The following is a 115,343-nucleotide window of genomic DNA, read 5'->3' on the forward strand; positions in this document are numbered from 1 at the left end:
TTAAATTTGGAAAACGCGTTATCGATTCAACTGGTGCCTTGAACTTGAAAGAAGTTCCTAAGAAACTTGTTGTTATTGGTGGTGGGGTTGTTGGTTCTGAGTTAGGAACAGCTTACGCTAACCTAGGTGCAGAAGTAACGATTCTTGAAGGTTCGCCACAGTTATTACCATCGTTCGAAAAAGACATGGTTAAACTTGTTGAAAAGTCATTCAAAGAAAAAGGCATTAACTTCGTAACAAACGCTATGGCTAAAGAAGCGATCGACAACGGAGACAGTGTAACAATTAAATATGAATCTAACGGTAAGGAAGAATCGATCGAAGCGGACTATGTAATGGTATCTGTAGGTCGTCGTCCAAATACTGATGATTTAGGACTTGAAGTTGTTGGCGTTGAAATGACAGATCGTGGCTTAGTTAAAGTTGATAACCAAGGTCGTACAAACGTTTCAAACATTTTCGCAATTGGTGATATCACACCAGGCGCTGCACTTGCTCATAAAGCAAGTTACGAAGCTAAAATTGCTGCTGAAGCAATTTCTGGACATCCATCTGCAATTGACTACGTAGCAATGCCTGCTGTAGCATTTACAGATCCTGAACTAGCGTCAGTTGGTTTAACAGAAAAAGAAGCTAAAGCACAAGGCTTGAACGTTAAAGCATCTAAATTCCCATTATCTGGAAATGGACGTGCTCTTTCTCTTAACGCTACTGAAGGTTTCGTACGTTTAGTAACAACTAAAGAAGATAACGTTATTGTTGGTGCACAAGTTGCCGGTGTAAGTGCAAGTGATGTGATTGCTGAACTTGGTTTAGCGGTTGAATCTGGCATGAACGCTGATGATATTGCATTAACAATCCACTCTCATCCATCATTGGCAGAGACAGTTATGGATGCTGCTGAATTAGCATTGGGACTACCAATCCATATCTAATCCGTAAAATTAAAAAAAAGAGACCTTGAACTTGTTTTCAAGGTCTCTTTTTCATATGATAGTGGTATAAAGAACTAAGGAGAATGTTTAGTGGCAGATTATCAGTACCCAATCGATTTGGATTGGACATACGAGGAAATGGATCAAGTTATTAAGCTTTGGAATGCAGTAGAAGAAGCTTATGAAAATAGAATTGAGCGTGAGGTATTTTTAAACCGCTACCGTGCCTTTAAGGAGGTTATCCCTTCGAAGGGCGAGGAGAAACGCTACGCTAATCAGTTTGAAAAAGATAGTGGTTATTCCTTATATCAAGTAGTGAAAAAGGCTCAAGACAAGACGTTAAAAACGATTAAAATGAGTGGAAAGTAGGAGATATCATGACATATGGAGCGATTGCTGAGCTAGCTAAACAATGGGTAGAAGAGGCAGGTGACTTGTTGAGAGAATCATTGTCTAATCAATCACTTAAAATAGAGGAAAAAACGAATGCCAGTGACTTAGTAACAGAAATGGATCGTTCGATTGAAGCTTTTTTTGTTGAGAAAATTAGAGAACACTTTCCTCACCATAAAATTTTTGGCGAAGAGGGAACTTATGATGACATCACAGACATGAGTGGCTTTATTTGGATTATTGATCCCATTGATGGCACATTAAACTATGTAAAGCAAAAGAGTAATTTCTGTTCGATGATTGCCTTGTTTGAAGATGGTGAGGGCGTTGTTTCATTTATTAATGATGTCATTAACAACGACATTTATATGGGTGTGAAAGGTCATGGTGTTTTTCGTAACGACGATCAACTTAAGCCTATCCCTGATCATTCAATAAATGAAGGGTTAATTGCAATCTCTACTAAGATGGTGACTAAAGAAACAGCAATCACTCAGGAATTAGTCAATGATACATTGGGAGTTCGCCTCATTGGGTCTGCTGGTTTGGAAATGATACAAGTGTTAACGAACCGAGTATCTGCCTACGTTACTAATGAATTAAATGCTTGGGACATTGCTCAAGGCTATATGATGGCAACCGAATTAGGTTTATCGTTTACAACAAGAGAAGGAAAAGCTGTTAACTTATTGACTAAGAATCCAATTGTTGTGGCTAATCCGAAAGCACACCAAGAAATTATCTCTAAATTTATGAAAGAATAATTAATTTCACTTGATATTGATCTTTTTTCTTTCCAAATGAAAAGAGCCGTGATACAATAGAGCAGTTGAAATGGACCGTCAATAAAAAGATAAATTGATGAAAAGTATTTTCAAGAGACCGTTGGACCGACCCTTAAACTAGATTCAGTTTGGGTCTTTCTTTTTGGGATGTAAATGTTTGGAGGAAAAACATGAAATTAAGAAATGATATCAGAAACGTTGCAATTATTGCCCACGTTGACCATGGTAAAACGACTATGGTAGATGAACTGTTAAAACAATCAGAAACATTGAATGAACGTACACAATTAGATGACCGCGTAATGGATTCAAATGATATTGAAAAAGAACGTGGTATTACAATTTTAGCTAAGAATACTGCTGTTTCATACAAAGGAACGCGCGTTAACATCTTGGATACACCAGGACACGCGGACTTTGGTGGAGAAGTAGAACGTATCATGAAAATGGTTGATGGTGTTGTTTTAATTGTTGATGCTTATGAAGGTACAATGCCACAAACACGTTTTGTATTGAAAAAAGCACTTGAACAAAAGTTAACACCAATCGTAGTAGTAAACAAAATTGACAAACCAACAGCTCGTCCAGCTGAAGTGGTTGATGAAGTATTAGAATTGTTTATTGAATTGGGTGCGGATGATGACCAATTGGAGTTCCCAGTTGTTTATGCATCTGGTATTAACGGAACATCAAGCTTGACAGATGATCCAGCTGATCAAGAAGATACAATGGACTTCTTGTTTGATACTATTTTGGAACATATTCCAGCTCCAGTTGATAATTCTGAAGAGCCACTTCAATTCCAAGTAGCTTTACTAGATTACAACGACTTTGTTGGTCGTATTGGTATCGGTCGTGTTTTCAGAGGAACAATTAAAGTTGGCGATCAAGTATCACTTCTAAAACTTGATGGCACAACTAAGAACTTCCGTGTTACAAAATTATTTGGTTTCTTCGGTTTAGACCGTGTAGAGATTGATCAAGCTGTAGCAGGAGATTTAATTGCTGTTTCTGGTATGGAAGACATTTTCGTTGGTGAAACAATCACACCGGTTGATCATCAAGAAGCATTACCAGTGTTACATATTGATGAGCCAACACTACAAATGACATTCTTAACAAATAACTCACCATTTGCAGGTCGTGAAGGTAAACACGTTACGTCTCGTAAATTAGAAGAGCGTTTGATGAAAGAATTGCACACAGACGTGTCACTTAAAGTTGAAAATACAGGTTCACCTGATGCTTGGATTGTATCTGGGCGTGGAGAGCTACACTTGTCAATTTTAATTGAAAATATGCGTCGTGAAGGTTACGAACTACAAGTTTCGCGTCCAGAAGTAATTATCAAGAATTTTGATGGCGAACGTTGTGAACCATTTGAACGTGTACAAATTGATACACCGGAAGAATATATGGGATCTGTTATTGAATCATTGAGCCAACGTAAAGGTGAAATGCAGGATATGCAAAATACAGGAAATGGTCAAATTCGTTTGATTTTCCTTGTACCATCTCGTGGATTAATTGGTTATTCAACTGAATTCCTTTCATTGACACGTGGTTATGGTATTATGTCTCATACGTTTGAAGCATACCTACCAGAATTAAATGGAAAAATTGGTGGCCGTCGTAATGGTGCACTTGTGTCAACAGAAACTGGTAAATCAACAACTTACGGTATCATGGGTGTTGAAGACCGTGGAACGATCTTTATCGAGCCTGGTGTTGATATTTATGAAGGTATGGTTGTCGGAGAAAACTCCCGTGAAAATGACATTGCCGTTAATATTACGAAAGCAAAACAACAAACTAACGTTCGTTCTGCTAATAAAGACCAAACGAATGTTATCAAACGTCCACGTCAATTAACACTAGAAGAAACGATTGAATTCATGGATGAAGATGAATATTGTGAAATTACGCCAGTAAGCATCCGTCTACGTAAACAAATTCTAGATAAAAATGAACGTGAAAAATCTGCTAAACGTAAGAAAAAAGCACTTGAACAAGACTAATTTATTTAAAAAGTGTGTCTTCCTTGTTGGAAGGTACACTTTTTGTTTATTTTCTAAGGAAGAGCGCTTAATGTCTGCTCGTTCTGTGTTATAATAAACGAAACTTTTTAAATTCGAATCAAGGAGGATTCATATGACTATACAAAATAAAGACCAAGCTCGCCAAATTTTGAAGCAAGATGCTGAAAAAATTTATTCCTTGATCAATAGTCAAAAAGAACACCTATGCTTTGCAGCCTGTCCTGCTTTTGAAGAAGTGGTCGACACGCAATTATTTGGCTTATCGAAACAAATTGATTTTGCAGTTCAATTGGGCATTTTGGGACAAGAAGAAGGGCACTTAATTTTATCGGACCTTGAAACATCATTAAATCATATGTACTCCGATTATTTCACTCAAAAGACAACGAAGCCTCTTAGAGAAGGGGGCAATTAAAGTTGCAACAAGTAAACCAATCAATAAGCCACTCCATCAAGCAAAAACTAGCGAATTTTAATTGGAACTTATTGATTCCTTACCTTATTTTGTTAGGTATGGGCGTTTTTATGGTATATAGTTCAAGCAGTTATTTTGCCATGACACAATTTAACAATTCGGAGCATTTCTTTCAACGTCAGTTGATGTATGCAATGATTAGCTTGATTGTTGTCTTATTATTCTCCGTCGTTAATACCAAACTGTTAAAATCAATCGGTCTTATTAGTTCAGTTCTCTTTGTTTTACTATTTATGTTGATCTACTTAGTAACGTTTGGAGTTGATCCGATTAATGGAGCGAGCGCGTGGATTGATTTCGGTCCGATTAATATTCAACCTTCTGAGTTTTTCAAGATTGCGATGATCTTGTATTTAGCTATCTTTCTATCTAATAATCAACGTAAGTTGGCTAATATTGGTCGAGTTTATGATGGTCCTGCTAAAGAGAACGGTAAAAAAAGAGGGATTATTTCCCAAATTTTTACAGTAGTTAAAAAGCCTATTCTTTGCTTAGGGCTGTTTATTGGTTTGATCCTTATTCAACCAGACTTAGGTGGGGTGATTATTCTCCTGAGTATTTGTGTGGTCATGATTTTATTGAGTGGTGTGCCCTTTAAAATAAGTTTATCAACGTTTGGAATTGCTGGCGTAGCCTACAGTGTGTTTATTTTATTTATTCAACTAGTAGGCACCATTCCATTTATACCCTCGTATATGTTGAATCGCTTCACTGCGTATTTAGATCCTTTTGGAGATGTACAAAATTCTTCCTTTCAGTTGGTCAATTCTTTCTATGCGCTGGCAAGGGGAGGATTGTTTGGAGTAGGGATCGGTGAAAGTATCCAGAAATCGGGCTATTTGCCAGAATCCTACACAGACTTTATTATTCCAATCATGGGAGAAGAGATTGGGCTTGTCGGAGTCGTCTTTATTTTAGCTATTTTCTTCTACTTCGTTTATGTTATTTTCCGGACAAGTTTACAAGTGACAGACTCATTTGGCCAATTGGTTTATATCGGTATAGCAGCCATGTTTTTAATTCAAGGTTCCATTAACTTAGGTGGAGCCGTTGGTATTATGCCATTAACGGGTGTGACCTTCCCGTTTATTAGTTACGGTGGGTCAAGTATGTTAGTGTCATCTATTGCCGTTGGAATTATGAATAACCTTTTCATTAATCAACGACTAAATCAGCATATTTTAGAAAAGGAAGCCAATTAGCGCTTCCTTTTTGGTAAAATAAAACTTATATAAGAAAGACGGTTAGAAATGGACGGGTGTTATGATTAAACAATTTATTGCATCATTGTTATTTTTTTTATTGGCGCTCTACTATATACCGATTTTCATGTCTTCACCTGACTATAGCCAACCTAAAATTGAAACAAATCAACAAACTATGTCGCTTGAAATAGATGGTGTTTACCCATTACCAGTAAGCGGCTATGAACATTACCTTGGACAATCGGTAGCTGATTACCAAAGTCGCTATGGCGATCCTGAACACATGATAACGTCCGAACAAGACCCACAGACAAGTTGGTGGTCTTATCTGGAAAACAGTCATGAATATGTTCAAATAGAAGTTAACAATCAAGAGATTCAATCCATATTTGTTTTAGGTGATGCGATTAATACGGGGTCATTGAAAATTGGGATGAGCCGAGAAAATGTGTTAGATGAAACGCAATTAGGCGAACAATTTATGTTTAGTCACAGTGACCGAATGTATCGACTGACGTTATCTAAGAGAAATATGAAACTCTTCCCATTAGTTGAATTTGATAACCAATCATTTGCTATTCTTTATTTTTATCCTGATTGTGATGAAATTTATGCAATCCGTTATTTGACTTATGAAAAGATATTAGGATTAAATTATTATTTCATTGAAGAAATGAATAGTGACGAAGAGGGGATTTCAATCAAAAATAGAAACAGACTAGCGAATGATCAGATTAACCAAGCTATGCTCGAAGAGTATATCAATGTGCTACGCTTAAATGCTAATTTGGCCCCTTATCCTCACATTGATGAGGGACGATCGATCGTAAACGACTTGTTAAGAGACGACACGATTGACTTCCAAAGCTATAAAGAACTAACGTCTTACAGACATCCTGAATTTCCAGATCAAGCATTTAAGCTTAAATATATGAGTGGAACACAAGTTTATGACCCAGCTATGAAATTTGGCTTGTTTTATTCAACTAAAGAAAATCAACGAATTGTCCTTAATGAAAATAATCAAGATATGAGTATCGCGATAGAGGATGATAATCTACTCTTATTTGTAAATGAATCGAAATAAGAAAGGTGATTGAGATGATTTATGACGAAGCTTTATTAGCTTTGGAAGATCAATGTGATCAATTGATTATTCGAATTTTAGAAAGCGAGGCAATGGTAGGTTATTTAGAAGCCAAGCAAAGAATCGAATCATCTGAAGAAGCACAACTTAAAATTGAACAATTTAAACGCAAGCAAGAACAATTTGAACTGATAGAACCTTATGGTGAATATGCACCGGACTTTTTAAGCTACCGCCAGCAATTATATCAAGCTAAGCGAGAAATGGACTTAGATGAAGTCGTCTATGAGTTTCGTATTGCAGAGCGGCAACTACAAGTCCAATTGGATTTGATTGCTGATAAACTAGCAAAATCAGTTTCTACAAATATTCTAGTGTCCGCAGGTGATGCGTTCTCGCTATCATTAATCGGCCTGCCAACAGCTTGTGAAATTCATTTAGGAAAGAGGAAAGACATTGAACTTTGAACTAAGGAAACGTCAAGGCATCATCGTATGGGTTTACACCTTACGTCAAATTAAAAACTTAAAGCGTATTGGCTACATTCACTATGTATCAAGCCGCCTTAAATATATTGTTATGTATGTGGATCAAATAGAAGTATCGGATACAGTTGATCGATTAAACAGTTTACACTATGTGCGTAAAGTAGAGATTTCGCATCGACCAGAAATTGATATGACATTTGAACACGCACTTGAAGGCAATCAGGAAGAGAAAGTAGAAGGTTAAGGGGAACTTTATGAGAGTAGTAGCAGGTGAATATAAAGGAAGACATTTAAAGGCTGTTCCAGGTGATTCAACACGACCGACAACCGATAAAGTAAAGGAATCTATGTTCAATATTATTGGGCCTTACTTTGCTGGTGGGAGTTGTTTAGACATGTTTGCTGGGAGTGGTGGACTTGCTATTGAAGCTGTATCACGTGGCATTGACCATGCCTTCTTGTCTGAGAAAAATAGAAAAGCCCAAGACGTTATCCGTACTAATATTGAAATAACAAAAGAGCAAGATAAGTTTACGGTCTTAGCCGGTGATTCTAGACGAAATGTTGTGAAGTTAGCTAGTCAACAAGACAATCTAACGTTTCGTTTAGTGTTCATTGATCCTCCTTATCAAGCAGAAAAAACAGAAGAAGATATTTTATTGCTTGTTAAAGAAGGGTTAGTCGACGACCGTACTACCTTTGTTTGTGAAATGGATAAACATACTCAATTAACTGATCAAATTGCCGGTTATCAAAAAATAAAACGGGTAGAATATGGCACCATTGCGATAGAAATATTTGAAGCATTATAGGAGGGATAGTTTGAAGAAAGTCGCTTTATTTGCGGGTAGCTTTGATCCACTAACGAATGGGCACATTGATACCATTCAAAGAGGCTTACGCGTCTTTGATGAAATTATTGTAGCAGTTTCAACAAATACATCTAAAAAATCCTTGTTTAATGGTGAAGAACGCTTTGAATTGATTCAGTCTGTTCTAAAGGATTTAACCTCTGTAAAAGTTGTGAAGCATAGCGGTGGCTTAACGGTTGATATGGCAAAGGACTATCACTGTCATGCCTTATTAAGAGGAGTCCGCAATGTTAAGGACTTTGAATATGAAGAGAGCATTGCTCTGTTGAATAAAACCCAGCATCCAGAACTTGAAACAGTTATTCTGATGGCATCAGCTGAATATCGCTTTTTAAGTTCAAGTTTGATAAAAGAAGTCGCTATGTTTGGCGGAGATGTTTCGAAACTCCTTCCGCCAGCCATTAATCAAGCTGTTATTGAAAAATACAAGCAGTAAAATAGCAAGAGCCCGAAATTTATGAAAAATTTCGGGCTCTTTTTTGACTGTAAAAGTAAGACGAGGAAGTTCAGGAGTAAATGATCATCTGAAGTTCCATAAGAGACGATAAAAGATTTTGAAATAAAAAAACGGAAATTAATTCTTTTGCGGATATTATTAGTAGAGGAGGAATAAACATGAGAGCAGTTAAAGGGTGGCTGATAGACAATAAATGGTTATTGCTAGTTGTTCTCTTGGTCGTGCAATCATTATTTTTAATGATGCAATGGATTTTTCCAAAGTCTGATAAGGAGGAGAGTGATGAAGCAGATTTGTCCAGTTTATTACTAGAAACGCCTATGGTTGAAAGTTGGGAAGAGGAAGCACCAGAATCACTAGAAGAAAGTCATACCATTTGGATTGTTGATATTAAAGGAGCTGTTCAACGTCCGGGTATCTACCAAGTTAACCAAGAGATGCGGATTTATGACGCCATCCAATTGGCTGGTGGCTTAACAGATGGCGCAGTTACCAAACACCTTAATTTTGCCCAGCACTTAAGTGATCAAATGCTGATATATGTGCCATTAGAAGGAGAAGAAGTTGACTTAGCGACAGTTACAACGGATTCTACGCCCGGTCAATCTCAAAAACAAAGCAGTAAAATTAATATTAATACGGCGGATGCCATCCAACTGCAAGAACTGAATGGTATCGGTCAAAAGAAAGCGGAAATGATTATTCAATATCGAGAGGATGTCGGCTTGTTTAGTAAAATAGAAGATTTAATGAACGTTAGTGGTATAGGGAGTAAGACATTTGAAGCCATTGCTGACAAAATAACCATTTCAAACAACTAAAAAACATCTGTTAAAGTAGGCTGAATAGTGTATGATAACATGTAAAAGGAGTGGTCATTGATGCAAGAAAGAATTCCATGGAATCAATATTTTATGGCACAGGCGGTCTTATTATCTTTAAGAAGTACATGTAAACGATTGGAAGTTGGCGCAACGATTGTCCGCGATAAGCGAATTATTGCTGGCGGTTATAATGGGTCAGTATCAGGTGATGTTCATTGTATTGATGACGGTTGCTATATCGTTAATGGACATTGTTTAAGAACGATTCATGCTGAAATGAATGCTATTTTGCAATGTGCAAAGCTAGGCGTTCAAACAGATGGCGCTGAAATTTATGTAACCCATTTTCCATGTCTGCAATGTATGAAGATGCTCTTGCAAGCGGGTATTAAAAAAGTTTACTATCTTGAAGATTATCGGAATGATCCCTACGCTATTCATTTGCTTGAAGAGATGGCTATACCATATGAAAAAGTATCATTAGATCCAAGCTATTTTACAACGCTTGTTAAACCGACCCATTCGAATCATGAATCGGTGGGGGAGAAAGATGGCAATCACAACTGCTGTTAAACAGTTTAAAGAACGTTTTAAAATCATTAAAGGCTATTATAGTTTCTTTGCTCTATTTTCAATCAACCTCATTCTACTCATTTTGCTACCCGAAAATGGCTATGTCTGGGGTCTTTTTTGTTTTTTACTATTAAGACTTATTAGCTTTAAAGAACCGGCATTTTTAATAGTGGCTCTCGTCATTGCTACAGTGACACTAGGCGTAACGATATGGCATGTAAAAGACAATCACACGCAGTTAGACGAGGCAATGACGTCGGGCACATTCTATTTGAACCCCGAGTCCTATAAGGTTGATGGGAATTTACTTAGTGGAACCGTTGAATTGCAATTAGCTGATAAAAACGAATGCTTAGCCTTTTACTATCAAATCCCTTCAGAAGAAGAAAAGAAGCAGTGGGAATCCCTAACTTATCCCATTTCCTTTTCTGCCTCAATGCAGTTAAAAGAACCATCTGTTGCTCGAAACGCTCATCAATTCAATTATAAAACATATTTATTTAGGCGAAAAATTCACTGGACTGCTAGCTTAAGTGAGTTTCAACAGATTGCTAAAGATGAACGTATAGCGACTGTTTTTAGTCGACTCAGACTCAACATCATCCATGCCGTTAAACATAAACTGGCTGATGGTAAGACGACTGACTACTTATTGGCAATTTTGTTTAATGTGACGGACGATATTGATAGTCAGGCGATGGCAGATTATCAAAAGATAGGGGTTATTCATTTATTTTCAATATCAGGGATGCATATTCATTTTTTAATCCAGCTGCTGCGTTATGTGTTGTTGCGATTGGGCATTAGTAGAGAGACAACTGTTCCGATCTTACTCCTTAGTATTTTGTTTTATGGACTAGTCGTTGGCTACGGTGTGGGGATTTTTCGTGCAATTGTAACGAACGGCCTATTACTAATCGCTCAAATCTTAAGAAAAGATTTTCAGCCACTGGATGCTTTCGCATGGACTCTTTTATTGGCGATTTGGATAAATCCTTATGTGGTCTTTTCGCTTGCGTTTCAACTGAGTTATAGTTTGTCGGCAGTTTTATATGTCCTATCTAAACGGCTAAATGACCATTCTATTCGACTTTTAAATGATTTGTTTTTATCGTTTTTGATGACAACAGTATCCTTTTTATTTTTAAGTTACCATTATTTTGAGGTGAGTTGGATAGGGCTGTTTGTGAATATTGTGTTTTCCTTTATTTTTTCTGTCTGCTTTTTCCCGTTGTTTTGGTTGATTACCTTACTGATTAGCGTGAATGTTCCTATCACGTTTTATCAGCTATTAATTACAGCTCTAGATCGAGCCATTGAGGCGGTCGAAAGGGTGACTCACTTCTTAGCTAGTTATAATGGTTTTTCGGTTGTAACGGGACGGCCTTATCACGTTTTTTATTTTCTAGTCGCGATAGCTATTCTAGTCTTTTTAATAGCAAAAGAACGGCAACAGCTGGTTTCAAATTCGACCATCCTATTGCTGGCGACAATGCTCATTTTTTATGTGTCACCCTACTTAACCCACTATGGACAGCTCATCATGCTAGATGTGGGGCAAGGGGACGCCTTTCTTTTGATTAGTCCCTTTTATCGTAGTTGTGTGCTGATTGACACTGGTGGGAAACTATCATTTGGAAGGGACGAAAAATGGCAAGAAAGGACAAACCAGACAAGCCACGCTAAGCAGTTAACAGCTTCGATTAAAGCGCAAGGTGTTAGAAAGTTGGATGCTCTTATTTTGACGCATAGCGATATTGATCATATTGGCAATCTCGTTTTTTTATCAGAACAATTAGCGATTGACCACATTTACTATGCTGATGGAATGGCAAAAGATGCTTACTTTCTATCGCTGTTGGAGGAGATAGATAAGTCTATTACGCGATCCGAGCTGAAAGCAGGCGATAATATTCAATTGAATGGTTTTAACTTTCATGTTTTAGCACCTTACGGACAAGGTAAGGGCGAAAATAATGATTCCTTAGTTTTGTTCAGTCGAATTGGTGGGCTGGATTGGCTCTTTACGGGTGATTTAGAAAAAGAAGGAGAGACAGTCTTGTTGAACACCTATCCTAACTTAAACGTAGATGTTTTAAAAGTAGGCCATCATGGCAGCAAAACATCAACGACCGATGCCTTTATCAATCAACTATCTCCTCAGCTTGCCTTTGTATCAGTCGGCGAAAATAATCATTACGGACACCCACATGCTGATGTGATTGATCGTTTAACAAAAAAAGAGATCTCTGTATTTCGGACTGATCGTGACGGAGCTGTTCATTTTTCCTATACTTCAGATAAGAAAGGCATCAAGATTATGGTACAATAAGAATAGATAATTTTTTGGAATGAGATGTGAGCAAATGACTTATGCAGCAGAAATAGCAAAAATAAAAAAAGGGCAATTCAGTCCCGTTTATCTTTTTTTAGGAACAGAAACCTACTTTATTCAAGAAGCGCGGAAGCTCTTATTAGAGCATGCCATGCCTGAAGAAGATCAAGATTTGAATGTGGGAACGTATAACTTAGATGAGGTACCACTTAGCCATGCGTTAGAAGATGCGGAATCAATCCCTTTTTTTGGTGATCGCAGAGTGGTTATTGTCGACCAGCCCGTTTTTTTAACTGGTGAAAAAGCTAAGGCGGGGATAGAGCACGATACGGAGTGGTTGGAACGTTATTTAAATAATCCTTCTGACTCAACGATTCTTGTCTTTTTTGCAGCTTACGAGAAGTTAGACAATCGTAAGAAAATTAGTAAGCTCATTCAAAAAAAAGCGACTGTTGTTAGTGTGGCACCATTAAAGGAAGCAGAAGCTAGAAATTACTTGAACCAAGTCATTCAAAATGAAGGCTATCATATGGATCGTCAGAGCCTACAATTTTTCTTTGAAAGGATTGAAGACAATCTATCTAAGGGAATGGATGAGCTTCAGAAGTTATTTTTAGCAGCGATGACGGATAAAAAAATAACGAAACAGATGGTAGAAGACTTAGTGCCTCGAAATTTGGAGCAAAATATCTTTGATATTGTGACCTATGTGTTGAAGAAAGATAGTCAAAAAGCGATTCAAACTTATCGTGATTTACTACTTCAAAAGGAAGAACCCATTAAGATTAATGCTATTTTACTTGGACAGTTTCGCTTGTTAATTCAAGTTCGACTGCTGGCTAAGAAAGGCTACCAACAGCCTGATATTGCTAAAGTATTAAAAATTCATCCTTACCGGGTGAAGTTAGCGAGTGGGCAAATTCGAAATATGGATGAAAATCGTTTGCAAAAAGCCTATTTAGGCCTCGTAGAAGCAGAGAAGAAGATGAAGACGGGCGATGGATTAAAGGATATCCAGTTTGAATTATTTATGCTGAAATATGCTAACCAATAAAAAAACAGACCTAAGGGGGTCTGTTTTTTTATTATTTGTTCAATTTTTTAGCTAGACGTGATTTGTCACGAGACGCTTTGTTATTGTGGATTAAGCCTTTAGATGCTGCTGAGTCAATAGCTTTGAATGCATCTTGTAATAGAGCTTCACTGTTTTCTGCATTTGCAGCTACAGCTTCTTCAAATTTTTTGATTGCAGTACGCATAGCGCTTTTTTTAGCGTTGTTCAATTCGTTAGCTTTTTCGCTTGTACGAACACGTTTGATTGCTGAATCGATATTTGGCAATGGGTTCACCCCTCTTTCAGTATTTCGGTTAAAAACGTCAGATGTTTGTTACCAACACGCAATATTATACCTAAAGATGATTGCAAATGCAATAAAAATTAAGAAACCGACTTTTTATTTTCATTAATATGAGCTAAATCGCCTTATTTGGTGAAAAAGCCTTGTGGTGGTAAACTAGACTAGAACGGAACGAGAGATGAATGGCTATTATTTCTTACTATAAGGAGTACACATATGAAAGATCAATTTAAGTTAGTATCAAATTATAAACCTAGTGGAGATCAACCAGAAGCAATCCGCTATTTAGTAGAGGGCTTGAATGAAAAATATCAGGCACAAACCTTATTAGGTGCTACCGGAACGGGTAAAACATTTACAGTAGCCAATGTTATCCAAGAGGTTAACAAACCAACCCTTGTCTTAGCGCATAATAAAACCTTAGCCGGCCAACTATATGGCGAGCTAAAGGAATTTTTCCCAGACAATGCTGTTGAATATTTTGTGTCTTACTACGATTATTATCAACCAGAAGCCTATGTTCCTTCTAGTGATACTTATATTGAAAAAGAGGCTAGCGTCAATGATGAAATTGATAAGCTTCGCCACTCTGCAACAAGTTCTTTATTAGAAAGACGCGATGTGATTGTGGTTGCTTCAGTTTCTTGTATTTACGGTCTCGTTAATCCAGAAAACTACCGAGAGCACGTCCTATCGATTCGTCAAGGGATGGAGATTTCTCGTAATGATTTATTACGACGTTTAGTCGATATGCAGTTTGAACGAAATGATATTGATTTTCAACGGGGGCGCTTCCGAGTGAGAGGGGATGTTGTGGAGATTTTCCTAGCTTCACGCGATAGTGAAGCCATTAGGGTGGAGTTCTTTGGTGATGAGATTGATCGCATTCGCGAAGTAGATGTCTTAACCGGAGAAATTAAAAATGATGTCGAACATTATCCGATTTTTCCAGCCACTCACTTTGTGGCGAATGAGGAACAGACATTAGGTGCTGTTGATACCATTCGAGCAGAATTAAAAGAGCAACTGACTTTTTTACGGTCAGAAAACAAACTCTTGGAAGCACAGCGCTTGGAACAACGGACTAACTATGATTTAGAAATGTTATTAGAAATGGGTTATTGTAACGGCATTGAGAACTACTCTCGTCATATGGATGGTCGTCAACCAGGCGAGGCACCCTATACTTTACTGGATTTCTTCCCTGATGATTATTTAATTATTGTGGATGAATCGCATATGACGATGCCACAAATTAGAGGGATGTATAACGGTGACCGAGCGCGTAAACAACAACTCATTGATTACGGCTTTAGATTACCATCAGCCTTAGATAACCGCCCGCTTCGCCTAGAAGAGTTTGAAGGCCATGTTAATCAAATTATCTATATTTCAGCAACACCGGGTCCTTATGAGGGAGAGAAAACAAACCGGATTGCTCAACAAATCATTCGTCCAACAGGTTTATTAGATCCAATCATTGAAGTTCGCCCAATTGCGGGTCAAATTGATGATTTAATTAGTGAAATCAATATACGTGCTGAAAAGAATGAGCGGGTCTTTATTACAACTCTAACGAAAAAAATGTCCGAAGACTTATCAGATTATTTGAAAGAAGTCGGTATTAAGGTTAAATATCTCCATAGTGATATTAAAACGCTAGAGCGGACAGAGATTATTCGTGATTTAAGATTAGGTGAGTTTGACGTCCTCATCGGTATTAACTTGTTGAGGGAAGGGTTAGATGTTCCGGAGGTGTCGCTTGTAGCGATTTTAGATGCTGATAAAGAAGGGTTCTTGCGAAGCGAGCGAGCCTTGATTCAAACCATTGGGCGTTCTGCCCGAAATGAAAATGGGAAAGTTATTATGTATGCTGACCGTATTACTGATTCCATGCAAAAGGCAATCGATGAAACCAAACGGAGACGGTCGATTCAGGAAGGCTACAACGAAGAACACGGCATCGTTCCAAAGACTATTATTAAAGAAGTGCGGGACTTAATTCGCATTACCCATGCGCCGGAAGATGTGGCACCTGAGGCAGATACGATGACGGTTTACAAACAAATGGATCGTCAACAACGGGCGATTTTAGTTGAAGAGTTACAGCTAGAAATGCGTCAAGCTGCTAAGGATTTAAACTTCGAAAAAGCAGCTGAATTACGCGATGTGATTTTAGAATTACAAACTGCTTACAAATAAGAATTATCACTTGCAATCTTACTAAAAATAAGGTAATCTTATTTTTGTGTAAAACACAATACCTTACTCTTGGTTTCACGAGTCACCAACGTGTTACTCAGACTAAGGAATACTTTATCGAAGAGGTGAAAAGAATGGCAATTTCAAAAGAAAAGAAAAACGAAATCATCAGTCAATACGCTGTTCACGAAGGAGATACTGGTTCTCCAGAAGTGCAAATTGCTGTATTAACTTATGAAATTAATCTACTTAACGAGCATGCTCGTCTTCACAAGAAAGACCACCACTCATACCGTGGTTTGATGAAAAAAGTAGGTCACCGTCGTAATTTACTAGCTTACCTACGTAAAAAAGACGTTGCACGTTACCGCGATCTTATCCAAAAATTAGGTCTACGTCGTTAATCTATCTTAATAATAGATCATAAAACGGATTCTTCATGGAGAATCCGTTTTATTTTTTGCGATTAACATGTTTTTATGTATTTCTTTATTTAATTTAACTAATTGTGTGCAAAAGCAATGCGATTTCGTTTATAATAATACTTAGCTCCCTGAGCATGGCACTACTATACAAATGTGAGCCTTTTTATAGAGAAGGTTGACCTTTGTTTAGTAGTCAGCAAAAGGGAAGTATGCTAAAAGGAGAATGTAGGAATGACAGAAAAGAAAGTATTCCAAATGGATTGGGCAGGTCGTCCATTGCAAGTTGAAATTGGACAAGTTGCCAAACAAGCAAACGGAGCGGTATTAGTAAGATACGGCGACACAGCTGTATTAACTGCTGCAGTAGGAAGCAAGGAAGCAAAAGATACAAACTTCTTCCCACTTACTGTAAACTATGAAGAAAAAATGTATGCAGTAGGTAAAATCCCAGGTGGTTTTATTAAACGTGAAGGAAGACCAAGTGAACATGCAACACTAACGGCTCGTTTAATTGACCGTCCAATTCGTCCGATGTTCCCAGACGGTTTCCGTAACGAAGTGCAAGTAACAAACGTTGTTATGTCTGTTGATCAAGATTGTACACCAGAAATGGCTGCAATGTTAGGATCATCATTGGCATTAGGAATCTCTGATATTCCATTTTCAGGTCCAATTGCAGGTGTAAACGTTGGTCGTGTTGATGGACAATTAATTCTTAATCCAACACCTGAACAAGCAGAACAATCAGATATTGAATTAACAGTTGCTGGTACAAAAGAAGCGATCAACATGGTTGAGAGTAGCGCTAAAGTTGTTTCAGAAACAGATATGTTAGAAGCATTGTTATTCGGACATGAAGCTGTTAAAGCAATGTGCGAGTTCCAAGAACAAGTGATTGCTGAAATTGGCAAAGAAAAAATGACAGTAACCCTATTAGAAACAGATGCAGACCTTCATAAAGAAGCGCAAGAAAACTTCAGCGCTCAAATGAAAGATGCGATTTTAACAAAAGATAAACAAGAACGTAATGATAACATTGAAGCTGTTATGACAGCTATTGTTGATTACTTCACTGAAAAATATATGGAATCTGAAGACTTTGTTGCCATCTTAAAAGATGCGAAACAAATTGCTGAAGACATTGAAAAAGAAGAAGTCCGTAAATTGATTACGGTTGACAAAATCCGTCCTGACTTCCGTCAATTAGATGAAATTCGCGACCTTGATTCAGAAGTTGGTTTACTACCACGCGTTCATGGATCAGGTATGTTTACTCGTGGGCAAACACAAGCTGTTTCTGCAGCAACATTAGCACCACTTGGCGAACATCAAATCTTAGATGGCTTAGGAGTGGAAGAAAGCAAACGTTTCATCCACCACTATAACTTCCCGCAATTCTCAGTTGGATCAACGGGTCGTGCTGGTTCACCAGGTCGTCGTGAAATTGGTCACGGTGCTCTTGGAGAGCGTGCCTTAAAACAAGTTATTCCTGATGTAGAAGATTTCCCATACACAATCCGTCTTGTTGCTGAAGTATTAGAATCAAACGGTTCTTCTTCTCAAGCAAGTATCTGTGCTGGAACGTTAGCATTGATGGATGCAGGTGTTCCGATTAAAGCACCAGTTGCAGGTATTGCAATGGGTCTCGTTAAAGATGGCGAAGATTATACAATCTTGACTGATATCCAAGGTATGGAAGACCACCTAGGCGACATGGACTTTAAAGTTGCCGGAACAAAAGATGGTATCACTGCCTTACAAATGGATATTAAAATCGAAGGAATTACAAACCAAATTCTTGAAGAAGCTTTAACACAAGCTAAAAAAGCACGTATTGAAATTTTAGATCATATGACAAGCGTAATCGCAGAACCACGCGCTGAGCTATCACCATATGCACCTAAGATTGAAATGATGCAAATTAACCCTGATAAAATCAAAGTGGTTATCGGTAAAGGTGGCGACACTATTAACGGTATTATTGACGAAACAGGCGTTAAAATTGACATCGATCAAGATGGTAATGTAAGTATTGCTTCTGCTGACGCAGCAATGATTCAACGTGCAAAAGAAATTATCGAAGAATTAACGCATGAAGTTAAAGCAGGCGAAATTTACAACGGTACGGTTAAACGTATTGAAAAATTCGGTGCATTCGTTGAAATTATTAAAGGTAAAGACGGCCTTGTTCATATTTCAGAAATTGCCCACGAACGTGTTCGTGCAGTTGAAGATGTACTAGCAATTGGCGATAAGATTGATGTTAAAGTCATCGAAATCGACCGTCAAGGACGTATTAACTTATCACGTAAAGCCCTATTGAAAAAAGAAGGCGAAGAGTAATCAAAAAGCTGGGAATCGATAAGATTTCCAGCTTTTTTTGTTTAAATGAAAATAAATCTATAAAATAGATTAAAAAAATCTCATTTATGTGCTAGAATGAGTGACATATCATTTAGAACGAGCTTTTTAAGGCTTAGAAGATGGAGTGAATAGCATGAAAGAATATACAGTTGCTGTAGTAGGTGCTACAGGAGCCGTTGGACAAAAGATGATCCAACTACTAGAACATACAGAAATCCCTTTAAAAAAAGTTAAATTATTAGCGTCTAAACGTTCTGCTGGTAAGACTGTTTCATTTAAAGGAACTGACGTGACTATTGAAGAAACAACCGATCAATCATTTGAAGGCGTTGATATAGCTTTATTTAGTGCGGGCGGCTCTATCACGACACGTTTCGAGCAAGCAGCACGCCAGAGTGGGGCAGTTGTGATTGATAATACGAGTGCCTTCCGTATGGATCCTGAAACACCATTGGTTGTGCCAGAAGTAAACCCAGAGGCCTTAGCAAACCACAAACAATTGATTGCTAACCCTAATTGTTCAACAACACAAATGGTTGTAGCTTTAAAACCAATTCATGAAGCATATGGCTTAGATCGTGTCATTGTTTCAACTTACCAAGCTGTTAGTGGGGCTGGGGTTGAAGCCATTGAAGAACTAGACCAACAAAATGCCAGTCTTCTAAAAGGTGAAAAACCACAAGCGGCAATCTTACCGTCATCAGGCGACAAGAATCATTATCAGATTGCTTATAATGTCATTCCGCAAATTGATTTATTTGCAGAAGAAGGCTATACATTCGAAGAATGGAAAATGATTAATGAAACGAAAAAAATTATGGGACTACCTGATTTGAAAGTTTCAGCAACATGTGTGCGTGTACCAGTTAAATATGGACACTCAGAGTCCGTTTATATCGAAATCGATAGAGATGATGTCACAGTAACTGATCTTCAAGCTTTGTTGGCACAAGCGGATGGTGTGATTGTACAAGATGATCCTGCCAACCAACTCTATCCTCTCGCAACAGAGTCAGAAGATAAAAAAGAAACATTTGTGGGACGAATTCGTAAAGATCCAGATGTTGCAAATGGCTTCCATTTGTGGATTGTATCGGATAACTTAATTAAAGGGGCTGCATGGAACTCCCTTCAAATTGCTGAAACGATGGTAAAAATGAAACTCATTTAATCCTATTTAATAATTAAGAGCGAGGTTGGGAGTTTAGCCCAACCTTTTTCTATTGCCCACTTGCTTTTATTAACAAAATAAATGCTAATGATTACAAAACATGGCTTTATAAGGTATAATCATTTTAGGAGAACTTCGGTTAGTGATATCAACGTGATATCCAATTTATTAAAAAATTTTATCATCTTTTTAAAAACAGAAATGAACGCCATGCATGATAGCTAATTGGAATACGGTTGAAGACTGACATTATTTTATTTAGAATTTGCCAGTCACCAACTAGTCATTCAATGGAGCTTTCTGAAAGAAAGACAGATAGTCGTTTTTAAAGGAGCATAGTCTCAGATTTCCTTAACTCCTAAATAAGCAAATAAATGATGAATAAATAGAAGAGGTGTCAGAATGAGTGAAATAAAAATCATTCCGTTAGGTGGAGTCCGTGAGAACGGAAAAAATATGTATGTCGTCGAAGTAGACGAATTAATTTTTGTATTAGATTGTGGATTAATGTATCCAGATAATGAACTACTAGGTATTGACGTGGTGATTCCAGACTTTACCTATTTAGAAGAAAATAAAAACCGTATTGCTGGTATTTTCTTAACGCATGGTCATGAAGATGCGGTTGGTGCATTACCATACTTCTTAGAAAATATTGATGCACCGGTTTTCGGTACCGAGCTAACCATCGAATTAGCGAAAATCTCAGTGAAAAGTACAGGCTTGAATCCAAATTTCAATAACTACCATGTTATTAATGAAAAAACAGAAATTGAATTTGATAATGTGACGGTTAAATTCTTCCGTACAACACATTCTATACCGGATTCAGTTGCTATTTGCTTGGATACACAAGATGGCACCATTGTTTACACGGGTGACTTCAAGTTTGATCAAAGTGCTTCTGATATGTATAAAACTGACTTTGCAGCTATTTCGTTAATTGGTCAAAAAAATGTTTTAGCATTGATGAGTGATTCAAGCGATGCTGAATCTTACGTTGAAAATGTTAGTGATATGCGTGTCACAGAAGAAATCATTGATACCTTTAATAATGCAGAAGGTCGTGTTATTGTTTCTTGCGTAGCAAGCAATGTGATGCGTATTCAACAAGTCTTAGATGCAGCTCACCAAACGAAACGCAAAATCTTTATGACAGGCAGCAAACTGGTTCAGGTGGTTGATACAGCTATTAACTTAGGTAAATTAGTATTACCATCTAAAAATGTCATTGTGACAGAGAAAAACCTGGATCAATATTCAGATGATGAACTAGTTATTTTAGAAACAGGACAAAGTGGGGAACCCTTTGAAGCATTACAAAGAATGTCAAAAGGTAAACACAAACAAGTCAACATTAAAGACGGCGATTTGGTTTATATTACAACAACACCATCAACATCGATGGAAAAAGTTGTCGGACGTACTAAAAACATGATATATGGTGCTGGCGGAAGCGTAAAAGAAATTTCTGATACGTTTAAAGTATCCGGTCATGCTACACCAAATGACTTGAAGTTAATGATGAATTTACTACACCCAACATTCTTTATTCCTGTACAAGGTGACTACCGTGTTCAAGCAGCTCATGCTGAATTGGCGCACGAAGTGGGTATTTCTTACAAAAACATCTTTATTCCTGGTAAAGGCGATGTGATTGAATACAAAGATGGTCGTATGAGAATGGCAGGTCAGGTAGCAGCTGGAAATGTCTTGATTGATGGTATTGGGGTAGGCGATATTGGGAATATTGTCTTAAGAGACCGTAAATTATTGGCAGATGATGGCGTATTTATCGCTGTTGTGACTATTTCTCGTCGTCAAGGCAGAATCGTTTCAGGTCCAGAAATTATTTCTCGAGGCTTTGTTTATATGAAAGCTAGCGAAGATTTAATAAAAGAAAGTACCGAAATTACGAAAAAAGTAGTAGAAGATAATCTAGAAAACAAAGATTTTGAATGGTCTACGTTAAAACAAGAGATTCGTGATTCATTGAGTCGTTACTTGTTTGATAAGACCAAACGTCGTCCTGTTATTCTTCCAATCATTATGGAAGCATCTAGCTATTTAAAAAAATAAACGGATGATTGTTTAAATTTCAAGACTTAAAAGGAGCGTTATCGTTATATGGGTTCAGCTAGTTTAAAGGCATGGATAGAAGGAGTTATAGCAGCGGGGCTTGCTATTGGGCTATTATTTTTACCGATTACGGTAGGCGATAGTCAGTTTGTCCTATCAATCTTACCAATTTTATTTATCAGTTTAAGAAGAGGCATGCTGCAAGGCTTCTTTGCAGGGATTGTAACGGCTATTGTTGCAGTTTTCCTAAATGGCAATGCAGACTTGATTACTAATCTTGTTAATCAGTTTGGTCCCTATGCCTTTGTTGGTATTGCTGGTTTTTTTGCCAAATTTACACAACGCACATTAAATAACAAACGATTCCCTAATGCAGCCTTAAATATTGTAACAGCATCTGTTTTAGGAACCGTAGTAAGTTTTATTTGGGTGTTACTCGGATCGCTATCATCTGATGATGCTACGCTTACTTTTACTGATGCTTTAAAAAGAGAAGGTCTATCCTTCCTTTTAATTGCAGGAGCAGCAATCCTTATTTTCCTATTGCTAGCTAAAGTACTACCTCAAGTATTTATTCCAAGAGACACACCATTTTTAAGCAGAAAAGAAAAATCTAAATTATTAAATGATTAACTTTAACACTAAATAACCGATTTAAAAGAGGTGGAATGATTTTCACCTCTTTTCTGTACTTTATAATGGAAAAGGAGTAGCATTATGAATCTTTGGCAATGGATTATCGTCATTATATTTGCTATAAACTTTATCGGAGCAATCTACACTGTTTTTCACGAAGAACGGGATGTTCCAACAACTTGGGCATGGTTATTGACGCTCGCATTTATACCAGTCTTTGGTTTTATCCTGTATACATTTATAGGTAAAAAAATACCTGCAGATAAAATATATGATATTAAAACGCAAAAGAGTTTAGGAATGTCCGAACTTGCAGGTTACCAAAAGGAAATGTTGGAAGAAAATGATCAAGTCATAACCGATGACGAGAGCGAAGTTAAACGTCATACGGCAATTTTGTTTTTAGAGAGCAATGAATCAATTCTAACAAGTGGAAACAAAGTTGAAGTAATGATTGATAATGTAGCTAAGTTCGAAAAAATTATCGAAGATATTATGAATGCACAACATCATGTTCACTTGTTATATTATACGTTTAGATCAGATGACCTTGGAAAACGTATTGTAGCAGCTTTAGAAAATCGTGCAGCTGCTGGGGTAGAGGTATTAGTTGTATTTGATGCTCTTGGATGTAGAGGGAATCACCCGAAATTCTTTAAGCGACTAGAAGAGTTGGGCGGAAAAACACTTGTGTTCTTCGGCTCCCGTATCCCATTTGTCAATTTACGTATGAACTACCGTAATCACCGTAAAATTATAGTTGTTGATAGTAAAGTAGCCTATATGGGTGGTTACAATATCGGTAATGAATATATTGGAGAAGGACGATTAGGGAACTGGCGTGATTCACATATTCGGATTCAAGGGAATGCTGTGTTAACCTTACAGAGTCGTTTTTTTATGGATTGGAACGCCGTTGCATCTAAGCATGAACAACGTGCTTATGATGAGGAGTATTTTCCTATTTCACCCAAAATAGGTGATACGGCAATGCAGATTGTCTCCAGTGGACCAGGTGATGATATTCAATCTATCAAAATGGGATTCATCAGGATGATTAGTCAGGCTAAACACTCGATCTATATTCAAACACCTTATTTTATTCCGGATAATAGTGTTCATGAAATTCTTAAGATGGCTGCCTTGTCAGGAGTGGATGTGAACATCATGATTCCGTGCAAGCCAGATCATCCGTTTGTTTATCGGGCAACCGAATATTTTGCTAAGGATATTATTAAGTATGGCGCGAAGGTTTATGTCTATGATGATGGATTCTTCCATTCGAAAGTTTTAATCGTCGACGGTGAAGTTGCTTCCATTGGATCAGCTAATATGGATGTTCGAAGCTTCAAATTGAATTTTGAAATTAATTCATTTATTTATGACGATACAATAGCGATGGAATTGCAAACTAACTTTATCAATGACTTAGAAAAAAGTTTTATTGCTGATGAAGCCTATTTTGAAACCCAGTCAACTTGGCGAAAATTCAAACAGTATTTTTCACGTTTGTTATCGCCAATCTTGTAATGAAAAAAGAATAAGACTCAGTTGGCCTAGCCAGCTGGGTCTTATTCTAAGAAATGGTTATTAAAGTTGTTGAATGGCCAATATTTGATCTATTTTTAGGATATAGACCATACCTTGGTCAGCTTTAAATGTGATTTGTTTGTTAGTATTCACTGATGAACCAAACGTTCCAATTAACTCAAGACGTTCGTACTGGGCATGACCAAGTTTACGTTCAATAGTAATAGAAACTTTTTTCTTTAGACCAGCAGCTTGGTTAGCGAAGCGTATAATTTGATAAAGGGGCATGACGGCGTGACTGAGTTCAGGATTAGTAGCAAGAGATAAATGTGATTGAGAGTAAGACGACTTTGCTATATTTAGTGAATGGGTATCATAATAATTTTCCAATTCAATACCTCCGAACGTTTGTTTGTATATATACTCATTATAGAACGTTTGTTCGAGAAGTCAAGGTTTATTTCTATAAAAAAGAGTGTTAGAATAAAGAGGTAATTTTTTAATGAAAACGGGGTGATGGTTATGAATACACTTGATGAAGTTAATAAAATTGAACAGGCTGCAAGAGATTTGGAAGCATTCTATCAAGAAAAAGTTGCGCAACTGCTAAAACAATCAGAGCAAAAAATTTCAGAAATGAAAGAACAGATTAATTTAAATATAAAGGATTACCAAGAAGAGCAACTAGTGCTAAAAAATAAAAAAATCAGTGATAGCGCAAAAATTTTAGAAGAACAACAAGCAAAAGAAATTGTCGACTTAAACCAGCAGTATCTGTCTAAAAAAGACCAGCTCGTTGATCGTGTCATTGAAGAGGTGATGAAACAATATGGCAATAGCTAAAATGAATAAAATAAAACTCATTTCCCTGCAAGAAAAAAAGAATGACATTCTACAATTATTACAGGGGCTGGGTAGTGTTGAATTAGTAGATATGTCTCAAGCCTATGAGTCGTCATCGTTAGCTGCTCCATCTCAAAAAGAAGAGATTGTTAAAGAAATAAAGATTCTCGAGCGAAAGTACGATGAGTATTGTAGTCATTTATCTTTTCTTCAGATCCATTTACCTAAGCAACCGTTCTTAAACGTATTAAAGGAAAAGAAAGCGGAGCGAACAATCGAGGAGTTAGAACTTGAAGGGAAAAAAATTAATCAAGAGATTTTGATGACGACCATACAAGAGGCCATTCGAAATTTGAGTGATTATGAATCATCTATGAATGATTTAAGAGAACAAGAAAACTTTCTCATAAAATGGGAAAAATTGACTGTGATTCCTAATCAAGAAAGTGATTATCGCTACATTCAAAAGCGAGTTGGAACGATTCCTCAGACGGCTTCAGATGATTTTATCCGCTCTTTAAGAGAATCAGATTTAATCGTTATCGAAGACATTTTCCAAACGAGAGATGAATATGGTATAGCAGTTGTGTTTGATAAATATAATGAAAAAGAAGTTGAGCATTTATTAGATGCTAACCATTTCTTTAAGCTTGATTATCCCTATCAGCTTACTCCGAAAGAGCAATTGGTGAAAAATCAAAAAGACTACACTCAATTGTTAGAAAGACAGAAATCGACTCGGGAGCAGTTATCTCACTTAACTGATGAAGAATGGCAGTTAAAAGTTTTAATAGAGTTGTCCTATGCGGAATTACAACGATTAAAAGGACAATTATTTTTAATCGATGAAACACATTTATTTGTACTAGAAGGTTGGTTAGAGACGAAGAAAGTGTCAGTTGTTCAAAGTCTTTTACAAGATAATCTAAGCGAAGCAGACTATGCCTTTGTCGTTCAGGATGTCGAAACAGATGATATAGAGAGCGTTCCTATTGTTTTAGAAAATAATAAGTATGTGGCGCCATTTGAAATATTAACAGAAATGTATAGTTTGCCTAAATATAATGAAATTGACCCAACGCCATTCTTAATGCCATTTTACTTGATCTTTTTCGGAATGATGATGGCAGATGCTGGTTACGGATTAATGATGTTCCTTGTAACAACTATTACTTTGAAAGGATTCCCTCTCTCTAAATCCTTGAAGCGTAGTATGACGTTCTTTCAACTACTGGGTCTTGCTACCATTGTATGGGGAATTATTTATGGGTCATTCTTTGGCTTAGAACTGCCAATTATGTTGTTATCAACCATGGATGATGTGAATACTATTCTGCTAATATCAGTAGTATTTGGTGTTATTCAAATTATTTTTGGTCTAGGATTAAAAACCTATATGATGTTAAGAGATAAGAACATCTATGGGGCACTGGGTGATGGGGTTGGTTGGCTAACGATTATAGCTGGATTCATATTACTAATCGTTTCTAAGTTGATTTTTCCTAATCAGCTATTATCTACAATAGGAATTGGGATTGCTATTGCGGGTGCCACCTTAATCATTATTGCAACGGTAATGGCAACTTCAAATAAAGTACTAGGTGTTGGGATTGGACTTTACAATCTCTATGGTATTAGTGGTTATGTTGGTGATATTGTTTCATATACACGTCTGATGGCTTTAGGTGTATCAGGTGGAAGTATCGGACTTGCATTTAATATGATTATTGATTTCCTACCACCGACTGCTAAGTTTACGGTGGGTATCTTACTCTTTATTGTTTTACATCTTGTGAATATAGGCTTATCAGCCTTAAGTGCCTATGTTCATGGAGCACGTTTAATTTTTGTTGAATTCTTTGGTAAGTTTTATGAGGGTGGCGGCAAAGCCTTAAACCCCTTAAAGACATCCGAAGAACATATTGATTTAAAAAACATATTTATATATAAATCGGAGGAATAAAATAATGGAAAACCAAACATGGCTACAATTTTTTATCGAAAACAACGGAGGATTTATTTTTGCTACTCTTGGAGTAGCTCTAGCAGTTATTTTTTCTGGAATGGGATCAGCACGAGGCGTGGGAATGACAGGTGAGGCTGCATCAGCACTGATTAAAGAACAACCAGATAAATTTGGTAAATCATTGATTCTACAATTACTACCAGGTACACAAGGTTTGTATGGGTTTGTTGTTGGATTCCTTATCTACTTAAATATGAGTTCAGATATGGCCTTGCAAGATGGATTTTATATGATGATGGCTGCATTGCCAATTGCTTTTACAGGATTGACATCAGGGATTGCGCAAGGACGTGTTGCAACGGCAGCTATTCAAATTCTAGCTAAACGTGAAGAACATACGACTAAAGGAATTATTTACGCTGCTATGGTTGAGACATATGCCATTTTAGGATTTGTTATTTCTTTCTTACTCGTTCTAAAATAACAAAATACGGACGAAGGGATGACTAGAGATGAAACAACTTGACGCACTTTCTGAACAAATATTAAGTCGTATTAAACAGTCCGGTGAAGATCGGATTGCTAAACACGAAGTTGAATTGGCAAAAAAATTAGAAGATAGTCGTTTGCACTTAGTTGAACAGCAGAAACAGCGTAAGCACAACATACTTCTTGCTAGTGAAGCTGATTATGATCGTCAACTTCAATCATTACAAAATAAAAAGCGAAATGGCATCTTAAGAGAAAAGCAAATGATTTTAGAATCTGTCTATCAAGCTGTTATTGATAAGATGAGTGCTTGGGATGATGAAACATTTCAGCAGTTTACCGAAAGTATTTTGAAGCATTTTGAAGGAGTGGACTTTAAATTGACTGTTGGAGAACAGTCTAGAGCGTACTTCACAGAAAAGTTTAAAGTACATTTGAAAAACGGCTATAGTCAAATGACTATCTCAGAGGAAACAGTTCCTAACAAAGCAGGATTTATTGTTGAAATTGATGGGATTGACTACAACTTTTTCTTTGAACAGTTAATAATGGAGATTAAAAAAGAGTTTTCTCCCGAATTAGCATCCTTAGCATTTGAAAAAAATGAATAGGAGGTGGCATCTTGATAAAAGATATTGATTATAAAGCAATCAATACGTTAATTCGAACATACGAATTAAAGCTGCTTCAAAAAGATGATTTTGAACGGCTGCTGAAAGCAGATGATTTGAAGGCAACATTAGATACTTTAAAGGCAACAGACTATGAATTTGATCAAGAAGAACTTTTGCAAACTAAACAATTTAATGAGATGTTAATGGCTCACTTAGCAGATGTTTATCGAGAGATGTATGAAGTTGCACCACAACCACAGTTACTTGATTTATTTACGCTGAGATACACTTACCACAATTTAAAAGTATTGCTGAAAGATTTATTCCTTGAGTCAAACCAAGAGACTTTATTAATTCCGATTGGCAGCCTATCTGTAGACCAACTAAAAACCTTAGTTTCAAGTGGAAAGAACGATAATGCCCACCCACTTATGGTTGAAGCAGTGAGGCTGACTAAAGAGGATTTCGAAGAGAGGCAATTAATTGAGGCAGTGACGGTTTATATGGATACCTACTACTTGCGTCACCTAAGAGCTATTTCTGATGACTTACAAAATGAGGATATTTCTGCTATCACAGATATCTTGATTGATCTTTACAATTTAACAACACTAGTCCGTAGTTTAAATCAAGGTAAACCGCGTAGTCATTTACATGCGCTCCTATCTTCATCAGGAACTGTTTCTAAACAGGACTTAATTGACGATTCAATTAATGGGGCAGTCTCTGTATTGAAGAAGTATTATAGCAGCAAGGTGTATGGTAGTAAGTTGGAAGTTGTTATTGAAGACAATAAAATTAATACCCTCAAACTAGATAAAATCATGGATGAGTTAATTAGTGAGATTGTATCTGAAGGAATCTATCAAGCTTTTGGACCGATGCCGCTGCTTGGTTATATTTATGCAAAAGAAACCGAAATTACTAACCTGCGATTGCTTTTAGTTGGGAAAGATAATCAGATTGATGAAACGATATTAAGAGAAAGGATGAGAACCATTTATGGCGCATAAAATTGGTGTTGTCGGAGACAAAGATTCCATCCTGCCTTTTAAAATTTTAGGTTTTTCCGTTTTTGGTTGTCACGACGAACAAGAAGCGAGAACAACAATCGATCAACTGGCAAAAGACAATTATGGCATTATCTATCTAACAGAAACACTAGCAGCACAAATACCAGATACCATTAAGCGATATGATGCTCGCTTGACACCGGCTATTATTCTCATTCCAAACCAAAATGGGTCATTAGGAATAGGGAAACAACGGATACAAGAAAATGTTGAAAAAGCTGTTGGTCAAAATATCTTATAAATAGGAGGGAACTTGTTTGAATAAAGGAAGAATTATTAAAGTTTCCGGTCCTTTAGTTATGGCTGAAAACATGGAGAACGCAAACATTCAAGACATTTGCCAAGTTGGTGAATTGGGTTTGATTGGTGAGATAATTGAAATGCGTAAGGATGTTGCTTCTATTCAGGTTTACGAGGAAACGTCAGGTCTTGGACCGGGCGAACCCGTTGTAACAACAGGAGAAGCATTATCTGTAGAACTAGGACCAGGAATCGTATCACAAATGTTTGATGGTATTCAACGACCTTTGAATACATTTAAAACAGTGACATCAAGTGACTACCTTGTACGTGGTGTGCACGTCGATGCGCTTGATCGACAAAAAAAATGGGCATTTAAAGCAATGAAATCAGTGGGGGATTATGTGGAAGCTGGAGACATTGTAGGGGTTGTTCAAGAGACAAAAGTGATTGAGCACCGTATTATGGTCCCTTATGGTCTAAAAGGAACGATTGAAAAAATAGAAGTGTCTGGCGACTTTACCTTAGACGATACAATCTACACTATTCAAACAGAAGATGGTTTGAAATCATTTACGATGGTGCAAAAATGGCCGGTGAGAAGAGGCCGTCCGATTAAACGAAAATTGAATCCTTATGTTCCTTTGAAAACAGGGCAACGTGTCATTGATACCTTCTTCCCGATTACAAAAGGAGGAGGAGCAGCTGTTCCTGGTCCTTTTGGTGCTGGGAAAACAGTTGTTCAACACCAAATCGCCAAGTATGCGGATGTTGACCTAGTTGTCTATGTAGGCTGTGGTGAACGTGGAAATGAGATGACAGACGTTCTGAACGAATTTCCTGAGTTAGTTGATCCGCACACTGGTGAATCTTTGATGGAACGGACGATTCTGATTGCCAATACATCTAATATGCCAGTAGCAGCACGCGAGGCTTCTATCTACACGGGGATTACGATCGCCGAATACTTCCGCGATATGGGTTACAGTGTTGCCATTATGGCCGATTCCACATCACGTTGGGCGGAAGCGTTGCGTGAAATGTCTGGTCGTTTAGAGGAGATGCCAGGAGACGAAGGCTATCCTGCTTATTTAGGTAGCCGTATTGCAGAATATTACGAGCGTGCTGGTAGTGTTATTACATTAGGTAGCGATGGTAGAGAGGGCAGTATTTCAGCCATTGGTGCTGTGTCACCCCCAGGAGGAGATACGTCAGAGCCAGTTACTCAAAACACACTCCGTGTTGTTAAAGTATTCTGGGCGTTGGATGCACTCTTGGCACAAAAACGCCACTTCCCATCAATGAACTGGTTGGATTCTTATTCGCTATATAATACCGAAGTTGGTCAATACTTAGATGAAACACTAGATTCAAATTGGTCCAATATGGTTAGTCATGCGATGAGTATTCTTCAAAAAGAGGCAGAATTACAGGAAATTGTTCGATTGGTAGGGATTGAATCGCTATCAGAAACAGACCGTTTAACGATGGCAGTTGCTGAATCGATTCGTGAAGACTACTTACAACAAAATGCCTTTGATGATGTGGATACCTACACATCACAAGAAAAGCAATTCTTAATGTTAGACCTTATTTTGAGCTTTGAAGCAGAGGCAAAACAAGCCATGACATTGGGGGCTTATTTTGCTGAAATTATGGCAGGAACAGAAGATATTCGTGACCGTATTGCTCGAAGCAAGTTTATTTCAGAAGAAGAACTAGCTCTTATTAAGCAAATTAAAACAGATTTATCAGAAACGATGACAGAATTATTAGCTCAAGGAGGAATGACAGACCATGCTTAAAGAATATAAAACAGTAACAGAAGTTGTCGGACCTCTAATGGCTATTGAGCAAGTAGCGGGCGTTAAATACGACGAGCTTGTTGAAATTCAAATGCAAAACGGTGATATTCGAACAGGACAAGTTCTAGAGGTTGAAGAAGATAAAGCGATGGTCCAAATTTTTGAAGGACCAGCAGGTATTAATATCAAGAATACAAAGGTTCGTTTCAGAGGGAAACCATTATCTATCGATGTATCTGAAGATATGGTTGGCCGTGTTTTCGATGGGATGGGACGCGTCATTGACGAGGGTCCAGAAATTATCCCCGAGCAATCACTTGATATTAATGGACAAGCGATTAATCCCGTTTCCCGTGACTATCCTGATGAATTTATTCAAACAGGGATTTCAGCTATTGATCATCTGAACACCCTTGTACGTGGGCAAAAATTACCCGTTTTTTCTGGTTCAGGGCTGCCTCATAAAGAACTAGCAGCACAAATTGCTCGTCAAGCATCTGTTTTAAACAGTGATGAGAAGTTTGCCGTTGTTTTTGCAGCAATGGGGATTACCTTTGAAGAAGCAGAGTTCTTTATGGAAGATTTCCGTAAAACAGGAGCTATTGACCGTTCTGTTATGTTTGTGAACTTGGCTAATGATCCAGCTATTGAACGAATTGCTACACCCAAAATGGCATTGACTGTGGCTGAATATTTGGCTTTTGAAAAAGATATGCATGTCTTAGTAATTATGACGGATATGACGAACTACTGTGAAGCTTTACGTGAAATTTCCGCAGCTCGCCGTGAAGTGCCAGGAAGACGTGGTTATCCAGGTTATCTCTATACAAACCTATCAACCTTGTATGAACGTGCCGGAAGACTGATCGGTAAGAAGGGCTCAGTTACGCAAATTCCGATACTATCTATGCCAGAAGATGATATCACCCATCCTATTCCAGATTTGACGGGCTATATTACTGAAGGGCAAATTATTCTATCAAGAGATTTGGATCACGCTAATGTGAAACCGCCAATTGATGTTCTACCATCTTTATCCCGTTTGAAAGATAAGGGAACGGGAGAAGGCAAGACGCGTAAGGATCATGCAGCGACAATGAACCAGTTATTTGCTGCTTACGCAGAAGGAAAACAAGCCAAAGAGTTAGCTGTCATTCTTGGAGAATCAGCTCTATCTCATACTGATAAGCTGTATGTTGAGTTTACTAACCGCTTTGAAGCAGAGTATATTAATCAGGGTTTTTATACCAATAGAACGATTGAGGAGTCTCTTGATTTAGGTTGGGAACTGTTATCTATTTTGCCGAAAACGGAATTGAAACGAATCAAGAATGATATGATCGAAGAGTTCATGCCGGAAGGAGAGTAATCCGATGGCCCGTTTAAATGTGAAGCCCACTCGTATGGAATTAGCTAACTTGAAAGAACGGTTAAAGCTATCCAAGCGAGGACATAAGCTTTTAAAAGACAAACAAGATGAATTAATGCGCCAGTTTATCGGTTTAATTAAATCAAATAACCAATTAAGAGATCAAGTAGAAGCGGATTTGACGGATTCTATGCGAGAATTTGTGGTTGCGAAATCACTGATTAATGAACAATTTATTGAAGAGTTATTTGTAGGAGCAGAAACGAATGTGGAGCTCCACATTCAAGAAAAAAATATTATGAGTGTTAGTGTTCCGAAAATGGATTTTAATATCAAGGAATCAGCAGTAAGTTCGGATATTCAATACGGGTATTTGAATTCAAGTAGTGAGCTAGATGAATCGATTGGTAAGATTGAGTCGGTTCTTCCTCATTTACTAAAGCTGAGTGAAATTGAAAAAACCTGCCAGCTAATGGCGGATGAAATTGAGAAAACAAGACGTCGAGTAAATGCCTTGGAATATCAAATGATTCCCCAACTGGAAGAGACCATTCGTTATATTCAATTGAAGCTTGAAGAAAATGAGCGCTCATCAATTGTTCGGATGATGAAAGTAAAAGATATGGGTAATAAAAAAACCATCCGAAAATAATGGTAACACAAAGGGCGGCAGGTGAATTTCCTGTCGTCCTTTGTGTATAAATTGAAAATTTGATGTGAAAAGAGCCTAGATTGTTTTCAGTCTTCTTGATTTATGGTACACTAGTTGAAATAACTTACACGTTTTTTCAGTGGGAAATAACAAAGGTAAGCAAATTAGATGGATGGTGGATTTACTAATGACCGAAAAGGGATTATTAATTGTGTTGTCTGGTCCTTCAGGAGTGGGTAAAGGAACAGTAAGATCAGCGATTTTTTCACAGGGTGAACAAGAATTTATGTATTCAATTTCTGCTACAACTCGTCAGCAACGTGAGGGTGAAGTAGATGGCGTTGATTACTTCTTCAAAACAAGAGAAGAATTTGAAAGAATGATTGAACAAGATGAATTGCTCGAGTATACAGAATATGTTGGTAATTACTATGGGACACCAATCGATTATGTGAAGAAAACACTTGAAGCTGGGAACGATATCTTTCTTGAAATCGAAGTTCAAGGCGCTATGCAAGTGAAAGAACGCATGCCAGAAGGTATTTTTATCTTCCTTACGCCTCCAAATATGGATGAATTAGAATCACGTATTGTTAATCGCGGTACAGATGCATCACCTGTTATTCGTAAACGTATGGAAAAAGCAGTTGAAGAACTTAATTTAATTCGCTACTATGATTATGCAGTAGAAAATGATACAGTAGATCATGCTGTAAATAAAGTATTAGCCATTATTAAAAGCGAGCATTTAAAAGTTTCTCGTATTTTAGATAGTAAGTAAGCAAAAGAAGAGGAGTGATTTACAAATGATGTTATACCCATCAATTGACAAACTACTAGATCAAGTAAACTCTAAATATTCAATGGTCATCGTCTCTGCAAAGCGTGCTCATGAATTACATGATAAGGCAGAGCCATTATTAGATGAATACAAATCTTACAAAAATGTTGGCCGCGCACTAGAAGAAATCGTTGCAGGCGAGTTAACGATTAAAGACGGTTCACAAAACTAAAAAATTACATAGGAGTTGCTGAATTTGCTTGTCGAATCCAGCAACTTTTTATTTTGTAGTCAGTTTATTTTCGGAAAATAAACAAGACTTTAATCTACTAATCTAGTAGAATGAATAGTGAAACAATTGGAGAAGGAGGGAAAATCATTGAAACAAATTGCCAAGGTCATTGTTGATGTACCAGCGATGCAAACGAACCGTCCATTTGATTATGTTATTCCTCTCAATCTAATGAAGAAGTTGGAAAAAGGTATGCGAGTTGAAGTACCATTTGGCCCGCGCTCGATTCAAGGATTTATTACGGAAATTGTTGACGATTCAGACTATAGCGGCGACTTAAAGGAAATTATCCGCCCATTAGATATGGAGACTGTTCTCACTGATGAATTGATTCAATTAGGAAAAGACATGGCAGATCAGGTTTATTCCTATCAAATCTATTGCTATCAAACCATGTTGCCGACCATGTTAAAGGCCAAGTACGAAAAAGAATTTGTCATCATCGAAGATAGTCACGATCACTATTTACTTGATCTTTTTGAAGGTCAAGACCATCTAGCATGGGAAAAGGCGATTGAAAGAGACTTGCTGCCACAACTTTTAGACTTAAAGAAAGAGGGAGCAGTTGATTTACGCTACCTACTTAAAAATCAAGCAAAGAGTAAAAAGATAAAGGCCTATCGTTCGAGATTATCCGATAATGAGATTGAAGAAGCCAATCATTCGCTAGCAAAGAATGCTCGTAAACAAAAAGACCTATTAATGGTCTTGAAAGAAATAAAAGACCAGTGGCTAAGCCAAAAAGACTTTCAAGAGCAGTTCGATTTGACTGTCGCTACCCTTCAAACAGCTGTCAAAAAAGGCTGGCTAGAGGAAGCAAACAAGGAAGTTTTTCGTGATCCATTGAAAAATCAGCAATTTAAACAAACTCAAAATAAAGAGCTAACAGCTGCACAACAATGGGCCTTTGATGAAGTCAAGGCGTCCAGTGACAAGAACCAACATGATGTATTTTTATTAAAAGGTGTCACCGGAAGTGGGAAGACGGAAGTTTATTTGCAACTAATAGGAGATGTGCTTGGAAAAGGGAAGACCGCTCTCATGTTAGTTCCTGAAATTGCTTTGACACCGCAAATGGTGCGTCATTTTAAAGAGCGATTCGGTGATGATGTTGCGGTTATGCACAGTGGTTTATCCGCAGGTGAGAAATATGATGAATGGCGTAAAATTAAAGGTGGTAAGGCCCATGTTGTAGTGGGCGCACGTTCATCCGTTTTTTCTCCGGTAGAGAATTTAGGAATCGTCATTATTGATGAGGAGCATGAAACGACTTATAAACAAGAAGATAATCCTCGTTATCATGCCCGAAATGTCGCTATTTACCGTGGGCAGTATCATAACTGTCCCGTTGTTTTGGGCAGTGCCACACCCTCACTAGAGTCGCGTGCACGAGCACAGAAAAATGTTTATAAATTATTGGAATTACCAGAACGAGTGAACGCGAAACCACTGCCTGATGTTGAAGTGGTGGACATGAGAGAAGAATTTCAAAATAACAACCATGGTAGTTTTTCGCAGGTCCTGCAAGATAAATTAAGAGATCGTTTGATGAAGAAAGAACAGAGTGTTCTTCTATTAAACAGACGTGGTTACTCGTCATTCATTATGTGCCGTGATTGTGGTTATGTTTTGGAATGTCCAAATTGTGATATTAGTATGACCTTCCATATGGATACTAAGGCGATGAAATGCCATTATTGCGGTCATGAAAAACCACAACCACGTCATTGTCCAAAATGCTCTGGCAAACAATTTCGTTATTACGGAACGGGTACACAGAAAGTTGAACAGGAATTACAAGAGCTTATTCCGGAAGCGCGTATTATTCGGATGGATGTTGATACGACTCGAAAAAAAGGTTCTCATGAGCGATTGTTGCAAGCTTTTGGAAAAGGCGAAGCTGATATTTTGCTAGGCACTCAAATGATCGCAAAAGGCTTAGACTTTCCAAATGTTACCTTAGTAGGTGTCATTAATGCCGATACATCATTAAACCTTCCTGACTTTCGGTCATCAGAAAAGACCTTCCAACTTCTCACTCAAGTGAGTGGTCGAGCAGGGCGGGCAGATTTAACTGGTGAAGTCATTGTTCAAACCTTTAACCCTGAACACTACGCTATTTCCTATGCTAAACACCATAACTATGATGGCTTTTACCGTCAGGAGATGAGTCTAAGGCATTTGAGTGGCTATCCGCCTTATTACTTTACAACGCAAATAACAGTCAGTGATTCCGATGAGAAAAAGGCACAAGTTAAAATTTATGAAATCAATGCTTTAATCAGAAATAAAATGGGGCAAGGAACCATTGTTCTTGGCCCATCCAAAAGTTCTATTGCTAAAATGAATAACCGTTATTACTTCCAATTATTAGTGAAGTACAAGAGTGAACCACAGCTACATGAGGTTTTAAAAACGATACTTGACCAGTCACAAAAAGATAATGCGAGAGGTTTGTATATTTCTATTGATACAGAACCCGTTAATTTCTTTTGATTGCGTAAGTTAGTGGATGAAAGGGGAGAAGGTTTCTGCTATAAGGCAAGATACCGAAACAATGAAACGTATTATTTTTATGGGGACACCTGCATTTTCAGTTCCTATTTTGGAAGCTTTATTTGAGAGTGATTATGAGGTGGTGGCTGTTGTCACACAACCAGATCGCCCAGTTGGTAGAAAACGCGTATTAACTCCGCCACCTGTCAAAGAAGCTGCCTTGAAACACCAAGTACCAATCTATCAACCTGAAAGGATTGTCGGCTCTCCAGAGTTAGATGACTTAATTGCCTTAAAAGCTGATTTAATTGTGACTGCTGCCTATGGACAGTTTTTACCGACTAAATTATTAAATGCCCCAACTTATCGTGCTATCAATGTCCATGCATCATTATTACCTAAATATCGTGGTGGCGCACCTGTTCACTATTCTATTATTAATGGAGATCAAGAAACAGGGGTTTCCATTATGTATATGGAGAAAAAAATGGATGCAGGGGCCGTGTTAGCGCAACGTGCTATTCCAATTGAAGAAGATGATGATGTTCAAAGTATGTTTGATAAATTAAGCTTGTTAGGAAAAGAGTTATTAATGGCGACTTTACCAGCTTTCTTTGCGGGAGAGATTGAGGCTGTTGAACAAGATGAAACACAGGTTTCTTTTTCGCCTAATATTTCACGCGAAGAAGAACGAATTGACTGGAATCAAACAGCTTATCAAATTGCCAATAAAGTACGTGGGATGCGTCCTTGGCCAGTTGCCCATGCTATGTTGGAAGGTCAACGATGCAAAATTTGGCAAGCCAAAGCAACAACCATGACAACGACACAAGCTGTTGGAGCGATTGTCGATGTTTCAAAAACAGCCTTATATATTGCTTGTGGTCAAGGCAGTGTTCTTGAGATTACCGAACTACAGCAAGCAGGCAAGAAAAAAATGGCTGTTCATCAATTTATCAACGGCGTTGATATTGAGGCTGTGAAAAGAATAGGATTTGAGTAATATGAGTAAAAAGAAACCATCAAAAATTGTTCATTCCGTTCGTTATTTAGCGATGGAAATCTTAGATGCTGTAGAAGTAGAGGGAGCTTATTCTAATATCCTTTTAAATGCGACGATTGAAAAAGAACAATTGAGTCCTGCTGATACAGGCTTATTAACTGAATTAGTCTATGGTGTTATTCAACGCAAATTAACCTTAGATTTTTATATGAAACCATTTGTCCGTAAACCACAAAAAATGGAGAGCTGGGTTATTAATTTACTCCGCCTATCTATTTATCAAATTGTTTATTTGGATAAGATTCCGGATCATGCTATTTTTTATGATGCTGTTGAGATTGCCAAATACAAAGGGCATCAAGGTATCGCCAAGCTAGTCAATGCGATTTTAAGAAACTTCCAAAGAAAAGGCTGGCAAGATTGGCAAACGATTGAAAATCCAATTGAACGCTTATCCATTGGAGCTAGTGTCCCGGAATGGCTAGTTAAAAAGTTTACGACTGATTTTGGAGCAGAAAAAGCGGAAAATGTCTTGCTGTCCTTACAACACTCACCTTATTTGGCCATTCGTTTGCATGATGCATCTAAACGGTCAGAAATCATAGCAGGGCTTAAGGAAGAAGGCATTGAAACAGAAGAAAGTCCCATTTCACCAAATGGATTACGAGTAGTAAAAGGAAAAATAACCAATAGTTCATTCTTTAAAAATGGTGATGTGACGATCCAAGATGAATCTAGTCAATTGGTTGCTTTATTTGGTAAACTAAGAGAATCAGATCAAGTCTTAGATGCCTGTGCGGCACCAGGTGGTAAAACGGTTCATATGGCAAGTTACCTAAAGGATGGCCACGTTCATGCGTTAGATATTCATGATCATAAAATTGGCTTGATTGAAGAAAATGCCAAACGAATGAATGTATCAGACCGTGTTCAAACGTATTTACTAGATGCTAAAGAGGCAGATCGTAAGTTTGACGCTCAAGCCTTTGATGTAGTATTTGTGGATGCACCTTGTTCTGGACTTGGTTTAATGAGACGAAAACCGGAAATTAAATACGGCGTAACAGCAACAACCATTAATGATTTACAAAAAGAACAACTAAACATCTTAAATACAGTTGAAAAACTGGTCAAGACTGGCGGTAGATTAGTATACAGTACCTGTACATTAGCCAAGGAAGAGAACCGAGAAGTGATTGAAACCTTCTTAACTCACTATCCTAATTATCGTGTGCTAGCTGCCAATCAGAGTGGAACTGCTTCGAAGAATGTCGCTGTTCCTGAACAAATTGTAACGTCTGAAGGATACATTCAAATTTTTCCAGATGATTTTGGCACAGATGGCTTTTTCATTTGTGTAATGGAAAAACAAGATTAACAGAGGAGACAGAAGAACATGCAAATTGCGTATGGAAGCGATAGGGGCAAAAACCGAAAAGTAAATGAAGACTATGTCAGTTGGTTTACTAATCGAGCGAAGCAACCACTGTTGCTGTTGTGTGACGGCATGGGTGGCCACCGCGCTGGTGATGTTGCGAGTGAAATGGCTGTTTCTCATATGGGAGAAGCTTGGAAATTAACGGAGTTTCGAGATTGTGAACAAGTATCGCGTTGGCTTCTAGATACCATCCAAAAAGTTAACCGTCTTATTTTCCAAAAATCACTTGATTATGCTGATTTAGATGGAATGGGAACAACACTCGTTGCAGCAACCTATGTTGATCGCGAGCTAGTTATCGCTCATGTTGGTGACAGCAGAGCCTACCTTTATCGAAATTATCAATTAAAACAATTAACGGAAGACCATTCTCTAGTTCATGAATTGGTTAAATCAGGTGAAATAACAGTGGAGGAAGCGAGAAAACACCCACAAAGAAATGTTGTGACGCGTTCAGTAGGGACAAGAGAGACCATTCAAGTTGATTTAACATCAATGCCGGTAGCGACAGAAGACTTATTAATCTTATGTACGGACGGTTTGAGTAACATGATAGAAGAAGACCAAATAAAAAATATTTTAAAAGATTGGTCGAGTCTAGATGATAAAGTAGAAACATTAATTAATGCTGCAAATGATGCAGGTGGCTTAGATAATATTTCACTTATTTTAGCTGCTTTTTCAGATAGAGAGGAGGGTTGAGATTGTTAGAAATAGGAAGAAAAATTGGTGAGCGTTATAAAATTATTAGACACATCGGAACGGGTGGAATGGCAAATGTATACTTGGGGCATGATTTAATTCTTGATCGCGACGTCGCGATTAAGGTTTTACGCTATGACTTTCAAAATAATAAAGAGGCGCTACGACGCTTTCAAAGAGAAGCCTTGTCAGCAACTCAACTCATCCATCCAAATATTGTAGGCGTATATGATGTTGATGAAGACAATGGCCTCCAATATATTATTATGGAATATGTTGAAGGAACGGACCTTAAGAAATTTATCGAAAAAAACGGCAATGCTACGCCTGAGGAAGCTGTTCATATTATGAGTCAAGTGCTATCCGCAATGGCGTTAGCTCATCGTAATCGCATTATTCACCGCGATATTAAGCCGCAAAACTTGTTGATTGATCAAGATAATACAATAAAAGTAACCGACTTCGGTATTGCTGTAGCACTTTCTGATACATCAATTACTCAAACGAATACCTTGCTCGGATCCGTTCATTACATTTCTCCTGAGCAAGCAAGGGGCAGTATGACAACAATTAAGTCAGATATCTATGCATTAGGTATTGTCTTATACGAACTTCTAAAAGGGAAAGTCCCCTTTGATGGTGAATCGGCAGTATCTATTGCATTGAAGCATTTCCAAGAACCGATACCGTCTGTCAGAGAGCAAAACCCTTCGATTCCACAAAGTTTGGAAAATGTTATTTTAAAGGCAACTGCTAAAGAGCCGATCGACCGTTATGAATCTTGTGAAGATATGCTCCATGACTTAGAAACATCGTTGCATAGTAGCCGTTTGAATGAAGCTGTTTTCACACCAGCTGCTATGTTAGACGAGACTAAGGTATTGGAAGTTGTCAAAGTACCCGCGCAAGCCGCACCAACGAATGGACAGGCAGTGGAAGAAAAAACTGAAGATAATAAGAAGAAGGAACGTCAATCCAAGAAAAATAATAAAAAGAAAAAAGTAATCGGCTTTATTATCTTCTTCATTCTTCTTTTGGCTGCAGCTGTGATTGGTTATGCTGTTATGAATAACCAAGAACCAGATCCGATTGAAATGCCAGAAATCGTTAATGTTAGTGAGAAGGCAGCTCGCTTAATCCTTGAAGGAAACAATCTTGTTCTGGATGATGTCATTGAAGCGTTTAGCGATGATATTGAAGAAGGGTTTGTTATAAAAACAGAACCAGAAGCAGGAAGTTTGATACAAGTCCAGTCAGAAGTTGATTTGTATATTAGTAAAGGGATTGAACCGATTCTATTCGATGACTATAAATATCGCATGTACACAGAGGTTCGAGCAGAGCTTCGCGAGTTAGGGTTTATTGTTGAACGAGAATTTGCTTATGATCGTGCTGAAGAAGGTACGATTTTAGAACAGAGCATTGAACCGAATGAAGAAGTTATTCCTAAAGGGACAACTGTTATTTTAACGGTAAGTATGGGGGAACAAACCTTTACGATGGATAGTCTTGAGGGACGAGATCGAGAAGCTGTTGAAGAATTTGCTAATGAGTACAGCATTTATGTTGAATTCAAAGATGACTATTCTGACGATGTAGCAGAAGGTTTAGTTATCTCACAGTCTATTTCTCCTATGAGCAATTTTACAAGCGGTGATTCCTTAACAGTTGTTCTATCGAAAGGACCAGCTGAACCTGAAATTCTAACCTTCTCACGGGACATTACGATTCCATTTGAAACAATATCATCAAACTCTGATGGTAATAGTGGCTCAGAGAGTAGTCAAGAAAACAGTAATCATATTATCATCTATATGTCGGATGCAGATCATAATATCAGTGATGTCTTTAGAGAGTTTGATATTACAGGTGATACAAAAGCAACGTTAAACTTCCGTATCCTCCAAGGCGAAAGTGGTGCCTTTATTGTTGAGAGAGATGGAAAAATCATTTTAGAAGAGAAAAACCTAACAGAGTAATAATAGGTAAGGTCCGGGACAGTTGTTCCGGCCTTTATTTATTTAAGCCACCTATCTAAACAAGCAAAGTTAAGTAGTTTTTGTTATAATTATAAAGAAATAAAAAGAGAAGGAGGCGTTAGCTTGGGAGAAGGCCAGATTAGAAAGGCTCTAAGTGGATTCTATTATGTTTATTCAAATGGCGAAACCTACCAAACTCGTGGTAGAGGAAACTTTAGAGTGAAGGATACAACGCCTTTAGTCGGTGACTTTGTTACATTTGAAAGTGACAACCTTTCAGAAGGTATTTTAAAATCCATTAAAGCAAGAAAAAATGAGCTCGTGAGACCACCCATTGCCAATATTGATGTGGGTGTGATTGTCATGTCTGCGGTTGAACCGAAATTTTCAACTTATTTATTAGATCGTTTTTTAGTTTATTTAGAAGGGCAGCATATGGCCGCTGTTATCTATATTTCTAAAACAGATTTATTGAATGCTGAAGAGGAAGAAGAGTTAGCAACATATCAGGAGCTCTACCAGTCGTTGGGGTATCAGGTGTTTTTATCCGACCAGCATACGAATCAAACAGCTATTGATGCCTTATTAACAGCGATTGATAATCAAACAGCAGTCTTTATGGGACAATCAGGAGTAGGTAAATCAACCTTACTAAATCATATACTTCCGCATTTAGAACTTGAAACTGGTGAAATATCAATGGCATTAGGGCGGGGTAAACATACCACCCGTCATGTTGAACTCATACCAGTAGGTGAGGCACTTATCGCCGATACGCCAGGATTCTCTAGCGTCGAACTAACTGAAATTGACGAGCAAGATTTACCAGATCTTTTCCCAGAATTTTTAGCTAATCGAGATGATTGTCGATTCTCTGGTTGTAAGCATTTAAACGAACCGAAGTGTCGTATTAAAGAACTGGTTGCTCAAGGCGATATTAATCAAGAGCGATATGATCATTATTTGCAGTTCTTGGATGAAATTCAAAATCGAAAACCTAACTATCAAAAAAATAAAAAATAAGGTGTGTGTAAGAGAATGTTAATAGCTCCATCTATTTTAAGTGCAGATTTTGCAAATCTTGAACGCGATGTTAAGCGTGCTGAGAAGGCAGGTGCTAAATACATCCATATCGATGCCATGGACGGAAATTTTGTTGACAATTTAACGTTAGGGCCTAATATTGTTCAAGCCATCCGACCACATACGAAACTGCCATTAGACTGTCACTTGATGGTTGAGAACCCAGAAAAGTTCATACCGAGCTTCGCAAAAGCAGGGGCGGATATTATTTCTATTCATGTTGAAGCAACCAAACATATCCATGGTGCTCTCCAACTCATCAAAAAAGAACAAGTTGCAGCTGGTGTAGTCATTAACCCGGGAACGCCGGTAGATGCTATTAAGGCTGTTTTAGGCGATGTCGATCTTGTGTTAGTGATGACCGTCAATCCAGGTTTCGGTGGTCAGTCCTTTATTGAGTCCACAGTCGACAAAATTAAAGAACTTAATGAATTAAGAAAAAAACACAACTATCGCTATTTAATTGAAGTCGATGGTGGTATTACAGATCAAACCATTAAAGTGTGTCACCAAGCGGGTGCTGATATTTTTGTGGCAGGATCTTATCTTTACGGTGCAGATGATATGGAACGTGCTTTTCAAAAGTTAGAAGGAGCTGTTAGCAATGACATCTAATGTTGTCATTGTATCTGGAGGGCAAGTAGAGGGGTTGGCTGAATTAGTTGGCCAATCTCAGCAAGGTAAGAAAGTCATTGGTGTTGATAGGGGAGCATTGCGCTTAATTGATGCAGGTCTTGATTGTCATGTGGCGATTGGCGATTTTGATTCTATCTCATCAAAAGAATTAGAAAAGATTAATGATTGTGTTGAAACAGTCATTATCTTGCCTGCTGAAAAGGATATGACCGATACAGAAGCTGCGCTTGATTATGTGGTAAAGTATTACCCAGATGCCCAAATTAAAATGATAGGTCTCTTAGGAGGCCGGCTAGACCATTTAATGAGTAACCTATGGATTGCTTACCATCCAAGCTATCAGCAGCTGCTAGCGCAAATTACCATTGTCGACAGTCGCAATAGTTTGTCTTATTATAGACCAGGTCGTTATCATATTCTAAAAGAAAAGGATAAAAAGTACCTTTCTCTTGTAGGGATGACCGCGGTTAAAAAGCTTGTTATCAAAGATGCAAAGTATCCATTGACTGGTCATGATTTTTCGTTTCCGATTGCCTTAGTCAGCAATGAGTTTTTAGGAGAACAAATGACATTTTCATTTGAAGAAGGGCTGATTGCTCTTATTCAAAGTAACGATTAAAATATAAAAAATCCTCAGATACGTACGTTATCTGAGGATTTTTTATAGCGTATTAAACGCGTTCTACTTTACCAGATTTCAACGCACGAGCTGAAACCCAAACTTTTTTAGGTTTACCATCAACCAAAATAGTAACTTTTTGCAAGTTAGGTTTGAAGGTACGCTTTGAGTGGTTCAGAGCGTGAGAACGATTATTTCCTGAGCGAGTTTTACGTCCAGTGATGTAACATTCTTTTGACATGATTTTGACCTCCTTTAGCAGTCTTTCAGAATAACTGATTTACGAGCTTTAGCTTTCCAATTTCATACACTTTAGTAATTTATCATAACTCTGAGTTGAATGCAAGCCATTCAAGCAAAAATACTTGACAGCTAATTTAAAAAATCAATGAGATTAATGAAAGAACTATTTAATATGCATCCGATTCCACTAAAATTTGATTGTTTATTATAATAAATTCAAGATAAAAGTTATTTTTTGACGGATTATATGCTATTATGGATGATGATTAGTGTTTGTTCCCATTATACTAAGGAGGCTGTATCATTATGACAGTAAAAATCCAAACCAAGTATGGAGAAATAGAATTAACAAACGACGTTATTGCGACGGTTGTGGGAGGAGCTGCTACTGATAACTACGGTGTTGTTGGTATGGCTAGCAAAAACCAAATCAGAGATAATATCAGTGAAATATTAAAAAAAGAAAATTATTCAAAAGGTGTTATCGTCAGACAAGATGGTGACGGCGTGGCAGTTGATGTTTACATCGTTGCGTTGTACGGCACTAAAATTTCTGAAATATCTCGCAATGTCCAAACGCAAGTGAAATATAATTTAGAAAAATTACTTGGGTTTGCAGCGGAGCAAGTGAATGTCTTTGTACAAAGTGTTCGCGTATTGAATGATTAATTGAGAGATCACCATTCCACATGGTGAAGGAGGATATGCAAGGTGAAGAAAACAGAACTGACTGCAATTGATTTAAAGGCGATGGTGGAGGTCGCGCAAGAGCGTTTAAGTGAACATGCAGAGTATGTAAACTCATTAAATGTTTTTCCGGTCCCCGATGGTGATACCGGTACGAATATGAACCTGTCATTTACTTCAGGAGCGGAGCGCGTTTCTTATTCTGAGACAGATCGCGTTGACCAAATGAGTAAAGATTTAGCAAAAGGCCTATTGATGGGGGCTCGAGGAAACTCAGGCGTTATTCTATCGCAACTTTTCCGTGGTTTTTCAAAAGCTATGGAAGACAGAGAGGTTTTAAATGCACAAGAGTTCGCTCAAGCATTCTCACAAGGTGTTGAAACAGCCTATAAGGCAGTAATGAAACCTGTTGAGGGGACTATTCTAACAGTAGCTAGAGAATCAGCCGCTGCTGGTGTTGAAGCAGCTAATGAAACAGACGATATTATTGATATCATGAAAACAGTAGTGGATGCTGGTAAAGTGAGTTTAGATAATACACCAAACCTATTAGCTGTCTTAAAAGAAGTAGGTGTCGTTGATAGTGGTGGACAAGGTCTATTGTACATCTATCAAGGCTTCCTAGAATCTTTAACAGGTGAGAAAGTGGCTATGTCGACATCAACTGTTAAAAAGGCTGAAGTAACTGATATTGCTCATCAAGAGAATTTTAGTAACATAGCTCATGCGGTTTCCAATGAAGATATTAAATTTGGTTACTGTACGGAGATTATGGTGAATCTTGGTGAAGGTGAAACAGTAACGGATACATTTGATTATGACACATTCCGTAATCATTTAAACGAAGTGGGCGACTCATTATTAGTTGTTGCTGATGATGAAATCGTAAAAGTTCATGTTCACACGGAATATCCTGGCGAAGTCATGAATTATGGTCAGAAATTCGGATCATTAATTAAAATCAAAGTAGACAATATGCGTATGCAACACGACGAAGTTTCTGTTAAAGGAGCAACAAGTCAGCCAGCAGAAGTAAAACCTTATGCTGTTATTGCTGTTGCTGCTGGAGAAGGCGTTCATAATTTATTCAAGAGTCTAGGAGTATCATCAATCATTAATGGTGGACAAACAATGAACCCTAGTACGGAAGATATTATGAAAGCAATTGATGAAGCAAATGCTGAAAAAACAATTATCTTACCAAATAACAAAAACATCTTCATGGCAGCTGATCAAGCAGCAGCAGTATCTGATAAAGATGTTGTTGTCGTGCCATCTAAAACAATTTTGCAAGGTTTGGCAGCAATGCTAGCCTTTACCGACCAAGCAGAGTTAGAAGATAACAAGACAGCTATGACGGCTGAATTGGATAATGTGAAGAGTGGCCAAATTACAACAGCTGTGCGTGATACGGCTATTGAAGGTGTATCTATTCATAAAGATGACTTCATGGGAATTATCGACGGTAAAATCGTTGTATCTAATCCAGATCGTTCATCAGCTGTTGAAGAAACGCTTCGTGCCATGATTGATGAAGACAGTGAAATTGTAACGCTAATCTATGGTGAAGATACAACTGCTGAAGAGTGCGAAGCAATTGCAGAAGCAATGGAAGCAGAATTTGAAGATATTGAATTTGAAGTTCAAGCTGGTAACCAACCAGTTTACAGTTATTTAATATCTGTAGAATAGGATTTCTAAAAAAGGCTAAGGCGTTTGCCTAAGCCTTTTTTTAGATTGAGGAGGAAGAAATGGAAGAATTAATCAAAAAAAGCCTTTATGATGAGGTTGACGTTCTTCCAGGCGTCGGACCAAAACGGCTAGAGGCTTTGCATTCATTAGGTATTTTTACTATCAATGATTTACTGACTCACTTTCCTTTTCGTTACGAAGATATCCAAGTCAAACGGTTGAGTGAGATTGAAGATCAGGATAAAGTTACGTTGAAGGGGAGAGTCGTTACCCAAGCAGTCGTTAATTTTTATGGACACCGTAAAAGCCGGCTTTCCTTTAAATTGGCAATGGAAGATGCGGTTGTCAGTGTCACTTTCTTTAACCAACCCTATCTGAAAAGTCGCATTCAACTAGAAGAAGAAATTGCTGTTTTTGGAAAATGGGACTCGATTAGACAGAATTTAGCTGGCTTTAAAATATTAGGGTCTTACGATTCCGATGATGAACAAAAAGAATTTGAGTCTGTTTATCATGCTAATAAGTCGATTAAGCAACAAACCATTGTGAATTTGATTGAGGCAGCTATTGAACGCTACTATCATTTGGTTCCTGAAATCATCCCAGAAGAGCTGAATCAACAGTATCATTTGATGGCGCACAAAGATGCGATTAGAGCTATTCATTTTCCTAAAAATGAAGAAGAATTTCAGCAAGCCGGTCGACAAATTGTTTACCAAGAATTCTTTACTTATCAAATGCGATTACAGCTTCTACGCTATAATCGCAAGGCATCTAGTAAAGGAACGGCCATCCTATACGATGTTCATCGGTTGAAAGATTTTATTCAAACCTTGCCATTTGAACTCACGGATGGCCAAAAACAAGTTGTGAATGAAATTTGTCGCGATTTGAGAGAACCCTATGAAATGAATCGCTTATTACAAGGTGATGTAGGTAGTGGAAAGACAATTGTAGCCGTTGTTTCATTGGTAGCAGCTATTTTAGATGGTTATCAAGGCGCATTGATGGCACCGACAGAAATTTTGGCAGAACAACATTTTCAAACCATTTCCGATTTATTTCGTGATACGCCATTCACAGTAGCCTTATTAACAGGTAGCACAAAGACCAAGGAGAGACGGTTATTGCTCGAACAACTTGCTAATGGCGAGTTGGACTTAGTGATTGGAACCCATGCCCTGATTCAAGATGATGTTCTATTCCATCGCTTAGGCTTGGTTGTAACGGATGAACAACACCGATTTGGGGTCGCTCAACGTCAAAAATTAAATGAAAAAGGGCAAAGTCCTAATGTTCTCTATATGACTGCCACCCCAATTCCACGAACACTTGCCATTACGATGATGGGCGAAATGGATGTATCGGTGTTGAAACAAATGCCAGCTGGTCGTATTCCTATTAAGACCGTTTGGAGTAAATCAGAGCAAATGGAAACCTCTCTTGATTTTATTGACAAACAGCTGCAACAAGGCCGTCAAGCATATATTATTACGCCTTTGATTGAAGAGTCTGAATTGATGGACTTGAAGAATGCGACTGAAATGCACCAACGTGTTGAAGCATACTATCAAGGGCGGTGGCAAGTTGGCTTACTACATGGTCGCCAAAAAGCAGATGAAAAAGATGCCATTATGCAACAATTTAAAAATAACGACTATCAAGTACTCGTTTCTACAACAGTTATTGAGGTAGGCTTAAATGTTCCTAACGCCACTGTTATGGTGATTCAAGACGCTGAACGCTTTGGTTTGTCACAGCTCCACCAGCTAAGAGGACGTGTGGGAAGGGGAAGTGCAGAATCTTACTGTATTTTACTTGCCAACCCTAAAACTGAAAATGGAAAAGAACGTATGAAAATTATGACGGAATCTACCGATGGCTTTTATCTCAGTCAAAAAGACTTAGAGCTACGTGGATCAGGTGATTTATTTGGCGTTAAACAATCGGGAATGCCTGATTTTAAATACGGTGATATTGTGACCCACGCCAATGTTTTAGAGGCAGCTAACCGTGACGCTATTTCCTTGTTGACTTTAGACGATTTCTTTTCTTCTGAACGTTATCTTCCATTAAGGGAGTATGTCATGAATGAGCAAGTTATCGCTAAAAAATTACAATGATGTCCATAGAAGGATGACATTTCAGATGAGTTTATTTAAAATAGATGTAATACAGAAAAAGAAAAGAGGTTATTAGATGAGAATTGCAGTTGATGCAATGGGAGGAGATCACGCTCCTCAGGCAATCGTAGAAGGTATTTTAATGGCAGAAAAAGAGTTCTCGGACGTTGAGTTCCTTCTTTACGGTGATGAAAAACAAATTAATCCCTTATTAGGAGATAAAGTGAATCAAACGAACATTAAGGTCATTCATACGGATGAAAAAATTACGTCGGATGATGAACCTGTTCGTGCGATTCGTTCTAAAAAGACCGCATCAATGGTACTTGCTGCTCGTGCTGTAAAAGAAGGAGAAGCAGATGCCTTATTCTCAGCAGGAAATACAGGGGCTCTTTTAACAGCAGGGTTGTTAATAATTGGACGTATTAAAGGAATTGATCGTCCAGGTCTAATGCCTGTTTTACCAGTTATTGGAAAAGATGACCAACAATTTGTCTTTATGGATGTGGGGGCCAACGCCGATTCCAAGCCAGAAAATATCCACCAATTCGGAATTTTAGGCTCATACTATGCCAAGTTTGTCTTAGGGATCGAGAATCCGCGTGTTGCCCTACTTAATAACGGTTCAGAAGCTGGCAAAGGAAGTGAACTGTCTAAAAAGGCATACGAGTTATTAGAAGGTGATGATTCTCTTCACTATATTGGTAATATTGAAGCAAGAGAGTTACTAACCGGTGACGCTGATGTTATCGTGACAGATGGCTTTACAGGAAATGCTGTTTTGAAAACGATTGAGGGAACAGCATTAAGTTTGATGAAGTTGATGAAGAGCAGCATCATGAACGGTAGTGCTAAGGCTAAAATTGGTGGCTTAATGGTTAAAGGAGCGCTCAGTGAGGTGAAAGACATCATGGACTATTCTAAACACGGTGGGGCTGTTTTGTTTGGTCTGCGTGCACCAGTTGTTAAAACACATGGCTCTGCTGATAAGACAGCGGTCTTTTATACTATTAAGCAAATTCGCAAGATTTTGGCTTCTAGTGTGATTGATGATTTGGTTCATCATTTTGAAATACAAAAAGAAAATGAATAGTTGAATGACTGCTTAAAAAAAATAATGGACAAAGCTTATTTTGAAAGGTAGAATTGATAATGTAATTTTCAAAATCGAGATCTTTATACTTTGAAAAAATTACAATCAGGAGGTGTTTTTTTGACTGAGAACAGTACTTTTACAAAGATTTCCCAAATGATTATCGAACGTTTTGGCGTTGATGAGGAAAAAGTAACGCGTGAATTAAAGTTCCAAGAAGACTTAGGAGCTGATTCATTAGATGTCGTTGAGTTGATTATGGAAATGGAAGACGTTTTTGGCATCCAGATTTCCGATGAAGATGCTGAGAGAATAACCACAATTGGCGACGCTGTTGATTATATCGACGGTAATCAATAGGTAAACATTTGTTTAATAATAAACTAAAGCAACATTGCCGTTTGTTACAAAAGACAATGTTGCTTTTTCATAAGCAAAGTTAACAAAATAACGTAAAAATAGCGGTGCATAAATTAAAAAACAATGAAAAATAGGTTGCCTTTCTAATGGTTACTGTATATAATTGATTAATGTTAAACATTATTCACAATCTAATAATCTTCAGATATAAAGGTTTGTGACTAAGGAACAATCGTTGTTTTTAAAAATACATAAGCTATATACGAACAATACAATGTCACGTATAGACAATTAGAAGGAGGGTATCCCATGTCAACAGGGAAACCACTACTAGAGATTAATCATCTCCATACCGGTTTTAGAATTAAGGATGACTACTATGACGCAGTAGACGACGTGTCATTGACACTGGAAAAAAATGAAATTTTAGCAATTGTAGGTGAATCAGGTTCTGGAAAGAGTACACTGGCAACGACAATTGTAGGTCTTCACAATAAAGCAAATACCAAGATTACAGGTGAAGTTTTATATCAAGATCTAAACTTAATTGAATTAAATGAGACATTATACAACCGTATTCGTGGTAACGACATCGGTATGATCTTCCAAGATCCATTGTCTGCTTTAAATCCGTTAATGACAATTTCAGATCAAATTGAAGAAGCACTTATTTATCATACTAAAATGACAGCTGAAGAAAGAAAAGCTCGCGTTTTAGAACTATTAGAGCAAGTTGGTATTCCAAATCCAGTCCGTGTTTCTAAACAATATCCCCATGAACTATCAGGTGGTATGAGACAACGGGTTGTTATTGCCATTGCCTTATCTTGTAAGCCGCCAATCATTATTGCAGATGAGCCTACAACAGCTTTAGACGTAACAATTCAAGCTCAAATTCTTGATCTTCTCAATGATTTACAAGATGAGACTGAAGCAGGCATTATTTTAATTACGCACGACTTGGGCGTAGTTGCTGAAACAGCTGACCGTGTTGCGGTTATGTATGCTGGCGAAGTGGTTGAAATGGCAACAGCAGATGAGTTGTTTACTAATCCTAAACATCCTTATACTCGTTCATTATTAAACTCTATACCACAATCAGATGAAATAAACGGTGAATCAGAAGAATTACATGTTATTGAAGGAACTGTTCCTTCATTAAAAAATCTTCCTAGAACTGGTTGTCGTTTTGCTTCACGTATCCCGTGGATTCCAGCTGAAGCTCATGAAGGCCATCCGACTCTTCACGAAGTTTCTCCAAATCACTTTGTGAGATGTACGTGTCATGAACATTTCCACTTTGAAGGGGAGGCTGAATAATTTGAGTTTTATGCAAATTAAAGATCTAAAAGTACACTACCCAATTCGAAGTGGCTTTTGGAATACTGTAACAGACCATGTATATGCTGTTGATGGCATTAACCTAGAAATCGAAGAAGGTAAAACATACGGGTTAGTAGGTGAGTCAGGATCTGGTAAATCAACAATTGGTAAATCAATTATTGGTTTAGAAAAGATTACATCAGGTCAAGTTATCTATGAAGGCCAGGACGTAACAAACAAAGCACGTAAGAGAACGTCAGATTACAATCGTAACGTTCAAATGATTTTCCAAGATTCAATGTCTAGTTTAAATCCGAGAAAACGTGTGATTGATATTATTTCAGAACCACTAGATAACTTTGAACGCTTATCACCAGATGAAACGAAAAAACGCGTCATGGAGTTATTGGACATTGTTAATATGCCCGAAGACTCACTCTTTAAATACGCTCATGAATTTTCAGGTGGTCAAAGACAACGTATTGGTGTAGCACGTGCCGTCGCAACTAATCCTAAGTTGATTATTGCCGATGAACCAGTATCAGCCTTAGACTTATCTGTTCAAGCACAAGTATTGAACTTTATGAAACGTATTCAAGAAGAATACAATGTTTCTTATCTCTTTATTTCTCATGACTTAGGTGTTGTAAAACACATGTGTGATGACTTAGCAATTATGTATCGTGGTCGCTTTGTAGAATATGGTAACAAAAAAGATATTTATACAAACCCACAACACATTTATACAAAACGCTTATTATCAGCTATTCCAACGATTGATCCAATCAATCGCAAGAAACACAAGGCAGAGAGAATTGCAGTTGAGAAGGAATATGAAATGAATCAAGAGAAATTCTATGATCCAAATGGTCGTGTTTACGATCTATCACCTCTAACTGAAACACATCAAGTAGCAATTAATGTTAATTCAGTAAAGGAGAGTGACTAATTATGTGGAAAACGATTTTAAGACGCGTAATTTTAATGATTCCGCAAATTATTATTCTTAGTCTATTTGTCTTCTTAATGGCTCAGGCTATGCCGGGTGACCCATTTACAGGTTTAATTACGCCGGATATGGATCCTGCAACAATTGAACGCTTGCGCGAGGCAGCAGGTTTGAATAATCCATGGTATATCCGTTATTGGGATTGGATTGTAAATGCCCTACAAGGTGATTTTGGTAAATCATTTACTTATAAAATCCCTGTTTCTGAGGTTATTGGACAGCGTGTAGGTAACACGATTTGGTTGTCAATTGTATCTTTAATTTTCACTTATATTATTGCTATTCCACTAGGAATGTTCGCAGGTCGTTACAATGGATCATGGGGAGACAAAGCGATCAGTTTCTATAACTACTTTAGTTTTGCAATCCCAACATTCGTATTTGCACTTCTATTGATTTGGATCTTTGGATTTAACTTAGGTTGGTTCCCAACTCGAGGAACAGTTCAAACTGGTTTACAATCTGGCACCTTTGAATACGTGTGGAGTCGTTTTTATCATTTGATTTTACCGGCTTTATCTTATGCCTTGCTAGCTACGACAAGTACGATTCAGTACTTACGTACAGGGGTTATTGATGCTAAGCAAGAAGATTATGTGAAAACAGCTCGTTCAAAAGGGGTACCTGAGAACAAAGTTTATAACAAACATATTTTCCGTAACTCAATCTTACCAATCGCTTCCTTTATTGGATATGACATTACCGGTCTTATCGGAGGATCAATCTTTATCGAACGTATCTTCTCATTCCCTGGGATGGGTCGCTTGTTCATCGATTCTCTAATGGCTCGTGACTACAGTGTCATCACTGCATTAATTCTACTGTTTGGTTTAACAGCTCTATTTGGTACATTGTTATCAGATATTATCATGAGTATTGTTGACCCACGTATTCGAATTGAATAGCAGCAGATAAGGAAAAGGAGGTAATAAAATGCATACGGAAGAAGATAAAAAAACAGGTAAAATGGAAGAAGTATCAACGCAAATTGAACACGTTGACCATACTGATTCTAACTTAACAACTTTACCAGATACATCAGATGATCAAGGCGCAGTAGTTGGTTTCCAAGTTATTGCCCGTGAATTTAAAAAAGATAAATTAGCCATGTTTTCTCTAGGCTTACTAATTACACTACTCGTTGTTATTTTCATTGGATCATATTTCTTTTTTGATCAAAGTGAGGTAATGAAAGTTCATATTCTTAGCCGCTATAAAGCACCTGGCGTGGAATATGTTCTAGGAGCAGATGAGGGTGGTCGTGATGTTCTCGGCCAACTATTTATCGGAGCTCGTAACTCGATTATTATCGGATTCAGCGTAACTATTATCACTGGTATTATCGGAATTGGTTTAGGAATCATTTCTGGTTACTATGGTGGTATTGTTGATAATATTATCATGCGTATCGTTGACTTCATTATGGTTTTACCTATTAATATGATTATTATTGTTTTTGTATCAGTTGTTGCCGACTATAATATCTTCACCTTTGTTGCTATCATGAGTGCGTTTAGTTGGGTAGGGAAGGCACGTATTTTTAGAAGTCGTACCTTATCTGAAGCTAACCGTGATTATGTCAATGCATCGAAGACATTAGGTACAAGTGATATCAAAATAATGTTCCGCGAAGTGATGCCAAACTTAAGTTCATTGATTATTGTTAACTCAACATTGAACTTTGCAGGGAATATCGGTATTGAAACAGGATTAAGCTTCCTTGGTTTCGGTTTACCGTCAAGTGTCCCAAGTTTAGGAACACTGATTGGGTATGCGACATCCCCAGATGTCATTGAAAATAAAACATGGGTTTGGTTACCAGCGTCACTATTAATATTAGTATTGATGCTGAGTATAAACTATGTCGGCCAAGCGTTGCAGCGTGCGGCAGACTCTAAACAAAGACTAGGTTAAGAAAAGGGAGGAATTATGTATGATGAAGAAAAAATTAGGTTTACTTTCTTTGAGTGCATTTGTATTAACTTTGGCAGCATGCCAAAGCAATGGTTCTGATAACGTTGATAGTAGCGATAATGGAGCGAACGATTCATCTGCTGGAGAAAGCGGAGAAGCGTCAGGTGTTGTAGAATTTGACACTGTGATGTCAAATGATGAAGCAGCAATTGAAGGTGGCGTATTGAACTATGCGCTTGTTTCAAGTTCACCATTCCAAGGGATTTTCTCACCAGAATTTTATGAAGATGCATATGATTCTGAATTAATGGGATTCTCTCATGAATCACTATTCTCAGTTGATGAGAGCTTCATGCTATCTCAAGACGGTATGGCAACATTTGAGTTTGATCAAGAGGCTGGAACAATCGCAATTACATTGCGTGATGACCTAAAATGGTCTGACGGCGAACCACTAACAACAGAAGACGTCTTATTCTCTTATGAAGTGATTGGTAGCCCAGAATATGAAGGCGTACGTTATGGTGCGGACTTTGCTAACATCGTTGGTATGGAAGAGTACCACAGCGGTGAAGCAGATAAAATTTCTGGTATTACAATTATTGATGATAAAAACATTACTATCCAATACATTGAAGTTAACCCATCTATTTTACAATCAGGTGGTGGTATCTGGGGTTACCCAATGCCTAAACATCAACTTGGCGAAGTTGCAATCAAAGATATGGCTGCATCACCAGAAGTTCGTAACAACCCAGTTTCTGCAGGTCCATTCCGCGTGAAATCAATCACAGCTGGTGAGTCTGTAGAATTCGAAGCAAACGAATACTACTGGAAAGGCGCTCCTAAATTGGATGGCGTAATTGCAGAAGTTGTTGCTCCTGAAACAATCGTATCAGAAATGCAAAATGGTAACTACGACGTTGCCTCAATGCCTACTGACCAATACGATACCTATAAAGATTCTGAAAATATAACACTATTAGGACGTCAAGAACTAGCATACACTTACCTAGGATTTAAATTAGGACACTGGGAACCAGCTGTAACAGATGAAGATGGTAAGGTAATTGAACCGGCTAAAAACGTTACTGACCCAGATGCAAAAATGGGAGATGTTGAACTACGTAAAGCAATGGCTTACGCAATCGACAACAACGCTATCGCAACTGAGTTCTACCAAGGACTACGTGAAAATGCGAAAGCAATGATTCCACCAGTATTCGGTGAATTCGTAAACGAAGATATCGAAGGTTTCTACTATGATCCAGAATTAGCTGCATCTATCTTAGATGACGCTGGTTACGAAGATACTGATGGTGACGGCTTCCGTGAAACGCCAGAAGGTGAAGAGTTAGTAATTAACTTTGCATCTATGGCTGGTGGTGCAACTGCTGAACCAATCGCACAATACTACATCCAAGAATGGCAAAATATTGGATTGAATGTCCAACTTTCAACAGGACGTTTGATCGAATTCCAAGCATTCTACGATATGTTAGAAGCTGACGATGAGCAAATCGATGTTTACCAAGCTGCATGGGGAACTGGTAGTGATCCAAACCCAACAGGTCTATATGGCGAAACAGCATCATTTAACTTCACACGTTATGTGAGCGATGAGCATACTGCTATCCTAGACAAGATTAACTCTGAAGCTTCATTCGATCCAGAGTACAAGTTTGAAGCATTCCGCGAATGGCAACAATTCATGTTTGATAACGTACCCGTTATTCCAACATTGTGGCGTTCAGAAGTATTCGCAGTTAACAACCGCGTTAAGAACTACGATATTACATACGGAACAACTGATGGTTGGGAAGTTGTAGAATTAACAAGCGAAACTGCATACTAATTCGAATTGAATGATAAGAAAGGGCTGATTTATTCAGCTCTTTCTTTTTTTATAGCGTGCTCTTTCTTTAGGATAAGGGTGCAAGAATGCTTATTTTGACGTATAATATGGGAGTATGTAAATGATGAAAGGAGGAGAATAATGGAAGACTTAAAAAATATGATTCAAACGCAATTTAATGTCAGCTTCCGTAATGACTCATTACTAGAGGAGGCATTTACTCATTCATCCTATGTGAATGAGCATCGTCAATTACAATTGAAGCATAACGAAAGAGTCGAATACTTAGGAGATGCAGTCTTAGAAGTTGTTGTATCGGAGTTTTTATTCCACCATTATCCAGAATGGAATGAAGGGAAATTAACTCGCCTACGCGCTCAAATTGTCTGCGAACCAAGTCTAGCTGCCTTTGCTAAGGAATGTAGCTTTGATCAGTTTATTCGTCTTGGAAAAGGCGAAGAGCGGATGAATGGTCGAAAGAGACCAGCGCTGCTTTGTGATTTATTCGAAGCATTTATTGGCGCTTTATTTCTTGATCAAGGCATGCCAGCAGCTAAAGACTTTATTTACCGTGTTGTGCTTTCGAAAATTAAAGAGGATGCTTTTTCCCATGCGATGGATTATAAAACACTTTTGCAGGAAGAATTACAAAAAGATGGCGATATTCAAATTAAATATCAAACGGTGCTAGAAGAAGGGCCGTCACATGCTAAACATTTTGAAGTCGCTGTTTTTGTGAATGGTGATGTACTTGGACGCGGTAGTGGTACAAGTAAAAAGAGTGCGGAGCAAAATGCGGCTCAAATGGCATTAAACAAGTCCCTAAAAAAATAAATGTTATGAAAGGATGTTTTATTTGCAGCTCGTAAGAATTGAGATGACAGGGTTTAAATCCTTTGCTGATAAAACAATCATTGAATTCGACAAAGGCGTAACGGCTATTGTTGGACCAAATGGGAGTGGGAAAAGCAATTTATCTGAAGCTGTCAGATGGGTATTGGGAGAGCAATCAGCCCGTAACCTGCGCGGTAAAAAAATGAATGATATTGTTTTTTCGGGCTCTCAATCGAGAAAACCCATCAATATCGCTGAAGTAACCTTAGTCCTAAACAATGAAGACCGGACATTACCGATTGATTTTACAGAAGTCAGCTTAACGCGACGCATCAATCGCAATGGCGACAGCGATTGTTTTATTAATAAGAAGCCATGCCGTTTAAAAGATATTACGGATCTCTTGATGGATTCAGGGATTGGGAAGGATTCCTTCTCCATGATTTCTCAAGGAAAGGTTGAACAAATCTTTCAAAATAAACCAGAAGAGCGCCGGTCAATATTTGAAGATGCTGCTGGAATTGCTAAATATAAAAATCGTAAGGTCAATGCTGAAAGAAAGCTCTCTGATACTCAGGAACATTTGAACCGCGTAGAAGATATTTTACATGAAATTACTAATCAATTAGAACCACTTGAAAAACAACGTAATACCGCTCTTTTATACAAAGAAAAGAGAGCAGCTCTGAGTGAAATAGAGATTGCCCTTATCGCAGTAGAGATTGAAACGCTAAATGAGCAGTGGCAACTTGGTAAAAAAGAAATTGAACATTATCAAGAGCAACTAACTAATTTAGAGAGCCGACAAAAACAATTGAAGGCATCATTAGCTGATAGCCATCAGCATGCTAAGGTTGAAGATGAGGCCTTAGATAAACTACAAGATGAGTATGTGGCTATTGTTAGAAAAATAGAGCAGTTAGAAGGGCAGAAAAATATTCTTGATCAAAAGGCAGGCTTTTCTGCTAAAAACAAAGAAGACCAAGAACGCCTATTAGCTGAGAAAAAACAGTTGATTGAAAAACAAACGGTCAAATTAGCTAAACTGAGAGAAGAAATTGCCCTCAAACAAACAGATCGAAAAGAGCTTGAAGCCAAAGTTGAAGAATTACTCGAAAAGGTCTCGCAATTGTCTGCAGATAAAAATGAGCATATTCAGCAGCTAAGAGATACTTATATCGACACACTTCAAGATCAATCATCAAATAAAAATACGATTCTTCAACTTGAAAAAGATGTCCAACAAGCTGAGGATAAATACCAAAACTTACAAGCTAAAATTGCTGAGAACAGCCAAGGCGAGTCTCAGAAAGCAGATTTAGTTAGGAATTTAGATGCCCAGTATCAAGAGTTGGAAAATCAACTGACTAACTACCAAGACGAAGAGAAAATACAAGCGAAAGCATTAGCTGATCATGAAGCGGTAATAAAGACCTATAATGAAGAGCTATTAACGCTGTCCAGAAACCTTCAGCAAGCTGAAGCTCGAAAAGAAAGTCAGCAAGAATTGGAAGATAGCTATGCTAGCTACTACCAAGGTGTTAAGGAAATACTAAAAAGAAGAGATAAGATAAACGGTGTTCGTGGTCCAGTCGGCGAGTTATTCCATGTTCCCGACACCTATACCTTGGCTATTGATACAGCTTTAGGAACAGCTATTCAACACATTGTCGTTGATGACACTGAAGCAGCTTCAACCTGTATCAATATTTTAAAACGCAATCGCTTAGGACGGGCGACCTTCTTACCTTTAACCGTTATTAAGTCACGCCAAATGCCGTCTTACCTTATTCATGAATTACAGTCGATAGCAGGATTTATTGGTATAGCGTCAGATTTAATTACTTTTGACACGAGTTATCAAGCTATTGCTGAAAATTTACTTGGCACAACGATTATTGCTGAGAATCTCCAGGCGGGTGTAGCGATTTCCAAACGTATTGAAAACCGCTATCGAATCGTTTCACTCGAGGGAGATGTGATTCATGCAGGTGGATCGATGACAGGTGGAGCGAGTAAGAAACAACAAAGTGCATCTGTCTTTAGTCGTAAGAATAGCATTCAGAAACTAACCGACTATATTGATGAGCACACGCTGATTTATAAAACGATTGAAGAAAAGTACCGCAACATTCAAGAAGAGGTCACTAAGGGTAGAAATCGTTATGCTTTCTTACAGCAAGAAAAAAGTAAGCTGGGCTATGAATTAGACAACCTAGCAAGCAGTAAAAAGCGAGAAGAAGATAGCCTAAAACAGCTACAAGAAGAGCTATTAACTTATCGCTACGAAGCGAAGTTGGTTCAGACTCAGTTGGAACAAATGACAACTGACTTAGATACTGCTCGTCAACAAAGCGACAAGCTAACGACTGAGATTGGGCGCTTGAAACAAACAATGGCAGATTCTACTTTGAATGAAGAAGAACGCCAAAAGCTTCTTCAAAGCTTGCAACAAACGCTTCAACAAGACCAACAAAGTCTAGCTGTCGTTAAAGAGCAAGAAAAACAACTACGACGTGATATTGCAAACACCAAAGAATTAGTTGATAACGAAGTCGCTACCGTGACAGCAATTGAAGCTAGCTTGGAAGAGAGCTCTAAAGTAGAGCATACAGAATTCCAATCTATTGATGACATTGTTGAGCAGTTGACCTTAAGTAAAAAGGATAAACAACACTATACGCTTCTCTTGAAAGAAAAACGTGACAGTAAAAAGCAACGTGATCAAGAGGTTGAGGAAAAAAATAATCAGTTACAAGAAACAAACGAGGCTATTAAATCAGCCTTGGAGCAACTAGCTAAATTAGAAAGTTCTTCTGGACGATTTGAGGTGGCCATTGACCATCATTTGAACCGTTTGAGTGAAGAATATGAGTTAACTTATGAAGCTGCACGTCAAGATTACCCATTGCAACTTTCAATTGAAGAATCCTCTCAAAAAGTGAAACAACTTAAGAATGAGATTAATCATTTAGGACCAATTAACCTGACTTCAATTGAAGAGTATGATCGTATTTTTGAACGTTATGAATTCTTAAGCAAACAGCAAGAAGATCTTTTAGAAGCGAAAGCCACGCTCTTACAGGCCATGGAAGAGATTGACGAAGAAGTCTCACAACGCTTTGAAACAACTTTTATGGCAATAAAAAATCAATTTGAACAAACCTTCCCGCGCTTGTTTGGTGGTGGTAAGGCAACCATTGAATTAACCGATCCCTCTAACCTATTGGAGACGGGTATCGAGATTGTTGCGCAGCCTCCTGGAAAAAAACGACAGCACTTAAGTTTATTGTCTGGCGGTGAAAAAGCTTTTACAGCCATTGCACTGTTATTTTCTATTATTGAAGTATCGCCAGTGCCGTTTTGTATTTTAGATGAAGTAGAAGCAGCTTTGGATGAAGCAAATGTCGTTCGATTTGGTAAGTATTTAACCTCGTTCGAGAGTAACACACAGTTTATTGTGATTACTCATCGAAAAGGGACGATGGAAGAAGCCGATGTTTTGTATGGCGTTACTATGCAAGATTCTGGTGTTTCTCGTTTAGCTTCAGTAAAATTTAATGATGAGGACGATGAATAGGAGAGAATGTTGCATGATAAAATTAATTGCACTAGATTTAGATGGCACCTTACTAGATTCAGAAAAACACATCAGTGAAGAAAATAAAAAGGCGATTAGCTTAGCTAAGGCAAAGGGCGTTAAAATTGTCCTTTGCTCAGGAAGACCCTTAAAAGGGATTCAACGTTATTTAGAAGAACTCGATCTGATGGATGAGGGTGATTATTCAATTACCTATAACGGCGGACTCGTTCAAAAGAATAATACATCTGAGATTGTTTCAGAGAAAACCTTAAGCTATGATCAAATAAAAGACCTATACAAGCTAGCGAATGACTTAAACATTCCAATGAATATGCTAGACTTAGAGTACGTCTATGAGCCAGATTATCCAGCAGGAAGAGACTCATTATACCCAAGTTTGATGAGTGCGAGTTTGCCATTTATTAAAAAATCAATTGATGATTTCACAGAGGACCACCGCTTTAACAAGGTGGTTTACTGTATCTCACCCGATATTTTAGATGATGCTATTGCTAAGATTCCAGCTGATTACACTGAAAATTATTCGATGATGAAATCGCGTCCTTTACTGTATGAAGTAATGAATCCACAAGTCAACAAAGGTACTGGTATTGATGCACTCTGTCAAATTTTAGGAATCACTAAAGAAGAAGTCATGGCTTGTGGTGATGAAGAAAATGATTTTGCTATGTTTGAATATGCTGGGACAGCAGTTGTCATGGAAAATGCACGTGATGAAGTGAAGGCCTATGCAGACTTTATTACAAAAACCAATGACGAAGACGGCATTGCCCATGCTATTTATGAATTAGTCTTATAAAAACGTTAGGATGTGACAAAATGGGATTATTTGACCGTATTAAACGTGCCTTTACCGGTGAAGATGTTACGACACAGCCGGTAAATGAGGAGAAACGTATTGTCATTGAAAAATATGATAAAGGGATGGAAAAGACCCGTAAAAGCTTTTCAGATAAAATTAATGAATTATTCGCAGGTTTTAGAGAAGTTGATGAAGACTTTTTTGATGACTTAGAAGAAATTTTAATTTCTGCCGATGTTGGTTTTGATATGACATTAGCGATTTCAGATGTACTAAGAGAAGAAGTTAAACTGAAGAACGTTCGTACTGGCGAGCAAGTTAAAAATGTTATCGTTGAAAAAATGGTAGAGATCTACGAAAAAGGTGAAGTCGGTCTACCAACTATTAATGAGAACAAAGATGGTCTAACCGTTATTCTGTTTGTTGGGGTAAACGGTGTTGGTAAAACAACGACGATTGGTAAGTATGCCCACAAGCTGAAGAGCGAAGGTAAGAAAGTTTTACTTGCAGCGGGAGATACATTCCGTGCAGGAGCGATTGAGCAACTTGAAGTATGGGGAGAACGAGTTGGTGTTGATGTTGTAACTAGTAACGCTCAATCTGATCCAGCTGCAGTTGTCTTTGACGCTTTGAAAAAAGGTCAGCAAGATAACTATGACTACTTACTGATTGATACAGCAGGCCGATTACAAAATAAAGTTAACTTGATGAAAGAATTAGAAAAAATCAACCGCATTATCACACGAGAGGTTCCTGGTGGCGCATCAGAAACGCTATTGGTGTTAGATGCCACAACGGGACAAAATGCCTTGATTCAAGCAAAACAGTTTAAGGAAACAACCGATGTGACTGGTTTGATTTTAACAAAATTAGATGGAACAGCTAAGGGTGGGGTTATTTTAGCCATCCGCCAAGAAATGGCTATTCCAGTTAAATTTGTTGGTCTTGGTGAGAGCATGGATGATCTCCAAGTCTTCGATCCTGAACAATACATTTACGGACTTGTAAAAGATCTCGTTGAAGTGAAAAAATAAGTGTAAGGATAGGCTGGGATAATTATCTCAGCTTATTTTTTGCTTTCATGTAAGATACAGCGAACTTTTCCAGCTTGTATCGCACATTCCAAAGTAACAGGTTGTTGGCTCTGTTTTTATCTTGACTAATAGGCTATTTATCGGTATTCTTATGAGTGATGTAAAGGTTTCAACTTGACACTTAAAGAAGAGGAGGAACAGATATGGAATTGGAAAAAACCAATTATATGAACACATTATTTGAGTTTTATAATGTTCTGCTAACCGATAAGCAGAGAGGCTATCTTTCTCTTTATTATGGTGATGATTATTCTTTAGGTGAAATAGCTAATGAATTTGAAGTGAGCCGACAAGCCGTTTATGATAATATCAAGCGCACGGAAAAAATATTAGTTAGTTATGAAAAAAAACTTCATTTAGTTGAGAACTTTTTACTAAGACAAGAAAGTTTAGAGCAATTAAAAACATATTCGGCAACAACCTATCCAGGGGACCACGATTTACAAAAAATGATTTCACAAATTGAAACATTAGATGAATAAGAAAAATAGGATGTGACTATAAATGGCATTTGAAGGTTTATCAGAACGTCTCCAAGGCGCAATGACTAAAATTGGTAAAAAAGGCAGAATTACAGAAGCTGACCTTAAAGAAATGATGCGTGAAGTTCGTCTAGCATTGCTAGAAGCGGACGTTAACTTTAAAGTCGTTAAAGACTTTGTTAGAAAAGTAAATGAACGAGCATTAGGTTCAGATATACTAGAATCACTATCGCCTGCACAACAAGTCGTTAAAATTGTTAATGAAGAATTAACTGAATTAATGGGTGGCGAACAAGAACCCTTTATTTTTGCTAAAAAACCACCAACAGTTGTTATGATGGTTGGTTTGCAAGGGGCTGGTAAGACAACAACAGCTGGTAAATTAGCAAACTACATGAAGAAGCGTGAAAATAAACGCCCATTATTAGCTGCAGCTGACGTTTATCGTCCAGCAGCGATTGATCAATTACAAACGATTGGTAAGCAATTAGATTTTCCTGTTTATGCAAAGGGAACTGATGCTAATCCTGTAGCAATCGCAACTGAAGCAGTTGAAGAAGCAAAAATGCAAGGTCGCGACTTTGTTATTATTGATACGGCAGGTCGTTTGCACGTTGACGAAAACCTGATGACCGAATTGAAAAATATTAAGGCAGCAGTTGAACCAGATGAAATTCTGTTTACTGTGGATGCGATGACAGGGCAAGATGCTGTTAACGTAGCGAAAGCCTTTAATGAACAGTTAGGTATAACAGGGGTTATCTTAACTAAGCTTGATGGTGACACGCGTGGTGGGTCTGCCTTGTCTATTCGTTCGGTTACAGGTAAACCAATTAAGTTTACCGGTCAAGGAGAAAAGCTTGACGACATCGAACCATTCTACCCAGATCGTATGGCATCTCGTATCCTAGGTATGGGAGATATGTTAACGCTGATTGAGCGTGCACAACAAGATTACGATGAAGATAAAGCTAAAGAAATGGCTGAAAAGATTCGTGAGAATACATTTGACTTTAATGATTTCATCGATCAAATGGACCAAGTTTCTAATATGGGACCAATTGAAGATCTATTAAAAATGATTCCAGGAATGAGTAATTTACCAGGAATTGACCAAGTTAAAGTTGATCCAAAAGATATGGCTCATATGAAGGCTATTGTCATGTCTATGACACCAGAAGAACGTGAGAATCCTGATTTACTTTCACAAAGCAGACGTCGTCGTATTTCTAAAGGATCAGCGCGCTCATTACAAGAAGTAAACCGTATGATCAAACAATTTAATGAGTCACGTAAAATGATGAACCAAATGTCTAAGGGTAATTTTGCTGGTATGGAAGGTCTCTTAGGTAACGGTCCAAAAGGCAAGTTAGGTCAACTAGCTATGAAACAAATGTCTCGAAAACTGGGCAAAAAGAAGAAAAAGAAAAAAAGATAAGACTGTAAAGAAAAAATACTTTACAAGCTCATATTAAACTGGTATGATAGCTCTTGTGAGATTGAGATAGATGGAGGTGTATTTAAAAAATGGCAGTGAAAATTCGTCTAAAACGTATGGGTTCTAAAAGAAATCCATTCTACAGAATTGTTGTAGCTGATTCCCGCGCACCACGTGATGGTCGCTTCATCGAGAAAGTTGGTACTTACAACCCAGTTGTTGAACCAGCAGAAATCAAATTTGATGAGGAATTAGTTTTAAAATGGTTAGCAAATGGTGCACAACCATCTGATACTGTAAGAAACTTACTTTCCCAAGAAGGTATCATGAAGAAATTCCACGACTCTAAATTAGCTAAATAAGCTTTTTAGATCATTGTATTCAGAAGCATTCAATTCAACCAAAAGGATGGTGGTTTTATGCCTGATATTCAAGAATTGATTCTTACAATGGTGGCGCCCCTAGTTGAGCATCAAGATGACATCACGATTGATATTAAGGAAACCAAAGAGTTTTATGAATATCACCTTGCTGTTCATCCAGATGATGTGGGACGCGTCATTGGCAAACAAGGTCGAGTTGCTCGCGCAATTCGTACGATTGTGTATAGTGTTCGGACTAAAAAATCGAAGCGTGTTCGTCTAGTTATAGAGGGAGCAGAGTAGGTTTTTAAGACACTATTAGAACAGATACATACAAACAAAAGCGGACATTCATTTGAAAAGGTGAACTTGTCCCTTTTTTTGTATTAAAGGAAAAAATAAAGAGGTGATCAGATGGAGAATTATTTAGCAGTTGGTAAGATCGTTAATACTCAAGGGTTAAAGGGCGAAGTTCGCGTAATCTCAGTGACAGACTTCGCTAATGAACGCTATAAAAAAGGTTCGTTATTGACTATTTTTCAAGATGGTAAGGAAACTGGTAAAGTAACCGTTAAGAGCCACCGCAAGCACAAAAACTTTGATTTACTAACATTTGAAAACCATCCGCGCATCGAAGATGTTGAAATCTATAAAGGATCTGAACTAAAAGTTTCTAAAGAACACATCCAAGAGCTTGAAGGGGAAGACTATTACTACCATCAAATTATTGGCCTATCGGTTGTGACTGATGAAGGCGAAGAGCTAGGCGAAATTAAAGAAATTCTGTCACCTGGAGCCAATGATGTTTGGGTTGTCAAAGGTAAGGCGAAAAAAGACATTCTACTCCCTTACATTGATGATGTTGTTAAAGAAGTTAACTTAGAAGAAGGACGCGTAGTGGTTAGCATTATGGAAGGACTGTTAGATTAATGAGAATTGATATTTTAACCCTCTTTCCTACTATGTTTGAAGGACCACTAAGCGAATCGATTATTGGAAAAGCCATTGAAAAGGACTTGCTTTCGATTGAAACGACAAACTTTCGTGATTTTTCTGATAATAAACACAATATGGTGGATGACTATCCCTTTGGTGGCGGAGCAGGTATGCTGCTTAAAGCACAACCGATTGTAGATAGTATTGATGCTATTAAAGAGGCTTACCCTGAGACGAAAAAAAGAATTATTCTGATGGATCCAGCTGGGCAAACCTACAACCAAGCTTTAGCAGAGGAACTGGCGCAAGAAGAGCACTTAGTATTTATTTGTGGCCATTATGAAGGTTTTGACGAACGGATTAAAGCACATGTGACTGATGAAATTTCAATCGGTGACTTTATTCTAACGGGTGGCGAACTTGGTGCGATGGTCATTGTTGATAGTGTGGTTCGCTTATTGCCAGAAGCATTGGGTAATACGCTATCCAATCAAACCGATTCATTCTCAACAGGTTTATTGGAACACCCACAATACACGCGTCCTCGCGATTTTAGAGGCGATGAAGTACCCGAAGTGTTATTCAGTGGGAACCATGCTAAGATTGCTGAATGGCAAGAAAAAGCATCCTTACGCAAGACATTAGAGAGACGCCCTGACTTGTTGGAAGAGATTATACTAACGAAACAACAGGAAAAATGGCTACAAGAAATTAAAGCAGAAATGGATCAGCTATAAAGAAAAAATACTTTACAGCTATTCGAAACTATGTTAAACTCTTACGAGTGAGTAGGAAACTACTCGAGATAACGATATTCCGCTGATAGAAGAAATCTATGCATGAATGTTTGTTGGAAGGAGAAAAAGAAATGAACTTAATCGAATCAATTACACAAGAACAATTACGTAATGATATTCCTGATTTCCGTCCTGGAGACACTGTTCGTGTTCACGCACGCGTTGTTGAAGGAACTAGAGAACGTATTCAGTTGTTCGAAGGCGTTGTTATCAAACGTCGTGGACAAGGAATCAGCGAAACTTACACTGTTCGTAAAATGTCTAACGGTGTTGGGGTTGAACGTACATTCCCAATCCACACTCCACGTGTAGCACAAATCGAAGTTGTTCGTCACGGTAAAGTACGTCGTGCGAAACTATACTACTTGCGTGCATTACACGGAAAAGCTGCTCGTATCGCAGAACGTCGTCGTTAAGATTAACTCTTTCGATAAACGTGAACCCAGTCATTATGGCTGGGTTCTTTTTGTTATTTGGCAAATGTTTAGACTTCCTATAGAATAGATTATAATGAAGGCTTACAAATAAAGTGAGGGATTAGCATGTTAACGAAAGAAGAGCTACCAAGCTGTCCAGTTGCTAAAACAGTGGAATTGATTGGTAATAAATGGAAGCTGCTTATTTTAAGAGAGTTATTAAAAGAAACGAAACGATTTGGTGAACTCCATAAAGCAGTGGAAGGTATCAGCCAAAAGGTCCTAACAGACAATTTGAAAAAGATGGAAGCTGACGGTATTGTAGAACGAATTGTCTATCCGGAAGTTCCGCCTCGTGTTGAATATAAGTTAACGACATTAGGTGAGTCTTTAAGAATGATTATTGATGAAATGAATCGCTGGGGTGAAACCTACTTAAAAGAAATAAAATAAACGTTCTCCTTGAGGTGACCCATTACTTACTTGTAAGTAAGTAGCTAATCATAAAGTTCGTACTTCCTTTTAGTAAGTAGATAGATTAAAGTATATCTATAGACAACAGCTGAACGAAAGCTGAATACAGATAAAAGAGGAGAATGGATAATGACAGCTATTACAATTTTTGGAAAAGGTAACATGGGAACAGTTATTGGACAAAACTTTGAGGACGCAGGTAACCAAGTTAATTTTATTAATTCAAATTCAGAAGTCGACCAAATCGGAGACATTGTTGTTTTTGCAGTACCTTATGGAGCAGTTGAGGGCATTATTTCTAAAAACAAAGACAAATTTGCTGGCAAAATTATTATTGATATTACTAACCCGGTTGATTTTGAAACATTCGATGGTTTAGTTGTTGATGCAGATAGTTCAGCTGCGCAAGTTATTGCAACAGCACTACCAGAAGCAGCAGTTGTAAAAGGATTTAATACAAACTTTGGTGGAACGCTAGCGGCTAAAAAAGTCGCTGACAGCCATCAAACAACAGTTTTACTTGCTTCAGATGATGCTGAAGCAAAAGAAACAGTCACAAAAGCACTAGAAGGAAGCTGCCTAGCTGTTATTGATGCAGGAGCATTAAAACGTGCGCGTGAATTAGAAGCGATTGGTTTCCTACAAATCTCTCTAGCTGCAGCAGAAAAAATCAGCTGGACTGGCGGATTTGGTGTCTTTAAATAATAAATTTTGAAGAGTTAGATTGTAAAATCTAGCTTTTTTTTATTTTCAACTAGGCACCGTTTTCATTTATGTTATACTGAAGGGAGTAAGTTTGAGAGGGGAAACTGTTGTGCAGATTTTAGATGAACTAGATAAATTATTCGCAGAGAAAAAATTACCATTAAAGAAACAAGAAATTGTTAATAACCAAACTTTATATCAAGGATCATTTATGGCAGGTCCGGGTAAAAAAGTACCATTTGGTATTGTTGTCATTAATGGCGAAGATGTTGTTGATTTCCAGATTACCTTTAAACAAATCGCTTATTTAACAAACTACAGCGACAAAACGCAACTATTAGAGGTTCTAAACGAGTTAAACTTAACGAAAGCTTTCTACTATAAAGTATGCTTAGCTAATGACGGCGAAGTTTTAATGAAGACAATGGCGAAAACAACTGAAGATGTTCGTCCGCTTTATGAAATGCTCGTTGTAGGATCAAATGTCGTGAAGCACGTTTTAGAAGAAGTTGAAAAAATTACAGGCCCAGCCGAATAAGAGGAGCTGAATCAGGTGGATGATAAACTAACACTCTACTATGAGTCAGATAGAATGACATTAACTGGCAGCCAAGAAGATTGGACGCTTAAAAGAGACAAAGGTTACTCACCTGTTCAAAGCCTCGTTGCTGCAGCAGCAGCTTGCGGTGCTTATGTATACCAAGAAGTTCTCGAGAATTCTAAGGTAGCATTTGAATTTGAAAAAGTGATCGCTTCTTATACAAGAGATACAGAAGACCGAGTAGGCCCAATTGATAGTATTAGCCTCACGTTTTATTTGAAGGTTACTGAAGACCAACAAGATAAAGCTATTCGCTGTCTGAAGCTTGTATCAAGAAATTGTCCGGTGATTCAATCGTTGGATCCAAAAATAAAAGTTATAGAAACAGCCGAATTTATATAATGAACAGCTTGTAGGAAATTCATCCTACAAGCTGTTTTTTATTTTGTATAGTGACTCAAAAAACAACTTCAGCTCCAAATTTTGCCCTGAAGTTGTTCAAAAAGCGATTTTAACCGACTTCAGGAAGAAAAAATCAGCTGAAGTTGTTTAAAAAGCAGTTTTAACCGACTTCAGCTAAAAAATAGCAACTGAAGTTGTTTTTTTAAGACTAACTACAAAAAATCCCCTACTCAGAAACCTGAATAGGGGAGACATTCTTATAAACTAAAGTAATTTTCTAGATAAAGGGCTAGGCCGTCCTCGTCATTGGTAAAAGCAGTGACATCATTGGCAACAGAGCGAAGACGATCAATACCGTTCTTCATCATAACGCCATGACCGGCATAATCAAGCATTTCAAAGTCGTTATCTTCGTCACCAAAAGCAAGAATATCTTGGCGATTAATGTTATAGTAGCTCGCCACTCGGTCAACGCCGATTGCTTTTTGGATGCCAGGAGCAACGATTTCCAAGCAGGGTAGTGAACCACCCCAAGTGCGCACCGATAAGGTTTCGCTACCATATTCATCTAACAAACGTTGACGGATAGCTTCTTGTCTTGCTTCGTCAATATAAAGATTTAATGATGTTGGATTGCCATCCAATTTGGTTTGGCTTGTGACAAGGGTAGATAGGGTATTTTCTGGGAAAAATTCACTCGGCGGAATTTTAACAGTTGAAGAATAAAGTGTTTCTTGACCTTCAATTGTTAGCCAGTTATAGCCTAAATCATCTTGCTTTGCCAAAATATCCATAACTAAGTTAGAATCAATTGTTTTGTGGTAATAGCTCGACCAATTTTTACTGCCTGGCATATGGCAAAGCGCGCCGTTAAAATTGACCATAGGGGATTTCAACCCTAATTCTGAATAGAGATGCTTACTATTACGATATGGACGACCAGTTGCAATTAAAATGTGATGACCATCTTCTTGCAGAAGCTGGAGTGTTTGAACCGTTTTTTGAGATAACAATGATTGATTGTTGAGGGTTGTCCCATCTAAATCAATCGCAATAAGTTTTTTATTCATTTTGTTAAAAGTTTCCTTTCGTGTACTGGAATTTGTCATCTTATGTTACACTAAATACTAAGAAATAGCTATAGAATTCGCTTATATCAGGAGGAAGCCATGATTTCAATAGAAAGAAAAGTCATTAACCAATTACCCATAATAGAAATGGTCGACTATAAACTGAAAGAAGAAAAATGCCCGCTGGTCGTTTTTTTTCACGGTATTACTGGACAAAAAGAAAAAAGTTTAGAAGCCGGCTATGAACTTGCACAAAAAGGTTTCCGTGTCATCTTGCCGGATGCTTTTTTACATGGCGAGCGAAAAAATGAATACTACGATGGTCCAAAAGAAATGGAGTTTTGGTCGATTATTCATCATAATGTAGAAGAATTGCCGGTTCTGGTTGATTACTATCAAGCTCGTGATCTCATTTATAAGGGTAAAATTTCAGTAGCAGGACTCTCAATGGGCGGCATTACAACCTGCATAGCTCTTGCTAAGTATCCTTGGATTTACTCAGCTGCATCATTGATGGGAAATCCAGATCCGATTGGCTTTACAAAATGGTTAGTAACCTCATCTTGGGTTGAAGGAATGCCTGATATAAAAACCGTTGATATTGAATCGGCAATGGCAGCATTCAAACCATTCAGCTTACAAGAACATCCTGAAAAAATAGCAGGACGTCCGTTTTACATTTGGCACGGTAAGGAAGATAATAGTGTGCCGTTTAGTCAAACAGAAGCCTTCGTTTCTATGGTTAAAGGTAAATCATTTGCCATTCAAATGGAATACGATTACTACGAAGGACATGGTCATAAAGTACCGAATGATGTCTTTGTGAAAACAGCGCAATTTTTAGCCTTGCAATAGAGGATTGAAAAACACTTGCAAACTTGCTATGATAAATCAAACCCTTCGTAAAGGAGTGAACAAACTATGTCAGAAAATTATACGCTAGAAGAAATAGAAGAAATAAAAGAACGTGTCTTAATGGCCTTAGAACAAGTTATCGATCCTGAACTAGGGATTGACATTGTGAATTTAGGTTTAATATATGAAGTTTTGATAGAAGAAAATGGTTTTTGCCAAGTGAATATGACTCTAACAACGATGGGCTGTCCACTAGCAGATGTCATTACAGATGAAATCCATCGTGCTTTAAAATCAGTCCCAGAAGTAACGGATATTAAAGTAAAGCTAGTTTGGTATCCAGCATGGACAACTGAACGCATGAGTCGCTATGCAAGGATTGCATTGGGGATACGCTAATAAAATAGAGAAAGCTGTTAAGAAATTATTTTCTTAACAGCTTTTTTATTGCAATCCCCTTCAAATTCATTAAATATTTATACAAAAAAGTCGGATTATCCTATTTTATCCTAAGTTTTGATGTGATAAGCTATCTCTATGTTTGGAAAGCGCATACAAAAAAGTAGCACGATAATGAACTAGGAAAGTAGGCTAATCATGAAGAAACGTTATGTACAAGTTGGAACAGGGGGGCGGGCTCGCTTTTTCTATGAAGCGATTGCTGGTACCTATCATGAAACAAGTGAAGTAGTTGGGTTTTGTGATGTTTCACAAACGAGAATGGATTTTGCGAATACATTACTAGAGCGGCATGGTCATCCAAAGGTGCCGACTTATCACTATACAAAGTTTGACCAAATGTTGGATGAATTGAAGCCTGATTTTGTTATTGTTACAACGGTTGATCGCACTCATCATGATTATATTATTCGGGCTATGGAAAAGGGCTATGATGTTATTTCAGAAAAACCGATGACGATTGATGAAGAAAAGGCGCAAGCCATCATTGATGCTGAAAAATGAACAGGCCGTTCGCTTCGGGTAACCTTTAATTATCGCTATGCGCCACACAATACGAAGATTCGTGAGTTGATTCGAGATGGTGTGATTGGTGATGTGTTCTCCATTCACTTTGAGTGGTTATTAAATACAGAACATGGGGCTGATTATTTTAGAAGGTGGCACCGTAATAAAGTGAATAGTGGTGGTTTATTGGTTCATAAATCAACTCATCACTTTGACCTCGTTAACTTTTGGTTAAATAGCTACCCTAAGACAGTATTTGCCTTTGGTGATCTGAATTTCTATGGCATGAAAAATGCAGAAAAACGTGGCGTAACGGATTTTTATTATCGTAGCACCGGTTCTCCAGCGGCCAAAGATGATCCGTTTGCCATCGATTTAAATAGTAATGAAGAGTTGCGTGAACTTTATTTAAAAGCGGAAGCAGATAGTGGCTATATCCGAGATCGAAGTGTATTTTCAGATGATATATCGATTGAAGATACGCTCGGTGTAACGGTTAAATACCAAAGTGGTACCATTTTAACTTATTCGTTGAATGCTTATATGCCTTGGGAAGGTTTTAATATTTCATTTAATGGGAGCAAAGGCCGTATTGAAATGAAGGTCGTTGAAAAATCTTATATCAATGCGGGTGGTGACAAGGAGAATGAGGGCGCGCTTGAAGTGAAATCGATTATGGTTTATCCGATGTTTGATGCGCCTTATGAGGTTGCTATTGAAGATGGCGAAGGCGGGCATGGTGGTGGTGATCCCATTCTATTGAATGAATTGTTTGGAGTTGCTGACCATGATCCGTTTAATCGAGCAGCGAGTCATATTGATGGGGCAATGTCTATTTTAACAGGTGTAGCAGCTAATCGATCCATTGCATCTGGTTTAGCTGTTCAGATTAAAGATTTGATTGATTTATAGGAATGAGGGCATGATGGTCAAACATCATGCTCTATTTTTTTGACCTTAGTTGACCATAGGCGTATAATAATCTTAGAATCATAAGAGAGGTGGTCACTATGCAAGGAGATAAAATGACTCATGCCGTTCAAGAAGCGCTGGCAGAAGCACAGCAAGTGGCAATGACACGAAAGCACCAATTCATCGAAATTCCTCATCTATGGAAAGTACTGATTCAACCTAATGAGCTTGCGACTAATATTTATAGTGATTTAGGGTTAGCTATTGATCAGTTTGAAACGACAATCGATAAGGAATTGGATAAGATTTCTCAAGTATCAGGAGCAACTGTTCAATATGGGCAACAGTTTGGTCAAGGTTTATATCAATTGTTGACTGAGGCTAATCGTATCATGACAGATTTTCAGGATGAGTATTTATCAACGGATGTCTTGTTATTAGCACTGATGACTTTTTCAAATCACCCGTTAGTGGTGCATTTGAATCAGTATAATATTAATCAAGAGCGTCTAAAAGAAAAAATAGCGGAAATAAGGGGAGGCGATCGTGTGACATCACAAGACCAAGAAAATAACTATCAAGCTTTGGAAAAATATGGGATTGACCTCGTTCAAGCAATGAAGAGTGGGAAGCATGATCCTGTTATTGGCCGAGATGAAGAGATTAGGGATGTTATTCGGATCCTATCACGTAAAACCAAGAACAACCCAGTTTTGATTGGTGAACCAGGTGTTGGTAAAACAGCTATTGTGGAAGGGTTAGCGCAACGTATCGTTCGAAAAGATGTACCGGATAACTTACGGGACAAAACGATTTTTTCACTCGATATGGGTGCGCTGATTGCGGGCGCAAAATATCGGGGCGAGTTTGAAGAACGCTTGAAAAGTGTGTTAAAAGAGGTCAAGAAGAGTGATGGTCGTATTATCTTATTTATTGATGAAATTCATACGATTATTGGTGCAGGTAAAACAGAAGGTAGCATGGATGCTGGAAATTTACTAAAACCAATGCTAGCTCGTGGCGAGCTACATTGTATTGGTGCGACAACCTTAGATGAATACCAACAAAACTTTGAAAAAGATAAGGCACTTGAGCGGAGATTCCAAAGAGTTATCGTCAATGAACCAACTGTTGAGGATACCATCACTATTTTAAGAGGATTGAAGGAACGGTTTGAAATCCACCACAGTGTAACCATTCACGACAATGCCTTAGTAGCCGCAGCAACTTTATCAAATCGCTATATCACAGAGCGCTTTTTGCCTGACAAGGCAATTGACTTGGTCGATGAGGCTTGTGCAACCATTAAAGTAGAAATGAACTCTATGCCAACCGAATTAGACCAAGTAACCAGACGCTTGATGCAGCTAGAAATTGAAGAGGCGGCTTTAAAACAAGAATCTGATGACCTGAGTTTGCAGCGTTTAGAGGTCATTCGAAATGACTTGGCCGATTACAGAGAAGAAGCGAACCGTCTCAAGATGCAATGGGAGATTGAAAAGGAAGAGGCTGAAACCGTTCGCTCAAAACGTGAGGAACTGGAAACAGCTAGACGACAACTAGAGGATGCGGAAGCTGAGTATGATCTTGAAAAAGCAGCCGTATTAAGACACGGCACTATACCGCAACTTGAAAAAGAAGTAGCCAGTCTAGAAAAAAGCCATCAAGATGCTGCTAAAAAAGAGAGCAAGCTGGTACAAGAATCCGTTACCGAAAATGAAATCGCAGCTGTAGTCGAACGGTTAACAGCTATACCAGTGAAACGATTGGTTGAAGGAGAGAAAGAAAAGTTACTCTCTCTAGCTGATACCCTACATAAACGTGTGATTGGTCAAGATGAGGCTGTGGAGAGCGTCACTAATGCCGTTTTACGTTCACGAGCTGGCTTACAATCGTCACAGAGACCGATTGGATCATTCTTATTCCTTGGACCAACAGGTGTTGGTAAAACAGAATTAGCCAAAGCATTAGCGGAAAATCTATTTGATTCAGAAGCCCATTTAGTGAGAATTGATATGAGTGAATATATGGAAAAATTCGCTGTTAGTCGTTTAGTTGGAGCACCTCCTGGCTATGTGGGTTATGAAGAAGGTGGCCAGCTAACAGAAGCAGTTCGAAGAAGTCCTTATACAATCGTTTTACTAGATGAAATTGAAAAAGCCCATCCTGATGTCTTTAACATTCTTCTGCAAGTGATGGATGATGGTCGATTGACCGATTCGAAAGGGCGGACAGTTGATTTTAAAAATACTATTTTGATTATGACAAGTAATTTAGGCTCGCCACTATTGTTAGATAATTTGGCAATGGATGGTAGTATTACGGATGAAGGACGAAAACAAGTATTTGATTTGTTAAAAGCGAGCTTTAAACCAGAATTCCTAAACCGTATTGACGATACCATTTTGTTCTCGCCACTCACTCCAAATGATATTCATCTGATCGTGAATAAGATAATGGGCGACTTGCAAAATCGTCTGGCTGATAAACAAATCACCCTTCATGCGACAGAAGAACTCAGTCAATGGATTGCAGAAAATGCTTATGACCCTCATTATGGAGCACGTCCTTTAAGACGATTTATTACCAACCATATCGAAAATGAACTTGCTAAGGAGATTATAAAAGGGAACGTTAGTGAACATCAAACTGTTTCTTTAACCGTTGAAAATGGGCAAGTCATTATTTCAAGTCAATAAAATAAATAAATTGAAGCGACAACAAAGTTATGAAATTTACTAGGTTGTCGCTTTATTTATTTTAAAATTTAAGATAAAATATAAAGTAGAACGAACGACAGAACATACAGGAGGTGAAAGAAATGCTTTTTCTGGCTATTGGCTTCATTTGTTTAGTCATCATGCTCTTTACCAACAAGTTTTATGTTTTTGGTGGTTTATCAATTATTAGTTTTTTTATTTACTTTATTTTGGTAGGAACCGGAACATGGGTAACCTTTTTACTCTTCTTAGCAGGTATATTCTTATTAATTTTAGAAATTTTTATTCCAGATTTTGGATTGATAGGGATTACTGGTGGGGTCTTGGTGGGCTTAGGTTATCTCTCCAATCAAAACGATTTATGGGGAAGTTTACTGGATTTAGGGTTAGCAATTGTGATAGCAGTTGTAACGGCTTATATTTTATTGAAGAAGGGTTATACCTTCTTGCCAGGCAAGAGTAGCTTAATATTAGGAACAGCTCTTGAAAAAAATAGAGGCTATTCAACCGCTAAAGATTATTCGCTATTTCTTGGTAAAACGGGAACAGCATCAACCACGCTTCGTCCATCAGGAAAAGCTGACATTGATGGTCAAACGCTAGATGTGGTTAGCGATGGTGCGATTATTCGAGAAGGGTCGCGTGTTCAAGTCATTCATGTAGAAGGAATAAAAATTATTGTTAAGGAGCTGGTTTAATTATGCAAGAAGGTATTCAAGGCAGTATCATCGGTGTCGTTATTATAGCTGTCATCGTCATATTGATATTATCGTTATTTTTCCGTTTTGTACCGGTTGGATTATGGATTACGGCTTATTTTTCAGGAGTAAAGCTGAAAATCTCAGATTTAATTGGAATGCGTTTGAGACGTGTAGCTCCTAGTATAGTTGTTCAACCTTTGATTAAAGCAACTAAAGCAGGGTTGATTATTGATACAAGCGAGCTTGAGGCTCATTACTTGGCAGGTGGAGATATCAACTTAGTTATTGATGCCTTAATCGCTGCGCAACGTGCGAACATTGATTTGGAGTTTGAGCAAGCTGCAGCTATTGATTTAGCAGGGCGTAATGTGTTTGAAGCCGTACAAGTATCGGTAAACCCTAAAGTTATTGAAACACCTATTATTGCTGGTGTAGCGATGAATGGTATTGAAGTAAAGGCAAAAGCTAAAGTAACTGTACGTGCAAATATCGAGCGACTTGTTGGTGGTGCGGGTGAAGAAACGATTATTGCCCGTGTTGGTGAAGGGATTGTTACAACTGTAGGGTCTGCTAAAGCGCACTCACAAGTTTTAGAAAATCCTGATTCAATTTCACAAACGATTTTACGTAAAGGGTTGGACTCCGGAACAGCTTTCGAAATCCTATCGATTGATATTGCGGATGTTGATGTCGGTCGTAACGTTGGTGCGAAATTACAAGCAGAACAAGCTGAAGCTGATAAGCGTGTGGCACAAGCTAAGGCGGAAGAAAAACGATCATTGGCAGTTGCTGAAGAGCAAGAAATGATTGCAGAAGTTCAAAGACAGCGTGCTAAAGTTGTTGAAGCAGAGGCGCAAGTACCGTTAGCGATGGCTGAAGCACTTCGTTCAGGTAATCTAGGTGTGATGGATTATTATAAAATGAAAAATATTACAGCAGATACCGATATGAGAAATTCACTGTCAGGAAATAAAGATAGAAGTGATTCGTAATGTTCCTATTATGGCAACTATTTAACTTAGCGATTATTATCGTCATGGTCGGTTTATGGGGGTTTTTCATCAAAAACCTACTTAATGAAGTTCGCAAAGGGAAAAAACGAGCAGAAGACAATCAATGGCGGCAAGCTTCTGTTAAAAAACAGACACAACAGCCATCTAATAGACAAATGAGAAATCAACAATTGCAAAGGGCGAGAAACGTTCAGTCAACAAGAAATAGAAATGAGCAACAACAATCGTCAAGAAGAAATACAACGCCTATTCGTTTGAAAGAATTGCTAAAATATAAACCTGCTGATCTTTACCGCTTATTAAAAGATCACTTGCCAGACCAATATAAGCAAGAAATTCAAGCTATCTTTAATTCACCAAATTCAGAGGTTGAATTGATTAAGTTTATTAGAAGACCTGATGTTTGGCCAATGGTTCAAAAAACCTTATCAGAAATAGCTAGTGGTCGTCATGAAAAGTCATCTATGATGGCAGATTACAAGACAACAAATGAAGCGCCTATTCTTTCAGAAACAGAGGAAGATGAATTAGATTGGCAATCGTTGGATCAAGAGAGTGATGTGTTCCAAGAAGAGTACAATCAATACGCCAAAGAATTTGACATTATAGTGGATAAAATGTTACAAACTAGCGAAGGACTAGCAGTGGAACCATCACTCAATAGGAAGACACATTCAAGTCATTCTAAAAAAGACCGACAACGTCAAAAAGAATGGCTAAGGGAAGCAGTCATCGCGCAAACGATTTTAGAACGACCAGATTTTTAATGGGAAAGAGGAATAACATGTCACGTCTTTTAGGTGTCAATACGCTTGTTTTTAATGAAGAGTTAAGTGAAGGAACGGTTCAACAATTAACGTATATTAAGACGATTAAGGAGCTAGGCTTTTCTTTTGTTGAAATTCGACGAGAGTTTCTTCGGAATCTTACAGAAGAATTGTTAGAGACAAAGACAGAAGCAGAACGTTTCCAGATGCCTTTGTATTATTCAGTCCCTTCCGTTTTATTTGAATCAAGAGAAATTAATCCTGCTTTAACGACTTATTTTGAAGAAGCAAGAATGATGGGTGCTATCCAAGTGAAAGTCACACTGGGTGATTACCACGACTTACAAGAAAATCATGTAGAGAGCCTCGCACATTTGTTCAAGCAGTATCCTGATATTCAATTAAGTATTGAAAATGATCAGTCTATTGAGGGTGGTTCGGCAAAAGCTTTGTCTGATTTTATCTTTGTAGCTCATTCCCATCAATTACCGATTTAATTGACCTTTGACACAGGAAATGTTCTATACATTCAAGAATTAGCCGAAGAAGCAGCTGTAGTTCTAAAGGACTATGTCAACTATATTCATATTAAAAATGTGAAGCAGACACCAGACCATCAGTTTGAACTTGTTTTAATTGGGACAGGAGACATTGACATACAAGATGTATTGGCTGTTTTTCCAGAAAATATTCCAGCAGCAATTGAGTACCCATGTGGTAATAAAGAAACAGCAATTGATGTTTTAAAAGCTGAAAAAGTACAACTAATCTAGTAAAAACGAGAGTAAGTGAATCGTCTCTCAGACGGTGAGCTTACTCTCATTTTTATTTCAAGACGAAAGTAACTGTGATATACTGTGTAATGATTAGTTTCAGAAGGAAGGGAATAAATTGACTGAACCAGCAATCCGTTATCGGTTAATAAAAAAAGAAAAACATACTGGCGCTAGATTGGGTGAGATTATTACACCTCATGGGACATTCCAAACTCCTATGTTTATGCCAGTTGGAACATTAGCAACTGTTAAATCAATGGCTCCAGAAGAATTAAAAGATATGGGCTCACAAATTATTTTGAGTAATACCTATCACTTGTGGCTACGTCCTGGTGCTGACCTTGTGGAAGAAGCAGGTGGTCTGCACAAATTTATGAACTGGGACAAAGGAATTTTAACTGATTCTGGCGGCTTCCAAGTATTCTCTTTAGCAGAGAATCGTAAAATTACAGAAGAGGGTGTTCATTTTAGAAACCATTTAAATGGTTCGAAAATGTTCCTATCACCTGAAAAAGCGATTGATATTCAAAATAAATTAGGCGCAGATATTATTATGAGCTTTGATGAGTGTCCGCCATTTGATGAGAGCTATGATTATATCAAGCGATCTGTTGAACGGACAAGTCGTTGGGCAGAGCGTGGCTTGAAGGCTCATAAAAAGGCAGATCAACAAGGCTTATTTGGTATTATTCAAGGAGCAGGTTACAAAGACTTGCGTATGCAAAGTGCTAAGGACCTCGTTGGCATGGATTTCCCAGGCTATTCTATCGGTGGTCTATCTGTTGGTGAAACAAAAGAAGAAATGAATGAGGTTTTGGATTATATTACGCCTGTTATTCCAGACCATAAACCAAGGTATTTAATGGGTGTTGGTGCACCAGATTCGTTAATTGATGGTGTTATTCGTGGAGTCGATATGTTTGATTGCGTGTTGCCAACGCGAATTGCGCGTAATGGAACATGTATGACAAGTAAAGGCCGCTTAGTCGTTAAAAATGCCATTTATGAGCGTGATTTCCGTCCATTAGATGAGAACTGTTCATGTTATACGTGTCAAAACTATACACGAGCTTATATCCGTCATTTATTTAAAGCAGATGAAACATTTGGTCTTCGTTTAACGAGTTACCATAATCTACACTTCTTAATTAATTTGATGACACAAGTTCGTCAAGCCATCATGGATGATAACTTGTTAGAATTCCGAGAAGCCTTTATGGAAGAATACGGCTATAATCAAAAAAATGCTAAAAAATTCTAAAATAACTGGTAAGTAAGCTCTTACTTTGGTAAAGTTTGATGTATAGATTAAATTAATGGAGGAATTAACATGCCACAAGGACTAACAATGATTTTATTTTACGGACTAATATTTGGAGCAATGTACTTCATTCTAATCCGTCCTCAAAAGAAACAACAAAAGAAAACACAAGACATGCTAAATGAAATTAAAGCTGGTGACAGTGTGATTACAATTGGCGGATTACATGGTGTTGTTGATGAAGTCGATACAACGAAACAAACTGTTACACTAGACTGTGAAGGTATTTTCTTAACATTTGAGAAACGAGCTATTTCACGCGTTGTCAAAGCATCTACTGTTTCAACAGATGCAGGTACCATTGAGGCAGACGAAATCGTTCAAGAAACAGAAGAAACGAACGAATAGTTCTTATTCAAAATGGAGTGAAGAGCGAATGGCTGAAGAAAATACTGATTTCTATGAAGAATTGCGTCCATGGTTTGAATTAAAGGTATCGGAATTTTCTAAAGAAGGTTATTCGAACATTGAAACAGATGATCTAATCTTATGTTTTAAGAGCTTTGTCTGGAAACATTCCATACCGTCCTATTATTATCAGCAAGTAGCCGATATTCTTAATGCATCTGTCAATCAATACTTTGATTACAAATCGTTAGAAGCACAAGTTTATAATGTATCGTCACTTGAGGAAATAAATTTTGAAGAATTTTTTTAAAAAGCTGAAAAGAGTCGCAAATTTCAAATTGCGACTCTTTTTTTATCTGTATTGTTCATTTAATCACAAAAGCGCTTTCATTGCTATTAAATAGACAATGAAACAGTTTCGCTGTTATATAGGCGTTTGTTATACTTGTGAATTATTTTACAAAAGGGTATTTACTTTTGAAAACACCTGTAATATAATAACTTGTGAAAAGAAGAACAAAAAAAGGGGATGACTTTTTATGGCAGAAGTAAAAGTAAAAGACGTTCAGAAAACATCACAAGATATTATTAATGGTCTAACAACTAAAGGGTTAAAAGCTCTTGAAAAAATGGAACAATTAGACCAAGAAAAAATAGATAACATTGTTAGACATATGGCGTTATCAGCGCTTAATCAACATATGGCATTAGCTAAAATGGCCGTAGAAGAAACAGGGCGTGGTGTTTATGAAGATAAATGTTTGAAAAATATTTATGCTTCAGAAAATATTTGGCATAACATTAAAAAAAATAAAACAGTCGGCATTATTGAAGATAATGAAGTTGATCAAATTATTAAAGTTGCAGCACCACTTGGTGTACTTGCAGGGATTATACCAACAACAAATCCAACATCAACAACAATCTTCAAATCACTTATTTCGATGAAAACACGCAATCCAATTATTTTCTCTTTCCACCCAAGTGCAGAAAAGTGTTCGATTGCAACAGCTAAAGTGCTGTACCAAGCAGCGCTTGAAGCTGGTGCACCTGAAGATTGTATTCAATGGATTGATGGTGTTTCAATGGAGAAAACAAATTTATTAATCCACCATCCAGATGTAGCAGCTGTCCTTGCAACAGGTGGATCAGCAATGGTAAAGGCAGCTTATTCAACTGGAAAACCAGCTCTTGGTGTAGGACCGGGTAACGTGCCTGCATATGTTGAAAAAACAGCTAATGTTAAAAAAGCGGTCAACGATTTGATTGTTTCAAAAACATTTGATAATGGCATGATTTGTGCTTCTGAACAAGCAGCGATTGTCGATAAAGAAATTTACGACGAGGTTAAACAAGAATTCATTAAGAGACGTGCTTATTTCGTGAAAGAAAAAGAAATCGCTAAGTTAGAAGCTGCGATTATGCGTGAAGACAAACAAGCAATTAATCCGCAAATTGTTGGGATGCCAGCTGTTAAGATTGCTGAATTAGCAGGTATTAAAGTGCCAGAAGATACAAAATTGATTATTGTTGAATTAGAAGGTGCAGGAGCTGACTACCCATTATCAAGAGAAAAATTATCACCTGTGTTAGCAATGATGAAATCAAACTCAACTGACCATGCCTTTGACTTATGTAAGGCGATGCTTGATTTGGATGGTCTTGGTCACTCAGCGTGTATTCACACAACCGATGATCAGTTGGTTGAAGAATTTGGGAAACAAATGAAGGCGTGTCGTATTTTAGTGAACTCACCAACTGCTCAAGGTGGTATCGGTGGACTATACAACAATAATATTCCATCATTAACACTTGGCTGTGGTTCTTACGGAAGAAACTCTGTATCTGGTAACGTTTCTGCCTTTGATTTACTAAATATTAAAACCATCGCTAAAAGGAGAAATAATATGCAGTGGATTAAAGTTCCTGACAGAATTTATTTTGAAGAAAACTCAGTTCGCTACTTACGTGATATGAGAGACATTGAACGTGTATTCATCGTTTGTGATGATGGCATGATGAAACTAGGTTATGTTGACATTGTACTTGAGCAACTAAAACGTCGTAAAAATAAAGTAGTTTATACAATTTTCTCTGATGTTGAACCAAACCCTTCAACGAATACAGTTAATCGTGGAACTGAAAAAATGCGAGATTTCAAGCCAGATACGATTATTGCAATCGGTGGTGGTTCACCAATGGATGCTGCTAAGGCAATGTGGTTATTCTATGAACATCCAGAAAGTAACTTCTTCGGAGCGAAACAAAAATACCTTGATATTCGTAAACGGACTTACAAGATTGAACCGATGGAAAAAGCGCAATTGGTATGTATTCCAACAACATCAGGGACTGGTTCTGAAGTAACACCATTTACAGTTATTACAGACAGTGAAACACATATTAAATACCCATTAGCAGACTACGCACTAACACCAGATGTGGCAATCGTCGATCCACAATTCGTTTACAGTGTTCCAAAAGTAGTAACAGCAGATACAGGTATGGACGTTCTAACCCATGCTATTGAATCTTATGTTTCTGTTCTTGCAAATGACTATACAAGAGGATTGAGCTTACAAGCTATTAAATTAATCTTTGACCACTTAAGAGATTCTTATAATAAAGGTGATGCATATTCTCGTGAAAAAGTACATAACGCATCAACGATTGCGGGTATGGCTTTTGCAAATGCCTTCCTAGGTATTTCTCACTCACTAGCACATAAAATTGGTGGGCTATGGAACCTTGTTCATGGTAGAACTAATGCAGTCTTGTTACCACACATTATTCGTTATAATGCTTCAGAACCTTCAAAATTAAGTATGTGGGCAAAATATGAATCATTCCGCGCTGATGAAGATTATGCAACGATTGCTCGCTATATTGGTTTGAAAGGCAATACAACAGAAGAATTAGTTGAAGCTTTAGCAGATGCTGTTTACCAATTAGGTAAAGATGTGGGTATTAAAATGAGCTTCCAAGAAGAAGGCGTATCAGAAGACTGGTTGAAACGCGATGGCGATAAGCTTGCCGAATTAGCATTCGAAGACCAATGTACAACAGCTAATCCAAAACAACCGTTAATCAGTGAGCTAAAACAAGTTCTAACAGCAGCATACTATGGCAAATAATTACGGTAAATAATAATTGAATTTATCTAACAAAGGGACTCGGTCAAACCGAGTCCCTTTGTTGCTCTCTAGGCTAAAAGAGATTATAATAGAAGTGAATTTAGGGATACTTAAAAAAATAACTGTTGTAGCTTAAAATAAACTAGAAGAAGCGAGGTGAGCAGGTTGCGTTACGGTCTATTGACCTTTAAAGAACCAGAAAATAACCAAAATCGAAAAATTATCCATATTGATATGGATGCTTTTTATGCTTCTGTTGAAGAACGAGATAATCCTAGCCTGAAAGGCAAAGCCGTTATCATTGCACGAGATCCTAGACAGACTGGTGGACGTGGGGTTGTAACAACAGCTAACTACGAAGCACGAAAATTTGGTGTTCACTCTGCTATGAGCGCTCAACTTGCTTATGAACAGTGTCCTCATGCTGTTTTTGTTCCACCTCGGATGGATTATTATCGAACCGTATCAGCTCAAATTAGAGGCATTTTTCAACGCTATACGGATATAATTGAACCATTATCTTTGGACGAAGCATACTTAGACGTGACAAATAATAAAGTGAATCAGCCTAGCGCAACTTTGATTGCTAGGCAAATCCAAAGAGAAGTTTGGCAGGAACTCCATTTAACCTGTTCTGCAGGTGTGTCTTATAATAAATTTCTAGCTAAAGTCGCATCAGATGTGAAGAAGCCGAGCGGTATAACGGTCATTGAACCAGAAAAAGCACAAGCCTTCCTGTTTGATCTACCAATTGAGAAATTTTACGGTGTTGGTAAACGAACCGCTGAAAAGTTAAAAGAGGTGGATATTTCAACGGGAGCAGACCTTTACCAACTATCAGCTAAAGTGTTGATTGATGATTTCGGAAAGATGGGCTACGTTTTGTACCGTAAGGTCAGAGGGATTGATAATAGTCCTGTCACTCCTAATCGAGAACGTAAGTCAATCGGTAAGGAGAACACTTATCGGAATTTTTTAGTGAGAGACGATCAGGTGGAAGAAGAGTTAAAGCATTTAGCTGAATCAGTTGCTAATAGTCTTCGTAAACACAAGAAACACGGACAAGTTGTTGTTCTGAAAATTCGTTATGGTGATTTTACAACCTTAACGCGTCAGAAAAAACTGGCGGAGTTTATTAATAGTAGCGAAGACTTGTACTGGGAAGCAATGGAACTTTGGCAGGAACACGGCGATATTGACAAAGAAATTCGCCTTTTAGGCATTACAGTTAGTCAACTGGCACCACAGTATTATCAAAATGTGCAATTACCCTTATGGGATAAAAATCATTTCACGCAGGGAGAGAAGTAATATGTTAGAAAGTTTTAGTCAACTCAGTCCAGTCATACAAGCATTAATTGCCGGATTATTTACTTGGGGATGTACCGTAATTGGCTCTGCATTTGTATTCTTTTTTAAAAAAGTTAATCGAAAAATATTAGATGTGATGAGTGGGTTTGCTGCGGGAGTGATGATAGCAGCATCGTTTTGGTCGCTCTTAGCACCATCAATCTCATACGCAGAAGAAAATGGTTATGCAGCCTTTTCGTGGGTTCCAGCAGCGATAGGCTTCTTACTAGGGGGTGCTTTTTTAAGGTTAACAGATGCGATTATTCCCCATTTACACTTAGGAGAACCTATTGAAAACCGAGAAGGACCAGATACGGGAGCTTCACGTAATTTGCTCTTATTCTTAGCTATCACTATTCACAATATTCCAGAAGGATTAGCAGTAGGTGTTGCATTTGGAGCAGCAGCTCATGGGATAGCAACTGATAACGCACTGATGAGCGCCATTGGTTTGGCTTTAGGGATTGGGTTACAAAATATTCCAGAGGGTTCTGCGCTATCTATGCCGATTCGAGCAGAAGGACATAGCCGATGGAAGGCGTTTAATTTAGGGCAGCTATCTGCTATCGTTGAGCCTGTTGCTGCGGTTATTGGAGCAGCCGCGGTCTTATCCATGCAAGCCATTTTGCCTTACGCATTAGCTTTCGCAGCAGGAGCAATGATTTTTGTGGTGGTTGAAGAATTGATCCCAGAATCTTAAACCAATGGGAATAGCGACATTGCTACTATCGGATTGATGGTTGGTTTTACCGTTATGATGATACTAGATGTAGCTCTAGGTTAGTAAGTTTAAAAAGCATGAAGTGTTGGTCGCTTCATGCTTTTTTTGTAGACTAGGGGATTATAAGTTCAGCCATCAATGTCTAGCTCCCAAGTCCTGACCTAGTGAAAAAAAGATAAATTTGCCCCATTGCGCGCTTCGCTGCTCGCTAACGCATATCATTCGACTAACCCGCTGAAGCGTGAAGTCTCCTGACAATTCAGGGTCAAATTTCCTATTTTTTCATAGGCCAAGTCGGACTTGTCCGCTTTTCTTGGTTGGAGAATCATCTGTTTCATGGTAGGATAGTAACAGAGTAGTACAGCTAGTAGGAGTAGGGAGGACGGTTAAAATGAAATTATCTTGGCATGGACAATCGTGTGTTATGATTGAAACAGCAAATAAAAAGAAAATTCTTATTGACCCATTTATAACAGGGAATCCTTTGTCTGACTTAAATGCTAATACAGTTGCTTGTGATGTCATTATCATTACGCATGGTCATAACGACCACATTGGTGATACTGAAGCTATTGCGAAGCGGACAAATGCTCTAATTGTTTCTACAGTAGAAATAGCAGACTATTTTAGCAAGAAAGGGCTAGAAACCCATGGCATGCAGCCGGGTGGTGGTCATCAATTTGATTTTGCTTATATCAAATTAACACCAGCCATTCATGGCTCTAGCTATGAAGAGGCTGATGGCACAGTCGTTCCTCTAGGTCTTGCAATTGGTGTATTAATTCAAAACCAAGGCAAGACGATTTATCATGCTGGTGATACAGCCTTGTTTTCAGATATGACTTTAATTGGAGAAAGCATGGCAATTGACTTGGCTTTATTACCAATCGGTGATAACTATACTATGGGGCCTGTGGATGCTGCACGAGCAGTTCAATTTTTACAAGCAAAAAGAGCGGTTCCGATTCATTACAATACCTTCCCGCTCATTAAACAAGATCCTTTCGCTTTCACAGCCTTATTAGATGAAGGGGTTGGGCTTGTTTTACAAGTAGGCGAAGGCCTAGAGATTTAAAAACATTGAGATATTAAGGGTGAGAGAATAGAAAATGGCAACTAAACACGAACAGATTATTCAATATATCGAAACACTGCCAGTTGGTGAAAAACTTTCTGTGCGATCTATTGCAAAAAATATGAACATGTCTGAAGGAACCGCTTATCGAGCGATTAAGGATGCTGAAAATACAGGGTTAGTTTCAACTATTGAACGGGTTGGAACCATCCGAATTGAACGAAAATCAAAAGATAACATTGAGACCCTGTCTTTTGGGCAAATTTCTAATATTATCGAAGGAGATGTTCTAGGCGGAAGAAATGGTTTAGATAAAACCTTGAGTAAATTTATTATTGGTGCCATGCAACAAGATGCTATGGATCGCTATGTTAGTCCAGGTTCGTTGATGATTGTTGGTAACAGAAATAATATTCAGAAATATGCCTTAGAAAAAGGCGCTGCTGTATTGATCACGGGTGGTTTTGATACAGATGAAGATATTTTAAAATTGGCCGATGAGGTAAAAATGCCGATTTTACGAACAACCTATGACACTTTTACAGTAGCAACTATGATTAATAGGGCAATGACTGACCAATTAATTAAAAAAGAAATTATGTTAGTAAATGATATTTTTACAAGACTTGAGGACACAAAGTTTTTATATATGGATCAAACAATATTGGATTACCGCCAGTTGAATGAATCCAGTAAACATTCACGCTTCCCAATTGTGAATCACAATATGCGTTTAGTAGGAATGATTACGGCTAAGGATACACTCGGTAAACTGGATAGTTTATCAATGGAACGGGTTATGACAAAGGATCCCGTCATTGCAAAAACCCATATGAGTGTCGCTAGTGTGGCCCATCGTATGATATGGGATGGCTTGGAAGTGTTGCCTGTTGTAAAGGATAACCTGCAGCTTTTAGGTATCATTTCAAGACAAGACGTGATGAAAGCCATGCAATTAGCGCAACGTCAGCCTCAAGTCGGTAATACTATTGAAGATCAAATTTTGAGTGGCCTTGAAGTTGTGGAACGTGAAACACCAGGAGATGAATTGCCAGTTTATCGCTTCCAAGTAACGCCGCAAATGACGAATAATATTGGGACGGTTTCCTTCGGAGTTTTGTGTGAAGTGATATCTAATGTTACTAAAAAAATACTCCATCAATTCCAAAAACGCAATGCAGTGATTGAGCAGATGGATGTTCATCATTTCAAAATGATCCAGATTGATAGTATTATAGATATCCGTACGAATATTTTTGAATTAGGAAGACGATCATCAAAACTAGACGTAGAAGTTTATTTAGAAAATTCGATTGTTGCGAAAGCAATTGTCGTTTGTCAAATTATGGAACGAACATAAAGGAGCTCACTTATTTTGTTAAATGAATTATATGAATCGATTTACCAAGCGATTAAAGAAAACCAAACAATTATTATCCATCGTCATGTTAGACCAGACCCTGATGCATTAGGGTCTCAACTAGGGCTAGCTCACTTAATTCGCCAACAATTTCCAGAAAAGACTGTTTACGCAGTGGGTGAAGAAGAGGATAGTTTAATGTTCATCGGAAAAATGGACCAAGTTGAAACAGACCAATATACGGATGCATTAGTGATTGTAACAGATACAGCTAACCGTCCGCGTATTGATGATAAACGATTTTCTACAGGCAGGGCACTTATTAAAATTGATCATCATCCTGATGAAGACCATTATGGCGATATTAGTTTGGTGAACACGCAAGCCAGTTCATGTAGTGAAATCATTGCAGATTTGTCACTTTATTTAGCAGAAAGATTGCCGTTGAATACAGAAGCTGCACGAGCACTTTATGCAGGTATCGTAGGAGATACTGGACGCTTTTTATATGCAGCGACTAGTCCACGGACCATGCAAATTGCTGCAGAATTAATGACATTTGATTTCTCAGCATCTGAAATTGGTCAATTAATGAATACAAACAGCAAGAAAGTGGCTAACTTATCGGGATTTGTTTTACAGAATGTGGAGATTAGTGATTTAGGAGTAGGTTATATTATCTTAAGCCGTGATATCCTAGAGAAATTCGATGCAACTGACAGTGATACAGCGCCAGTTGTATCGTTGCCTGGAACCATTGAAGGTGTTATGTGCTGGGCGATTTTTGTTGAACAAGAATACGGTGGTTACCGTTGCCGTTTACGTTCGAAAGGCCCAATCATTAATGAAGTAGCAAAACGTCATGATGGTGGTGGACATCCCTTAGCTAGTGGCGCAAACGCTAAAGATTTAGCCGAGATTAATCAAATTATTGATGAATTTGAAGAGTTGATGGTTGAATGGAGTAAACAATAAAACAAAAACAGCCGTCACGACGGCTGTTTTTTTGCTAGATTTCTTCTTTTTTTGGCTTCCAATTAAACTCAGTCCAACGATAGCCATCACGTTCTAATAACTCGTAGCTTTCTTTTGGTCCCATAGAGCCACTTTCATAAAGTCGGATTGGATCAGGTTGCTCATCCCAAACCTTGCGGATTTGGTCAATGAAGCGCCATGATTGTTCAACTTCATGCCAGTGGGTGAAGTTAGTTGGATCGCCATTCAAACAGTCTAATAACAAGCGTTCATAGGCTTCAGGACTGTTTGCTTGCGTTTCCTTATCTAAAATTTGGTGCATACGAATGTTTTTCATTTCGGTACCTTGCCCAACACGTTTTGTATTGAGGCGCAGTGAGAATCCTTCTAGTGGAGAAATATGGATGGTCAGAATATTTGGTTCTGCCACTTCCTCTACATCTTCTGAAGGGAAAAGATTCATGGATACATGTTTGAATTGAACATGTATATAAGTTTCTTTTTGTGCCATGCGTTTACCAGTTCGAATATAGAAGGGAACGCCTGCCCAACGGAAATTATCAACTTGGATTTTTCCAGCAACAAAGGTTTCTGTATCAGATTCTGGATTAACATTTGGTTCTTGTAAATAAGCTTCATGGGCTGCACTGTGTGTGTATTGACCGCGAATGAAGTTATCCCAAACTTCTTTCTTCGTTTTATAAACACGCAATGAACGTAGAGCTTTGATTTTTTCTGTTCTGACATCTGTACCTGAAAGGGACATTGGGGGTTCCATAACTAACAGGGCGATAATTTGAAGGACGTGGTTTTGAACCATATCTCTCAAGGCACCTGTTCGGTCATAATAACCGCCACGGTCCTCAACTCCAACGGTCTCTGACAGTGTAATCTGAATATTCTCAATGTATTTATTATTCCATAATGATTCAAAAATCATGTTAGAGAAGCGGACGGCAGAAATATTTTGAACCATTTCTTTTCCAAGATAGTGGTCAATTCGATAAATCTGATCTTCGCGGAATGAACGTGCAAGCTGTTCGTTCAATTCAGTTGCTGAAGCTAGGTCGCTCCCAAACGGTTTTTCAATAATTAAACGGCTAAAGCCATCTTGAGTAATCAAACCATTTTGTTTCAGCATATCACCAATTGTTCCGAAGAATTCTGGCGCCATTGCCAAATAAAAGATACGGTTATGATTCAATGAGTATTTGTCATCAAGTTGTTCAGATAGTTTTTTTAATTCAACATAATTTGCTGCATCATTAACGTTGTGAGAAATATAATAAAAATGAGATTTAAAACGATCGAGTTCTTCTTGATCGTCTACCAAGTCTTTTACAGAGTCGGCAATCACATCTCGGAAATAATCATCGGACCATTCACGACGAGCAGTTCCAATCACTGCAAAGTTTTCGTTAATAAATCCTTTTTTGAAAAGTCGGAACAGGGATGGGTAAAGCTTACGATGCGCTAAGTCACCAGTTGCTCCAAAAATAGTGAATAATGCGCTAATATCGGTATTCATGGAAAACCTCCTCCGTATATTGGAAAATATTCATTGTTTCATTATACTATTTTCATTTTTCATGTGCAAGCTTGTATTTAAGAGAATGAAAATTAGCTTTGACAGTTTATGAGAAATTTGAAATAAAAAGAAGGTCCGTGTCAAATGTGCTATAATAACAAAAAATAGATTTACAAGAGGTGGAGTATGAATTTTAAACAATATAACTTTCAGCCTTTTATTGGAGAAGCACTTGAAGAATTAGGGTTTAAAGAACCAACTGATATTCAACAACGTATCATTCCTATTATTCAAGCCAATAAAAGTGTTGTCGGTCGATCGCAAACGGGATCGGGAAAAAGCCATAGTTTCTTATTGCCGATTATAAACAAAGTAGATGCTACAAAAGATGACGTTCAAACAGTTATCACTGCGCCTAGCCGTGAGCTAGCTGAACAACTCTATCAGGTAGCATTACAATTAGCCGCTCATGCTGAACAAGAAATCAGAGTTGTTAATTATGTGGGCGGAACAGATAAAAAACGTCAATTAGAAAAATTAGAAAACAGCCAACCACATATTGTTATTGGAACACCAGGCCGTATTTTAGATTTGATTAATGAACAAGGATTAAAAGTCCATACAGCGTCAACCTTTGTTGTCGATGAAGCAGATATGACACTAGATTTAGGATTTTTACATGACGTTGATCAAATTGCTGGTCGATTACCGAAAGATTTACAAATGTTAGTTTTCTCGGCAACGATTCCTCAAAAACTACAACCATTCCTAATGAAGTATATGGAAAAACCACAAGTGATTAATCTAGAGCCTAAAAATATTATTGCACCATCTATTACAAACTATTTGTTACCAGCAAAAGGGAAATCTAAGATGGCTGTATTAGAAGATGTTTTAGGAATTGGACAACAGTACTTTACCTTAATATTTGCTAATACCAAACAAAATGTTAACGAAATTGCTGATAGCTTGAAGGAAAAAGGCTACGATTGTGCTGTTTTGCATGGAGATGTACCAGCTCGTGAACGTAAACGAATTATGAGACGTGTTCATAATTTAGAATACCAATTAATGGTTGCAACGGACTTAGCAGCTCGTGGGATTGATATTGAAGGTGTGTCACATGTTATCAATTATGAGATTCCAAAAGATAGTGACTTTTTCGTTCACCGTATTGGCCGTACTGGACGTAATAATTTACCGGGAACTGCGATTACCCTTTATTCGCCAGATGAAGAAAAAGCAGTGAATGAATTAGAAGGAATAGGTATTCATTTCCAGACTGTTCGGATTAAAGATGGTGGCTTTGAAGAAGTTGATGACCGTCGTAACCGTGATCGTGACCGCAAGTTGCTTAAGAGCCAAACTGAAGCAGATCCACGTATTAGAGGTATGGTTAAGAAGGCTAAGAAAAAAGTAAAACCAAACTATAAGCGTAAATTAAACGATCAAATCAAGAAGCAATTGAAAAAGAATAAAGGTACCGATTTTAATCGTAAGAAAAAGAAATAAGTATGTTATCGTTCATACAAAAGGAGCTGGATTTTTTCCAGCTCCTTTCCTATAATTATTGTACAAACGCCTTTTTTTATTCTATTTTTTAGGTGATATTTTTCAGATAACTTTTAATTCCTTTATTATACATATAGATGACAATAATCAACAAAATCAGGGTTTGAGCACCTGGTTGAATACCAAAACTATTCATAATGGCTAATAGTGCCATAGGTACGACTGCTGCTGTCATAATCATCTTCCAATTTACAGCAAAGGGAAGGCGTATTCTCATAAAGGATGTCCATAGATTAGCAAAGATAGTTAAATAAAGCAGATAAAAACTAGCTTCGATGAGGCCAGCTAGAAAACTAAATAGAATGAGCAAAGGAATAAACAACCACCCGATTTGACTAAACTGTAACAAAAAACTTCTGATAAACTGATCAGTTGTACCGTTCAAATCTTTGTAATTAAAAGCAATCGGACGATTAGATGTATAGACGGTAATCGCATCTTTTCCAAAAACAATCCCTATGGGAGCTGCTTCAATTGCTCTTGTTTTCAAGTTGTCATCATATTTTTGGTTAGGATCAATAATCAGAGTGACAAAGTCAGTTTTACTAACAATCGCTTTCTCTAGGGTAGGTTCAAAGACAATCTGATCATTTTCAATAGTGAAAGTAGGTAAATAGGCTTCTGTACTTGCCATATTACTAGCTAAAACATCGTATTGAAATAGTCCCGATGAAAAATAAGGGATGGTGGTAAAAAAGCAAATCATTAGGTATAAAGCAATGGATTTTCGTTTACTTAAATCCATCGCCCGCCATAATTCACCTGGATTGAAGAAGCTCGTTTTGATTAAAGTTAAAAGGGCTATGGGGATCACTCATTTCTTTTTAAATACGTTCTTACACTAAGCTTATCGAAAAATAAATGAAAAGGCAATTCAGAAAAATAAAGGAATATGCTTTTTACTTTGAAATATATAGTGCATCGTGGTAATCTTATATTAGATTCAAATTTCAATTTTTAGGAGGAATTTAGAAATGGCATACACTTTACCAGATCTACCATACGATTACGATGCATTGGAGCCACATATTGATACTGAAACCATGCATTTGCACCATGACAAACATCATGCAACTTACGTGAGCAATGCGAACGCAGCATTGGAAAAACATCCGGAATTAGCTGAGAAATCAGTTGAAGAATTGCTAGCTGCAATTGATTCAGTACCTGAAGATGTTCAAACAGCGTTAAGAAATAATGCTGGTGGTCACGCAAACCACAGTTTATTCTGGGAAGTTCTTTCTCCAAATGGCGGCGGAGAGCCAACAGGCGCAATCAAAGCTGCAATTGATGAAGCTTTCGGAAGCTTCGATGCATTCAAAGAAAAATTTGCTGCAGCAGCAACAACTCGCTTTGGTTCAGGTTGGGCTTGGTTAGTTGTGACTGACGGTAAATTAGAAGTAACATCTACACCAAACCAAGACAGCCCATTAATGGAAGGTAAAACACCTGTATTAGGCTTAGATGTTTGGGAACATGCTTACTACTTAAACTTCAAAAACGTTCGTCCGAACTACATTAGCGCATTCTGGAATATCGTTAACTGGGATGAAGTTAACAAACGTTACGAAGCAGCTAAATAACAAACAAAAAACCACTCTGTGAGTGGTTTTTTTGTAGACTAGGGGATTATAAGTTCAGCCATCAATGTCTAGCTCCCAAGGCGGACTTGTCCGCTTTTCTTATGCTTACTTTTTACGACGTTTGACTAGAATGATTATTAGAACAGTCACAGAGCCCGCTATTGAAATGGCAATACCTTCTTTTAAGTAAGGCGTCATATAGGAAAGGGTAATGGTATGCTCTCCTGGCGCAATATCTGCGCCAATTAATCCATTCAAGACAGGGTATGTTTCTGTTTTTTGGCCATCGATATGTAACTCCCAACCTTCAGAATAGGGAATGGTCATCATAAAGACGGTATGGTCTGGCGATGTTGTTAGCGTTCCTTCGATATGGGTCTGGCTAAAGGTAGAAATATTAAGGCCATTATCTTGAATTTGGTCAGCTAACTCTTCAAATAAATCACTTCTAAAGCGAAACACGCGTAAGTCTCGAATGGTTAGACTATCTTCTAATAAATCAAAGCCAAAGCGAATGGTTTCACCTTTTTGCCCACTAGCGACATTGATAATCTGATCGTTACGATAGGTTTTATAGTAGGCCAGTCGTTCGCCATCTAAAGTGAGTGTGGTATCTTCATCATCAATTCTAGAATCAAGTGTCAGATAATAGGACTCATTTGTTTGTGGCGTAAATTGAAATTCAATGCTCGCATCTTTGGTGGAATCATTCTTTGTATAGGTCTGATTAACGGATTCCGATGCTAGACTAGATACATTTGATGTTACAGTTGATTCGATGCCGATTTCTTGATAGTAGGACGAAGGTAGGGCATCGATAGTCATTGCCTGTAATAGGCGTTCTTGATTGCCAATCGGATCATTATCTTTTAAATCAACGTCTTTAATAGCATCTGGTATAGCGAAGGCTAGTGAAAAGGCGTGAGGATTTTGATAAATACTCGTTCGGTAATTTTCGTTTACTTTTTGGTAATAATTAAAATCACGTCTTGTAGAATTAGGGAAAATCTTATAAATAGCTGCGTTGTTTTCTAAATTAGAAGGCAAGTCATTATTCTGAGCTAAATACTTAATCGCAAAAAAAGCATCTGTAAAAAGAGTTCCTGATGAATAAGAAACGAAGCCATTGCCATCTGGAAAACCAAGATAGCCATATAGTTCAGGCACCTCTTTTTCAAAAGTTGAACTGAAATGTGAAGCAGACGGATAATTGGCCTGGAAGCTGTCATTTTTTGACCGTTGAAAGACCTTTTCGATTCGGTAAAACTCATCATCTTGCGGTCGAATTCCTTGTAATAAGTCATCTAGAACGAGTTGGTAATCGTTAAAAGGTGACATTTTAACATAACTCAATCGACTCAAATTAATAGCCGCATTGGTCGTCATTTCAATGCTTACCAGTAACAATAAGACAATTGGCATCCATTTATAATTGACTTCCTTTAACAAGAGTAAAATAATCATTGCGATAAGGAAGAGAGCAGTGACCAGAACTTGAATAGGGATTACAAAGTCAAAGTTGAAATCTAATACATATAAAGCGCTAGCTGTTTGAGCAAGCAGTAGTAGACAGGCGAATGTTAATGGGAAAGAGTCTAATTTTTTAATACTCCGATAGCCATTTAAAATAAAGAAAAAACATACTAAAAACGAAAAACGATAAGGATACCAAATTGGATTTTGGAAACCATGCCAAATTTTATTTAAGTATTGACTGTTCATCGATAAAAAGAAGATGATGACTAGTATGACAGAGGTTAATTTTTCTCTTAATGGAAAATTCTTGTTAAAGAAATAAAATAAAAAGCCAATTAAAGCGAGGCTTCCGACAAATAAATTAGGATAGCCACTAGGCATCTGATCGAAATTAAAAGAGCCGACATAAAATTTAGACAACAATTCAATAAAAGGATAGTCAAATCCCCAATTAATAGTGTCTGAAGCGTAGCTTGCCTTTCCTCCTAGTAATGAAATGAAATTAGGGAGGAGCGAAAAGGCAGCAAGTGTTGCTGCTAAAATGGAATAAAAGGCAAAGCGAACAGTTTGCTTAAGAAGACCTTTAAAATGATGGCTAGTTTCTTGTTTGGATAAGGCGAATATAAAATAAAAACATAAAAACAAGCAAATCATATAGCCAATATAATAATGTAAAAATAACATAAGAGCGAGACTTAGACTATAAGTTAGGCCACTTTCACCATCAATGAGCTTTTCTAAACCCAGAATAATAAGGGGTAATAGAACTAAGCCATCTAACCACATAACATTTAACTGGTTGGCAATAGTATAACCCATTAAGGCATAAGATAAGGCAAAGGCAGGCACTAAATAGTCATTGCCATCGAATCGTTTTATTAAGAGGTAGGCAAATGATAAACCGGAACATGATATTTTAAGTAAAATTAACAGTGTTACACCAACAGCCAATAATCGCTGAGGGAAGAGTAAGAGTAAGAGGTTGAACGGGCTGTTTAAATAATAACCCCATAAACCGACCATGTCACCGCCGATACCTTTTACAAACGAATAAAAAAACGCTTGAGGTTCATGCAGGATGGTGTGACGATAATAGCTGTAAAAGTCAACGTATTGTTGACCCAAGTCAATAGTAAGCAAGGTGCTATTACCAAAAGGAAAGACACCCATAAAGATGTAAATCAATCCTAAAATAGTAAATGGCATGAAAAATGATAGGAGTAATAATTTCTTTTTCTTATCGATGCCGTCAAACGTCAACATAAAACAGTGTCTCCTTTCGAAATAATCATCTGAATTATAAAATAACACAGTTGGCTTTTTAATGCACTGTTTCCTCTGGATAATCTTATAGTAACCTTATATTTTAAACATTGTCTAGCTAATCTTTTTTGTTATAATAGGGTATTGAAAAAGAAAATTATATAGGAGTGTGGACATTGGGAAAGTCTAACCAAAATCAAAAGAAAAAGAAGTCTCACATACCTTTTCGTTTGAATTTACTATTTTTTATTGTATTTGCGCTGTTTTCTACGATTATTGTGCGTTTAGGATACTTGCAAATTATTAGAGGCGAAGAATTTGAAGCCATCGTTAGAAGAACTGAAACAACCAATGTGACGCAAAGTGTACCAAGAGGATTAATTTATGATCGCAACGGTGAAGTGCTAGTTGGGAATGAGGCACAACATGCGATCATTTTTACCCGAGGAACAGATGATACGGCTGCTAATATGGCAGAAACAGCCCGTAAATTGGCTGACATTATTACCGTCGATGTAGAAGGATTAACGGAACGTGATTTGAAAGATTACTGGGCTGCAAGCAATCGTGAGGCACTCTTGGATCGATTAAGTGATGATGAAAAGGCGCTGTCTGGTGATGAGATTTACGAAGTTGAACTTTCTAAGATTACAGCGGAAGATATTGCCTTTTCTGATGTTGAGAAACAAGCCACTGCTATTTTCAAAAGTATGAATAGTGCAACTGCATTGACTACTGTAAATATTAAAAATACAGCTGTAACCGACAAAGAGTTGGCAATTGTTAGTGAGAATATTAGCCAATTACCTGGGATTGACGTTTCAAAGGATTGGACGCGTGTTTATCCGCATGGCGATTTGTTAAAAACCATATTTGGTGGTGTAACCTCAGAAAAAGCGGGTATTCCAACCAACTTAGTTGAAAGTTATTTGGCAAAAGGTTATGCAAGAAACGACCGTGTAGGAAATGCCTATTTAGAACAACAATACGAAACCGTATTAAGAGGAACAAAGGCACAATATGAGACAGTCACCGACCAAGATGGCGAAACAGTAAAGACGACACAAACTTATATTGGTAAACAAGGTGATAACTTGCTGTTAACCATCGACATTGAATTCCAGAAGCAACTAGAAGACATTGCAACAAATTATTTAGCTAGCCAATCAGACGCTTGGGGAGACCGAATTTATATTGTGGCGATGAATCCTCAAAATGGTGACATTTTAGGGATGACAGGGAAAACAATTGATAAATCGACGGGTGAAATATCTGATAGTGTTCATGGTGTCTTAAATGAAAGTTTTATTGTGGGGTCCTCTATGAAGGGGGCAACTGTTTTATCAGGTTATATGGATGGTGTTATTTCAGAAACAGATAATACGATGATTGATGAACCCATGAAATTTGAAGCAACAAATAAAATTGCATCACTCTTTAATCAGTCATACAACAACCGTGTATCGCTTAGTGATATTTTAGCACTTGAAAAATCTTCTAACACCTATATGGCAAAAATAGCCATGATGATGGGTGGGAAGTATACCTATGAATATGAAGAAAAGATTGATATGAATGCCGAACTAGCTCTATCTAAACTACGCTCTTATTACGCTCAGTTTGGGCTAGGTGTTCGAACAGGCATTGACTTACCAGCTGAATCAACGGGATTTGTTGGTCAATTAGAAAATCCAGGGCAAGCCCTTTTCGAATCGTTCGGTCAGTTTGATAACTACACTCCAATGCAGTTGGCGCAATATATTTTGACTATTGCCAACGGCGGAACGCGTTATGCACCACGATTAGTTAAGGAGATTCGTGGAACAGACAGCGATGGTAGTTTGGGACAAGTAGAATTGGTTGTTCAACCCAAAGTTATGAATGAATTGAATGTTAGTGATGAAGCAATTGCTCGTGTTCATCAAGGAATGTGGCAAGTGATGCATAGTCCGACTGCTGCCTCAACACGTATTTTTGGTGCTAACTATAAAAATAGAGCAGCCGGTAAAACAGGGACAGGGGAGTCATTCTATCAAGGAAATGTGAAGTCTTTGACCGGGGAACAGACAACGAACTCAACATTTGTTGCCTTTGCACCCTTTGAAAATCCAGAAATTTCAATTGCAGTGGTTATTCCCTATTTATTAAATGATACGTCACCATCTACGGGCATAGCCAAGGAAGTCTTGGATGCATATTTCGGAGATTAAACAACAAAAAAGTAAGTAGAATCTTTTTTTTGGAAGATTCTACTTACTTTTTTTACATTATTCCATAGTGATGGCATCCAAAATAATATAATACCCCATATCTTGTGAGAGTTCGTAGTTACCATATTGTAATTTTGAAGTTAAATTATTCTCTTCTAAATAGTTTTGAGCCGACTCAATATCGTCTATTAATCCGGCGTTAAGAAGATTTTGAAGAACAACTGATGAGGGTTGCCCTTCATCGATTGTGAAAATGACAACGTCATTATTGACAGTCTGTTCTTCTTCAACATTATCACTATTACTACTATCTTCAATAGTTGTACTATCAGTTGCTTGGTCAGACTCGGCTTCGTCGCTTGTTTCGCTAGAATGATTTGTTTCTTCATCGACATGTGTTGCCTGTAGTTTCTCATACTCACTAAGCAGTGACTCATATTGCTCTTTATAGTTAATGTCATCGTTAGCTGATTCAGCATGCTGACCGTTATTAACTTCTGCTTTAGATGAGGGCATTAATACTTCATAAGCAGATAAAAACAAAGCTGATATAAAAAAACCTAGTGCTAAAAATCGTAATCTATCTTTAATCATGGTCTATCCTTTCTAAACGAAAGCTGACTAGTTCGTGCTTTCTTGATGGTTATCAAGAATAAGTTGAACAGTGGTTTCAGGAAGAACCAGTTGTTCAGCGATCTCATCAATCGTTTTTCCTTTTTGGTGAAGCGTAATGGCATGCTGTTTGGTAATAGCATTTAGTTTTTTTATAGGGAGCTCTTCTGGTTCATTGTTCTCTTCCTCAGAAAGTGATTTCTCTATTGCAACAATACGGTTTTTAAGGCCATGCATGTCTTCTGTCATTTGAAGGGTAAACGTTCCAATCTCAGTTAGTAAGGCATGATCATCTTCCTTAGCGAAGAATGAGATTATTAACAGCACTACGGCAATAACTAGTAATATAATAACAAGTATCCATAAATTCATCTTTTCACCTCTATTCTAAACAAGTGGTCACTTATAACATTTTAATGAAATGAGAAACTTTCTGCAACTAGAAGTTAGCTCTTTTTTTTCTTTGGATTTTGTGTATAATAAATAGTGTTGTCATAAAAGACTGGATTATCAGTCTTGAAAATGATACAATGCAACAAGTAAGAAGATGAAAGACTCTTCAATTTTTTTATGTTTGGAGGTTTGACTAATGAGATTAAACATTAATTTAGAATGTACTGAATGTAAAGAGCGTAATTATCTTTCTAAGAAAAACAAACGTAACAATCCAGATCGTTTGGAATTGAAAAAATATTGCCCACGTGAAAGAAAAGTAACGCTTCACCGTGAAGTAAAATAACAACAGGGCTTCCTGTTGTTTTTTTATTGCACGAAAGAAAGGGGTTTCTTAGGTGGGTAAACAGAAAATCAGGAAAGACACGTTAAACCAATTAAAAAGTTTAGAAGAAGAAAGACGTCTTCAATACAATGAAGATTTGCTTCACCAACTCATGCAAACAACAGAGTGGCATGAGGCTGAGTGTATTGCCATTACACTATCCCGACCACCAGAATTAGATACCCAATTGGTCATTGAGGCTGCTTGGCAAGTTGGAAAACAGGTTGTTATTCCATATAGTGGTAAAAACCGCTTACTTTCGTTTTTTATTTATGAGCCTACTACTGAGTTAGAACTGAGCTCATATGGCCTGTTAGAGCCTAAAAACCGCTTAAATCCGATTAATAAAAGTGATATTGATCTTATCATTGTACCGGGTCTTGCCTATGCAAGTGAGGGCTACCGTGTGGGATTTGGTGGCGGCTTTTATGATCGTTATTTAGCTGATTATGGTGGGCGTACAATCTCTTTACTCTATCCATTTCAATTAAATCGAATAGTAGAAGATGTCGTTGAACCGTTTGATATTGCCGTAGAAAAATTGTTGATTGCTGCCGAATAATTTATAATGGAAACATGACTAATCAGGAGGCAGTATAATGGAAAATTTTAATATTAGAAAAAAATTCCGTAGAAAAAGAGCCGTAATGACCTATCTTTTCTTAGCTATTCAAGTGCTTGCGTTTGTTTTAATGACCATTTATGGCGGTAGTGAGAACGCTTTTGTTTTATATTTATTTGGTGCTAAAGTAAATGAGGCCATCGCCTTTGGAGAAGTTTGGCGCCTTATTACGCCGATTTTCTTACATATTGGTTTTATGCATTTATTAATTAATAGTATTACGCTTTATTTTTTAGGGATTGAATTGGAATTGTTGTATGGTAATCTGCGGTTTGCGCTGATATATTTGTTAGGCGGCTTGATGGGAAATGCCATGAGTTTTGCCTTTACACCAAATATATCAGCTGGTGCAAGTACATCCTTGTTTGGCTTGTTTGCGGCAGCGGTTGTATTGGGACGATTGTATCCTTACAATCCGGCTATTCGCAATCTTGCTCAAGGGTTCATGGCGCTGATTATCATTAATTTTATTTCTGGCTTAACGAGTTCGTCCATTGATAATTGGGGTCATTTAGGTGGTGCCATTGGTGGAGGTTTAGCGGCTTGTTTTATAATGGCTCCGCGCTTAGAAGCTGTTGAGCGCTCATTTAGAATAAAAATGTTTGTGGGTTATATCCTTGTAGTTTCAGTATTAATAGCCATCGGATTCTTCCGATATGGCGTGATATAATAGATTGAAAAAGACGTTTAGGAGGCGTTGGGTTTGTCATTAAAAATTTTGGGAATTGATTTGGGTGGAACATCAGTAAAACTTGCTATTTTAACAAGTGAAGGGGACATTCAACAGAAGTGGAGTATTGCAACCGATATATTAGATGGAGGCAAGCAAATTGTTCCAGATATTATTGCATCCATTAACCATCATTTAGACCTTTATCAACTAACGAAAGATGATTTTAGTGGTATTGGTATGGGTTCTCCAGGCGCAGTTGACGGTGATAAAAAAACAGTCACAGGTGCGTTCAACTTAAACTGGAAAGAGACGCAAGAAGTTGGGAAACAAATTGAAGAAGCACTCGGCTTACCGTTTTATATTGATAACGATGCCAACGTTGCGGCTTTAGGTGAAAAGTGGAAAGGCGCAGGGGCAGATGATCCAGATGTTGTTTTTGTCACACTTGGAACAGGAGTTGGTGGTGGAATTGTTCTGAATGATCAATTGATTCATGGGACAGCCGGGTCAGCAGGTGAAATTGGTCATATGACCATTGAACCGCATGGCTTTGATTGTACGTGTGGGAAAAAAGGTTGTTTAGAAACAGTGGCATCAGCTTCCGGCGTTATCAATTTAACACGCCAGTTCTCTGAAAATTATGCAGGAGAGTCTCAATTAAAAGTTTTAATTGATGATGGTGAAGACATTACTTCGAAAATGGTCTTTGACTTTGCAAAAGAAAACGATGCATTAGCAGTCATGGTTGTTGACAAATTTGCCTTTTATTTAGGTCTAGCATGTAGCCACTTAGGAAACAGCTTGAACCCTAAATATATTATTATTGGTGGCGGTGTTTCAAATGCGGGCGACTTCTTAATTGATAAGGTGAAGAAAAACTTTGAAGAATTTACTTTCCCGAATGTTCGCCAAACAACTAAGATTAAGTTAGCTGAACTTGGAAATGATGCAGGTGTTATTGGAGCAGGCTACCTTGTAAAAGCAGATCAAAACTAAGATAAAAAATGGCTAGGATTATTGTCCTAGCTATTTTTAATTGTTAGCGCATATGAAAAGGTATAGAAAAAAAGCCTTTTATTGTGTAAAATGAGAAGGTATATTGATAGACAGAAAGGACTAGAACAGATTATGACGGGTTTAGATATTTTTTCAATCATTGTATGGGGTGGTTTAGTAGTTTATGCCATCTATTGGTTATACCGTTTTATCGAAAGAAAAAACGCAGCAACAGTTTTAACACCGGAAGAATTCCGCAAAGATATGCGTAAAGTTCAGATCGTTGACGTAAGAGAACGACCAGAATTTGAAGCAGGCCATATTTTAGGTGCAAGAAGTATTGCATTTACGCAATTCAAAGAGCGTTACTTAGAAATTCGTAAGGACCAACCAGTATACCTATATGATCAACGTACTGCCTTAAGCGGACGTGCTGCTGCTCTTCTTAAGAAAAATGGTTACGATAAAGACCGTATTTTTATTCTTAAAGGCGGCTATGATAACTGGGACGGAAAAATTAAAAAAGGTAATTAAAAAAAGGTTAGCTGAAGAGCTAACCTTTTTGTGCGATTTTTATTATAAATTGACGAATAGGGAATATAGAACTGAAAGAAGTGCACTTCCGACCATTGCAAATAGCATAACCCAAATAACAATTTTTGCCATTCTACTTTGTTTAGAAGCTGTTTTTATTTTTTTACTCACAATTTACCCACCTTTTTGCTAGAATTCCTCTGTAGTTTACAATAATATTGCGTAAATGTAAATGTTTTCCAGTCAGATCTCATGATTATTCAATTTTATATGAAAGTATCCTTTCCATTTTCTTTATTTTTTGATAGGATTATCCTTATAGTATTATGTGTTTAATATGAAGGGAGCATTAAATATGTCTAAACAACAAATCGGGGTTGTAGGGATGGCCGTAATGGGCAAGAACTTAGCTCTTAATATCGAAAGCAGAGGTTATTCTGTTTCTATCTTTAACCGTACGGCATCAAAAACAGAGGCTGTCATTGCTGAACATTCTGACAAACAATTAGTTCCAACTTATACAATAGAAGAATTCGTAGATTCATTAGAAAAACCAAGACGTATCCTATTAATGGTACAGGCTGGGGCAGCAACTGACAAAACGATTCAATCCTTACTACCTCACCTGGATAAGGGTGATGTGTTAATTGATGGTGGAAATACCTTCTATCAAGAAACGATTCGTCGTAATAAAGAGTTAGAAAACTCAGGCGTTAACTTTATTGGAACAGGTGTATCTGGTGGAGAAGAGGGAGCGTTAAAAGGTCCTTCAATTATGCCTGGTGGACAAAAAGAAGCATATGAATTAGTTGCTCCAATCTTAGAACAAATCTCTGCAAAAGCAGAAGATGGCACACCATGTGTTGCTTATATTGGTAGTGATGGTGCAGGGCACTACGTGAAGATGGTTCATAATGGTATCGAATACGGTGATATGCAGTTAATCGCAGAATCATATGATTTGATGCGTCATTACCTGAACATGTCTGTAGAAGAAATTGCTGCAGTCTTTAAAGAGTGGAACGAAGGCGAGCTTGACAGCTACTTGATTGATATTACCGCTGATATTCTAACAAAATATGACCCAGAAACTGGCAAACCAATGATTGATATTATTGTCGATCGTGCGGGTAATAAAGGAACTGGAAAATGGACATCGCAAAGTGCGCTTGACTTAGGTGTTCCACTACCACTTATTACAGAATCTGTTTTTGCTCGTTTCATCTCTGCTCTAAAAACAGAGCGTGTTGAAGCAAGCAAAATTTTACCTGAAGTAACTGTTGCAACAGGAGATATTGATAAAGCAGCATTCTTAGAAGATATTCGCAAAGCTCTTTACTTCAGTAAAATTATGAGCTATGCGCAAGGATTCTCTCAAATGCGTATAGCAAGTGAAGAAAATAATTGGGACCTTAATTATGGTGAAATTGCTAAAATTTGGAGAGCTGGCTGTATCATCCGTGCTCGTTTCCTACAAAATATTACTGATGCGTATGAAAAAAATGCTGGCTTGAAAAACTTGCTTCTTGATGAGTATTTCACAGCGATTACGAAAGACTATCAAGCATCTGTTCGTAAAGTTGTTTCGACAGCAATCCTTTCTGGACTACCAGTTCCATCGTTAGCATCTGCCGTTGCTTACTTTGATTCTTATCGTGCAGAAACATTGCCTGCTAATATTATTCAAGCTCAACGTGATTACTTTGGTGCGCATACTTATGAACGTACCGACAAAGAAGGCTCATATCACTTCGAATGGGATAGTGAAGTCGAAGTTCCTCAATAGAAACAATCAATCAGGCAGCAGATAGCTTGGCTATCTGCTGTCATTTATGTGTAAAAGTTAAAAAAATAAACATTTTTACGTATTCAAAGCAAAAAACTAGCGATTTGGATGCGCTTTTTGTGATTGATATGTTAGAATGAAACTAGAATTTTATTATAAAAATATAATGTTTCATATAATGGAATAAAGGGTGAATACAATGGAAATAAATGAAAAGCAACGTATTTTAATCATTGAAGATGAAAAGAATCTTGCTCGTTTTATTGAATTAGAGTTAAAGCATGAAGGTTATGAGACAGAAATTTGTTATAACGGTCGTACTGGTTTAGAGGCTGCGCTAAATTCAGATTGGGATTTAATCCTGCTAGATTTAATGTTGCCTGAGCTAAACGGTATTGAAGTTTGCCGTCGCTTGAGACCAACTAAAAATGTACCGATTATTATTATGACTGCTCGTGATTCTGTAATTGACCGCGTATCTGGTTTAGATCATGGGGCTGATGACTATATTGTAAAACCATTTGCAATCGAAGAGTTATTGGCACGTATCCGGGCTTTACTACGTCGTATTGACATTGAAGAAGAACAAAGAAAAGTAAAACAAACCACTGTTACTTACCGCGATTTAGTTATTGAAAAAGAAAATCGTATTGTTCGTCGTGATGATGAGCCAATCGAACTAACAAAACGTGAATATGAATTGTTATTGATCTTGATGGAAAATGTCAATGTCGTTTTATCCCGTGATGTTTTATTAAACAAAGTCTGGGGTTATAAGTCTGAAGTTGAGACAAATGTTGTTGATGTTTATATTCGTTATCTGAGAAATAAAATTGATGTTCCAGGTAAAGATAGCTATATTCAAACGGTTCGTGGTACAGGCTACGTGATGCGTTCATTAAATTCATGATAGGATGACGACTATGCCGTATAGAAAGAAAGTGACAACAACGTCCGTTCGCTGGAAATGGGGCTTACGGTTGACGATTGCTTTCATTACATTGTTTTTGTTTACATCTTTATTTGTTTTAAATAAGATTCACGAAGAATTGTTTGAAAGAGAACGTCAGTATGCTGGAGAATTAGTCACGTCAGTTTCTGAAACTCTTAGTCAGTTTGAGACCACCTTGACGGAGAACAATGTCACTAGTTTAATGGAAAAGGTTTCGGCCTCTACGACAACTAAGGGTGTTTTGAAGATTGACAATGTTCCTTTTCTCGACGAATTAGAAAATCGAGGTATTACCATTCGCGTCTTTAGTCCAGAGGGTAGTTTACTCTATGAATCAAGACGAACCAATACGAACTATCAACGGGTATCTGGTTTTTATCTTAACCAAACCAAGCTCAATAATCGCGACGCCTTTATTGGTGGCGATACAATCGTTACCAAACAAGACTCAAAATTGTTAGGCTATGTCCAAATTATGTTCCGTCTGACGCAATATCATAATCTGGTTGCCAAAAATAATAAGGATGTCTTCTTATTTATGGTAGTCGGTATGTTGATTTGTATGTTGTTGGGATATGGTTTTGCTCAGTATTTCTTCCGTCCAATCAAACATATGGTTGATACGATGAATGATATTACTGAAGATACGCTGTCACAATCTCGAATTGTTGTCAAATCAACGAATGCTGAAGATGAGTTAACTGATTTGTCTGAGAAAATTAATGACTTGTTGGACAAAATGGCCTTATATGTTCGTCAGCAAAAGCAATTCGTAGAAGATGTCTCTCACGAACTAAGGACACCAACTGCCATAGTAGAAGGACATTTAAAATTATTGAACCGTTGGGGTAAAGATGATCCCCAAGTTCTTGATGAATCACTATCGGCATCGCTAAATGAGATCACGAGGATGAAAACTCTCGTTCAAGAAATGCTGGATCTTTCAAGAGCCGAGCAAGTTCAAATGCATTACAAAAATGAAATTACGCCAATCAGAGAAGTGGTTGAGCAAGTTTTCCATAACTTTGATATGTTATACGAAAATTTTTCGTTTTTCTTTGATGACGATTTAGATGAAGAGCGATATATCAATATTTATCGCAATCATTTAGAACAGATTCTGGTTATTTTATTAGATAATGCCGTTAAATACTCAACTAACCGTAAGGAAATTCATATTTCTGTATCCGAGACATTGTCGCGTGTCCAAATTGCCATTCAAGATTTTGGTGAAGGAATGTCACAAGAAGATCAACAACGCATCTTTAATCGTTTTTACCGCGTTGATAAGGCTCGATCTCGTGAAAAGGGCGGCCATGGATTAGGACTTTCGATTGCTAAGGAGCTTTTAGAAGGTTATAAGGGTGACATTTCAGTAGAGAGTGTGTTAGGACATGGAACGGTCTTTAGAATCCAACTCCCATTTATCGTTGATTATAAAGTTGAAGATGAAGTCGATGATGACTAAACGTAAAAAGCTGCTGAATCTATGATTCAGCAGCTTTTTACGTTTAGTCACGTTTATTTTGTTGTTTACCAGCATTTCTACCAGATGATTTTTTCGAAAGTTGTTGAGCAGCTGTTAATGTCTTAACTGGTTTTTTATCAGCTGGCGACACAACTTTTGCTTGTTTGATTGGTTTTTTAATTGGATTTCTCTTAATTTCTTCCTCAACCTCTGCTTTAACGCGAGGTTTAATCAAACTATTTTGGATAAGCGTTTGAGCAACTGCGAAGATACCGCCTGCAAGCCAATAAAGAGCTAAACCTGCTGGTGATGACCATGAGAAGAACAGAATCATCAATGGGTTCATCAGCATCATTGACTTCATTTGACCACGTGTTTCCTCTGGCATTCCAAGCATAGATACATAACCTTGTCCAAAATAAGCAACACCAGCTAGAATAGCGAGCAAAATACTTGGTGATCCTAGGTTAATACCGAAGAACGTACTCTCAGAAATTTGAGGGGTTAAGTTAACGGCTTGATACATAGCAGTAAAGATTGGCATCTGAATTAAAATCGGTAAACAGCCAACTCCACCAGTCATACTGATGTTATTCTCTTTATATAGAGCCATCATCTCTTGTGAAACAGCATTTTTTTCTTCCGGTGTGGCAGCTTCCTTTTGACGACGTTGGATGTCTTCAAGTTCAGGTTTAATGTAACGCATTTTTTCTTGTTGAACCATGGACTTTTTAATTTGGTTAAAGTTCAATGGCATAATGATAACGCGTACGATAATGGTGATTAAAATAATAGCCAAGCCATAATTACCACTAAACAATTCAGCTAACCAGACAATTAATTGTCCTGTTGGAACAACCATATACTCATAGATAAAACCAGTTGGGTTTCTATTATCATCATACTGCATGCATCCTGATAAGAAAGTCAGAACTGCCAGCATTTCTGCTGAGAATAGAAGTGTTTTCTTGTTTAATTTCATGTCAACATTCCTTTGTTAAAAATTCATATGTTACTAACTATACAGGAGTAAAGGGGTTATTTCAATTGGTTATTTTGAAGCTTATGAAATTATCAAGCTTTTCAGAGTCAGTGATGTCAATTGTTTCGACTTTAGAGAAAGGGGTAGGGTTGTTTTTTAACTTAGTAATAAAGCGTTCCATTTGCTCATCAGATCCTTGAGCTTCAATGTAAACAGAGCCATCGTCTTGATTAGCAACTGTTCCCTTAATTTCAAGCTCATCTGCGAGCTGCTTGGTGACATAACGGAAGCCGACACCTTGCACGCGTCCTTTAACAACTATAATCTTTTTTTTCATTTCAAAACACCTCTCGAATCGTAATGTTTCACTAATACTGTTCTTTTTGTTATATTTTTAGTGTACAGATTGGATACCGTCCAGTCAATTTTAAAGTGAAGCGAAAAGAGAGGGACAGTCATGTATCAGATTTTTTTTACAGAAGGCGAATATGAACCGTGGTGGTTTTTTGAAGATTGGCAGTCTTTAATCATAAAGAAAATTGATTATCCTGATTTAAATGATGCTAAGATTGCTTATAGAGAGTTTACACAGGAGTTAGCAAATCGGTATCCCTATCAAAAGGAGAAAGAGCCCTATTTAGCTGCCTACTGGTGCGAAGAAGAAATGGTTTATTGTGAGTCTTGCGAAGATGACATCCAATTGTTCCACGGTGTTATGTTGCTGAGAGATGAAAAAGTTTTAGAATAAGTGCTATCATCTAATGAATAGGTCGAGACAATGGTCTGGACCTATTTTTATTGCTGAAAAAGCGACTTAATCATGTATAATAACATACAGATAGAAAATAGTAGGTTTATATAGAAAAGAGTGAATACATTGGCAAGAACACCAACCAATCGAAATAAAACGAAACGAAAACCAAAAAAGACAAATAAGGTTTCTTATGAATTAATAGGCATTCTCTTTGTTTTTTCAGCAATATTAGGGATCAGCAAGCTAGGCTTTGCTGGTATTTTAATGGCAAACTTTTTCCGTTTCTTTTTTGGTGAACTATTTATCCTGCCTCTAGCAATGTTTGGCGTGTATGGATTATATTTACTAATTATGGGACGAGAACCACGATTAAGAAAACAATATGTCCTTGCTATTTCGCTACTTTTATTAGCAGGAATGTTATTTTTACATGCTCAAACGTTCCAGCATGTCATGGCATCAGAGGGATCATTGTTTCAAATTACCCTCATGCGTTTTTTATCCGATGTTAGAACGAGTGTAATTTCGGGTATTATGGGCGGCGGTATGATAGGAGCGATTCTTTATCAAAGCAGTCATTTTCTTGTGTCACAATGGGGAACCTATATCTTAGTTGCCTTTATGGTGTTTTTCGCTGTATGCACCTTGTTTGGCATGGATACCCATGATGTGATGACTATAATCAGAAAAATAGCGATGACGATTTATGGTGGTTTATACCGCATTTTTAATCCGCTTTTTATCAATTTGAAATCTGCGATTAGTGATAAGGCAAGTCAAATGAAACAAGTTAACCAAAAACCATCTGTTGTAACCGATAATGGTCGTTTTGACTCTGTTGAAGATACAGAAGACGAATCAACTGATGAGTCTGAAGGTTGGTTTAGTCGCACTAAAAATAAAATCAAAAAAGAAGCAACGGCCGTTATCGCAGAAGACGATATCAGTTTGGATAGTGAGCCTAAGCAAACACGTCTAACCATTGATAGCTATCAAAAAGAGACTGATACTAAAACCGTCCTTCCAACACCCAAAGCAACAGCTGCGCCATCCGAAGACCAACAAGCCCCAGAGGCTGAAGAAGATGAGGATAATGGTGAAGTTCTGGATTTTGAGATTACTGAAGAAACAGAAAATAGAGATTATCAACTGCCACCTGTTAGCTTGTTGAAGGATATCCCACCAACAGATCAATCTAGCGAGTACGCTATTATTGAGAATAACGTGAAAGTGTTAGAAGAAACCTTCGAAAGTTTTGGTGTGGACGCGACTGTTCGTAAGGCTAACTTGGGACCAGCAGTGACAAAATACGAAATTCAACCTGCTGTCGGTGTAAAAGTTAGCAAGATTGTCAACTTAGCCGACGATTTGGCATTAGCGCTCGCAGCCAAAGACATTCGTATTGAAGCGCCAATACCAGGAAAATCGTTTATTGGTATCGAAGTACCTAACAGCGAAGTCAGTACGGTTTCTTTCCGAAGTATCTTAGATGTTAATCATGAAAATGATAAGTTATTAGAGGTACCATTAGGAAGAGACATCTCTGGTGTTGTTCAATATGCAGACTTAACTAAAATGCCTCACTTACTGATTGCAGGTGCGACAGGTAGTGGTAAATCAGTAGCCATTAACGGCATTATTACGAGTATCTTAATGAAGGCGAAGCCTAACGAAGTTAAAATGATGATGATTGACCCTAAAAAGGTTGAGTTAAATGTCTATAACGGTGTGCCACACCTGTTAACACCAGTTGTTACAAACCCACGTAAGGCAGCTCAAGCTTTGCATAAGGTTGTTGCTGAAATGGAAAGACGTTATGAGTTGTTTGCAGGCACGGGTGTGCGTAATATCGATGGCTATAACGAATTGATTATGTCTTATAATGTAGAAAAAGGGGAGAATAATCCTACGCTTCCTTATATTGTAGTCATTGTTGATGAGTTAGCAGATTTAATGATGGTAGCAAGCAATGAAGTGGAAGATGCTATAACACGTCTAGCTCAAATGGCGCGTGCGGCAGGAATTCATATGATTCTTGCCACTCAACGACCAAGTGTAGATGTTATTACCGGTATCATTAAAGCAAATGTGCCTTCTCGAATTGCCTTTGCTGTTTCAAGTTCGATTGACTCACGTACGATCATTGATGGTAGTGGTGCAGAAAAATTATTAGGACGAGGCGATATGTTATTCCGACCAATGGGTGAGAATAAACCTAGACGTGTGCAAGGGGCCTTTATTTCTGATTGGGAAGTAGAGAATGTCGTCACTTTTGTTAAGGAACAACAAGAGCCTAATTATGTTGAAGAGATGATGCAACTCGAACCAACTGCTTCTACAAGTGAAGAACCGGAAGATGAGTACTTCGAACAAGCACTCGAATTTATCATTGAAGAAGAAGCTGCGAGTATTTCGAAACTACAACGTAAATTCCGTATAGGTTATAACCGTGCTGCTCGGATTATTGATGATATGGAGGCAAGAGGCTATGTTGGACCAGCTGACGGTAGTAAACCTAGGAAAGTGAACGTCACTTTCGAAATGTTAAATGAAAGTTCGGATTCTGACCCAAAATAACAGAATTCAACACTTTTATATCGCGGTGAAACGATTTCAAAATGAAAAATAAATGAAAAAAGTTATAACCATATTTCCTATTCGAAAGAACTATGCTATTCTTTCATTAAGCGAGGCACGTACTTGCAAAAAAAACGAGTAGTTTCTACTCAAAATGGAGGGTTTATAGTGAGAAAGCAAAAATTTCTTAGCTTACTGACATTAGGTTTAAGTACAGGAGTACTTCTAGCAGCATGTGGCAATGATGGTGGATCAGACACAAGCAGCGAAGTAGAACAAAGTAGTGAAGTAGGTAGCGAAGCAAGCGCTAATGATTTTACTACAGTAATGGTTACAGATATTGGCGGTGTTGACGATAAATCGTTCAACCAAAGCGCATGGGAAGGCCTACAAGCATGGGGCGAAGAAAATGGTAAATCAGAAGGTATCGATGGTTACAACCACATCGTATCTAACAGCGATGCTGAATTTATCACGAACCTAACAACTGCAGTTAACAGCAACTTTGACTTAGTCTTTGGTGTTGGCTACAAATTGAAAGAAGCAATGCAAGAAGTTTCTCAAACTTACCCAGACACAAAATTTGCTATTATCGATGATACAATCGAAGGCGAAAACACAACATCTGTATTGTTTGCAGATAACGAAGCAGCATTCTTAGCTGGTGTTGCTGCTGCAATGACAACAAAAACAAATAAAGTAGGTTTCGTAGGTGGTATTGAAGGTGTCGTTATCGACCGTTTCGAAGCTGGATTTGTTGAAGGTGTTAAATATGTTGACGAAGCAATCGAAGTAAACGTTCAATACGTTGACTCATTTGATGATGCAGCTCGTGCAAAATCAATTGCAAGCGCAATGTACTCAGATGGCGCAGACATTATCTATCAAGCAGCTGGTAACGCTGGTAACGGTGTATTCTCAGAAGCTCGTGATATTGTAGAAGCTGATCCAACTCGTGAAATCTATGTAGTCGGTGTTGACCGTGACCAACAAGAAGAAGGAAAAATCACAATTAACGGTGAAGTTCGTGATTTAACATTGACATCTACTGTTAAAGGTGTAGGTGTTGCTGCTCATGATATCGCTAACCGTACAATGAACGGTGATTTCCCATCAAACGAAGTTATTACTCTAGGACTTGTTGATGGCGGTGTTAGCTTGACTGACGGCGTATTAACTGAAGACGTTCTAACTGCAGTACGTGAAGCAGAACAAAAAGTTATCAGTGGTGAAATTACAGTAAGTGAAACACCTGCAAGATAATCAAATCATATAACTAGATAATCCCAAGGGGGCTGAGACGTTTGTCCCAGCCCTCTTTTTATACGTTACTATTCAGATTACTGCAATTATTAGATTTTTATTATTATTAAACGTCATAGACATAACGTATAATGGGAGTAGTACATTTGATATTAGGGTAGAGAAAAGGAGGAAGAGCCATGACGGAAGAAAACTATGTCATAGAAATGCTTGGTGTAACCAAGGCTTTTGGAACGTTTAAAGCTAATGATGACATTCATTTGAAAGTCAAAAAAGGCGAAATACATGCCTTGCTAGGTGAAAACGGAGCAGGGAAATCTACTTTGATGAACATTCTTTCTGGATTATTACAACCAACAAGCGGTTCAATTAAAGTAAATGGCAAAGAGGTAGAGATTAGTTCTCCTACAGTGGCAGGGAAATTGGGAATTGGTATGGTTCACCAACATTTCATGCTTGTAAAGGACTTTACAGTTACGGAAAATATTATTTTAGGTAATGAAGAAAGTCGTATTGGGATTTTAGATCGCAAAAAAGCTCAAAAGACCATTAAAGGCTTGTCAGAAAAATATCACCTGCATGTTGATCCAACTGCTAAAATCGAAGATATTTCAGTGGGGATGGAGCAACGTGTTGAAATTCTTAAAACATTATATCGTGGCGCAGACATTTTGATTTTTGATGAGCCAACAGCTGTATTAACACCTCAAGAGATTGACGAATTAATGCTGATTATGAAGGGCTTAGTTAAAGAGGGCAAGTCAATCATCCTGATTACTCATAAACTAGATGAAATTAAGGCTGTTGCCGACCGAGTAACTGTTATTCGTCGTGGTAAGAGTATTGATACAGTAGACGTGGCCGCAACATCAAAACAAGAAATGGCAGATATGATGGTAGGTCGTTCAGTTCTATTTAAAACAAATAAAGCTGAATCAAATCCTACAGAAACTGTCTTAGAAGTTGACAATATCGTTGTTAAAGAAAGTCGCGGACTTGAAGCCGTTAAAAACTTAAGTTTGACATTGCGTGCTGGTGAAACAGTTGGTATTGCAGGTATTGATGGCAACGGACAATCTGAGCTCATTCAAGCTATTACAGGTTTGAAGAAAGTAGAGAGCGGAACTATTAAATTGAATGGAAAAGATATTACCAATTTACCGCCACGTAAAATTACCGAGTCAGGTGTTGGTCATATTCCAGAAGACCGTCAACGTCATGGCTTGATTTTACCAATGACTTTATCTGAGAATATCTCCCTACAAAGTTACTATAAAGAACCTTTCAGTCACAACTTCTTCCTTAATGAAAAAGAAATGGACAACTATGCGGTTCGTTTAATTCAAGAATTTGATGTGCGTACGCAAAGTGAAAAATCAACGGCAGGCTCTCTATCTGGTGGTAACCAACAAAAGGCTATTATTGCGCGTGAGGTTGATCGCGATCCATCATTATTAATTGCAGCTCAACCAACTCGAGGGTTGGATGTCGGGGCGATTGAATTTATTCATAAACGCTTGATTGAACATAGAGATCAAGGGAATGCAGTTTTATTAATGAGTTTTGAGCTAGATGAAATTCTAAATGTTTCCGATCGCATTGTCGTTATCTATGAAGGGCAAATCGTTGCTGAAGTGAAGCAATCAGAGACTTCAGAACAAGAGTTAGGTTTATTAATGACAGGTACTCCTTTGGAACAAGCAAGAAAAGAACTACAAGCAGCAAAGAGCAAAGGAGGTAACAGTCATGAATAAAAAATTACAAATGGATCGTTTGCAACAATACGCTGTTCCTTTGTTATCGATTGTATTAGGGATTTTAATTGGTGCGATTATCATGTTGGTTTACGGTTATGATCCAGTAGCTGGCTATACAGCTATGGTAAGAGGCGCATTATTTACTCCCTTTTATGTGGGACAAACACTTCGTCAAATGGCACCTTTAATTGTTATTGCACTTGGTTTTTCAGTAGCTAATATTGCTGGTTTCTTTAATATCGGGGTTGCAGGTCAAGTGTTAGTGGGTTGGTTATCTTCTATTTGGGTAGCAACCTTGTTCCCAGATTTACCAAGCTTTATATTAATGCCGTTATCTGTTTTAGCAGGAATGGTGGGAGGCGCAATTTGGGCAGGTATTGCCGGCGTGCTTCGT

At 37.7% G+C, this 115,343-nt stretch carries 110 protein-coding genes and 2 pseudogenes (2 of these 112 only partly in view); 100 read left to right on the top strand and 12 right to left on the bottom strand.

Annotation, left to right across the window (positions count from 1 at the left end):
• From lpdA to holA, 15 genes are all read left to right on the top strand, one after another.
• Positions 1–935, top strand: the 3' portion of a protein-coding gene (gene lpdA / locus G7057_RS09700) for a dihydrolipoyl dehydrogenase (protein ID WP_166163339.1). Its footprint begins 472 nt before the window's first position; the window shows 935 of its 1,407 coding nt (coding positions 473–1,407); its start codon lies off the left edge, out of view; it ends in the stop codon at positions 933–935.
• Between the two features lie 90 nt (positions 936–1,025).
• Entirely contained in the window at positions 1,026–1,304 is a 279-nt protein-coding gene (locus G7057_RS09705; protein ID WP_166163341.1) for a UPF0223 family protein, read from the top strand.
• Positions 1,305–1,312: 8 nt separating this feature from the next.
• Entirely contained in the window at positions 1,313–2,092 is a 780-nt protein-coding gene (locus G7057_RS09710; RefSeq protein ID WP_166163343.1) for an inositol monophosphatase family protein, read from the top strand.
• A 191-nt stretch (positions 2,093–2,283) separates the two neighbouring features.
• Entirely contained in the window at positions 2,284–4,131 is a 1,848-nt protein-coding gene (gene typA / locus G7057_RS09715) for a translational GTPase TypA (protein WP_166163345.1), read from the top strand.
• Between the two features lie 133 nt (positions 4,132–4,264).
• Positions 4,265–4,567, top strand: coding sequence for a DUF1507 family protein (locus G7057_RS09720; RefSeq protein ID WP_076766524.1), 303 nt, complete (start codon positions 4,265–4,267; stop codon positions 4,565–4,567).
• A gap of 2 nt (positions 4,568–4,569) precedes the next feature.
• Positions 4,570–5,829 carry an FtsW/RodA/SpoVE family cell cycle protein gene (locus tag G7057_RS09725; RefSeq protein WP_083686780.1) on the top strand — a complete coding sequence of 420 codons (1,260 nt, stop codon included), beginning with the start codon at positions 4,570–4,572 and terminating at the stop codon, positions 5,827–5,829.
• A 61-nt stretch (positions 5,830–5,890) separates the two neighbouring features.
• A complete protein-coding gene (locus G7057_RS09730) occupies positions 5,891–6,919 on the top strand; it encodes a CAP-associated domain-containing protein (protein WP_166163347.1) in 1,029 nt (342 codons plus the stop codon).
• Positions 6,920–6,933: 14 nt separating this feature from the next.
• Complete coding sequence (locus tag G7057_RS09735) at positions 6,934–7,386, top strand: YlbF family regulator (protein WP_076766520.1); 453 nt, start codon at positions 6,934–6,936, stop codon at positions 7,384–7,386.
• Positions 7,376–7,651, top strand: a complete 276-nt coding sequence (locus G7057_RS09740; RefSeq protein ID WP_076766518.1) for a YlbG family protein — start codon at positions 7,376–7,378, stop codon at positions 7,649–7,651. Before G7057_RS09735 ends, G7057_RS09740 begins: the two co-directional genes overlap by 11 nt.
• 10 nt (positions 7,652–7,661) lie before the next feature.
• Complete coding sequence (gene rsmD / locus G7057_RS09745) at positions 7,662–8,219, top strand: 16S rRNA (guanine(966)-N(2))-methyltransferase RsmD (protein ID WP_076766516.1); 558 nt, start codon at positions 7,662–7,664, stop codon at positions 8,217–8,219.
• Positions 8,220–8,229: 10 nt separating this feature from the next.
• A complete protein-coding gene (coaD, locus tag G7057_RS09750) occupies positions 8,230–8,715 on the top strand; it encodes a pantetheine-phosphate adenylyltransferase (RefSeq protein ID WP_076766513.1) in 486 nt (161 codons plus the stop codon).
• Positions 8,716–8,894: 179 nt separating this feature from the next.
• The gene (locus tag G7057_RS09755) at positions 8,895–9,557 is read left to right on the top strand and encodes a helix-hairpin-helix domain-containing protein (RefSeq protein ID WP_166163349.1); all 663 of its coding nucleotides are present in this window, start codon (positions 8,895–8,897) and stop codon (positions 9,555–9,557) included.
• 57 nt (positions 9,558–9,614) lie between these two features.
• A complete protein-coding gene (locus tag G7057_RS09760) occupies positions 9,615–10,133 on the top strand; it encodes a ComE operon protein 2 (RefSeq protein ID WP_166163351.1) in 519 nt (172 codons plus the stop codon).
• Complete coding sequence (locus tag G7057_RS09765; protein WP_166163352.1) at positions 10,111–12,465, top strand: DNA internalization-related competence protein ComEC/Rec2; 2,355 nt, start codon at positions 10,111–10,113, stop codon at positions 12,463–12,465. The genes G7057_RS09760 and G7057_RS09765 overlap by 23 nt, the downstream gene beginning before the upstream one ends.
• A 34-nt stretch (positions 12,466–12,499) precedes the next feature.
• The gene (gene holA / locus G7057_RS09770) at positions 12,500–13,522 is read left to right on the top strand and encodes a DNA polymerase III subunit delta (protein ID WP_166163354.1); all 1,023 of its coding nucleotides are present in this window, start codon (positions 12,500–12,502) and stop codon (positions 13,520–13,522) included.
• A gap of 31 nt (positions 13,523–13,553) precedes the next feature.
• On the opposite strand, the gene rpsT is transcribed toward holA, so the two are convergent.
• Positions 13,554–13,808: a 30S ribosomal protein S20 gene (gene rpsT / locus G7057_RS09775; RefSeq protein ID WP_076766504.1), complete on the bottom strand. Its 255-nt coding sequence runs from the start codon at positions 13,806–13,808 to the stop codon at positions 13,554–13,556.
• A gap of 234 nt (positions 13,809–14,042) precedes the next feature.
• Between rpsT and uvrB the strand changes: the two genes are divergently transcribed.
• From uvrB to cls, 7 genes are all read left to right on the top strand, one after another.
• Complete coding sequence (gene uvrB, locus G7057_RS09780; RefSeq protein ID WP_166163356.1) at positions 14,043–16,028, top strand: excinuclease ABC subunit UvrB; 1,986 nt, start codon at positions 14,043–14,045, stop codon at positions 16,026–16,028.
• 134 nt (positions 16,029–16,162) lie between these two features.
• A complete protein-coding gene (gene rpsO, locus G7057_RS09785) occupies positions 16,163–16,432 on the top strand; it encodes a 30S ribosomal protein S15 (protein ID WP_076766500.1) in 270 nt (89 codons plus the stop codon).
• A 252-nt stretch (positions 16,433–16,684) separates the two neighbouring features.
• The gene (gene pnp / locus G7057_RS09790) at positions 16,685–18,796 is read left to right on the top strand and encodes a polyribonucleotide nucleotidyltransferase (protein WP_166163358.1); all 2,112 of its coding nucleotides are present in this window, start codon (positions 16,685–16,687) and stop codon (positions 18,794–18,796) included.
• 154 nt (positions 18,797–18,950) lie between these two features.
• Positions 18,951–19,988 carry an aspartate-semialdehyde dehydrogenase gene (locus G7057_RS09795; RefSeq protein ID WP_166163359.1) on the top strand — a complete coding sequence of 346 codons (1,038 nt, stop codon included), beginning with the start codon at positions 18,951–18,953 and terminating at the stop codon, positions 19,986–19,988.
• 402 nt (positions 19,989–20,390) lie between these two features.
• Entirely contained in the window at positions 20,391–22,067 is a 1,677-nt protein-coding gene (locus G7057_RS09800; protein WP_166163361.1) for a ribonuclease J, read from the top strand.
• A gap of 48 nt (positions 22,068–22,115) precedes the next feature.
• Positions 22,116–22,700 carry an energy-coupled thiamine transporter ThiT gene (locus G7057_RS09805; protein ID WP_166163363.1) on the top strand — a complete coding sequence of 195 codons (585 nt, stop codon included), beginning with the start codon at positions 22,116–22,118 and terminating at the stop codon, positions 22,698–22,700.
• An 84-nt stretch (positions 22,701–22,784) separates the two neighbouring features.
• Positions 22,785–24,233: a cardiolipin synthase gene (gene cls / locus G7057_RS09810; RefSeq protein ID WP_166163365.1), complete on the top strand. Its 1,449-nt coding sequence runs from the start codon at positions 22,785–22,787 to the stop codon at positions 24,231–24,233.
• A 60-nt stretch (positions 24,234–24,293) separates the two neighbouring features.
• Here cls and G7057_RS09815 read toward each other — a convergent pair whose 3' ends face one another.
• Positions 24,294–24,623, bottom strand: coding sequence for a hypothetical protein (locus G7057_RS09815; RefSeq protein WP_166163367.1), 330 nt, complete (start codon positions 24,621–24,623; stop codon positions 24,294–24,296).
• A gap of 132 nt (positions 24,624–24,755) precedes the next feature.
• Between G7057_RS09815 and G7057_RS09820 the strand changes: the two genes are divergently transcribed.
• The 19 genes from G7057_RS09820 to G7057_RS09910 all read left to right on the top strand — a co-directional run bounded on the left by G7057_RS09820 (position 24,756) and on the right by G7057_RS09910 (position 44,313).
• On the top strand, positions 24,756–25,076 hold the full coding sequence (locus G7057_RS09820) for a hypothetical protein (protein ID WP_166163369.1): 321 nt from the start codon (positions 24,756–24,758) through the stop codon (positions 25,074–25,076).
• Positions 25,063–27,039 carry a V-type ATP synthase subunit I gene (locus G7057_RS09825; RefSeq protein ID WP_166163371.1) on the top strand — a complete coding sequence of 659 codons (1,977 nt, stop codon included), beginning with the start codon at positions 25,063–25,065 and terminating at the stop codon, positions 27,037–27,039. The genes G7057_RS09820 and G7057_RS09825 overlap by 14 nt, the downstream gene beginning before the upstream one ends.
• Before the next feature lie 4 nt (positions 27,040–27,043).
• A complete protein-coding gene (locus G7057_RS09830; RefSeq protein ID WP_166163372.1) occupies positions 27,044–27,526 on the top strand; it encodes a V-type ATP synthase subunit K in 483 nt (160 codons plus the stop codon).
• 28 nt (positions 27,527–27,554) lie between these two features.
• A complete protein-coding gene (locus G7057_RS09835; protein ID WP_166163374.1) occupies positions 27,555–28,142 on the top strand; it encodes a V-type ATP synthase subunit E in 588 nt (195 codons plus the stop codon).
• Positions 28,143–28,153: 11 nt separating this feature from the next.
• Positions 28,154–29,158, top strand: coding sequence for a V-type ATPase subunit (locus G7057_RS09840; RefSeq protein ID WP_227004593.1), 1,005 nt, complete (start codon positions 28,154–28,156; stop codon positions 29,156–29,158).
• Positions 29,148–29,459: a V-type ATP synthase subunit F gene (locus tag G7057_RS09845; protein ID WP_166163375.1), complete on the top strand. Its 312-nt coding sequence runs from the start codon at positions 29,148–29,150 to the stop codon at positions 29,457–29,459. The genes G7057_RS09840 and G7057_RS09845 overlap by 11 nt, the downstream gene beginning before the upstream one ends.
• Before the next feature lie 16 nt (positions 29,460–29,475).
• A complete protein-coding gene (locus G7057_RS09850) occupies positions 29,476–31,263 on the top strand; it encodes a V-type ATP synthase subunit A (RefSeq protein ID WP_166163377.1) in 1,788 nt (595 codons plus the stop codon).
• A complete protein-coding gene (locus G7057_RS09855) occupies positions 31,256–32,632 on the top strand; it encodes a V-type ATP synthase subunit B (RefSeq protein WP_166163379.1) in 1,377 nt (458 codons plus the stop codon). The genes G7057_RS09850 and G7057_RS09855 overlap by 8 nt, the downstream gene beginning before the upstream one ends.
• Before the next feature lie 4 nt (positions 32,633–32,636).
• Positions 32,637–33,284 carry a V-type ATP synthase subunit D gene (locus G7057_RS09860; RefSeq protein WP_166163381.1) on the top strand — a complete coding sequence of 216 codons (648 nt, stop codon included), beginning with the start codon at positions 32,637–32,639 and terminating at the stop codon, positions 33,282–33,284.
• Positions 33,285–33,471: 187 nt separating this feature from the next.
• Positions 33,472–34,065 (top strand): guanylate kinase, encoded by a 594-nt coding sequence (gene gmk, locus G7057_RS09865; protein ID WP_166163383.1) that lies wholly within the window; start codon positions 33,472–33,474, stop codon positions 34,063–34,065.
• Positions 34,066–34,090: 25 nt separating this feature from the next.
• Positions 34,091–34,297 carry a DNA-directed RNA polymerase subunit omega gene (gene rpoZ / locus G7057_RS09870; RefSeq protein WP_166163385.1) on the top strand — a complete coding sequence of 69 codons (207 nt, stop codon included), beginning with the start codon at positions 34,091–34,093 and terminating at the stop codon, positions 34,295–34,297.
• Between the two features lie 147 nt (positions 34,298–34,444).
• Positions 34,445–36,853, top strand: coding sequence for a primosomal protein N' (gene priA / locus G7057_RS09875; protein WP_166163387.1), 2,409 nt, complete (start codon positions 34,445–34,447; stop codon positions 36,851–36,853).
• 61 nt (positions 36,854–36,914) lie between these two features.
• Positions 36,915–37,856: a methionyl-tRNA formyltransferase gene (gene fmt / locus G7057_RS09880; RefSeq protein ID WP_166163389.1), complete on the top strand. Its 942-nt coding sequence runs from the start codon at positions 36,915–36,917 to the stop codon at positions 37,854–37,856.
• 1 nt (position 37,857) lies between these two features.
• Positions 37,858–39,234, top strand: a complete 1,377-nt coding sequence (rsmB, locus tag G7057_RS09885) for a 16S rRNA (cytosine(967)-C(5))-methyltransferase RsmB (protein ID WP_166163391.1) — start codon at positions 37,858–37,860, stop codon at positions 39,232–39,234.
• 18 nt (positions 39,235–39,252) lie between these two features.
• The gene (locus tag G7057_RS09890) at positions 39,253–39,996 is read left to right on the top strand and encodes a Stp1/IreP family PP2C-type Ser/Thr phosphatase (protein ID WP_166163393.1); all 744 of its coding nucleotides are present in this window, start codon (positions 39,253–39,255) and stop codon (positions 39,994–39,996) included.
• Positions 39,997–39,998: 2 nt separating this feature from the next.
• A complete protein-coding gene (gene pknB / locus G7057_RS09895) occupies positions 39,999–41,975 on the top strand; it encodes a Stk1 family PASTA domain-containing Ser/Thr kinase (protein ID WP_166163395.1) in 1,977 nt (658 codons plus the stop codon).
• A gap of 123 nt (positions 41,976–42,098) precedes the next feature.
• Positions 42,099–42,998 carry a ribosome small subunit-dependent GTPase A gene (gene rsgA / locus G7057_RS09900; RefSeq protein WP_166163397.1) on the top strand — a complete coding sequence of 300 codons (900 nt, stop codon included), beginning with the start codon at positions 42,099–42,101 and terminating at the stop codon, positions 42,996–42,998.
• Between the two features lie 15 nt (positions 42,999–43,013).
• Positions 43,014–43,673, top strand: coding sequence for a ribulose-phosphate 3-epimerase (gene rpe / locus G7057_RS09905; RefSeq protein WP_166163399.1), 660 nt, complete (start codon positions 43,014–43,016; stop codon positions 43,671–43,673).
• Positions 43,663–44,313, top strand: a complete 651-nt coding sequence (locus G7057_RS09910; protein WP_166163401.1) for a thiamine diphosphokinase — start codon at positions 43,663–43,665, stop codon at positions 44,311–44,313. The genes rpe and G7057_RS09910 overlap by 11 nt, the downstream gene beginning before the upstream one ends.
• A gap of 52 nt (positions 44,314–44,365) precedes the next feature.
• On the opposite strand, the gene rpmB is transcribed toward G7057_RS09910, so the two are convergent.
• Complete coding sequence (gene rpmB, locus G7057_RS09915) at positions 44,366–44,554, bottom strand: 50S ribosomal protein L28 (protein ID WP_076766450.1); 189 nt, start codon at positions 44,552–44,554, stop codon at positions 44,366–44,368.
• Between the two features lie 308 nt (positions 44,555–44,862).
• Between rpmB and G7057_RS09920 the strand changes: the two genes are divergently transcribed.
• The 25 genes from G7057_RS09920 (at position 44,863) to G7057_RS10040 (ending at position 69,499) form a co-directional block, all read left to right on the top strand.
• Positions 44,863–45,225 (top strand): Asp23/Gls24 family envelope stress response protein, encoded by a 363-nt coding sequence (locus tag G7057_RS09920; RefSeq protein WP_076766448.1) that lies wholly within the window; start codon positions 44,863–44,865, stop codon positions 45,223–45,225.
• Between the two features lie 42 nt (positions 45,226–45,267).
• A complete protein-coding gene (locus tag G7057_RS09925) occupies positions 45,268–46,935 on the top strand; it encodes a DAK2 domain-containing protein (protein ID WP_193566083.1) in 1,668 nt (555 codons plus the stop codon).
• A 59-nt stretch (positions 46,936–46,994) separates the two neighbouring features.
• Positions 46,995–49,058, top strand: a complete 2,064-nt coding sequence (gene recG, locus G7057_RS09930) for an ATP-dependent DNA helicase RecG (RefSeq protein ID WP_193566084.1) — start codon at positions 46,995–46,997, stop codon at positions 49,056–49,058.
• Positions 49,059–49,134: 76 nt separating this feature from the next.
• Positions 49,135–50,151 carry a phosphate acyltransferase PlsX gene (gene plsX / locus G7057_RS09935; RefSeq protein ID WP_166163403.1) on the top strand — a complete coding sequence of 339 codons (1,017 nt, stop codon included), beginning with the start codon at positions 49,135–49,137 and terminating at the stop codon, positions 50,149–50,151.
• A 120-nt stretch (positions 50,152–50,271) separates the two neighbouring features.
• The gene (acpP, locus tag G7057_RS09940) at positions 50,272–50,511 is read left to right on the top strand and encodes an acyl carrier protein (RefSeq protein WP_166163405.1); all 240 of its coding nucleotides are present in this window, start codon (positions 50,272–50,274) and stop codon (positions 50,509–50,511) included.
• Positions 50,512–50,820: 309 nt separating this feature from the next.
• On the top strand, positions 50,821–51,831 hold the full coding sequence (locus G7057_RS09945; protein ID WP_166163407.1) for an ABC transporter ATP-binding protein: 1,011 nt from the start codon (positions 50,821–50,823) through the stop codon (positions 51,829–51,831).
• Positions 51,832–51,841: 10 nt separating this feature from the next.
• Positions 51,842–52,783 carry an ATP-binding cassette domain-containing protein gene (locus G7057_RS09950; RefSeq protein WP_166164215.1) on the top strand — a complete coding sequence of 314 codons (942 nt, stop codon included), beginning with the start codon at positions 51,842–51,844 and terminating at the stop codon, positions 52,781–52,783.
• A 2-nt stretch (positions 52,784–52,785) separates the two neighbouring features.
• Entirely contained in the window at positions 52,786–53,748 is a 963-nt protein-coding gene (gene opp4B, locus G7057_RS09955; protein WP_166163409.1) for an oligopeptide ABC transporter permease, read from the top strand.
• 28 nt (positions 53,749–53,776) lie between these two features.
• Positions 53,777–54,757: an ABC transporter permease gene (locus tag G7057_RS09960; protein WP_227004594.1), complete on the top strand. Its 981-nt coding sequence runs from the start codon at positions 53,777–53,779 to the stop codon at positions 54,755–54,757.
• A gap of 19 nt (positions 54,758–54,776) precedes the next feature.
• Positions 54,777–56,612, top strand: a complete 1,836-nt coding sequence (locus tag G7057_RS09965) for an oligopeptide ABC transporter substrate-binding protein (protein ID WP_166163411.1) — start codon at positions 54,777–54,779, stop codon at positions 56,610–56,612.
• Between the two features lie 138 nt (positions 56,613–56,750).
• On the top strand, positions 56,751–57,446 hold the full coding sequence (gene rnc, locus G7057_RS09970; RefSeq protein WP_405002650.1) for a ribonuclease III: 696 nt from the start codon (positions 56,751–56,753) through the stop codon (positions 57,444–57,446).
• Positions 57,447–57,468: 22 nt separating this feature from the next.
• Positions 57,469–61,026, top strand: a complete 3,558-nt coding sequence (gene smc / locus G7057_RS09975) for a chromosome segregation protein SMC (protein ID WP_166163415.1) — start codon at positions 57,469–57,471, stop codon at positions 61,024–61,026.
• Positions 61,027–61,039: 13 nt separating this feature from the next.
• Positions 61,040–61,849 (top strand): sugar-phosphatase, encoded by an 810-nt coding sequence (yidA, locus tag G7057_RS09980; protein WP_076766424.1) that lies wholly within the window; start codon positions 61,040–61,042, stop codon positions 61,847–61,849.
• 20 nt (positions 61,850–61,869) lie between these two features.
• Positions 61,870–62,886 (top strand): signal recognition particle-docking protein FtsY, encoded by a 1,017-nt coding sequence (gene ftsY, locus G7057_RS09985; protein ID WP_166163417.1) that lies wholly within the window; start codon positions 61,870–61,872, stop codon positions 62,884–62,886.
• Positions 62,887–63,089: 203 nt separating this feature from the next.
• Entirely contained in the window at positions 63,090–63,428 is a 339-nt protein-coding gene (locus G7057_RS09990) for a putative DNA-binding protein (RefSeq protein ID WP_166163419.1), read from the top strand.
• Between the two features lie 22 nt (positions 63,429–63,450).
• A complete protein-coding gene (gene ffh, locus G7057_RS09995) occupies positions 63,451–64,866 on the top strand; it encodes a signal recognition particle protein (RefSeq protein WP_166163421.1) in 1,416 nt (471 codons plus the stop codon).
• Positions 64,867–64,955: 89 nt separating this feature from the next.
• Positions 64,956–65,228, top strand: a complete 273-nt coding sequence (gene rpsP / locus G7057_RS10000) for a 30S ribosomal protein S16 (protein WP_076766416.1) — start codon at positions 64,956–64,958, stop codon at positions 65,226–65,228.
• Positions 65,229–65,285: 57 nt separating this feature from the next.
• Positions 65,286–65,531 (top strand): KH domain-containing protein, encoded by a 246-nt coding sequence (locus G7057_RS10005; protein WP_076766414.1) that lies wholly within the window; start codon positions 65,286–65,288, stop codon positions 65,529–65,531.
• Between the two features lie 111 nt (positions 65,532–65,642).
• Positions 65,643–66,158, top strand: coding sequence for a ribosome maturation factor RimM (rimM, locus tag G7057_RS10010; protein WP_166163423.1), 516 nt, complete (start codon positions 65,643–65,645; stop codon positions 66,156–66,158).
• Positions 66,158–66,901, top strand: coding sequence for a tRNA (guanosine(37)-N1)-methyltransferase TrmD (gene trmD / locus G7057_RS10015; RefSeq protein WP_076766410.1), 744 nt, complete (start codon positions 66,158–66,160; stop codon positions 66,899–66,901). The genes rimM and trmD overlap by 1 nt, the downstream gene beginning before the upstream one ends.
• 131 nt (positions 66,902–67,032) lie before the next feature.
• Positions 67,033–67,377 (top strand): 50S ribosomal protein L19, encoded by a 345-nt coding sequence (gene rplS / locus G7057_RS10020; protein ID WP_076766408.1) that lies wholly within the window; start codon positions 67,033–67,035, stop codon positions 67,375–67,377.
• A 126-nt stretch (positions 67,378–67,503) separates the two neighbouring features.
• Positions 67,504–67,830 (top strand): winged helix-turn-helix transcriptional regulator, encoded by a 327-nt coding sequence (locus G7057_RS10025; RefSeq protein ID WP_166163425.1) that lies wholly within the window; start codon positions 67,504–67,506, stop codon positions 67,828–67,830.
• Between the two features lie 150 nt (positions 67,831–67,980).
• Entirely contained in the window at positions 67,981–68,556 is a 576-nt protein-coding gene (locus G7057_RS10030) for an NADPH-dependent F420 reductase (RefSeq protein WP_166163427.1), read from the top strand.
• A gap of 109 nt (positions 68,557–68,665) precedes the next feature.
• Positions 68,666–69,094, top strand: coding sequence for a hypothetical protein (locus G7057_RS10035; RefSeq protein ID WP_166163429.1), 429 nt, complete (start codon positions 68,666–68,668; stop codon positions 69,092–69,094).
• A 54-nt stretch (positions 69,095–69,148) separates the two neighbouring features.
• Positions 69,149–69,499, top strand: a complete 351-nt coding sequence (locus G7057_RS10040) for an OsmC family protein (protein WP_166164219.1) — start codon at positions 69,149–69,151, stop codon at positions 69,497–69,499.
• Positions 69,500–69,756: 257 nt separating this feature from the next.
• Here G7057_RS10040 and G7057_RS10045 read toward each other — a convergent pair whose 3' ends face one another.
• The gene (locus G7057_RS10045; protein ID WP_166163431.1) at positions 69,757–70,569 is read right to left on the bottom strand and encodes a Cof-type HAD-IIB family hydrolase; all 813 of its coding nucleotides are present in this window, start codon (positions 70,567–70,569) and stop codon (positions 69,757–69,759) included.
• Between the two features lie 99 nt (positions 70,570–70,668).
• On the opposite strand from G7057_RS10045, the gene G7057_RS10050 reads away from it, so the two are divergent.
• From G7057_RS10050 to G7057_RS10135, 18 genes and pseudogenes are all read left to right on the top strand, one after another.
• On the top strand, positions 70,669–71,424 hold the full coding sequence (locus G7057_RS10050; RefSeq protein ID WP_166163433.1) for an alpha/beta fold hydrolase: 756 nt from the start codon (positions 70,669–70,671) through the stop codon (positions 71,422–71,424).
• Positions 71,425–71,490: 66 nt separating this feature from the next.
• The gene (locus G7057_RS10055) at positions 71,491–71,823 is read left to right on the top strand and encodes a metal-sulfur cluster assembly factor (RefSeq protein ID WP_166163435.1); all 333 of its coding nucleotides are present in this window, start codon (positions 71,491–71,493) and stop codon (positions 71,821–71,823) included.
• A 198-nt stretch (positions 71,824–72,021) separates the two neighbouring features.
• Positions 72,022–73,302, top strand: a pseudogene (locus G7057_RS10060) (Gfo/Idh/MocA family protein).
• 98 nt (positions 73,303–73,400) lie between these two features.
• The gene (gene clpB / locus G7057_RS10065) at positions 73,401–76,001 is read left to right on the top strand and encodes an ATP-dependent chaperone ClpB (RefSeq protein ID WP_166163437.1); all 2,601 of its coding nucleotides are present in this window, start codon (positions 73,401–73,403) and stop codon (positions 75,999–76,001) included.
• Between the two features lie 122 nt (positions 76,002–76,123).
• On the top strand, positions 76,124–76,720 hold the full coding sequence (locus G7057_RS10070; protein ID WP_166163439.1) for an NfeD family protein: 597 nt from the start codon (positions 76,124–76,126) through the stop codon (positions 76,718–76,720).
• A gap of 2 nt (positions 76,721–76,722) precedes the next feature.
• Positions 76,723–77,715, top strand: coding sequence for a flotillin-like protein FloA (floA, locus tag G7057_RS10075; RefSeq protein WP_166163441.1), 993 nt, complete (start codon positions 76,723–76,725; stop codon positions 77,713–77,715).
• Positions 77,715–78,503 (top strand): hypothetical protein, encoded by a 789-nt coding sequence (locus G7057_RS10080; RefSeq protein WP_166163443.1) that lies wholly within the window; start codon positions 77,715–77,717, stop codon positions 78,501–78,503. Before floA ends, G7057_RS10080 begins: the two co-directional genes overlap by 1 nt.
• 17 nt (positions 78,504–78,520) lie before the next feature.
• Positions 78,521–79,000, top strand: a complete 480-nt coding sequence (locus G7057_RS10085) for a hypothetical protein (RefSeq protein WP_166163444.1) — start codon at positions 78,521–78,523, stop codon at positions 78,998–79,000.
• On the top strand, positions 79,001–79,276 hold the full coding sequence (locus tag G7057_RS10090; RefSeq protein ID WP_166163445.1) for an apurinic/apyrimidinic endonuclease family protein: 276 nt from the start codon (positions 79,001–79,003) through the stop codon (positions 79,274–79,276). It begins immediately after the preceding gene.
• A 118-nt stretch (positions 79,277–79,394) separates the two neighbouring features.
• The gene (tgt, locus tag G7057_RS10095) at positions 79,395–80,540 is read left to right on the top strand and encodes a tRNA guanosine(34) transglycosylase Tgt (protein WP_166163447.1); all 1,146 of its coding nucleotides are present in this window, start codon (positions 79,395–79,397) and stop codon (positions 80,538–80,540) included.
• Positions 80,541–80,609: 69 nt separating this feature from the next.
• The gene (yajC, locus tag G7057_RS10100; RefSeq protein WP_166163448.1) at positions 80,610–80,948 is read left to right on the top strand and encodes a preprotein translocase subunit YajC; all 339 of its coding nucleotides are present in this window, start codon (positions 80,610–80,612) and stop codon (positions 80,946–80,948) included.
• On the top strand, positions 80,902–81,258 hold the full coding sequence (locus G7057_RS10105; protein WP_227004596.1) for a post-transcriptional regulator: 357 nt from the start codon (positions 80,902–80,904) through the stop codon (positions 81,256–81,258). Before yajC ends, G7057_RS10105 begins: the two co-directional genes overlap by 47 nt.
• A gap of 229 nt (positions 81,259–81,487) precedes the next feature.
• A complete protein-coding gene (gene adhE, locus G7057_RS10110; protein ID WP_166163450.1) occupies positions 81,488–84,082 on the top strand; it encodes a bifunctional acetaldehyde-CoA/alcohol dehydrogenase in 2,595 nt (864 codons plus the stop codon).
• A gap of 156 nt (positions 84,083–84,238) precedes the next feature.
• Positions 84,239–85,393, top strand: coding sequence for a DNA polymerase IV (gene dinB / locus G7057_RS10115; protein WP_452170752.1), 1,155 nt, complete (start codon positions 84,239–84,241; stop codon positions 85,391–85,393).
• A 1-nt stretch (position 85,394) separates the two neighbouring features.
• Positions 85,395–86,216: pseudogene (locus G7057_RS10120) on the top strand (ZIP family metal transporter).
• 328 nt (positions 86,217–86,544) lie between these two features.
• Complete coding sequence (locus tag G7057_RS10125) at positions 86,545–87,228, top strand: metal-dependent hydrolase (protein ID WP_166163451.1); 684 nt, start codon at positions 86,545–86,547, stop codon at positions 87,226–87,228.
• A 34-nt stretch (positions 87,229–87,262) separates the two neighbouring features.
• On the top strand, positions 87,263–88,588 hold the full coding sequence (locus tag G7057_RS10130; RefSeq protein ID WP_166163453.1) for a DRTGG domain-containing protein: 1,326 nt from the start codon (positions 87,263–87,265) through the stop codon (positions 88,586–88,588).
• Positions 88,589–88,603: 15 nt separating this feature from the next.
• Positions 88,604–89,563: a DHH family phosphoesterase gene (locus tag G7057_RS10135; RefSeq protein ID WP_166163454.1), complete on the top strand. Its 960-nt coding sequence runs from the start codon at positions 88,604–88,606 to the stop codon at positions 89,561–89,563.
• A 34-nt stretch (positions 89,564–89,597) separates the two neighbouring features.
• Here G7057_RS10135 and zwf read toward each other — a convergent pair whose 3' ends face one another.
• Complete coding sequence (gene zwf / locus G7057_RS10140) at positions 89,598–91,091, bottom strand: glucose-6-phosphate dehydrogenase (RefSeq protein ID WP_166163456.1); 1,494 nt, start codon at positions 91,089–91,091, stop codon at positions 89,598–89,600.
• A 186-nt stretch (positions 91,092–91,277) separates the two neighbouring features.
• Here zwf and G7057_RS10145 point away from each other — a divergent pair, with 186 nt between their 5' ends.
• A complete protein-coding gene (locus tag G7057_RS10145; RefSeq protein ID WP_166163458.1) occupies positions 91,278–92,603 on the top strand; it encodes a DEAD/DEAH box helicase in 1,326 nt (441 codons plus the stop codon).
• 88 nt (positions 92,604–92,691) lie between these two features.
• On the opposite strand, the gene G7057_RS10150 is transcribed toward G7057_RS10145, so the two are convergent.
• Positions 92,692–93,477 carry a DUF1189 family protein gene (locus G7057_RS10150; RefSeq protein ID WP_166163460.1) on the bottom strand — a complete coding sequence of 262 codons (786 nt, stop codon included), beginning with the start codon at positions 93,475–93,477 and terminating at the stop codon, positions 92,692–92,694.
• A 160-nt stretch (positions 93,478–93,637) separates the two neighbouring features.
• On the opposite strand from G7057_RS10150, the gene G7057_RS10155 reads away from it, so the two are divergent.
• Positions 93,638–94,246, top strand: a complete 609-nt coding sequence (locus tag G7057_RS10155; protein WP_076766366.1) for a superoxide dismutase — start codon at positions 93,638–93,640, stop codon at positions 94,244–94,246.
• A 105-nt stretch (positions 94,247–94,351) separates the two neighbouring features.
• Here G7057_RS10155 and G7057_RS10160 read toward each other — a convergent pair whose 3' ends face one another.
• A complete protein-coding gene (locus G7057_RS10160) occupies positions 94,352–96,985 on the bottom strand; it encodes a YfhO family protein (RefSeq protein ID WP_166163462.1) in 2,634 nt (877 codons plus the stop codon).
• Between the two features lie 176 nt (positions 96,986–97,161).
• On the opposite strand from G7057_RS10160, the gene G7057_RS10165 reads away from it, so the two are divergent.
• On the top strand, positions 97,162–99,195 hold the full coding sequence (locus tag G7057_RS10165) for a penicillin-binding transpeptidase domain-containing protein (RefSeq protein WP_166163464.1): 2,034 nt from the start codon (positions 97,162–97,164) through the stop codon (positions 99,193–99,195).
• A 57-nt stretch (positions 99,196–99,252) separates the two neighbouring features.
• Here the strand turns inward: G7057_RS10165 and G7057_RS10170 are convergent, their stop codons facing one another.
• Both G7057_RS10170 and G7057_RS10175 read right to left on the bottom strand, forming a co-directional pair.
• Positions 99,253–99,789: an endolytic transglycosylase MltG gene (locus tag G7057_RS10170; protein ID WP_166163466.1), complete on the bottom strand. Its 537-nt coding sequence runs from the start codon at positions 99,787–99,789 to the stop codon at positions 99,253–99,255.
• 27 nt (positions 99,790–99,816) lie between these two features.
• A complete protein-coding gene (locus G7057_RS10175; RefSeq protein WP_166163468.1) occupies positions 99,817–100,179 on the bottom strand; it encodes a helix-turn-helix domain-containing protein in 363 nt (120 codons plus the stop codon).
• A gap of 217 nt (positions 100,180–100,396) precedes the next feature.
• Between G7057_RS10175 and rpmG the strand changes: the two genes are divergently transcribed.
• The 5 genes from rpmG (at position 100,397) to G7057_RS10200 (ending at position 103,410) form a co-directional block, all read left to right on the top strand.
• Entirely contained in the window at positions 100,397–100,546 is a 150-nt protein-coding gene (rpmG, locus tag G7057_RS10180) for a 50S ribosomal protein L33 (protein WP_076766356.1), read from the top strand.
• A gap of 52 nt (positions 100,547–100,598) precedes the next feature.
• Positions 100,599–101,147, top strand: coding sequence for a 5-formyltetrahydrofolate cyclo-ligase (locus tag G7057_RS10185; protein WP_166163470.1), 549 nt, complete (start codon positions 100,599–100,601; stop codon positions 101,145–101,147).
• A 37-nt stretch (positions 101,148–101,184) separates the two neighbouring features.
• A complete protein-coding gene (locus G7057_RS10190; protein ID WP_166163472.1) occupies positions 101,185–101,877 on the top strand; it encodes a rhomboid family intramembrane serine protease in 693 nt (230 codons plus the stop codon).
• 33 nt (positions 101,878–101,910) lie between these two features.
• On the top strand, positions 101,911–102,876 hold the full coding sequence (locus G7057_RS10195; RefSeq protein WP_166163474.1) for an ROK family glucokinase: 966 nt from the start codon (positions 101,911–101,913) through the stop codon (positions 102,874–102,876).
• A gap of 132 nt (positions 102,877–103,008) precedes the next feature.
• On the top strand, positions 103,009–103,410 hold the full coding sequence (locus tag G7057_RS10200) for a rhodanese-like domain-containing protein (protein ID WP_166163476.1): 402 nt from the start codon (positions 103,009–103,011) through the stop codon (positions 103,408–103,410).
• 42 nt (positions 103,411–103,452) lie between these two features.
• Here G7057_RS10200 and G7057_RS10205 read toward each other — a convergent pair whose 3' ends face one another.
• Positions 103,453–103,542, bottom strand: coding sequence for a DUF4044 domain-containing protein (locus tag G7057_RS10205; RefSeq protein WP_166164225.1), 90 nt, complete (start codon positions 103,540–103,542; stop codon positions 103,453–103,455).
• Positions 103,543–103,765: 223 nt separating this feature from the next.
• Between G7057_RS10205 and gndA the strand changes: the two genes are divergently transcribed.
• From gndA to G7057_RS10220, 3 genes are all read left to right on the top strand, one after another.
• On the top strand, positions 103,766–105,196 hold the full coding sequence (gene gndA, locus G7057_RS10210) for an NADP-dependent phosphogluconate dehydrogenase (protein ID WP_166163477.1): 1,431 nt from the start codon (positions 103,766–103,768) through the stop codon (positions 105,194–105,196).
• Positions 105,197–105,395: 199 nt separating this feature from the next.
• Positions 105,396–106,106 (top strand): response regulator transcription factor, encoded by a 711-nt coding sequence (locus G7057_RS10215; protein ID WP_076766344.1) that lies wholly within the window; start codon positions 105,396–105,398, stop codon positions 106,104–106,106.
• A gap of 13 nt (positions 106,107–106,119) precedes the next feature.
• Positions 106,120–107,616: a sensor histidine kinase gene (locus G7057_RS10220; RefSeq protein WP_227004597.1), complete on the top strand. Its 1,497-nt coding sequence runs from the start codon at positions 106,120–106,122 to the stop codon at positions 107,614–107,616.
• A gap of 43 nt (positions 107,617–107,659) precedes the next feature.
• Here G7057_RS10220 and yidC read toward each other — a convergent pair whose 3' ends face one another.
• Both yidC and G7057_RS10230 read right to left on the bottom strand, forming a co-directional pair.
• Positions 107,660–108,598, bottom strand: a complete 939-nt coding sequence (yidC, locus tag G7057_RS10225) for a membrane protein insertase YidC (protein ID WP_166163481.1) — start codon at positions 108,596–108,598, stop codon at positions 107,660–107,662.
• 61 nt (positions 108,599–108,659) lie between these two features.
• Entirely contained in the window at positions 108,660–108,935 is a 276-nt protein-coding gene (locus G7057_RS10230) for an acylphosphatase (RefSeq protein WP_166163483.1), read from the bottom strand.
• Positions 108,936–109,055: 120 nt separating this feature from the next.
• Between G7057_RS10230 and G7057_RS10235 the strand changes: the two genes are divergently transcribed.
• The 5 genes from G7057_RS10235 to G7057_RS10255 form a co-directional block, all read left to right on the top strand.
• Entirely contained in the window at positions 109,056–109,346 is a 291-nt protein-coding gene (locus tag G7057_RS10235; protein ID WP_166163485.1) for a DUF1033 family protein, read from the top strand.
• A gap of 129 nt (positions 109,347–109,475) precedes the next feature.
• Entirely contained in the window at positions 109,476–111,929 is a 2,454-nt protein-coding gene (locus G7057_RS10240; protein ID WP_166163487.1) for a DNA translocase FtsK, read from the top strand.
• A 168-nt stretch (positions 111,930–112,097) separates the two neighbouring features.
• Entirely contained in the window at positions 112,098–113,192 is a 1,095-nt protein-coding gene (locus G7057_RS10245; RefSeq protein ID WP_166163489.1) for a BMP family lipoprotein, read from the top strand.
• A 179-nt stretch (positions 113,193–113,371) separates the two neighbouring features.
• Positions 113,372–114,946, top strand: a complete 1,575-nt coding sequence (locus tag G7057_RS10250; protein WP_166163491.1) for an ABC transporter ATP-binding protein — start codon at positions 113,372–113,374, stop codon at positions 114,944–114,946.
• Positions 114,939–115,343 carry the 5' portion of an ABC transporter permease gene (locus G7057_RS10255; protein WP_166163493.1) on the top strand. Its footprint extends 669 nt past the window's final position, so 405 of the gene's 1,074 nt are visible here — the first part of the coding sequence; it begins with the start codon at positions 114,939–114,941; its stop codon lies beyond the right edge, outside the window. The genes G7057_RS10250 and G7057_RS10255 overlap by 8 nt, the downstream gene beginning before the upstream one ends.

It is taken from the genome of Jeotgalibaca arthritidis (assembly GCF_011100465.1).
Lineage (GTDB): Bacteria > Bacillota > Bacilli > Lactobacillales > Aerococcaceae > Jeotgalibaca > Jeotgalibaca arthritidis.

Coding starts and splice junctions, on each gene's coding strand:
- G7057_RS09710 (WP_166163343.1), top strand. CDS start 1,313: ATGACATATGGAGCGATTGCTGAGCTAGCTAAACAATGGGTAGAAGAG.
- typA (WP_166163345.1), top strand. CDS start 2,284: ATGAAATTAAGAAATGATATCAGAAACGTTGCAATTATTGCCCACGTT.
- G7057_RS09720 (WP_076766524.1), top strand. CDS start 4,265: ATGACTATACAAAATAAAGACCAAGCTCGCCAAATTTTGAAGCAAGAT.
- G7057_RS09730 (WP_166163347.1), top strand. CDS start 5,891: ATGATTAAACAATTTATTGCATCATTGTTATTTTTTTTATTGGCGCTC.
- G7057_RS09735 (WP_076766520.1), top strand. CDS start 6,934: ATGATTTATGACGAAGCTTTATTAGCTTTGGAAGATCAATGTGATCAA.
- rsmD (WP_076766516.1), top strand. CDS start 7,662: ATGAGAGTAGTAGCAGGTGAATATAAAGGAAGACATTTAAAGGCTGTT.
- G7057_RS09755 (WP_166163349.1), top strand. CDS start 8,895: ATGAGAGCAGTTAAAGGGTGGCTGATAGACAATAAATGGTTATTGCTA.
- G7057_RS09765 (WP_166163352.1), top strand. CDS start 10,111: ATGGCAATCACAACTGCTGTTAAACAGTTTAAAGAACGTTTTAAAATC.
- holA (WP_166163354.1), top strand. CDS start 12,500: ATGACTTATGCAGCAGAAATAGCAAAAATAAAAAAAGGGCAATTCAGT.
- uvrB (WP_166163356.1), top strand. CDS start 14,043: ATGAAAGATCAATTTAAGTTAGTATCAAATTATAAACCTAGTGGAGAT.
- rpsO (WP_076766500.1), top strand. CDS start 16,163: ATGGCAATTTCAAAAGAAAAGAAAAACGAAATCATCAGTCAATACGCT.
- pnp (WP_166163358.1), top strand. CDS start 16,685: ATGACAGAAAAGAAAGTATTCCAAATGGATTGGGCAGGTCGTCCATTG.
- G7057_RS09795 (WP_166163359.1), top strand. CDS start 18,951: ATGAAAGAATATACAGTTGCTGTAGTAGGTGCTACAGGAGCCGTTGGA.
- G7057_RS09800 (WP_166163361.1), top strand. CDS start 20,391: ATGAGTGAAATAAAAATCATTCCGTTAGGTGGAGTCCGTGAGAACGGA.
- G7057_RS09805 (WP_166163363.1), top strand. CDS start 22,116: ATGGGTTCAGCTAGTTTAAAGGCATGGATAGAAGGAGTTATAGCAGCG.
- cls (WP_166163365.1), top strand. CDS start 22,785: ATGAATCTTTGGCAATGGATTATCGTCATTATATTTGCTATAAACTTT.
- G7057_RS09820 (WP_166163369.1), top strand. CDS start 24,756: ATGAATACACTTGATGAAGTTAATAAAATTGAACAGGCTGCAAGAGAT.
- G7057_RS09825 (WP_166163371.1), top strand. CDS start 25,063: ATGGCAATAGCTAAAATGAATAAAATAAAACTCATTTCCCTGCAAGAA.
- G7057_RS09830 (WP_166163372.1), top strand. CDS start 27,044: ATGGAAAACCAAACATGGCTACAATTTTTTATCGAAAACAACGGAGGA.
- G7057_RS09835 (WP_166163374.1), top strand. CDS start 27,555: ATGAAACAACTTGACGCACTTTCTGAACAAATATTAAGTCGTATTAAA.
- G7057_RS09845 (WP_166163375.1), top strand. CDS start 29,148: ATGGCGCATAAAATTGGTGTTGTCGGAGACAAAGATTCCATCCTGCCT.
- G7057_RS09855 (WP_166163379.1), top strand. CDS start 31,256: ATGCTTAAAGAATATAAAACAGTAACAGAAGTTGTCGGACCTCTAATG.
- G7057_RS09860 (WP_166163381.1), top strand. CDS start 32,637: ATGGCCCGTTTAAATGTGAAGCCCACTCGTATGGAATTAGCTAACTTG.
- gmk (WP_166163383.1), top strand. CDS start 33,472: ATGACCGAAAAGGGATTATTAATTGTGTTGTCTGGTCCTTCAGGAGTG.
- rpoZ (WP_166163385.1), top strand. CDS start 34,091: ATGATGTTATACCCATCAATTGACAAACTACTAGATCAAGTAAACTCT.
- fmt (WP_166163389.1), top strand. CDS start 36,915: ATGAAACGTATTATTTTTATGGGGACACCTGCATTTTCAGTTCCTATT.
- rsmB (WP_166163391.1), top strand. CDS start 37,858: ATGAGTAAAAAGAAACCATCAAAAATTGTTCATTCCGTTCGTTATTTA.
- G7057_RS09890 (WP_166163393.1), top strand. CDS start 39,253: ATGCAAATTGCGTATGGAAGCGATAGGGGCAAAAACCGAAAAGTAAAT.
- rpe (WP_166163399.1), top strand. CDS start 43,014: ATGTTAATAGCTCCATCTATTTTAAGTGCAGATTTTGCAAATCTTGAA.
- G7057_RS09910 (WP_166163401.1), top strand. CDS start 43,663: ATGACATCTAATGTTGTCATTGTATCTGGAGGGCAAGTAGAGGGGTTG.
- rpmB (WP_076766450.1), bottom strand. CDS start 44,554: ATGTCAAAAGAATGTTACATCACTGGACGTAAAACTCGCTCAGGAAAT.
- G7057_RS09920 (WP_076766448.1), top strand. CDS start 44,863: ATGACAGTAAAAATCCAAACCAAGTATGGAGAAATAGAATTAACAAAC.
- recG (WP_193566084.1), top strand. CDS start 46,995: ATGGAAGAATTAATCAAAAAAAGCCTTTATGATGAGGTTGACGTTCTT.
- plsX (WP_166163403.1), top strand. CDS start 49,135: ATGAGAATTGCAGTTGATGCAATGGGAGGAGATCACGCTCCTCAGGCA.
- G7057_RS09945 (WP_166163407.1), top strand. CDS start 50,821: ATGTCAACAGGGAAACCACTACTAGAGATTAATCATCTCCATACCGGT.
- G7057_RS09950 (WP_166164215.1), top strand. CDS start 51,842: ATGCAAATTAAAGATCTAAAAGTACACTACCCAATTCGAAGTGGCTTT.
- opp4B (WP_166163409.1), top strand. CDS start 52,786: ATGTGGAAAACGATTTTAAGACGCGTAATTTTAATGATTCCGCAAATT.
- G7057_RS09960 (WP_227004594.1), top strand. CDS start 53,777: ATGCATACGGAAGAAGATAAAAAAACAGGTAAAATGGAAGAAGTATCA.
- G7057_RS09965 (WP_166163411.1), top strand. CDS start 54,777: ATGATGAAGAAAAAATTAGGTTTACTTTCTTTGAGTGCATTTGTATTA.
- yidA (WP_076766424.1), top strand. CDS start 61,040: ATGATAAAATTAATTGCACTAGATTTAGATGGCACCTTACTAGATTCA.
- ftsY (WP_166163417.1), top strand. CDS start 61,870: ATGGGATTATTTGACCGTATTAAACGTGCCTTTACCGGTGAAGATGTT.
- G7057_RS09990 (WP_166163419.1), top strand. CDS start 63,090: ATGGAATTGGAAAAAACCAATTATATGAACACATTATTTGAGTTTTAT.
- ffh (WP_166163421.1), top strand. CDS start 63,451: ATGGCATTTGAAGGTTTATCAGAACGTCTCCAAGGCGCAATGACTAAA.
- rpsP (WP_076766416.1), top strand. CDS start 64,956: ATGGCAGTGAAAATTCGTCTAAAACGTATGGGTTCTAAAAGAAATCCA.
- G7057_RS10005 (WP_076766414.1), top strand. CDS start 65,286: ATGCCTGATATTCAAGAATTGATTCTTACAATGGTGGCGCCCCTAGTT.
- rimM (WP_166163423.1), top strand. CDS start 65,643: ATGGAGAATTATTTAGCAGTTGGTAAGATCGTTAATACTCAAGGGTTA.
- trmD (WP_076766410.1), top strand. CDS start 66,158: ATGAGAATTGATATTTTAACCCTCTTTCCTACTATGTTTGAAGGACCA.
- rplS (WP_076766408.1), top strand. CDS start 67,033: ATGAACTTAATCGAATCAATTACACAAGAACAATTACGTAATGATATT.
- G7057_RS10025 (WP_166163425.1), top strand. CDS start 67,504: ATGTTAACGAAAGAAGAGCTACCAAGCTGTCCAGTTGCTAAAACAGTG.
- G7057_RS10030 (WP_166163427.1), top strand. CDS start 67,981: ATGACAGCTATTACAATTTTTGGAAAAGGTAACATGGGAACAGTTATT.
- G7057_RS10040 (WP_166164219.1), top strand. CDS start 69,149: ATGACATTAACTGGCAGCCAAGAAGATTGGACGCTTAAAAGAGACAAA.
- G7057_RS10045 (WP_166163431.1), bottom strand. CDS start 70,569: ATGAATAAAAAACTTATTGCGATTGATTTAGATGGGACAACCCTCAAC.
- G7057_RS10050 (WP_166163433.1), top strand. CDS start 70,669: ATGATTTCAATAGAAAGAAAAGTCATTAACCAATTACCCATAATAGAA.
- G7057_RS10055 (WP_166163435.1), top strand. CDS start 71,491: ATGTCAGAAAATTATACGCTAGAAGAAATAGAAGAAATAAAAGAACGT.
- clpB (WP_166163437.1), top strand. CDS start 73,401: ATGCAAGGAGATAAAATGACTCATGCCGTTCAAGAAGCGCTGGCAGAA.
- G7057_RS10070 (WP_166163439.1), top strand. CDS start 76,124: ATGCTTTTTCTGGCTATTGGCTTCATTTGTTTAGTCATCATGCTCTTT.
- floA (WP_166163441.1), top strand. CDS start 76,723: ATGCAAGAAGGTATTCAAGGCAGTATCATCGGTGTCGTTATTATAGCT.
- G7057_RS10080 (WP_166163443.1), top strand. CDS start 77,715: ATGTTCCTATTATGGCAACTATTTAACTTAGCGATTATTATCGTCATG.
- G7057_RS10085 (WP_166163444.1), top strand. CDS start 78,521: ATGTCACGTCTTTTAGGTGTCAATACGCTTGTTTTTAATGAAGAGTTA.
- yajC (WP_166163448.1), top strand. CDS start 80,610: ATGCCACAAGGACTAACAATGATTTTATTTTACGGACTAATATTTGGA.
- adhE (WP_166163450.1), top strand. CDS start 81,488: ATGGCAGAAGTAAAAGTAAAAGACGTTCAGAAAACATCACAAGATATT.
- G7057_RS10125 (WP_166163451.1), top strand. CDS start 86,545: ATGAAATTATCTTGGCATGGACAATCGTGTGTTATGATTGAAACAGCA.
- G7057_RS10130 (WP_166163453.1), top strand. CDS start 87,263: ATGGCAACTAAACACGAACAGATTATTCAATATATCGAAACACTGCCA.
- zwf (WP_166163456.1), bottom strand. CDS start 91,091: ATGAATACCGATATTAGCGCATTATTCACTATTTTTGGAGCAACTGGT.
- G7057_RS10145 (WP_166163458.1), top strand. CDS start 91,278: ATGAATTTTAAACAATATAACTTTCAGCCTTTTATTGGAGAAGCACTT.
- G7057_RS10155 (WP_076766366.1), top strand. CDS start 93,638: ATGGCATACACTTTACCAGATCTACCATACGATTACGATGCATTGGAG.
- G7057_RS10160 (WP_166163462.1), bottom strand. CDS start 96,985: ATGTTGACGTTTGACGGCATCGATAAGAAAAAGAAATTATTACTCCTA.
- G7057_RS10170 (WP_166163466.1), bottom strand. CDS start 99,789: ATGATTAAAGATAGATTACGATTTTTAGCACTAGGTTTTTTTATATCA.
- G7057_RS10175 (WP_166163468.1), bottom strand. CDS start 100,179: ATGAATTTATGGATACTTGTTATTATATTACTAGTTATTGCCGTAGTG.
- rpmG (WP_076766356.1), top strand. CDS start 100,397: ATGAGATTAAACATTAATTTAGAATGTACTGAATGTAAAGAGCGTAAT.
- G7057_RS10190 (WP_166163472.1), top strand. CDS start 101,185: ATGGAAAATTTTAATATTAGAAAAAAATTCCGTAGAAAAAGAGCCGTA.
- G7057_RS10200 (WP_166163476.1), top strand. CDS start 103,009: ATGACGGGTTTAGATATTTTTTCAATCATTGTATGGGGTGGTTTAGTA.
- G7057_RS10205 (WP_166164225.1), bottom strand. CDS start 103,542: ATGGCAAAAATTGTTATTTGGGTTATGCTATTTGCAATGGTCGGAAGT.
- gndA (WP_166163477.1), top strand. CDS start 103,766: ATGTCTAAACAACAAATCGGGGTTGTAGGGATGGCCGTAATGGGCAAG.
- G7057_RS10215 (WP_076766344.1), top strand. CDS start 105,396: ATGGAAATAAATGAAAAGCAACGTATTTTAATCATTGAAGATGAAAAG.
- G7057_RS10220 (WP_227004597.1), top strand. CDS start 106,120: ATGCCGTATAGAAAGAAAGTGACAACAACGTCCGTTCGCTGGAAATGG.
- yidC (WP_166163481.1), bottom strand. CDS start 108,598: ATGAAATTAAACAAGAAAACACTTCTATTCTCAGCAGAAATGCTGGCA.
- G7057_RS10230 (WP_166163483.1), bottom strand. CDS start 108,935: ATGAAAAAAAAGATTATAGTTGTTAAAGGACGCGTGCAAGGTGTCGGC.
- G7057_RS10235 (WP_166163485.1), top strand. CDS start 109,056: ATGTATCAGATTTTTTTTACAGAAGGCGAATATGAACCGTGGTGGTTT.
- G7057_RS10250 (WP_166163491.1), top strand. CDS start 113,372: ATGACGGAAGAAAACTATGTCATAGAAATGCTTGGTGTAACCAAGGCT.